A 112,203-nucleotide genomic window follows, 5' to 3' on the forward strand; every position below is an offset into this window, starting at 1 on the left:
CGGCTGTCGCTGGACGCGGGCGGGGAGGCCAAGTACGGGGAACTCCCGGTGGACGCGGTGACGGCCAGGGGCGTCCTCGGCTAGCGTGCCGGGATGATCATTGACGGGGTTGAGATGAGGGGCGTCGCGCTCGGCGACGCGGCGGGGCTGGCCGAGGCGTTCGCACGGAACCGGGCCTACATGGCGCCCTTCGAGCCGGTCCGGCCGGACGCCTTCTACACGGAGGACGGCCAGCGGGAGCGGATCGAGGGCGTGCTCGCCGAGCGGGACGCGGGGCGGATCGTCCCGTACGTGTTCGTCGAGACGGCCACGGGCGCGCCCGTCGGCGCGATCAACCTCGGCTCCATCGCGTACGGGCCGCTGTGCAGCGGCGGCGTCGGGTACTGGGTCGACCCGGCCTGGCACGGCAAGGGGCTGGCCACCGCGGCCGTGGAGGAGGTCTGCCGGGTCGCCCGCGACGAACTGGGCCTGCACCGGGTGGAGGCGGGGACCCTGGTCGACAACCTGGCCTCGCAGCGGGTGCTGGCGAAGGCGGGCTTCGAGCCGTTCGGCCTCGCGCCGCGCTACCTCCACATCGACGGCGCCTGGCGCGACCACCGCCTCTTCCAACGCCTCCTCCACGACAACCCGCCGGGTACATCCAGCCCCTCCGGCGTTTGAGGAGCGGGGTCTGGGGCGGAGCCCCAGGAAACCCGGCTCGGCCGGGCACCGGGCTCCGCCCGGACCCTCCCCCAGCTACCGCTGGGAGGTGCCCCCTGCTCAAACGCCGGCGAGGCTGGATTGCGCAGCCGGATTCCGCCAGCGAGGCTGCAATGGGCCGGCGGCAGCCGGTGGGCGCGCGGGTAGCTGACGCTCCGCGCGAGCCAGGGGCGGACCCACCGGTTCGGGGGCTTCCGCTGTGACCCGCCGGGCGGCAATCTGGTACGGCACCCCACGACGGGAGGCTGACGGCATGCGGTTCGATTCCGGGCGGGTCTGTCTGGACCTGGTGGCCACCTTCACCCCCCACGAGGGGATCCCGGACGGTGACGAGCTGCGGCTGTGGCTCGCCGGCGCCGGCCTGGTCCCCGACCGGACGCCGCTCGTCCGGGTGGGGCCCGACTGGGCCGCGGCCTTCCGGTCCCTGCGCGCCGACGTGGAAACGCTCGTACGGGCGGAGTTGCTCGGCACCGACACGGACGAGAACGCCCTCGCCCGGGTCAACGCGTTGGCCGCCGGACCACCCCCCGGCCTGTGCGCCGTACGGGACCAGGAAGGACACCTCGTACGGGAGCTGTGCGGCGGCGTGGAATGCGGTGCGCTGCTCGCGGCCGTGGCCCGGGACGCCGTCGAGCTGCTGACCGACCCCGGCGACCGGGCGCTGCTACGGGCCTGTGCGGGCGACGGCTGCCCCCGCGTCTACCTGGACACCTCCCGGGGCCACCGGCGCCGCTGGTGCTCCAGCGAGCGCTGCGGGAACCGGGAGCGCGTGGCCCGGCACCGCCGCCGGGTCCTGGCGGCCGGGGCGGGGCAAGGGTCCCGGTGAGAGGCGTACCACCCTGCGAGACCGGTTCCGGAACGGGCGTGCGGACAGGGGGCCGATTCGCGTACGGTTGACGGTCGCCCATGCACGTCAGAAGGGGGCCTTGGTGGCCGCGCAGAATGCCGCTGTCGACAGCACGGCGGATTCCGTCCGCGATCGGGAGATCGCGGTCGAGCAGACGCATCTCGACCAGGTGTACCGACGCCTTGAGGAGAAGATCCACGAGGCCGAGTTCCTCATGAACGACGCCGCCAAGCGCGGCCAGGTGGGTACGCCCGGCGCGCTCGCCGAGCGCGACGCGCAGGTCTTCCGGGCGGGTATCCACCTGAACCGGCTGAACAACGAGTTCGAGGACTTCCTCTTCGGCCGCATCGACCTGGTGCTCGGCAAGGACGGGGAGCGCGGCGCCGACGGCGCGTACACCTCCGTCGAGCCCGCCGACGACGCGATCCGCGAGGACCTCACCGCCGACATCGCCGAGACGCTGCACATCGGCCGCATCGGGGTCCTGGACTCCGACTACACGCCGCTGGTCATCGACTGGCGCGCGCCGGCGGCCGCGCCGTTCTACCGCTCCACGCCCAAGGAGCCCGGCCGGGTCGTGCGCCGCCGCGTCATCCGCTCCAAGGGCCGCAAGGTGCTCGGCGTCGAGGACGACCTGATGCGCCCCGAGGTCACCGCCTCCCTGGACGGCCGGGAGCTCCCCGCCATCGGCGACGGCGCCCTCATGGCAGCCCTCGGACGGGCGCGCACGCACTCGATGCGCGACATCGTCTCCTCCATCCAGGCCGAGCAGGACCTGGTCATCCGGGCCCCCGCCGCCTCCGTGGCCGAGGTCGCCGGCGGCCCGGGCACCGGCAAGACCGCCGTCGCCCTGCACCGCGCCGCCTACCTGCTCTACCAGGACCGGCGCCGCTACTCCGGCGGCATCCTGATCGTCTCGCCGACCCCGCTGCTCGTCGCGTACACCGAGGGCGTGCTGCCCTCGCTCGGCGAGGAGGGCCAGGTGGCCATCCGGGCGCTGGGCTCGCTCGTCGACGGCGCGGAGGCCACCACCTACGACTCCCCGGCCGTGGCCCGCATCAAGGGCTCCTCCCGGATGCTCAAGGTGCTCCGCAAGGCCGTACGCGGTGCACTGGAGCTCGGCGGCGCCCCCGACCGGCTGCGCGTGGTGGCCTTCGGTCGCCGCCAGGAGCTGGAGGCCGACGAGCTGAACCGGATCCGGCAGAACGTGCTCGGCGGCACCGCCCCGGTCAACCTGCTGCGCCCGCGCGCCCGCAAGCTGCTGCTCGACGCCCTCTACGCGAAGTCCGGCGGCGCCGGCCGGCACAGCGACCCGGAGCTGGCCGCCGAACTGCGCTCCGCCTTCGACGAGGACATCTCCACCGAGGACGCCTTCATCGGCTTCCTCAACGCCTGGTGGCCCGAGCTGACCCCGCGGGCGGTGCTCGCCGCGCTCGCCGACGAGCGCCACCTCGGCCGCTGGTCGCGCCGGGACCTCAACCCGCGCGAGACCCGCCAGCTGGCCCGCTCGCTGCGCCGGGTGGGCCCGGACGGCAAGGGCCCCCTGTCGGTGCACGACGTGGCGCTGCTGGACGAGCTCCAGCTGCTGCTGGGCGCCCCGGCGCGGCCGAAGCGCAAGCGGGAGCTGGATCCACTCGACCAGCTCAGCGGGCTGGAAGAGCTGATGCCGACCCGCGAGGAGACCCAGTGGGAGCGGGCCGAGCGGCTCGCGGCGGAGCGCACCGAGTACGCGCACGTCATCGTGGACGAGGCCCAGGACCTGACGCCGATGCAGTGGCGGATGGTGGGCCGTCGGGGCCGGCACGGCACGTGGACCGTGGTCGGCGACCCGGCGCAGTCCTCCTGGACGGACCCGGAGGAGGCCGCCGCGGCCCGCGACGAGGCCCTCGGGTCCCGCCCGCGGCGCCGGTTCACCCTGACGGTGAACTACCGCAACCCGGCCGAGGTCGCCGAGGTCGCCTCCCGGGTGCTGCGCCTGGCGATGCCCGGCATGGAGCCGCCGTCGGCGGTGCGCTCCACGGGCCTGGAGCCCCGCTTCACGGCCGCCGGGGGCGATCTGGGCACGGCGGTCCGCGAGGAGACCCGGAGGCTGCTGGAGCAGGTGGACGGCACCGTCGGCGTGGTCGTGGCCATGGACCGGCGCGCGGAGGCGGCGGGCTGGCTCGCGGACCTCGGCGGGCGGGCGGTGGCGCTGGGCAGCCTGGAGGCCAAGGGCCTGGAGTACGACGCCACGGTGGTGGTCTCCCCGGCGGAGATCGCGGACGAGTCCCCGGCGGGCCTGCGGGTGCTGTACGTGGCGCTGACGCGCGCGACGCAGCAGCTGACGGTGGTCTCGGCGGAGCGGGACAAGCCGGACGCGGACGGGGTGCCGGAGCTGCTGCTGCCGTAGGCCGGGCCGGGCCGGGCAGGGGCGGATCGGCCCGGCGGTGGCGGTCCACCGCCGGGGTCCCGGCCCGCTCAGGGCCCCGTACGGCCGGATGGTCCGCGGCCGGGAGCGTGGTGCTCGGATACGGGCGCGAGCAGGGGGATCACTTTCGGCGATCCTTTGTTAGCCTGGGTACGGCACCGACTCGATCCAAGCCCCCGGGCCCAACCTTCGTCGCTCAGAGCGACCACTTGCCGCGAGGCGAGCATGGCGGGTCGGTGTCATCAAACGTACGAATCACCAGGTCCGCGTCCCCCACCTGTGGGGGGCGCGGACCTGTTTCGTATGACCCCACCATTCCGAACCCTTCTGGTATCTCGTATGGTGGAAGAGTCTTTCCGAATTTTGTAGCTGGTTACCTTGTACTGGCTGGTAGGTGGGACGATCGGACAACAGGTCCTGCCGCACCTGCTGTGCAGCGGGGCTCTGTGTGTTACAGCGAACCAGGGACAGAAGAGGAACACGGCCATGGCAACGGCGCCCAGCGTCTCGTATTCGATGACGGTCCGGCTGGAAGTGCCCGCGAGCGGAACCGCGGTCTCCCAGCTCACCACCGCCGTGGAGTCCTCCGGCGGATCGGTCACCGGCCTCGACGTGACCGCATCCGGCCACGAGAAGCTCCGGATCGACGTCACCATCGCCGCGACCTCCACCGCGCACGCCGACGAGATCGTCGAGAAGCTGCGCGGCATCGAGGGCGTCAGCCTGGGCAAGGTCTCCGACCGCACCTTCCTGATGCACCTCGGCGGCAAGATCGAGATGGCGTCCAAGCACCCCATCCGCAACCGTGACGACCTCTCGATGATCTACACCCCGGGCGTGGCCCGCGTGTGCATGGCGATCGCCGAGAACCCCGAGGACGCGCGCCGCCTCACCATCAAGCGCAACACCGTCGCAGTCGTGACGGACGGCTCCGCCGTGCTGGGTCTCGGCAACATCGGCCCGATGGCCGCCATGCCGGTCATGGAGGGCAAGGCGGCCCTGTTCAAGCGCTTCGCCGACATCGACGCCTGGCCGATCTGCCTCGACACCCAGGACCCCGACGAGATCGTGGCCGCCGTCAAGGCCATCGCCCCGGGCTTCGCCGGCATCAACCTGGAGGACATCTCCGCGCCGCGCTGCTTCGAGATCGAGGCCCGGCTGCGCGAGGCCCTCGACATCCCCGTCTTCCACGACGACCAGCACGGCACCGCGATCGTCGTGCTCGCGGCCCTCACCAACGCACTGCGCGTAGTGGGCAAGGCAGTTGGCGACGTCAAGGTCGTCATGTCGGGCGCCGGCGCGGCCGGTACCGCCATCCTCAAGCTGCTCCTCGCGGCGGGCGTCAAGAACGCGGTGAGCGCCGACATCCACGGCGTCGTGCACGCGGACCGCCCCGACCTCGTCGACGCGGCCGCGGACTCCCCGCTGCGCTGGATCGCCGACAACACCAACCCCGAGGGCTACACGGGCACGCTGAAGGAAGCCGTGGTCGGCGCCGACGTGTTCATCGGCGTCTCGGCCCCGAACGTGCTGTCCGGCGAGGACGTCGCCGCCATGGCGGAAGGCGCGATCGTGTTCGCGCTCGCGAACCCGGACCCGGAGGTGGACCCGGCCATCGCCCGCCAGACCGCCGCCGTCGTGGCCACCGGCCGTTCCGACTTCCCGAACCAGATCAACAACGTGCTGGTCTTCCCGGGCGTCTTCCGCGGCCTGCTGGACGCTCAGTCCCGCACCGTGAACACGGAGATGATGCTGGCCGCCGCGAGCGCGCTGGCGGACGTCGTCGGCGAGGACGAGCTGAACGCGAACTACATCATCCCGTCGGTGTTCAACGACAAGGTCGCGGGTGCGGTCGCGGGCGCCGTCCGCAAGGCGGCCTCGGGGTCCTGAGCCCCGCTGTGACGGCCCTCACGGCGCTCCGTTCCCGGCGCGTCGCGAGATGCGGGCCCGACGGGCCGCCTCTAGGGTTTGCGGGGATGCCCGCGAGGTCCGCGGTCCGCGACGGCGTGTGAGCGAAGGCGTGGACGGAGCGTCACCGCGGCGTGACTGTGGCGCTTTTCGTGTGACCCCGACGGGTGCCGGATTGGCTTTCCCGCCGCTGGTGGGGGCAGGATGCGTAACCGGGCGAGAGGGTCTGACGTTCAGACCCGGGTCCGGGGACTGTCCTAGGGCCCTGGCAGCATCGGCTTCGATCTCACGCCTCTAAGGCAAGTTGAACACGGGAGTACAACATGAACCGCAGTGAGCTGGTGGCCGCTCTGTCCGAGCGCGCCGAGGTGACCCGCAAGGACGCCGACGCCGTTCTGGCCGCGCTCGCCGAGACCGTCGGCGAGATTGTCGCCAAGGGCGACGAGAAGGTCACCATCCCCGGCTTCCTGACCTTCGAGCGCACCCACCGTGCCGCTCGCACCGCGCGCAACCCGCAGACCGGCGACCCCATCCAGATCCCGGCCGGCTACAGCGTGAAGGTCTCCGCGGGCTCCAAGCTCAAGGAAGCCGCCAAGGGCAAGTAAGTCCTGCCCCGGCGCCGAAGGCCGCACAGGCCTTTGGAACGGCAGTAGTACGCAAGTACGCAGAACGACGATGGGCGGTCACCCCCGGGCGGGGTGGCCGCCCTTCGGTCTGTCCGGGGCCGGACGCGGGCCGGTGGGCCCGGACGGGCGCCGGGCCGCCCCCGGGCTGCCCGGGGGGCCTGGCAGGCCCTGTGAGGGCCCGTCAGGGGCCAGGCGGGGCCCACGTATGCCACCGGCACGTCCCACCGGGCCGCCGTGCGGCTCCGCATGCGGCTTCGCGGGTCCCGGCGGGCCTCGCGCCGAGGTCCGTGACCGGGCCTCGCCCGGGGCACGGAAAAGCCCCCCGGGCCCTGTGCGGGGCCCGGGGGGCTTTCTGCGTACGTCCGCGTACGTCTGCGTACGTCGGGGTGTTCGGGTACGGCTCAGACGAGGTCGCCGCCCGGGAGCTCGACCTTCGCGCCGAGTTCCACGAGCTTCTCCATGAAGTTCTCGTAGCCGCGGTTGATCAGGTCGATGCCGTGGACCCGCGAGGTGCCCTCGGCGGCCAGGGCCGCGATCAGGTACGAGAATCCGCCGCGCAGGTCGGGGATGACCAGGTCGGCGCCCTGCAGCTTGGTGGGGCCGGAGACGACCGCCGAGTGCAGGAAGTTGCGCTGGCCGAAGCGGCAGGCGCTGCCGCCCAGGCACTCGCGGTACAGCTGGATGTGAGCACCCATCTGGTTGAGCGCCGAGGTGAAGCCGAGCCGGGACTCGTAGACCGTCTCGTGGACGATCGACAGGCCGGAGGCCTGCGTCAGGGCCACGACGAGCGGCTGCTGCCAGTCGGTCTGGAAACCGGGGTGGACGTCCGTCTCCAGCGCGATGGCGTTGAGCGGGCCGCCCGGGTGCCAGAAGCGGATGCCGTCGTCGTCGATCTCGAACGCCCCGCCGACGCGGCGGAAGGTGTTCAGGAACGTCATCATCGAGCGCTGCTGGGCACCGCGCACGTAGATGTTGCCGCCGGTGGCGAGCGCCGCGGAAGCCCAGGAGGCGGCTTCCAGGCGGTCCGGGAGGGCCTTGTGGTTGTAGCCGCCGAGGCGGTCGACGCCCGTGATCCGGATGGTCCGGTCGGTGTCGACGGAGATGATCGCGCCCATCTTCTGCAGGACGCAGATGAGGTCCTCGATCTCCGGCTCCACCGCGGCGTTGCTGAGCTCGGTGACGCCCTCGGCCAGGACGGCCGTCAGCAGCACCTGCTCGGTCGAGCCGACCGACGGGTAGGGGAGGCGGATCTTGCAGCCGCGCAGCCGCTGCGGGGCTTCCAGGTACTGGCCGCCCTCGCGCTTCTCGATGGTCGCGCCGAACTGGCGGAGCACGTCGAAGTGGAAGTCGATCGGCCGGCCGCCGATGTCGCAGCCGCCCAGGCCCGGGATGAAGGCGTGGCCGAGCCGGTGCAGCAGCGGGCCGCAGAAGAGGATCGGGATGCGCGAGGAGCCCGCGTGGGCGTCGATGTCGGCGACGTTCGCGCTCTCGACGTGGGTGGGGTCGAGGACGAGTTCGCCCGGCTCCTCGCCGGGACGGACCGTCACCCCGTGCAGCTGGAGCAGCCCGCGGACGACGCGCACGTCACGGATGTCGGGAACGTTGCGCAGCCGGCTGGGTTCGCTGCCGAGCAGAGCGGCGACCATGGCCTTGGGCACGAGGTTCTTCGCACCACGGACACGGATCTCGCCCTCGAGCGGGGTACCGCCGTGGACAAGCAGTACATCGTCACTGATGCCGGTCATGAATCTCGCGTTCCGGAGAGGGGTGGGCAGGGGGCCAGGGAAAAGGGTAAGGGCCATCACCCCCTTGTTCGTAAGGCCGACGTGGCCGTAGGACTGTCATGAATTCGGCACAACACCCTCCGTATCCACCACATGGCGGAGTGTTGCGTTCCGCCTGCTCCGTCCGTGCGCGCTCCTCGCTGCTGCCGTGCGCCCTGAGCTGCGATCGATCCGATCTTCCCGCCCGCTCCCCGGAATCGGCCGATGTGCGGGATCATGGCGGCATGACCGAGGTGTCCTCCCTCACAGGGCGGCTGCTCGTGGCCACCCCCGCCCTCGCGGACCCGAACTTCGACCGCGCGGTCGTGCTGCTGCTCGATCACGACGAGCAGGGCTCCCTCGGCGTGGTCCTGAACAGGCCGACCCCCGTGGGCGTCGGCGACGTCCTGCTGCCCTGGGCGCCCCTGGCGGGCGACCCCGGGGTGGTCTTCCAGGGCGGGCCGGTGGCCATGGACTCGGCCCTGGGCGTGGCGGTGATCCCGGGCGAGGAGGGTCCGCTCGGCTGGCGCCGCGTGTACGGGGCGATCGGACTGGTCGACCTGGAGACGCCCCCGGAGCTGCTGGCCGCGGCCCTGGGCGGCCTGCGGATCTTCGCGGGCTACTCCGGCTGGGGCCCGGGCCAGCTGGAGGCGGAGCTCGGCGAGGGCGCCTGGTACGTGGTGGAATCGGAGCCCGGGGACGTGTCCTTCCCGGATCCGGAGCGGCTGTGGCGGGCGGTGCTGCGCCGCCAGCGCAGCGAGCTCGCGATGGTCGCCACCTATCCGGACGACCCGTCGCTGAACTGACGGGCACGGGGTTAAGTACCCTGGGTTCCATGAGCACTCTTGAGCCCGAGCGCGGGACTGGCACGGGGACCCTCGTAGAGCCGACGCCGCAGGTGTCGCACGGTGACGGCGACCACGAGCGCTTCGCCCACTACGTCCAGAAGGACAAGATCATGGCGAGCGCGCTCGACGGGACCCCCGTCGTCGCGCTCTGCGGCAAGGTCTGGGTACCGGGCCGGGACCCGAAGAAGTACCCGGTCTGCCCCATGTGCAAGGAGATCTACGAGTCCATGGGCCCCGGCGGGGACAAGGACAAGGGCGGCAAGGACAACTAGTCCTCCCTCCCGGCCCCTCTTGCGTGGGGCTTCGCGGGACTTCACGGGATGTCGCAGGACCGAGACCCCCGGTGCGCACCAGCGCGTCCGGGGGTCTTTGCCGTGTCCGCGCGGCGCGTTAGGGTCGGCGCGACGAGCGCCCTGCGGAACGAGCGTTGCGCAGGACGCAACACGCGCACGCAGTCGTGAAGGGCTGACGCATGGACCTGATCCCCGCACCCCAGGTCGTACTGCTCGACGAGGGCGGGCGCCGCTTCGCGTTCGGCTCCGAGCCGGTCCTGGACGCCGGGCCGGGTGCCGAGACGGTCGCGCGCTGGCTGCGGCGCGAACTGGGCGCGGCCACCGGCTGGGAGCTGCCCGCCGCCCGGGCCGGCGCGACCGCCGAGCTGCGGCTGCGCGTCGACCCGGACGGCGCCGCGGACCCGGGGCCGGAGGCGTACCGCATCGAGATCGGCCCGGACGGGGCGGAGCTGACGGGAGCGACGGCCGCCGGACTGTTCTGGGGCGCCCAGACGCTGCGTCAGCTGCTGGGGCCCGACGCGTACCGGAAGGCACCGTTGCCCGGCCGCACGTGGAGCCTGCCGTACGCCTCCGTCGCGGACGGCCCGCGGTTCGGCTGGCGCGGGATGATGTTGGACGTGGCCCGGCACTTCATGCCCAAGGACGGCGTGCTGCGCTACGTCGACCTGCTCGCCGCGCACAAGCTCAACGTGCTGCACCTGCACCTGACCGACGACCAGGGCTGGCGGATCGAGATCGAGCGCTACCCGCGGCTGACCGAGGTCGGCGGGTGGCGCCCGCGCAGCCGGTGGGGCCACCGGGCCTCGCCGCTGTGGAACGAGACCCCGCACGGCGGGTACTACACGCAGGACGACATCCGCGAGATCGTCGCGTACGCCGCCGAGCGGCACGTCCGGGTGGTCCCGGAGATCGACGTACCGGGGCATTCGCAGGCCGCGATCGCCGCGTACCCGGAGCTGGGCAACACCGACGTGGTCGACACCGCGGCGCTCGGGGTGTGGGACGACTGGGGGATCACCGAGAACGTGCTCGCGCCGACCGAGGCCGTGCTGCGCTTCTACGAAGGGGTCTTCGAGGAGCTGCTGGAGCTGTTCCCGGTCGAGGTCTCACCCTTCGTGCACGTGGGCGGGGACGAGTGCCCCAAGGCGCAGTGGAAGGCCTCCGCGGTCGCCCAGGAGCGGATCCGCGAGCTGGGCGTGGACGGGGAGGACGGGCTGCAGGCGTGGTTCGTCCGGCACTTCGACGGCTGGCTCGCCGCGCGCGGGCGGCGGCTGATCGGCTGGGACGAGATCCTGGAGGGCGGGCTCGCCGAGGGGGCCGCGGTGTCCTCGTGGCGCGGCTACGCGGGCGGGATCGCCGCGGCCGAGGCCGGGCACGACGTGGTCATGTGCCCCGAGCAGCAGGTGTACCTGGACCACCGGCAGGCGGGCGGTGCGGACGAGCCGGTGCCCATCGGGTACGTGCGCTCGCTGGAGGACGTGTACCGCTTCGAGCCGGTGCCGCCGAAGCTGTCGCCGGAGGCCGCCGCCCACGTGCTGGGCGCGCAGGCCAACGTCTGGACCGAGGTGATGGAGGACCAGGGCCGGGTCGACTACCAGGTGTTCCCGCGGCTGGCGGCCTTCGCCGAAGTGGTGTGGTCGCGGCAGCCGGAACCCGAGGAGCGGGACTTCGCGCGGTTCGAGGAGCGGATGGTCGCGCACTACGCGCGGTTGGCCGCGCAGGGGGTCGATTACCGGCCGCCGGGCGGCCCGTTGCCGCGGCAGCGGCGGCCCGGGGTGTTGGGGCGCCCGATCGAGGGCGCGCCCCCGAACGTGTGACAACTGGATGACGCCCGCGACCGGAACCCAAAGGGAACGGGAGCGGAACTCTGCCTCAATTTCCCCAGATACAGGGAAAATCGGGCAATCGCGGAGGAGGGCCGTCGAAGGCGGTGCGACACGGCCGTACGGCCCGTACGGGGCACCGCGCCCGGGGTCGGGCGCAGGGGGGCGGACCCTCGCGCCGGGCGGCCCGGAAGATGTGCCAGAGTTGCCACGTCCCGGCGGTGAGCACGTACCGTACGGCGGAACAGGCGTGAGCGCCGGAACCGGGACATCGGGAAGGGGCAGCTGGGTTGACCACGCACGCACCGCACGCACTGGATTCACCTCAGGGGCCGCAGGGCCCGCAGGCGGCGCAGTCCGTGACGCTGCCGGCCTCGCTCGACGAGGCCGTGGCGGCGCTCGCCGCCATGCCCGCCGCTGTGCCGGTCGCGGGCGGCACCGACCTGATGGCCGCGGTCAACGCCGGGCTGCTGCGGCCCGCCGCACTGGTGGGCCTGGGCCGGATCAACGAGATCCGCGGCTGGCAGTACCAGGACGGCCACGCGCTGCTCGGCGCGGGCCTCACGCACGCCCGGATGGGACGGCCGGATTTCGCCGCTCTGATCCCCGCGCTGGCGGCCGCGGCCCGGGCCGCCGGCCCCCCGCAGATCCGCAACGCGGGCACCCTCGGCGGCAACATCGCCACCGCGGCGCCCACGGGTGACGCGCTGCCCGTGCTGGCCGCGCTGGAGGCCGTACTCGTCATCGTCGGCCCGGGCGGGCAGCGGGAGATCCCGGTGTCGCACCTGCTGGCCGGGCGGGAGATGCTGCGGCCCGGTGAGCTGATCGGCTTCGTGCGGGTTCCGCTGCTGCACGCACCGCAGGTGTTCCTGAAGGCCACGGGCCGTACCGGTCCGGGACGTGCCGTGGCGTCCGTGGGGCTCGTCCTGGATCCCGCGCGCCGGGGCGTGCGCTGCGCCATCGGTGCGGTCGCTCCGATGCCGCTGCGGCCGCTGGAGGCCGAGCAGTGGGTGGCCTCGCTGATCGACTGGGACGGCGGGCGGACCTTGGCCCCCGAAGCGCTCGAGGCCTTCGGCGAGTACGTCGCGGCCGCGTGCGTGCCCGACCAGGGCGAGCCGGTGGCTCCCGGAGTACTGCATCTGCGGCGGACGGTGGCCGTGCTGGCACGCAGGGCCCTGGGGAGGGCGCTGACCTCATGAGCGAGAACGAGAACGAGAACGTGACCCAGGGGAACGGCACGGCGGGCTGGGGCTGGGAACCGGTCCCTCAGGGCGGCGAGTACGACTCGGACGCCACGGCCTTCGTGAAACTGCCGCAGGACATGCTGGACGCGCTCGGCACCGGGGAGCCGCTCGCGGCGCCCGGGCACGGCTACGTGCCGCCGCCGATGATCGTGCCGCTGGGCTCGGCGAGCACGGATCCGTCGGCCACGGGGACGTGGACGCTTCCGGTGCAGTGGCCGGAGGCGGGCGGCTCGGCACAGGCCGATCCGACGGGTGGCGCCGGTGCGGGCCAGGGCACGGGCTCCGGGTCCGTGGGCGGCCCGATCCCGGCGTCGATCCCGATCCCGGCGTCGGTCGCGGCGGCGTTCGCCGAGCCGGAACCGGAGCCGGAGCTGCCGGAGAGCGATCCGAGCGCGACGGCCGAGTGGCGGTTCCCGGAAGCGGCGCACGAGCCCGAGCAGGTCGGCGGTTCGGCGACCGGACAGTGGGCCGTCCCCGAATTCCCCGAGCAGTCGAACGACTACCGGTCGGGCGGGCTGGACGCCGACTGGAGCCAGGCACCGGCGACGCTGCCGGGCGGCGCCCCGGCGCCGTGGGCGTACCTGACGCAGCAGCCCGCCGGGACCCCCGACGCGGACGCCGCCGGTGCCGCTGCCGGTGTGCTGCCCGGTACGGACGAGGCCGCCGCCGCTTCGGCCGCCGCTGCCGCGACCGGGCAGGCGGCCGGGCGGCTGCTCGGCGGGCCCGGAGTGGGCGCCGCGGGCCGCGGGCCGCGCGTGCTGGGCGGGCCCGGGGTGGGAACCCCCCTGCCCGAGGGCGAGCCGGTGCACCAGGCCCCGCACGACATCGAGGCCGCGCACGGCCCGGCGGCGGAGCAGGCCGAGGGCGCCAGGGCCGCGGACCACGCGGGGCAGGGCGAGTACGACGGACAGGGCGAGTACGAGGTCCAGGGCGAGTACGCGGGGCACGCGGTCCAGGAGGAGTACGCCGGGCGGGGCGGGTACGCCGGGTACGCGGAGCAGCAGGCCGGGTACGCCGAGCCGGCCGCCGCCTCCGCCTCCGTCGCTGCCGAGCAGCGGGCGGTGGCCGACACCGGGCTGGACCTCTTCGGCGGGGTGCGCGTCCAGCCGCCGGCCGCCGAGCCCGCGCAGCCCGCCGGCACCGACGGCCACGGCTTCACGGCGTTCGGCCACGCGCCGGAGCCCGGCCCCCAGGCCGCGCACGAAGCCGCGTACGGGGCGGAGCACGAGGCGACTCACGGGGCGGAGCCGGTCGCTGCGGAGTCCGCCCCCGGGAACGGGGACCGGCCGACCGCGCAGGAGCCCCCGGCCGACCCCGCGCCGCACGCGGACACCGCCGACGGCGAGGACGCCCTCCCGACCGGGGCGGCGCCGTACGAGGACGAAGCGGACGCCGGGGCCGTCGCCCATCACGAGCACCCTTCGGCCTCCTACGTCCTGCGCGTCAACGGCGCCGACCGGCCCGTCACCGGCGCCTGGATCGGCGAGTCCCTCCTGTACGTGCTGCGCGAGCGGCTCGGCCTCGCGGGCGCCAAGGACGGCTGCTCGCAGGGCGAATGCGGCGCCTGCGCCGTGCAGGTCGACGGCCGGCTCGTCGCCTCCTGCCTGGTACCGGCCGCCACGGCCGCCGGCAGCGAGGTCCGCACCGTCGAGGGTCTCGCGACGAACGGGGAACTCTCGGACGTCCAGCAAGCGTTGTGCAGGTCGGGTGCGGTGCAGTGCGGGTTCTGCGTACCCGGCATGGCCATGACCATCCACGACCTGCTGGAAGGCAATCACGCCCCCAGCGAGCTGGAGACCCGTCAGGCCCTGTGCGGCAACCTCTGCCGCTGCTCCGGCTACGCGGGGGTCGTCGACGCCGTGCGCGAGGTAGTGGCCGAGCGCGAGGCGGCGGCCGCGGAGCCCGCGGCCCCGGGCGCAGGTGCACCGGAGCCGCGCATCCCGCACCAGGCAGCGCCCGGCGAGGGCGGCATCCACCACGGAGGCACGGCGTGAGCGGGCAGGACGCGGCGACGGCAACGACAACGGTCAACACCACGGTGACGGCCATGGCCGCCCCGGGCACCGAGGCCTCCGAACAGCAGGTCCCGCGCGGAATCGGAGCCTCCGTCCCGGCCGCGGACACCCGCGCCAAGACCGAGGGCACCTTCCCCTACGCCGCAGACCTGTGGGCCGAGGGCCTCCTGTGGGCCGCCGTGCTGCGCTCCCCGCACGCCCACGCCCGGATCCTCTCCATCGACACCACGGCCGCCGCCGAGATGCCCGGCGTCCGTGCCGTCGTCACCCACGCCGACGTGCCCGGCACCACCACGCACGGCCGTCGGATCGCCGACCGGCCGGTGTTCGCGCACGACGTCGTACGCCACCACGGCGAGCCCATCGCCGCCGTCGCAGCCGACCACCCGGACACCGCACGGCTCGCCGCCGCCGCGATCGCCGTCGAGTACGAGCTCCTCGACCCGGTCACCGACCCCGAGCAGTCCTTCGGCGCCCCCGCCCTGCACCCCGACGGCAACCTGATCCGGCACATCCCCCTCCGCTACGGCGACCCGGAGGCCACCGGCGACGTGGTCGTCGAGGGCCTGTACCGGATCGGCCGCCAGGACCCCGCCCCCATCGGCGCCGAGGCCGGACTCGCCGTGCCGCGCCCCGACGGCGGCGTGGAGCTCTACACCGCGTCCACCGACCCGCACACCGACCGCGACCTGGCCGCCGCCTGCTTCGGACTGGATCCGGACCGCGTGCGCGTGGTCGTCACCGGCGTGCCGGGCGCGACGGCCGACCGCGAGGACGCCGCCTTCCAGCTCCCGCTCGGCCTGCTCGCCCTGCGCACGGGCTGCCCGGTCAAACTGGTCGCCACCCGCGAGGAGTCCTTCCTCGGCCACACCCACCGGCACCCGACCCTGCTGCGCTACCGCCACCACGCTGACGCGGAGGGCCGCCTCGTCAAGGTCGAGGCGCAGATCCTGATGGACGGCGGCGCGTACGCCGACTCCTCCTCCGAATCCCTGGCCGCGGCGGTCGCCTTCGCCTGCGGCCCGTACGTCGTCCCGCACGCCTTCGTCGAGGGCTGGGTGGTCCGCACCAACAACCCGCCGTCGGGCCACGTCCGCGGCGAGGGCGCCATGCAGGTGTGCGCCGCGTACGAAGGCCAGATGGACAAGCTCGCGGCCGCCCTCGGCATCGACGGGGCCGAGCTGCGCATGCGCAACGTCCTGGCGACGGGGGACCTGCTCCCCACCGGCCAGACGGTGACCTGCCCGGCCCCGGTTGCGGAACTGCTGCGCGCGGTCCGCGACTTCGAACTGCCCGCCCTGCCCAAGGACGCCCCGGAGGACGAGTGGCTGCTGCCCGGCGGCCCGGAGGGCGCGGGGGAGCCGGGCGCGGTACGGCGCGGGGTCGGCTACGGCGTCGGCATGGTGCACATGCTCGGCGCGGAGGGCACGGACGAGGTCTCCACGGCCACGGTGAAGGTGGTGGGCGGCGCGGCCACGGTCATCTGCGCGGCCGTCGACACCGGTCAGGGCTTCGCCACGCTGGCCCGGCAGATCGTCCAGGAGGTCCTGGGCGTCGACGAGGTCGCCATGGCCCCGGTGGACACCGACCAGCCGCCGGCCGGCCCGGCGGCGCACGGCCGGCACACGTGGGTGTCGGGCGGCGCGGTGGAGCGGGCGGCCAAGATGGTCCGCACCCAGCTCCTGCAGCCGATGGCCCACAAGCTGGGCATGTCGACGGAGCTCCTGCAGATCCAGGACGGCCGCATCACGTCGTACGACGGCGCGTTCTCGATGTCGGTGGCGGAGGCGATGGCCGGCAAGGAACTCTGGGCGACGGCCCAGTGCCGCCCCCACCCCACGGAACCCCTCGATGCGGACGGCCAGGGCGACGCCTTCGTGGGCCTCGCCTTCTGCGCGATCCGCGCGGTGGTGGACGTGGACATCGAACTGGGCGCCGTCCGGATCGTGGAACTCGCGGTGGCCCAGGACGTGGGCCGCATCCTGAACCCCCGTCAGCTGGAGGCCCGTATCGAGGCGGGCGTCACCCAGGGCGTGGGCGCGGCCCTGACGGAGAACCTCCGCACGGTCTCCGGCCTGATCCGCCACCCGGACCTGACGGGCTACGCCCTGCCGACGGCGCTGGACGCCCCGGCGGTCCGCATCGTCAAGCTGGTCGAAGAACGCGACGTGGTCGCGCCGTTCGGCGCGAAGGCGGCGAGCGCGGTCCCCGTGGTGACGACCCCGGCGGCGGTGGCCTCGGCGGTTCGCGCGGCCACGGGCCGCCCGGTGAACCGCCTGCCGATCAGGCCGTCCGCGGCGGTCGGTACGCCCAACTCGTGACCGTGTGAGCCACATTGCACGTGCAACCCCGGACTTGGGGCTGTCCGTGCCGGTCGCTAGAGTGATCGACACAAGTGTGCATGTACGCATGGACACGGGTGCGAACGGGGACGGGGAGCGGCGGAAACGCCGCGCCCGCGGGGAGACGGGGAGGCCAACGTGGCAGAGGACATCGGGGCGAGCCAAGTAGCAACGGCCCTCACGCTGGGGATCGCGGGCCCGGTGGGCGCAATCGCGGGGGCGGCCTACGGCGCTGCCACTGCGGCGCTGCGGTTCGAGTTCGACTCGCTGAGCGAGTACAAGCGCATGGTGGACTCGCTCTTGGACGACCTCACCGGCTCCGACGCGGACCACAAGAAACTGGCGGACGACAAACTGCCGGCCAGCAAGCTCGGTAAGGGCTTCGCGGAGGTCGACGCGCTGTTCAAGTCGTACGACACGGTCGTCACGGAGCTGCAGAAGCTCTCGAAGGGGCTGGCGGAGACGATCGAGGCCCTGGGCATCGCGGTCTTGTCGGCGGGCAACAACTACGCCGGCGTGGACGAGGAGACCAAGCGGCGCATGGTGGCCATCGCCAAGCAGGCGAAGGAGGAGTACGTGCTGGAACGCGACCCGTGGCCGGAGGAACAGCGCCGCCTGAAGGAGTCCAACCAGCCGCCGGCGTCCACGACTCCGACCCCGTCGCCCAGCACGTCGGGAGGTAACTACTGATGGCAACGGATTTCGAAGGCTTCACGCATCAGCAGATGCGGGACATGAGCGCCTCGCTGGACCCGACCTCGGTCCAGACGCGGGCCGATCAGCTGAAGAAGGCCGCCGAGGACATCAAGAAGATCGGCGAGGCGCTCAAGAAGCACGTCGTGTCCGGCTGGGAAGGCGAAGGAGCCGACGCCTTCCAGGAGTGGGTGGGCCGCGCGGGCAACGCGACGCTGCGCCTGGGCGAGTACAGCGCCAAGGGCGGCGAATGGATGGGCAAGGTCGTCCAGACGATGACCGAGGCCACGAAGATGACCGCCGTCGACGCGACCGCGACCGAGAACCTCGCGGCGGCCCTCAAGTACCACAACGACCCGGACTCGGCGAAGGCCCGCTCGGAGGCCCAGGCGACGCTGGACGCGGATCACCGCGAGGCGGTGCGGCTGATGACCAACCTGGCGCAGTCGTACCAGGTGTCGTCGGACGAGATGAACAAGGCGACGATCCCGACGTTCCCGCCGCCGCCGGCGGTGCTGTTGCCGCAGAGGAACGACTTCTCAACCGACATGGCCCGGCCGGGTAGCAGCTCTGGAACGGAGAGTTACGCAGGAAGCCCCTCGCACTCATCGCCGACACACGGTGGAGCGACCGGTTCTTTGAACGAGCCGGGACGGGCTCCGGGGGCCCAGCCGCAACCGGACAACACTCTGCCGACGACGACTCCGCCCGTGCCGGTGACCCCGGACCGGGACGTGGAGGTCGACCTCGACACCGTTGGCACACTGCCTCCGAACCAGACACTTCCGCCGGTGACGACGGCACCTGGTGGCCCGCTGCCGACGGGCCCCGGCGGTACTCCCCCCGGCCCCTTCGTGCCGCCCATGGCGGTCCCGCCGATCAGTGGAGTGAAGACACCGGGCCTTCCCGGCGTCTTCGGCCCCGGCGTCCCCGCCCCGGGCACGACCGGCCCCCTCGGTAAGGTCGGTGGCATGCCACCGGGCCTGCCCCCGCGTGACCCCGGCATCATGGGCGGCCGCCAGGTGACTTCCACCGGCCCCGGCTTGGGTATCCCGCGTGGCACGGTCATCGGTGAAGGCGCCCAGGCGGGCCGCCCCATGGGCGGCGGGGCTATGGGCCACGGTGGCGGTGGTTCCCTTGGCAGCCAGGGAGGCCTCGCTGCCGGACGTCGACTGGCCTCGGAGCCGGGAGGTGTCGTGGGCGGGCGCCAGACCGGTGCGGTCGGCCGCCCGGGCGTGGGCGGTCAGACGTTCACCCAGGGCGGTTCGGGTCTCGTGCGCAATGGCGCCAGTGGCGCGGGCATGGGCTCCATGGGCCACGCGGGCGCCGGCACGCAGCAGACCCCGGGTAGGCGACGGAACGACCAGGGGGGCGAACGCCCCGACTACCTGGCTGAAGACGAAGAGACCTGGCAGGGCAGCCGTCGTGTTGTCCCGCCGGTGATCGACTGAGCAGAACGGACAATGCACGGGATGCGCATGCGCAAGGCGACCTCGGCCCTGGTGGGTCTCTTGCTGGCCGGGGTCGCCGCGACCCCGGCCCATGCGGAGACCATTCGATCGCAGCAGTGGCATCTCGACGCCATGAAGGCTGATGACATATGGAAGGTCAGCACGGGCAAGGGCGTAACCGTTGCGATCATCGACACCGGCGTGGCCAAGATTCCGGAACTGGACGGCCAGGTTCTCCCGGGAAAGAACTTCGCGACGTCGTACGGCGGTGACGAGCGTTCCGACTACGACAGCCATGGCACGACCATGGCTGCGCTGGTCGCTGGTTCGGGAAAGCATCCGAGCGGCGATGGATCGTTCGGATTGGCGCACGGCGCCAAAATCCTTCCCATTCGAGTTCCGAACGAAGAGAGCCGGAAGACCCCATCATGGGTGGCTGCCATTCGATACGCGGCAGACTCGGATGCCAAGATCATCAATATCTCTCTGGGTCTGGACGGCACACCCGAAGATGACCAAGCCCGTCGGGAAGCGGTGAAGTACGCGCTCTCCAAGGGGAAGCTGATCTTTGCCGGCGCCGGCAACGACGGTGATACGACCAATCCGGTCCTCTACCCGGCCGCAACCCCCGGAGTGGTGGGCGTTGGAGCGACGGGCGTCAACGGAGCAGCGACCAAGGAGTCGCAGCACGGTCCGCAAATTGACCTGTCGGCCCCGGGCGACGAAATGGTCACGGCCTGCGCAGGCAAGTCGGGGCTGTGCAAAACCCATGGCACCAGTGACGCCTCCGCCCTCGCCTCCGCCTCCGCCGCCCTCATCTGGTCCGCCCACCCCGACTGGACCAACAACCAGGTTCTGCGCGTCCTGCTGAACACCGCCGGCAAGCCCACCGACGGCGTCGAGCGCAACGACTACATCGGCTACGGCATCGTCCGCCCCCGCATCGCGCTGCAGACCCCCGGTGACCCCGGCCCGGCCGATGTCTACCCGCTGCCCGACCTCGCGGCGGCGGCGGACGCGGGCAAGAAGCCCTCCGCGTCCTCCGACGCCAAGGCCCCCGACGCGGCCGCGTCCAAGCCCGCGGCACAGGCCGAGGAGAAGAAGAGCGGCAGCGCGCTTCCCTGGATCGGGCTCGGTCTGGCAGCCTGCGTGCTGATCGGTGGAGCGGTGACCGTGGTCGTCGTACGACGCAACCGCTGACCCGGTCGACTCCGGCCCGCAGCAGACCGCCCCGTCAGGCCGTTGGCCTTGCGGGGCGGTGCGCAGTGCGTGGCGTGGTCGCCTACTTGATGTTCAGCGGGACCGTGTCGCCTTCGCTGACGCTGTCCACCGCGATGGTCCTGGAGAACGTTTGGGGCTGCTTGCCCGGCGCCTTACAGGTGACATCGGCCGTGAGGTTGAACGGCGAGTCCAGCGGGGCGTCGAGGCTGATGGGGCCGAACGTCGCCCTGCGGTTGACCGGGTTGTTGGTGGGACCCGACCCGTCGTCCTCATCGCTGTCCAGTGTTACCCGCGTGGGGACGGAGTTGTTGGGGGCCGGGAACGCGTTCTTACAGGTTACTTTTCCGCTGAAGTTCACCGTTCCGACGAGGGGTGCCGCTGAGGCCTGACCGGCCGTCAGGAGACCTCCGGCCAGCACGGCGGCGACGATCGGGGCCACGGCCGTGAGGGCGCGAGACCTGCCGGAGGTACGGGACATGCGGGACGTGCGCGTAAACATGGGACCACCTGCCCGTTTGGCGTACGAGTAGTTCTGTGGAGGCCGACCCTGACGCCGACACGACAGGCGTGGCATTGGATATCGCCAGGTTTCGCGGGGTCGTCCGTGAACGGGGCCGGGGTTCGGCTGCCGCGCGTTGACCAGCTGATTCGGCAGCCCCCAGCCCTTACCCACCACATTCCTACAGCGCCTCCAGGCCCGCAACCGGAACGGTTTCCCCGTACCGCGCTGCTATTCCCGGGGAATTCGGGGACCCGCTGACCTCGCGCCGTTCGTACAGGCGGGGTTGTCAGGAAAGGGCGAAGGCCGCCCAGGGGTGCGCCTGCCCCTGGACGGCCCGCCGCGAAGCCGTGACCGGATTCGAACCGGCGTAACCCGCTTTGCAGGCGAGTCCCTCAACCACTCGGGCACACGGCTGTGTGGTGGTGACGTGCATGACGCTACGGGGGCCCGCGGGGCCGGGGAAGGGATCTGCGGACCGTGCAACGCGACTGCCACGCCGCGTTCACAGTCCGGCGGACCTAGGTCTCAGGGACGAGGGCGGGATCCGTCGAATTGACAGGGGCCATCCTCATCTACGCCCCTTACTCTGGTGCGATGAGCGCCCTTGAACCCCGTGTGCCGCAGAGAACCGCACCGATCCCGCCCCCACCTCGGGGCGGGATCCTCGGGCCCGCGTACCGGGCGCTCAGCATCGGGATCATCTCCGTCGTCTTCCTCATCGCCTTCGAGGCCACCGCCGTCGGCACGGCCATGCCCGTCGCCGCCCGCGAGCTGGAAGGGATCGGGCTCTACGCCTTCGCCTTCTCCGCCTACTTCACCACCAGCCTCTTCGGCATGGTCCTGGCCGGCCAGTGGGCCGACCGGCAGGGGCCGCTGCGGCCGCTGACCGTCGGGATCGCCGCCTTCGCCTCCGGGCTCGTGATCTCCGGGACCGCCGGGGTCATGTGGGTGTTCGTGCTCGGCCGGGCCGTGCAGGGCTTCGGGGGCGGGCTGGTCATCGTCGCCCTGTACGTCGTCGTCAGCCGGGCCTACGAAGAGCGGCTGCGGCCCGCGATCATGGCCGCCTTCGCCGCGAGCTGGGTGGTCCCCTCGATCGTCGGGCCGCTGGCCTCCGGGACGGTCACCGAGCACCTCGGGTGGCGGTGGGTCTTCCTCGGGATACCGGCGCTGGTCGTGGTCCCCCTGGTGGTGGCGCTGCCCGCGATACGGCGGACCGCGTCCGGGCCCGTGGACCCCGACGCCCCGCCCGTGGCCTTCGACCGGCGGCGGATCCGGTTGGCCCTCGCCATCTCGGTGGGGGCGGGGCTGCTCCAGTACGCCGCCCAGGACCTGCGGTGGCTGTCGCTGGCGCCGGGCATCGCCGGCGCGGCCCTGCTCGTGCCCGCCGTACTGGGGCTGCTGCCGCGCGGGACCTACCGGGCGCGGCGCGGGCTGCCGTCCGTGGTGCTGCTGCGCGGGGTCGCCGCCGGGTCGTTCATCGCCGCCGAAACCTTCGTACCGCTGATGCTGGTCACCCAGCGGGGGCTGAGCCCGACGATGGCCGGGTTCTCGCTCGCGCTGGGCGGGGTGACCTGGGCGGGCGGCTCGTGGGTGCAGTCACAGGGGCGGACGGCTCCCTACCGGCAGCCGCTGATGGTGACCGGGATGGTGCTGGTGGCGCTGGCCATCGCCGCGGCGCCCGCCGTGCTGATCGAGTCCGTGCCGGTGTGGACGCTGGCGCTGGCCTGGGCGGTCGGCTGCCTCGGCATGGGCCTGGTGATCGGCTCCACGAGCGTGCTGCTGCTCCAGCTGTCGGCGCCGGAGGAAGCGGGCTCCAACTCCGCCTCGCTGCAGATTTCGGACGCGCTGGCGAACGTCGTGCTGCTGGCCGGCGGGGGCGCCGCGTTCGCCGCGCTGGGCGGTGGGGCCGTCGGTGCCTCGCACGCCCTGACGGAGGGCGCCTCGACCTCGCACCCGGCCGCGTTCGCCGCGGTGTTCCTGCCGATGGCCTGCGTGGCGCTGGTGGGGGCTTGGGTGGCGACCCGACTGGATCCCGCCAAGGTTCCCGCCAAAGTTCCCGTCGAGGTTCCCGTCGGGGAGTGACCGCCCGGGCCCGGCGGGCGCCGGGGAATCCGGGTGCGCCACGACCGGCTGCCGCACTACCGTTCCGCCCATGAACGAGCTGATCATCAGACTCTCCGACGCCGAGCGCGCGGAGTGCGCCGACCTCGCCGACGCGACGGGCCGGTCGCCCGAGGAGCTCGTGCTGGACGCCGTACGGGCACTGCTGCGGGCCGAGCGCGACCGGGTCGGGTCCGAGGCGCTGCGCCTCGCGCAGCGGCACGCGCCCCTGCTGAAGCGGCTCGGCGAATGAGCGCGCCCACGGCCCCGGTGCGCCACCTCACGCTCGCCGAGGTCCTCGACCTGGCACGGCACGCCTGCCTGGCCCAGGACCAGCCCGTCGAACTGCGCGCCCCCGGGCTCCTGCAGTCGGCGGTGCACCGGCCACGCGCCCGCATGTTCGGGACCCCCGCCTACGAGGACCCGTACGAGCAGGCCGCCGCGCTGCTCCACGGCATCGCGACCAACCACCCCCTGGTCGACGGGAACAAGCGCACCGCCTGGCTCGCCGCGGCGACCTTCCTCGCCGTGAACGGCGCCGATCCGGGCGACGTGGACCAGGAGGCCGCTTACGCGCTGGTCATCGACGTGGCCGCCGGGCACGAGAGCGACGTCGCGCGGATCGCGGCCCGGCTGCGGGCACTGCTCGCCCCGCCGATGTGACGCTCGCCGCACCCGCCGAGGTCACGGGCCTGTCCCTCCGCGAGGGGCGGGCCCGGGCCGGTAGGGTGGCCCGGTTGTCCTACGTACGACTGCCTGCCACCCGTACCAGATACGCCGAGAGCACGAACCGGAGACCGTGACTACTACCGCCTCCCACCATCTCTCACCCGCCTTCCCCGGCCGTGCCCCTTGGGGTACCGCCAACAAGCTGCGCGCCTGGCAGCAGGGGGCGCTCGACCGCTACATCCAGAACCAGCCGCGGGACTTCCTCGCGGTCGCCACGCCCGGCGCCGGCAAGACCACCTTCGCGCTCACCCTCGCCTCCTGGCTGCTGCACCACCACGTCGTCCAGCAGGTGACCGTCGTCGCGCCGACCGAGCACCTGAAGAAGCAGTGGGCGGAGGCGGCGGCCCGGATAGGCATCCGGCTCGACCCCGAGTACTCCGCCGGACCGCTCAGCAAGGACTACCACGGCGTCGCCGTCACCTATGCCGGTGTCGGCGTACGGCCGATGCTGCACCGCAACCGCTGTGAGCAGCGCAAGACCCTCGTCATCCTCGACGAGATCCACCACGCCGGTGACTCGAAGTCCTGGGGCGAGGCCTGCCTGGAGGCCTTCGACCCGGCGACCCGGCGCCTGGCCCTGACCGGAACGCCCTTCCGGTCCGACACGAACCCGATCCCCTTCGTCACGTACGAGGAGGGGAACGACGGGATCCGACGGTCCTCCGCCGACTACACCTACGGCTACGGGAACGCGCTCGGCGACGGCGTCGTCCGGCCGGTCATCTTCCTCTCCTACAGCGGCAACATGCGCTGGCGGACCAAGGCCGGCGACGAGATCGCCGCCCGGCTCGGCGAGCCGATGACCAAGGACGCCATCTCCCAGGCCTGGCGCACGGCGCTGGACCCGCGCGGCGACTGGATGCCGAACGTGCTGCGCGCCGCCGACCAGCGGCTGACGGAGGTCAGGAAGGGCATCCCGGACGCCGGCGGCCTCGTCATCGCCTCCGACCAGGACTCGGCGCGCGCCTACGCCAAGCTGCTCCGCGAGATCACCGGCAGCAAGGCGACCGTGGTGCTCTCCGACGACACGGGCGCGTCGAAGCGGATCGACGAGTTCAGTGAGGACGGCAGCCGCTGGATGGTCGCGGTCCGGATGGTGTCCGAGGGCGTCGACGTACCGCGCCTCGCGGTGGGCGTCTACGCCACCACCATCTCGACGCCGCTGTTCTTCGCGCAGGCCGTCGGCCGGTTCGTGCGTTCGCGCAGGCGCGGCGAGACCGCGTCGGTGTTCCTGCCGACCATTCCCTACCTCCTCGGCTTCGCCAACGAGATGGAGGTCGAGCGCGACCACGTCCTCGACAAGCCGAAGAAGCAGGGCGAGGAGGATCCGTACGCCGAGTCCGAGAAGGAGATGGACGAGGCGAACAAGCAGGAGGACGAGGACACCGGCGAGGACGAGCAGATGTCCTTCGAGGCGCTGGAGTCCGACGCGGTCTTCGACCGGGTCCTCTACGACGGCGCCGAATTCGGCATGCAGGCGCACCCCGGCAGCGAGGAGGAGCAGGACTACCTCGGCATCCCCGGGCTGCTGGAGCCGGACCAGGTGCAGATGCTGTTGCAGAAGCGGCAGTCGCGGCAGATCGCGCACAGCCGCCGCAAGCCGGACGCGGACGCGGACCTGCTGGAGCTGCCGGCGGACCGGCGGCCCGTGGTCTCGCACAAGGAGCTGCTGGAGCTGCGCAAGTCGCTGAACACGATGGTGGGCGCCTACGTCCACCAGAGCGGGAAGCCGCACGGGGTGATCCACACGGAGCTGCGCCGGGTGTGCGGCGGTCCGCCGAGCGCCGAGGCGACCGCGGGGCAGCTGCGCGAGCGGATCAAGAAGGTGCAGGAGTGGGCCACCCGCATGCGGTGAGCTCCTACGAAGCGGGGGACGGGGTCCGTGCGGAGGTTCGCACGGACCCCGTCCGCGCGTGGGCGCATCCCCCCCCCGGAGCCGGGTCGGAGCCGGGCCGGAGCCGAGCACAGTCGTTTGAACATGCTCGGAGCAATGGGCGGGTAAAGGCGTCCTGTGGCAATCGAGGTCACGAATTGACACCGACGCCGATCAGGAAACGGCACAAACAGGTAGCGCGCGCCCGGATTCTGGACGAGCCCTTCCGCTGAGCGGACCTGCTCGCTAATGTCCCCGCATCAAACGCACCGTGGCAGCGCCGCCGCGGGAGCGCAGCCGGTGCAATGGCCGCTACCGGCGGCCTCTCCGTGCGTCGCCGCGGGACCGGCGACGTGCCACCCCGAGAGTCACCGCCGCTCACCGAAAGAGGGAGAGGCGTCGTGACCGCGGAAACCTCCCAGACTCTCGACAGAGGGCTCAGAGTCCTCAAACTGCTCGCCGACACCGACCACGGTCTGACCGTCACCGAGCTCTCCAACCGCCTCGGTGTGAACCGCACCGTGGTCTACCGGCTCCTCGCCACCCTCGAACAGCACGCCCTGGTCCGCCGCGACCTCGGCGGCCGGGCCCGGGTCGGCCTCGGAGTGCTGCGGCTGGGCCGACAGGTCCACCCGCTCGTACGCGAGGCGGCCCTGCCCGCGCTGCGGTCCCTCGCCGAGGACATAGGTGCCACCGCGCACCTGACCCTCGTCGACGGCACCGAGGCGCTCGCCGTCGCCGTCGTGGAGCCGACCTGGACGGACTACCACGTTGCCTACCGGGCCGGCTTCCGCCACCCGCTGGACCGCGGGGCAGCCGGGCGGGCCATCCTGGCCGCCCGTCAGGGCTCCCTGATCGAGCCGGGGTACACGCTGACCCACGGAGAGCTGGAAGCGGGCGCCAGTGGCGCCGCCGCGCCGCTCGTGGGCATCACCGGGCTGGAAGGCAGCGTCGGCGTCGTCATGCTGGCGGACGCGGTGCCGGAGCGGGTCGGGCCGCGGGTGGTCGACGCGGCGCGGGAAGTGGCCGACGCCCTTCGCTAGGCCGCGGGCTCGGCGGATCCGTGCCGGGTGCGGCGCTGTGGCCGGGGGCGCTGCCCCCGGACCCCCGCGCCTCAAACGCCGGCGGGGCTGAAAGAGCGCCTCAAACGCCGGCGGGGCTGGATCGGTCGGCGGGGTGGCCCGGCAGGGCCGGTGGGGTGGACGGATAGATTGGGCGGGTGCTCTCACGCCTCACACGTCTGCCGCGTCCCGCCGCCCTGGCCGTCTGCGCCGTGCCCGTGCTCGGGCTGTTCGCCGCCGCGGCCTTCGCGCCGCTGCCCTTCGTGGTCGCCATTCCCGGGCTCACGGCCGACGTCCTCGGCTCCGACCAGGGCAAACCGGTCATCACCGTGACCGGCGCCCCGGTCCGGGACACCAAGGGCGAGCTGCGGATGACCACCATCCGGGCCACCGGTCCGTCCTCGACCATGAAGCTGCACGAGCTCATCGGCCACTGGTTCAAGACCGATCAGGCGGTCATGCCCCGGGAGGCCGTCTACTCCTCGGGCGGAAGCGACGAGGAGATCGAGAAGCACAACCTGGAGGAGATGACCAAGTCGCAGTCGGCCGCCACCGACGCGGCCCTCGGCTTCCTCCACAAGGACCCCAAGGACGTGAAGGTCGACCTCAACCTCGCCGACGTCGGCGGCCCGAGCGCCGGGCTCCTCTTCTCCCTCGGCATCGTCGACAAGCTCGACGGCGACGGCAGCGGAGGCGATCTCACCGGCGGTCGCAGCATCGCCGGTACGGGCACCATCACCGCCGACGGCACGGTCGGCGCGGTCGGCGGGGTGGCCCTGAAGACCCAGGCCGCGCGGCGCGACGGGGCGAGCGTGTTCCTCGTACCGAAGGCCGAGTGCGCGGACGCCCTGTCGGAACTCCCCGAGGGGCTGAGGTTGGTCCCCGTCACCTCGCTGACGGATGCGGTGAACTCTCTTCGCGCGCTGAACCGGGGAGAGCCGGCTCCGTCCTGCTGACCGCCGGCGCCGGGTCCAGTCCGCGCCAGGCCGGGAAGACCATCGGGGCGAGCGTCGTCAGCAGGTACGTGCCGCCGAACAGCAGCAGCGCGGTGGTGACCCCGAACCCGTCGACCAGCAGGCCGGCGGCGAGTCCGCCCAGCGGCATGGTCAACTCGCAGCCCGCCGTGGCCACGCCCGAGACGCGGCTGCGCAGCGCCTCCGGCACCTGCTCGTACATCACCGTGGTCAGGATCGGATTGAGCATGCCCGCGCCCAGGCCGGCCAGGGCCATCGTCACCGCGAGCGGCAGGGTCGTGTCGGTGAGGGCGGCCACCACGTACCGGGTCGCCCCGGAGAGCAGGAAGGCCGCCGTGAACACCGCGCGGCGCGGGAAGCGCTCGCCCCACATCCCGTAGAGCAGGGCGCCCAGCAGGGCGGAGCCTCCGAAGAGGGAGATCATCAAGCCGATCGCGGCCGGGCCGCCGAGGTCCTCCCGGCCGTGCACCGGCAGCAGGACCGAGGACCAGCCCTGGTCCAGTCCGTTGGTCATCATGACCATCACCGTGACGCCCAGCAGCAGCCGGGTACGGGTCATGAAGGCCCAGCCCTCGGCGAGTTCGGCGCGGTAGGCCGTGAAGGACACCTTCCCGGTCGTGCGCAGCGGTTCGGCGGCCGGCACCCCGCGCAGGAAGACGGCGACCAGCAGCGCCGACGCCCCGAAGGTCGCCGCGTCCAGCAGCAGGACGGTCTCGGCGCCGCACACCGCGATGAGCAGGCCGGCCACCGCGGCCCCGATCATCCGGGCGCCGCGCGAGACCGCGTCGTAGAGGCCGGCGGCCCGGGCGATGGTGGTGCCGGCGTGCTCGGCGAGATTGGGCAGCAGGACGGCGCGGGCGGTCAGGCCCGGGGTGTGCACCAGGCCGCCGACGGCCATCAGTGCGCACAGCATCCAGAACTCCAGCACGCCCGTGTGGTGCAGCAGTGGGATCGCGCCGACCGACAGGCCGCTGATCAGGTCGGAGGCGACGGAGACCCGGCGGCGGCCGATCCGGTCGATGACCGGTCCGCCGACGAGGGCGGCCACGATGACGGGCAGGGTGGCGCAGAAGGCGACGACCCCGGCCCGGCCGGCGCTGTCCGTGGTCTGGAGCACGAAGATCGGGACGCCGATGAGGGTGAGTGAACTGCCGGCTATGGAAATGGTGTTGGCGGCCAGTACGCCGACCAGGGGGCGCCGGTCCGTACGGCGCTCCGCGCGGGTCGGCTCGTCGGGATGTAAGGCGTGCACGGTGGACTCCTCGCATGGTGTGTTCGGTGGTGTGCGGCTCTGCCCTGCCCGGGCGCCCCGGCGGGGGCGGGCCCGTCCGCGCTAGGCCCTGTCGTCAAAGTCCCGTCGGGCCCGCGACGCCCGGCACCGCACCTGGCCGCGTTGTCGGGGCACCCGAGTACGTCCAGTACACGGGCGCCCCTCCGCCTTGCCATGCACGGCACCGGACGCCGCGGGCTCGGCCGACGCCACTTTGACGACAGGACCTAGTCCGACGTCCCGCGCGGGAAGGCGTGCGTGTGGAAGCGGACCGCCTTCGTCTTCTCGGAGGCCGGCAGGTCGCGATAGCTGTTGATCAGGTCGTGCATCTTGTGGATCAGCTCGTGGCTCTGCGCGGGGGTCAGGTGCAGGGTGAAGTCGCTCATGTCCGCGCCGCGCCGCCACTCCGTGGGCCAGTCGTGGGCGTTGCCGAGCCAGGTGCTCAGCTCCTGCGTGTGGATCGTCGCGATCTCGTGCAGGAAGAGGTCCGCCGCACCGCGCACGGCCGGGTCCTCGTCGAGCGTCAGCGTCTCGTCGAACGCCGTGCCGTCGTACACGGCCCGCCACCAGCGTTCGCGGCCCTTGCCGTGCTCGGGCGCGTCCTCGACGAACCCGTGGGCCGCGAGCTGGCGCAGGTGGTAGCTGGTGGCGCCGCTCGACTCCCCGAGCCGGTCCGCCAGTTGGGAGGCGGTCGCGGGGCCGTCGTGGCGCAGCGCGCCCAGCAGGCGGATGCGCAGCGGGTGGGCGAGGCCGCGCAGTGAACGGGCGTCGAGCGTGCGGACGTTGGGCTCTACGGGGCCTACGGGTTCTACCGGCTTCTCGGGCATGGCTCGACGATAGGGTTGCAAAGAATTCTGTGCAAGGGTTTCTTTGCAACCTCTTCTTTGTAACCCCTTCTTCGGATCCTCGGCCGGGGCGTCAGTCCCGGGTGTCGTCCTCCGCGGCCTGCTCCACCAGCGGGATGATCCGCAGCGGTACGGGGTTCTCCATCACGATCGCCGTCGAGGCCCGCACGATCCCCTCGAAGCCGACGACGCGGTCGATCACCCGCTGGAGGTCGGCATTGGACCGGGCCACCAGCCGGCACAGCATGTCCCCGTGCCCGGTGGTGGTGTGCAGCTCCAACACCTCCGGCACCCCGTTCAGGTGCGCCCGTACGTCGGCCCCCTGCCCCTGCTTGATCTCCAGCGTCGCGAACGCGGTCACCGGATACCCGAGGGCCGTCGGGTCGACCTGCGGGCCGAACCCGCGGATGACCCCGTTCGACTGGAGCCGGTCCAGCCGCGCCTGCACGGTCCCGCGGGCCACTTTGAGCCGCCGCGAGGCCTCCAGGACCCCGATCCGCGGCTCGCGGGCGAGCAGGACGATGAGCCGGCCGTCGAGTTCGTCGATGCCCATGGATGCCTCCGGGTGCCCACGCGTGCCCGTGGGTGGTCATAGTGCACAGATGTTTCAACCAGCGTGTGGTCATCCTGGGCAGTTTGTACAGTCAAACTGGAAACTATTGCGCAGCTTGTGGATCGGCGGGACTCTGCGCTCATGACTGAGTCCCTGGCGAACCTCGAAACCACCCCGCACACCGCGCGTGAGGCCGACCCCTTCCCCGTGAAGGGCATGGACGCGGTCGTCTTCGCCGTCGGCAACGCCAAGCAGGCCGCGCACTACTACTCGACCGCCTTCGGCATGAAGCTCGTGGCCTACTCCGGACCGGAGACCGGCTCGCGCGAGACGGCCAGCTACGTCCTGACCAACGGCTCCGCGCGCTTCGTGCTGACCTCGGTCATCAAGGCGACGACCGACCACGGCCGCTTCCTCGCCGAGCACGTCACCGAGCACGGCGACGGCGTGATCGACCTCGCCATCGAGGTCCCGGACGTCCGCGCGGCGTACGCCTACGCCGTCGAGCAGGGCGCCCGCGGGCTGGACGAGCCGTACGAGGTCAAGGACGAGAACGGCACGGTCGTGCTGGCCGCGATCGCGACCTACGGCCAGACCCGCCACACGCTGGTCGAGCGCGGCGACTACACCGGCCCGTACCTGCCGGGCTACGTGGCCGTCGACCCGATGGTCGAGCCCCCGGCCAAGCGCACCTTCCAGGCCATCGACCACTGCGTCGGCAACGTCGAGCTCGGCCGGATGAACGAGTGGGTCGCGTTCTACAACAAGGTCATGGGCTTCACGAACATGAAGGAGTTCGTGGGCGACGACATCGCGACCGAGTACTCGGCGCTGATGTCCAAGGTGGTCGCGGACGGCACCAAGAAGGTCAAGTTCCCGATCAACGAGCCGGCGATCGCGAAGAAGAAGTCGCAGATCGACGAGTACCTGGAGTTCTACAACGGCCCCGGTGTCCAGCACATCGCGCTGGCCTCGAACGACATCGTCTCCACGGTCCGCTCGATGCGCGCGGCGGGCGTCCAGTTCCTGTCCGTCCCGGACACGTACTACGACACCCTCGGCGAGTGGGTCGGCGACACCCGCGTGCCGATCGACGAGCTGCGCGAGCTGAAGATCCTGGCCGACCGCGACGAGGACGGCTACCTGCTGCAGATCTTCACCAAGCCGGTGCAGGACCGCCCGACCGTCTTCTTCGAGATCATCGAGCGGCACGGCTCGATGGGCTTCGGCAAGGGCAACTTCAAGGCCCTGTTCGAGGCGATCGAGCGCGAGCAGGACAAGCGCGGCAACCTCTAGCCTCCGGCTCGACCCGCAGCTTTCGACGCGCTGCGCGGTGCACCGCTCCGGTGCACCGCGCAGCGGGTCTGCACGACACGGCCCGAGGGGGGCCCGGCGCCGCACCCGTTCCCGGGTGCGGCGCCGTCGTGCTTTCCGGAGTCCCGCCCCGTACCGCCGTCAGCGCCCCGTCGGCTTGGGGGACGGCTTCGGGGACGGCGTCGGCGTCGGCGTCGGCTTCTCCGCCTTCGGGAGCTCCGGCTCCACCCACGGAGCGGTCGGCCGGACGTTCTCCGGACCCCCCGGCGGCGGCTGCGCGATCGACGCCAGGGCCTCTTTCGCCACCGGCGCGCGCAGCGGCGAGAAGTGCGGGTTCGTCCGCATCGCCTCCTGGAAGTGGCGGCGGGCCGCCTCCTCGTCACCGAGGCCGCGTTCGATCATCGCCCGGTGGAAGGCGAAGTCGGCGCTGCGCAGCCCCGGCTCCATGGCCTTCTTCGCGTACTCGAGCGCCGCCGCGTCCTCGCCGGCCTGGTGCAGCGCCCACCCCAGCGCGTCCGCGACCTGCACGCTCTTGTGCCGCGACCACTCCTCCGACAGGCGCCGCACCGCCGCCGTCGCATCCCCGTGGTCCGCCTCGTACAGCCCGAGGAGCACGACGTCGTCGACCCCGTTCCTGCTGTCCCGGGCCACCATCGTGGTCAGCGCCCCGTACTGGGCGCGCGCCTCCGGTCCCCGCCCCAGCGAGTCCAGCAGCTCGCCGAGCTCCCGCGCCAGCTGCGGCACCGCCGACCGGCCCAGCGCCAGCCGGTAGTCCCGTACCGCCTCGCCACCGCGCCCCAGGGCGGCCAGCGCACGGGCCCGGCCACCGAGGGCCTCCGCCTGCGCCGGATCCGTCCGCAGCGCGCCCTCGTACTGCCGCAACGCCTCGGCCGGGTCGCCCCGCTCCCACGACAGCTCCCCGAGGCGCAGCAGCGCGTACGCCTTCTCCGCCGGGGTCCTCGCCGCACCCGCCGCGTGCTCCATCGCCACCACCGCGTCCTCGCGCCAGCCGCGGTCCCGGTAGACCTGCGAGGCCCTGACGTACGCGGCCAGGCCCGGCCGCATGTCCAGCAGCAGCTCCATCGCCTTCTGCGCGGCCTTGTAGTCGCCGAGCCCGGTGTACGCGTCCACCAGCACCGGGTACGCCGTCCACCGCTTGGGCGCCTGCGCCCGTACGAGCTCACCCCACTTGCGGGCCGTCCCGAAGTCCCGCCGGGCATTGGCCAGCGCGCCCATGCCCGTCATCGCGTCGAAGTTGCCCTTCTCGGCCGGACGGCCCTCCAACGAGCGCTTCAGGGCCTTCTCCGCCTTCGGGAACCAGCCGGAATCGGCCGTCCGCCGCGCCTGTTCGAGGTACGCGGAGCCGAGCACGGCCCACGAGGCGTCATCGTCCGGATGCGCCGCGAGCCACTTCTCCCGGTCCGCCACCAGCGCCGTCAGGTCCACCGCCGACGCGGGCGCGCCCATGCCCACCGCCGACGCGGCACGCTCGCTCGGCTCCGGCGGACGGGCGTCGTCAGCGGTCCTGGCAGGCCGGATCAGCAGGGCCCCGGCGATCAGGACCACGGCGACCGCGGCCGCCACGAGCGTCTTGCGGCCGGTGAAGGTCACGGGCGGCGCCGGCGTCTGCGATTCCTCGTCGATACGGTCCATGGGGTCACTGTGCGTCAATATGAAGAGCTCGCCGAGGTGTCCGAAGGGGGGCGCGGTCGTGTTCACACCGATGGCCCCGGCTGCCACGCTGGACCCATGGATGACGATCTCTTCGCACGTCTGCGGGCCCGCCTGCTCGAAGGGCTCCCCGCCGAAGCCCTGCTCACCGATCCCCAGGTGACCACCTCCTACGCCACCGACATGGCCAGCTTCTGCGCCGCCGGCACCCCGGCCGCCGTCGTCCTGCCGCGGACCGTGGAACAGGTCCAGCACGTCCTGCGCACCGCCACGGCCCTACGGATCCCCGTGGTCCCGCAGGGCGCCCGAACGGGCCTGTCGGGCGGCGCCAACGCCTCCGACGGCTGCATCCTGCTCTCGCTCGTCAAGATGGACCGGATCCTGGAGATCAGCGCCGTCGACCGGATCGCCGTGGTCGAGCCGGGCGTGGTCAACGCCGTCCTCTCACGTGCCGTCGCCGAACGGGGCCTGTACTACCCGCCCGACCCCTCCAGCTGGGAGCAGTGCACCATCGGCGGCAACATCGGCACCGCCTCGGGCGGCCTGTGCTGCGTCAAGTACGGGGTCACCGCCGAGTACGTGCTCGGCCTCGACGTGGTCCTGGCCGACGGGCGGCTGCTGCGCACGGGCCGGCGTACCGCCAAGGGCGTGGCCGGCTACGACCTCACCCGGCTCTTCGTGGGCTCCGAAGGCAGCCTGGGCGTGGTCGTCCAGGCCGTCCTCGCCCTGCGGCCGGCGCCGCCCCGACAGCTGGCGCTCGCCGCCGAGTTCCCCTCCGTCGCGGCCGCCTGCGAGGCCGTCTGCGCCGTCATGGAGGCGGGCCTGACCCCCTCGCTGCTGGAGCTGATGGACCGCACGACCGTCCGCGCCGTCAACGCCCTCGGGAAGATGGGGCTGCCCGAGGCCACGGAGGCCCTGCTGCTGGCCGCCTTCGACACCCCGCACGCCCCCGAGGACCTCGCGGCCGTGGGAGAGCTGTGCACGGCCGCCGGGGCCACCGCCGTCGTCCCCGCCGAGGACGAGGCGGAGTCCGAATTGCTGCTCCAGGCCCGCCGGATGTCCTTCCCCGCGCTGGAGGCGCTGCGGCCGGCGACGATGATCGACGACGTGTGCGTACCGCGCTCGCGGCTCGGCGAGATGCTGGACGGTACGGCCGCCATCGCCCGCGCCCAGGACCTGCTCATCGGGGTCTGCGCGCACGCCGGGGACGGCAACACCCACCCGATCGTCTGCTTCGATCCCGCGGACGAGGACGAGACGCGGCGGGCCCGCGAGTCCTTCGGCGAGATCATGGCGCTCGGCCTCTCGCTGGGCGGGACCATCACCGGCGAACACGGGGTCGGCGTGCTGAAGAAGGAGTGGCTGGCCCAGGAACTCGGCCCCGTGGGGCTGGAGATGCAGCGGGCCGTCAAACAGGCCTTCGACCCCCTCGGGCTGCTCAACCCCGGCAAGCTCTTCTGACGCCGTCCGCCGCGTGCGGCCGGGGTGGAGGCGGGAGGGGTGGCCGGGCCCGGTGGGCGTGCGGTCGCCCGGCATCACAGGTCCCCGTCCGCCGACTCGTCCGACGGCCACGGGTCGCGCAGCCACAGGTCGTCGGCCGGGGTCGGGGCGAGCAACTCGACCAGCGCGTCGTCCAGGCCCAGTCGCTCGGTCTCGGTGCCGGGCGGAACGACGCGCAGCGTGCGCTCCAGCCAGGCCGACACGGAGCCCGCCGGGGCCTCCAGGAGGGCGTCGCCGTCGGGGGAGGTGAGCGCCATGCAGAGCACGGCCTTGTTGTCGACCTTCGTGGGCCAGATCCGGACGTCGCCGTGGCCGCAGGGGCGGAAGACCCCCTCGACGAGCAGCTCGCGGGCGAACGTCCAGTTGACGGGGGTGTTCGAGCCGGTGTGGAAGGTGATGTGGACGGCGTACGGGTCGTGCGTCAGGTAGATGAGCCGTGCCGGGACGGGGATGCTGCGCTCGGGGGACAGGACCAGCTTCAGTTCCAGCTCGCGCTCGATGACGGGGTGGTGCATGACGGCCTCACTTCGGTTCGGTGCGCGGGGCCGGACGGTGCCCCGCACCCGGAGAGAGCGGCAGTGTGCCCGGGTATGACGCGACTTCGGGCAGCGAACCGGAGATTGGCCGGTTTCGTTCGACTGACTGAAAACCGTCGTGCAGGGTGACGTTCGCTCGTTTGCTTGGATTCTCCCGTTACCGGACCTGTCGGGGGGCGGTTCTTGGCTATGGTCCTCCCTTGCACAAGCCTCAAGCCACGATCGGAGTTGGGGACATGACGGCCTCCCCTGGTGACGGCGAGCACGCGGCCCGCGAGGGCTACTACCCGGATCCGTCCATCCCGGGGTACATCCGCTACTGGAACGGAGCGGCCTGGGTTCCCGGTACGAGCCGCCCTGCCCCGCAGCCGGCACCTGTCGCGCAGGCCGCCCCCGCCGCCACGCCCGCCCCCGCCGCCACGCCCGCCGCCCCCGTCGCACCCGCCGTCCGCGGCGGGCACCCCCTGCGCGCGGACGAGACGGGACCGGTCTTCCTCGACGAGACCTCCATGACCGAGGCGCTGCCGGAGCCGGCCCCCGCCCCCGTGCACGCCCTCGCTCCCGAGCCCGTGGTGTGGCAGGCCGATCCCGTGCACCAGGCCGGCTTCGGCGGGCCCCGCGACCACCGGGTGTCGTGGGGCAGCGCGTCGGATCCGGAGCCGGCTGCGAAGTCCGTTCCACAGCCTGCTCCGCAGCCCGAACCGGAACCCGAACCGGAACCGGAACCGTCCCCGCGGTCGGCGGGCATCTCCCTGGCCCGAACGGCGCCCGCGAGACCCGCCGAGCAGGCCGCCGCGGGGATCCTGTCGGCGCGTTCCCCGGCCGCCCCCGATCCGGCTCCGGCTTTGGCCACGGCGCCGGCTCCGGAGTGGCCCGAAGCCCCGGGGGCCGGCGGAGCAGGCGGGTCCGGGCTCACCTCCTGCTGGCCCGAGGCGGTCGCCGATGCACCGGCACCCGCTCCCGCGCCCGCCCCGGCTCCCGCACCCCCTCGGCCGCGCTCCGCCACCCCTGCCGCGCCCGCCACCCCTGCCGCGCCCGCCACCCCTGCCGCGCCCGCCGCCCCGGCCGTCGACCGGCCCGAGGTGTGGGCGCCGCGCCCCGCCGGAGTGCGCCCGAAGATCACGGCGCGGCCCGAGGCGCCCGCCCCGGCGGAAGCCCAGGCGCAGGCACAGGTGCAGGTGCAGGTCCAGGTCCAACTCCAGCCGCAGCCGCAGCCGCAGAGCCGGGACCCGCACGGGCCCGAAACGGACCGCCCCGGCGGCTCCGGCTCCGGCTCCCGCCCTACGGCGGCCCGTACGCCGCGGGAGGTGTTCGAGCGGATGGCCGAGCGGGCCGTGCGCCCGGCCGGGCTGCCGCGCCGGGCCGTGGCCCGCGCGCTCGACTCCCTCGTGTACGCCGCCGTCGCGGTGGCCGTGGCCCGGCCCCTCCTCCCCGAGGCCACCGTCCACGTCGAGGCCAAGGTGAACGCCGCCCGGGCGAGCGGCCGCACCACCACCGTCTGGCTCCTCGACGGGACCATCGTCAGCCTCCTGGGCCTGGTCCTCGGCGCCGTCCTCCTCTTCGGGATCCTCTACGAGGTGCTGCCCACCGCCCGTTGGGGCCGCACCCCGGGCAAGAAGCTGCTGGGCATCCGGGTCCTGGCCACCGCCACCCTGCGCCCGCCCACCTTCGGCGCGGCCCTGCGCCGCTGGCTGGTGTACGCCGTCCTCGGCCTCCCGGGCAGCCTCTGGTGCCTCGTGGACCGCCCCCGCCGCCAGGCCTGGCACGACAAGGCGGCCAGGACGTACGTGGCCCGCTGAGCGCGCGGGGGGAGGGCGCGGGAGGGCGTCCGGGACCGGGTCGGGCGCCGCCCCTCCCCCCGAACGGACGCGGTCCCGTTGCGGGGGTGTCGGAGCCGGGTTCGACTCGGGCCATGAGTACCGACCAGCCGCCGGGCCAGCCGCCCGAGGACGACCCGTTCCTCAAGAAGCCCCAGGAACCGACGCCTCCGGCGGGCGGTTCGCCGTACGGCTCGCCGCCCCCCGGAAGCGGCGGTCCGCCGCCCCCGCCCGGAGGCCCGCCCGGAGGCCCGGGCGGCGGCGGGGGATACCCGCCCCCGCCGCCCCCGTACGGAGGTGGCGGCGGAGACCCGTACGGCGGGAGCGGCGGCTACGGCATGCCCGATCCGCTCGCCGGGATGCCCCCGCTCGCCGACTTCGGCAAGCGGCTCCTCGCGCGCATCATCGACGTCGTGATCGTCGCCATCCCGCTGGCCCTCATCCAGTGGGCGTTCGGCGCGAACCGCTACCGGTACGACACCGACCGCGGCGAGGACATCGGCGATGTCTTCAGCAAGTCCTACAGCGGCAGCGGCCTGATCATGACCCTGATCTCGATCATCGCGTACGTCGGCTACGACTGGTGGTTCACCAAGAAGAACGGCCAGACGGTCGGCAAGAAGGCGATGGGCCTGCGCGTCGCGATGCTCAATGACGGCAGCGTGCCGAACTCCAACGCCTCCCTGACGCGCGCCGCGGTGCTCTGGCTGCCGACCCTGATCTGCTGCGCCTGCCTGTGGCCCATCGCGCTCGTCGTCTCGATCCTGGTCGACAAGCCGTACAAGCAGGGCCTGCACGACAAGGTCGCCAAGACCGTGGTGGTCCAGGCCACCAGCTAGGCATGACGCATCGCGACGCGGGCGGCCGTCCCTCCGGGGGTGGCCGCCCGCGCCGCGTGGGGCGTCAACCGTCAGTGGTGTACGGGGTGTTCGGTCGTCGCCGGCCGGGGCTCGGACGCCCGGACGGCCCCTGTCGCGCCCTCCGGGGTCGCGGGGGCCCCAGCGGTCGCGGCGGACCCCGTACGGGCCGCGTGGCGGCCACGGCGCCGCGGGATGGGCACGGTGAGTGCGACGAGCAGACCCAGGGCGAGCGCGGCGGCGGAGATGACCGCGACGCCGAGCCCGGTGCTCGTCTGCGAGAGCAGCAGCATGGCGATCGTCGACACGACGACCGTGGCGGACCCGTACGCGAGCTGTGCGGCAGTCGGACGCGGCATGGCGATATCCGTCCTCGGTGAGGGGAGGGGGAGTCGGCTCAACCTGTTCGCGCGTCAAGTGACTCTATGACGGGAGATGCCCGAGTCGGACCGCCGGTAAGCGTGACCTAACACACGGTGCCGGAGCACGGGGGGCGCACGGGATCATTTTTCGGGCGACGACGGGGGGATGTAGGAGGGGAGAAAGGGGGACGGGACGGACCACTCGCAGGGGCGGGAAGGGCCCTTCGCCCCGTATGGCTGCGGAACGTCCGGATAGCGGAACTCCCTGACCGCATAGTGCAGTTGTAAGGGTCAAGTCAAGGTCTGTCTTTTCTTGCTTCCCTCCGGTCAAATGTCGTCACTTGAGACGCGCGCCGCGCGGAACCCCCCGCTCCTATGGAGAAGTTCCGACCAACGTTGCGGCCGCGGGAGGGGAACACATCAAGTGACCAGCAATTCCGCCAGACGGCGTGCGATACGCGCTGCCGCCGTCACCGTGACCATGGCCGCTTGTGCGACAAGCGCCACCTTCTTCACCGTCACCGCGGCTCAGGCCGAGGGCAAGGCTCCGGCCGCCCCGGCGGCCGACCGGCAGGACCCGACGTCGCCTTCCAAGGTCGTCGAGCACGACCTCAAGGGCCCCTTCAGCGACCAGCAGGCCAAGCAGCGCGCGGCCGCCCTGGACCAGGTCCTGACCGGCAAGAAGGGCGTCGAGCAGCGCGGCGCCTCCAAGGTCGTCAAGCTGGACGACAAGAAGTACGTCGAGCTCGGCCGCGAGAAGACCGACAAGATCTTCACGATCCTCGTCGAGTTCGGCGACCAGGTCGACAGCACCACCATGTTCGACCCGGACGGCCCGGGCCCCAAGCCCGAGGTCCCCAAGTACGGCGGTACCCCCGGTCCGCTGCACAACCAGATCGCCCAGCCGGACCGCGCCAAGGACAACAGCACGGCCTGGCGCAAGGACTTCAGCCGTCAGTACTTCCAGGACCTGTACTTCGCCACGGGTCAGGGCAAGGACTCGCTGAAGACCTACTACGAGAAGACCTCCTCGGGTCGTTACTCGGTCGAGGGCGAGGTCGCCGACTGGGTCAAGGTCCCGTACAACGAGGGCCGTTACGGCTCCAACTACTGCGGCCAGACCAACTGCTCCAACGTGTGGGACACCGTCAAGGACGGCGTCACCGCATGGTCGGAGGCCCAGAAGAAGGCCGGCAAGACCGACGCGCAGATCAAGGCGCAGCTGTCCCAGTACGACCAGTGGGACCGCTACGACTTCGACAACGACGGCAACTTCAACGAGCCCGACGGCTACATCGACCACTTCCAGATCGTCCACGCGGGCGAGGACGAGTCGGCCGGTGGCGGCGTTCAGGGCACGACCGCGCTGTGGGCGCACCGTTGGTACGCCTACGGCACCGCGGCGGGCAAGACCGGCCCGGACAACAACAAGGCCGGCGGCACCCAGATCGGCAACACCGGCATCTGGGTCGGCGACTACACGATGCAGCCCGAGAACGGCGGCCTCGGCGTCTTCGCGCACGAGTACGGTCACGACCTCGGTCTGCCGGACCTCTACGACACCACCGGTGGCGGCGACAACAGCGTCGGTTTCTGGTCCCTGATGTCGGCCGGTTCCTGGCTCGGCAAGGGCAAGGACTCCATCGGCGACACCCCGGGCGACATGACCGCCTGGGACAAGCTCCAGCTGGGCTGGCTGAACTACGACACGGCCAAGGCCGCGACGAAGTCCACCCACAAGCTGGGCGTGTCGGCGTTCAACACCAAGGACAAGCAGGCGCTGGTCGTCGAGCTGCCGAAGAAGCAGGTCAAGACCGAGGTCGTCAAGCCGGCCGAGGGCTCCACCCAGTGGTGGAGCAACATGGGTGACGACCTCAAGAACACCCTGACCCGCTCGGTCGACCTGACGGGCAAGAAGTCCGCCGCCCTGTCCCTCAAGGGCTGGTGGGACATCGAGGCCGACTACGACTACCTCTACACCGAGGTGTCCACGGACGGCGGCGCCACCTGGACCGCGCTCGCCGGCACCGCCGACGGCACGGCCCTCCCGGCCGACGCCTCCGGCAGCCCGTCGCTCACCGGCGTCTCGGGTGCCTGGAAGAACCTGAACTTCCCGCTCGACGCTTACGCGGGCAAGAAGGTCGACCTCCGCTTCCGCTACCAGACGGACGGCGGCGCGGGCGGCAAGGGCTTCACGGCCGACGCCATCTCCCTGACCGCTGACGGCTCCGCGCTGTTCACCGACGGCGCCGAGAACGGCGACAACGGCTGGACCGGCAAGGGCTTCTCGCGCATCGGCGCCGACTTCTCCAAGGAGTACGCGCAGCGCTACATCGCCGAGAACCGCCGCTACGTCTCGTACGACTCCACCCTCAAGGTGGGCCCGTACAACTTCGGCTTCGGCAACACCAAGCCGGACTGGGTCGAGCACTACCCGTACCAGGACGGTCTGCTCATCTGGCAGTGGGACACCAGCCAGAAGGACAACAACACCAGCGTCCACCCGGGCCAGGGCCTGATCCTGCCGATCGACGCCAACGCCAAGCCCATGAAGTGGGCGGACGGCACCCTGCTCCGCAACAAGATCCAGCCGTACGACGCCACCTTCAGCGCGTACTCGACGGATGCGATCACCCTGCACAAGAACGGCGAGGAGCTCTTCCTCAAGCCGAAGCCCGCGAACCTGGTCTTCGACGACCACAAGGGCAAGTACTACTACGACGAGAACCCGACCGGATCGGTGAAGGTCACTGACACCAACACCAAGATCAAGATCCTGAAGGAGACCTACGACGGTGAGGTCATGACCATCGAGGTCGGCCCCTCCTCGAAGTAACTCGGTAAAACCGCAGGTCAAAGCATGATCGGCCGTCGCCCTCTAGCGGGCGGCGGCCGATCGCGTTTAGATGCCCGGTACGAGTGTCTTATTGACGGGGGAGATGACAGCCATGCCAGGCGGAGGTTTCGTGAGATTGCCGGGCGGCAGTGTGGTGGTTGCGCTCATGCTGCCGAGGCCGTCCGGAGAAGGTGGAAATGTCCGCGTGCTGGTGCACGCCGCGAACCGGGCCCGCGCCCTGACCAGGCTGCGGAACCTCGGAATGCGGGCGGTGTACCTGCGGGGCAACGCGCACCCGCCGACCCCGGACGAGGTCACGGCCGTCCTGCACCATCCGGACGGCCTGCTGTGGCGCGGCGCCCCGGACCGGGCACAGGAGCTCTGGCACCCCATCCGGGCCCTGCTGGGCACCCAAGCCGGCTAGGAGCCGGCTAGGCCGTGCCCTGATCGGCCTGACCGCCCACCAGGGTCACACCGGCCGCACGGAGCTCGTCCAGGGCCCGTGCGGTCGTGTGCGGGGCCACGGCGGCGGTCAGGTCCAGCAGGACGCGGGCGGTGAAGCCGGCGCGGGAGGCGTCGAGGGCGGTGGCCTTCACGCAGTGGTCGGTGGCGATCCCGACCACGTCGACCTCGGTGACGTGGCGGTCCCGCAGCCACTGGCCGAGCGTCGTCCCGTTCTCGTCGGCGCCCTCGAAACCGCTGTACGCGGCCTCGTACGCGCCCTTGTCGAAGACGGCGGAGACGGCTCCCGAGGCCACGGCGGGGGCGAAGTTCGGGTGGAAGCCCACGCCCTCGGTCCCGGCGACGCAGTGGACGGGCCAGGAGGTCTCGTAGTCCGGCTCGGCCGGCGGGTGCGCGAAGTGCGACCCCGGGTCGACGTGGTGGTCGCGGGTGGCGACGACGTGCCGGTAGGCGGGCGTGGCCTGGCCGATGTACTCGGTGACGGCGGCGGCGACGTCGGCTCCGCCGGTGACCGCGAGGCTGCCGCCCTCGCAGAAGTCGTTCTGTACGTCAACGACGATCAGTGCGCGGTGCATGACGTTGTCCTTCGGCTCGATGTCTCTGTGCGGCGGCGGGGCCCTGCGGGGGCTCTTCCCCCACCCCGCCCCTTCCCGAAACTGGGGCTCCGCCCCAGACCCCCTACGGCGCTCCGGTTCGGGGGCGGAGCCCCCGCAGCGGCGCCGCAGGGGCAGGTCCCGCGCAGGGCCCGTAGAGCCGGCCCGCAGGGCTAGACGTACTCCGTCGGGATCACGGCATCGCCGCGCGAGAGCTGCGTCGCCGAGAGCGGGAGCCCCGCGCGGGCAGCGCGGTGGCGGTCCCGCGCGGCCTCCAGCGGCTCGCGGGCGACCACCTCGCCGGCCTTGACCAGCTGGGTCAGGAGCTGGTGGTCGGCCAGGGCCGCCGGCACCGGGCCCACGCCGATCACCTCCGCCTCCGCGACGCCGTCGGCGTCCCGGCGGCGGGCCGCCCACTTGCGGCCGCCGATGGAGGTCTTGCCTCCCGTGGACTTCTTGGCCACCGGGGCCAGTACCGCCTTCGGGTCCGCCGAGGTGGCCCGCGCCACCAGCTTGTAGACCATCGAGCACGTCGGGTGCCCGCTGCCGGTCACCAGCTGGGTGCCCACGCCGTACGTGTCCACGGGAGCCGCCGCCAGGGAGGCGATGGCGTACTCGTCGAGGTCCGAGGTGACCACGATCTTCGTCGAGGTCGCGCCCAGCTCGTCGAGCTGCTGCCGCACCCGGTGCGCCACCAGCAGCAGGTCTCCGGAGTCGATCCGGACCGCGCCGAGGTCGGTGCCCGCCACCTCGACGGCGGTTCGGACGGCCTCGGCCACGTCGTACGTGTCCACCAGCAGGGTGGTGCCCCGTCCCAGCGAGTCCACCTGGGCCGTGAAGGCGTCCCGCTCGCTGTCGTGGACCAGGGTGAAGGCGTGCGCGCTCGTGCCGACCGTCGGGATGCCGTACCGGAATCCGGCCGCCAGGTCCGAGGTCGAGGTGAAGCCGCCGACGTACGCGGCCCGCGACGCGGCGACGGCCGCCAGTTCGTGCGTGCGCCGGGCGCCCATCTCGATCAGCGGGCGTCCGCCCGCCGCCGAGGACATCCGGGAGGCGGCCGCGGCGATCGCCGAGTCGTGGTTCAGGATCGACAGGATCACGGTCTCCAGCAGCACGCACTCGGCGAAGCTGCCCTCCACCCGCAGGACGGGGGAACCGGGGAAGTAGACCTCCCCCTCCGGGTAGCCCCAGATGTCGCCGGAGAAGCGGTACGAGGCCAGCCAGTCCAGCGTCCGCATGTCGACGACGGCCCGCTCGCGCAGGAACTCCAGCACCGCGCCGTCGAAGCGGAAGTTCTCCACCGCGTCCAGCACCCGCCCGGTTCCGGCGACCACCCCGTAGCGGCGCCCCTCGGGCAGCCGCCGGGTGAACACCTCGAAGACCGAGCGTCGGTCGGCGGTGCCGTTGGCCAGCGCGGCCTGCAGCATCGTGAGCTCGTAATGGTCCGTGAAGAGCGCTGTCGACGGCACGTCCACCGGCAGGCCCAGGTCCGCAGGGTTCATGGCTGGGATGCTAGCGCACATTTCGTCAAAGTGACGAGATGTGGGTGGCGATTGCTCGACCGGGCCGTTCGGCCCCTGTTTGGGCGGCGGTGCGGTCGAGGTGGCAGCATGGGACGAGTGAGTGTTGCTCCTGTTGAGATCGAACGCACCGAATCCGCCGAAGAGACCTTTGCGGTCCCCGAACCCGACGTCCCCTGGGTGACCCTGGTGCACAACGACCCGGTCAACCTCATGAGCTACGTGGCGTACGTGTTCCAGGCGTACTTCGGCTACTCGAAGGACGTGGCGCACAAGCTGATGCTCGACGTCCATCACAAGGGGCGGGCGGTCGTTTCGAGCGGCACCCGCGAGGAAATGGAGCGCGACGTGCAGGCCATGCACGGCTACGGCCTGTGGGCGACCCTTTCGCAGGACCGCAACTGATGGGCGGCACCTTCGAGTCCCTGGAGGGCGGCGGCGCCGCCATCGCGCTCGACGAGATCGAAATCTCGATCCTGCGCTCGCTGGCCGTCCAGCTGCTGGAACTGATCGGCCCCGGTGCGCCGGAGCCCGCCGAGGACGCCGACCCGCTCGCCGCACTGTTCGCCGAGGGCCCCTCCGAGCCCCCGTCCGACCCGGCGCTGGCCCGGCTCTTCCCCGACGCGTACGGGGCCCCCGACGGGGCCGGCGACAAGGGCGTGGACCCCGAGGAGCTCACGGCCCGTTCCGCGGAGTTCCGCCGCTTCACCGAGAACGACCTGCGCGCCCGCAAGCGCGAGGACGCGCTGGCGGTCGTGCGCAGCCTGGACGGGCTCACCCCGGCCGGCGACGGTGCGGCGGTGTTGGAGCTGTCCGGCGAGCTGCCGCTGCGCTGGCTCGGCGCGCTCAACGACCTGCGCCTGACCATCGCGGCCCGCCTCGAGATCACCGAGGACGACGAGAGCGCGGTGCTGTTCCGGCTGCCGGACGAGGACCCGCGCAAGCCGATGGTGATGGCCTACCTCTGGCTCGGCGGCCTCCAGGAAACCTTGATCGAAACCCTGTCAACTACCCGGGATTAGCGCCCCGGGCTTGCACAACGTGGCATCACTGGCGGTGATGCCACGTTTGCGTCCAGTCGTACCCCGTGGCCGGGGTACGGCAGGGGCCGTTGACTGGGCCCCGCGTCGCCACAACTCCATGCCTCTGGCCCGGATGTTGCGGGAGCCGTTTCGGTCTGCGTGATCAACGAATCCGCAGGACCGGCATGCGAACCGTGATTGTGAGACCCGGTTCGCCTTGTTGACGTGGCCGCATTCGGCGCAGGTGCGGGAGGTGTACGCCGGATTTACGTGCACCACCGGCACCCCGACCCTGCGGGCCTTGTACGCGATGAACTCCCCGAGCTGGTGGAAACTCCAGGAGTGAAGGGTGGCCCGTTGGGGCTTGCGAAGCCGTACCCGTTCGCGGATGCCCGTGAGGTCCTCCAGGGCGATTCCGCGACCGGTGCGTTCTGCCTCGGCCACCACACTCTTCGCGATCTTGTGGTTGATGTCCTTCGCCCGCCGTGCCTCTTTGCGGCGCCGCTTCTTCAGCCGGCGTTTGGCGGAGGCGGTGTTCTTCCACCGGATCGGCGTTTGGCTCGACTTCTGGGACCTCGCAGGTGACATTGAGGAACCACATGCCGTCCCGATGGAGCAGGTCCGACTCACCTTGGCGGTACTGGGCAAGGGTCACCAACTGCTCCACCGCGCCAGTGAATGCCAGGCCCTTGACCCGCCCGGCCACCGTCCAGATCGACACCGTGCTCTGCTCGACCCGCCAGGACAGCATCCGGTCGTCATACGGCTGTCCACCCTCGCTCCGGAAGGTCAGCGGCTTCCCGGCCGCCCGCCGGTAATGCTTCGAGCCCGGCCTGCCGTACCTCCCGGCCCGCAGATTCGCCCTCAAGGTGGCGTAAGCGTCGCAGGTCTTCTTGATGACGTGCTGAGCCGCTTGCGCCCCCAGCCCCCACCGTTGCTTGACCGACTCGTAGGTGTGCCTGCGCAGGGCGAAGTTCCGGTAGGCGCCCTCTTCGAAGGCAATCCGACTCACCCAGGTGGCGGCCTCGTTGCATGCGCGCAAAGTCGCCTTGAGTGCCTCCGCCTGCATCGGCGTCGGCAACAGCTTCACCTGCACCACGAGCTTCACGGGACCGGACGCTACCGGCGGTGCAATCAGCAGGCGCTACTTCGATGGGGAACTACCCGATCCGAGGAGGGATCGAATCTATGCTCGACATTCGTACGCCACTTGCCTGCGATCGCTAACCCGGGGGCGAGCTCTCACGGCGTCGCGGCCCGCCGCCCAGGTCCTGTTTCAGTGCGCCGCTCGCTCAGCGGACGCTCAAATCCGGATAACGATCAGATCACCGCCATGCGGTGATCTGATCCATTTCCGGGGCTTTGGGGTGATTTTTTGATGCCCTCCGCCACATTTCTCCCCCTCGGGCAGCCGTAAGCACGTGATAGATCTTCACGATCGCCGACGGGACGCCACCCATGTCTCCCGGCTCGCTTGGACCGGCTGACCGCCGGCGTGCAACTCCATCCGTATCCGGGGGGATCGAGGACCCGATCCGCAGCCAACGAAGGCGCGGGTCGGCGTGGAGAAAGGCGCACCAGACATGACCTCAGTGCAGGTCGAGCAGCACGACAAGACGCCCGGCGAGGGCGGACAGGGTGAGGGCGGCGAGGGTTACCACCGCACGCTCGGCGCCCGTCAGATCCAGATGATCGCGATCGGCGGGGCCATCGGCACCGGCCTGTTCCTGGGCGCGGGCAAGGCGATCTCCAAGGCGGGCCCGAGCCTGATCCTGGCGTACGCCATCGCCGGCCTGGTCATCTTCTTCATCATGCGGGCCCTGGGCGAGCTGCTCATGTACCGGCCCGTCTCCGGTTCCTTCTCGGACTACGCCCGCGAGTTCCTGGGCCCGTTCTGGGGATACGTCACCGGCTGGACCTACTGGCTGTTCTGGGTGGTCACCGGCATCACCGAGGTCACCGCGGCCGCGCAGTACATGTCGTACTGGACCCACGACAGCTTCCCGCAGTGGGCCTACGCGCTGATCTTCACGGTCATCCTCTACGCCGCCAACCTGATCTCCGTGAAGCTCTTCGGTGAGCTGGAGTTCTGGTTCTCCATGGTCAAGGTCACCGCCATCGTCGGCATGATCCTGATCTGCGCCGGCATCCTCACCATCGGCTTCTCCGACGCGGCGGACACCGCCACCGTCTCCAACCTGTGGAACGACGGCGGCTTCTTCCCCAAGGGCATCGGCGGCACGCTGATGACCCTGCAGATCGTGATGTTCGCCTTCCTCGCGGTCGAGCTCGTCGGCGTCACCGCCGGCGAGTCCAAGGACCCCGAGAAGACCCTGCCCAAGGCCATCAACACCGTGCCGTGGCGCATCGCCGTCTTCTACGTCGGCGCGCTCATCATGATCCTGTCGGTCGTCCCGTGGACGCACTTCCAGCCGGGCGTCTCGCCCTTCGTCGCCGCCTTCGAGCGCATGGGCCTGGGCATCGGCGCCGCGATCGTCAACTTCGTCGTGCTGACCGCCGCCCTGTCCTCCTGCAACTCGGGCATGTACTCCACCGGCCGCATGCTGCGCGACCTCGCGATCAACGGCCAGGGCCCGAAGGTCTTCACCAAGCTCACCAAGAGCGGCACCCCGCTGGTGGGCACCACCTTCTCCGCCGCGCTGATGCTGGTGGGCGTCTGGATCAACTACGTCGCCCCGGGCAAGGCCTTCGACTACGTCGTCTCCTTCGCCACCATCTCCGGCATGTGGGCCTGGATCATGATCCTGGTCTGCCAGATCCGCTACCGGGCCAAGGCCGACCGCGGCGAGCTGCCGCAGTCCGCGTTCCGCGCCCCCGGCGCCCCGTACACGAGCTGGTTCGCGCTGCTCTTCATCGGCATGGTCATCGTGATGATGGGCGCCGACAAGGACTCCCGCGTGTCGCTGTACTGCGCCCCGCTGTGGGGCCTGATCCTGGGCGTCTCCTACCTGGTCTCCAAGAACCGCGGCCAGGGCGGCGACACCTCCGTGAAGGTCTCGCTGAGCGTGGACGTCTGACGCCACGGACTCCCTGTCCAGCATCCGGGCCCCCGCGTACCGCACCTCGGTACGCGGGGGCCCGTCTGCTTATCCTGTCGCTCATGCTGACCCTCACCCAGGCCCTGTACGACCAGATCGTCGAGCACGCCCGCAAGGACCACCCCGACGAGGCGTGCGGTGTCGTGGCCGGCCCGGCGGGCACCGACCGCCCCGAGCGGTTCGTCCCCATGCTCAACGCGGCCCGCTCGCCCACGTTCTACGAGTTCGACTCGAAGGACCTGCTGAAGCTCTACCGCGATCTGGACGACCGCGACGAGGAGCCGGTGATCGTCTACCACTCGCACACCGCGACCGAGGCCTACCCCTCGCGCACCGACGTCACGTACGCGAACGAGCCCGGCGCGCACTACGTGCTCGTCTCGACGGCGGACGAGGACGGCCTCGGAGAGTTCCAGTTCCGCTCGTACCGGATCGTCGACGGAGTGATCACCGAGGAAGAAGTGCAGGTCGTCGACTCCTACTGACCAGTATGCGAGCAGTTGGCGTCCACGATGCGGGATCACACTCCAAACGGGGGACCGGGAATCGTTAACATGACCGCATGGTTTCCCACGACGTGAGCATCGAGACGCCCGGCAGGCTGCTGCTCGTGGCGCGGCTGCACGTCGACCTGTGCCGCCTCGCCAGCGCCATCTGTCCTGCGCTCTGAGCACCAGAGCCCCTCCGCGCGGGGGGCCGACGAACCGCGCGCCGCACCTTCCCACGCTTCTCACGCACTCCCAGACGACTGGAGACAGCCATGGCCATCGAGGTCCGCATCCCCACCATCCTCCGCACCTACACCGAAGGCGAGAAGGCCGTCTCCGGTGAGGGCGCGACCCTCGCCGACCTCTTTGCCGACCTGGAGACCCGTCACAAGGGCATTGAGGAGCGCATCGTCGACGGCGGCCAGCTGCGCCGCTTCGTCAACGTCTACCTCAACGACGAGGACGTCCGCTTCCTCGACGGCATCTCCACCGCCCTCAAGGACGGCGACAGCGTCACCATCCTCCCGGCCGTGGCCGGCGGATCGAAGTAATGCGCTACGACTCCCCGCTGGCCGCGGTCGGCAACACGCCGCTCGTCCGGCTGCCCCGGCTGTCGCCCTCGGACGACGTCCGCATCTGGGCGAAGCTGGAGGACCGCAACCCGACCGGCTCGATCAAGGACCGCCCCGCGCTCCACATGGTCGAGCAGGCCGAGAAGGACGGCCGGCTGTACCCCGGCTGCACCATCCTGGAGCCCACCTCGGGCAACACCGGGATCTCGCTGGCGATGGCGGCCAAGCTCAAGGGCTACCGCATCGTGTGCGTCATGCCGGAGAACACCAGCCAGGAGCGGCGTGACCTGCTGGCCATGTGGGGAGCCGAGATCATCTCGTCGCCGGCCGCCGGCGGCTCGAACACCGCGGTCCGGGTGGCCAAGGAACTGGCCGCCGAGCATCCCGACTGGGTGATGCTCTACCAGTACGGCAACCCGGACAACGCCGGCGCCCACTACGCCACCACGGGCCCGGAGATCCTCACGGACCTCCCCTCCATCACCCACTTCGTGGCGGGCCTGGGCACCACCGGCACCCTCATGGGCGTCGGCCGCTACCTGCGCGAGAACGTGCCGGGCATCAAGATCGTCGCGGCCGAGCCGCGCTACGACGACCTCGTCTACGGGCTGCGCAACCTGGACGAGGGCTTCGTCCCGGAGCTCTACGACGCCTCCGTGCTCACCACCCGCTTCTCGGTGGGCTCAGCGGACGCCGTGACCCGCACCCGGGAGCTCCTCCAGCTGGAGGGGATCTTCGCCGGCGTCTCCACGGGAGCCGCCCTGCACGCGGCGATCGGCGTCGGCCGCAAGGCGGTGGCCGCGGGCGAATCGGCGGACATCGTCTTCGTCGTGGCCGACGGCGGCTGGAAGTACCTGTCGACGGGCGTCTACACGGCCGCGACCACCGAGGAAGCCATCGAGGTCCTCCAGGGCCAACTCTGGGCATAGCCCTGCGGCGCCGCTGCGGGGGCGCCGCCCCCGAATCCCCGCGCCTCAAACGCCGGCGAGGCTGAAAGTCAGCCCCGCCCGGGGGCACCTCCCAGCGGTAGCTGGGGGAGTTTGAGGCGCGGGGTCCGGGGCGGAGCCCCGTGCAGCGGCGCCGCACCGCTTACTCGGCCAGCAGTTCCGCGAGCACGGCCGCGTGGCTGGCAGACGGGTCCTTGACCGAGGTCAGCAGCGTGATCGGCCCAGCCGCCGCCAGGCCCCGCAGGCGGCCGAGCTCCGCCACCGCCCCCGGCTCCGCCAGCTCCGCCTCGTACCGCTGCCGGAACTCCTCCGCCGAACCGCCGTCGTGGAACCACTTCCGCAGCTCCGTCGACGGCGTCACCGCCTTCGGCCACTCGTCCACCCCGGCCACCGCCTTCGCCAGACCGCGCGGCCAGAGCCGGTCCACGAGGACCCGCACCCCGTCCACCGCCGGCTCCGGCGGGTCGTACACCCGCCGCAGGCGGATCACCGGTTTCCGCGTCACCGCGCGCCTCCCAGACCCTTGATCTCGTCCCACACCGCAGGGTCCAGCATCCCCATCCGGGTGCGGAACTCCCACAACGACACCTCCGCCGGCCGGTCCGCCTCCAGGAAGCTCGCCCGGCCCTGCGCCCCGACCGTCCCCGGGGGCAGCGGGATCACCCCGGCCCGCCGGTCGTCGTACTTCCCGGTGATCCACGCGACCCGCGCCCGGTGGCCCCGTACCGAACCCACCGCGAGGACCAGGCACGTACGGCCGTCCGCCAGGGACCACAGCTCACCCGCCTTCGGGTGCGGCGGCGGACCGGTCCCGTGCGCCGGCGGGGTCCGGCGCGGCAGCCCGGAGCGGCCCCCGGCGACCAGCACCAGCAGTGCTACGGCCACCACCGCGGCCACCGCGGGCCACCAGGACGTGTCCATGCTTCGACCGTAGCCGCGCGGGAACGCCCCGGCATGGCAACGCCCGTGCCCACCGTCGCTCCCCCGGGTGACAGCGCAGGTGATTCCCCCCACAACGGCCTGCCGCGGAGGAGCGACCGGACGTTTCGCGCCTTACGCTCGACGCACGCACGGCCCGCATTCCGCCCACGGACCGTCCTCGGAGGTTCACGCTCCATGAAGCTCACCGTCGTCGGCTGCTCGGGGTCGTTCCCGTCTGCGGAATCGGCCTGTTCGAGCTACCTCGTCGAGGCCGACGGCTTCCGGCTGCTCCTCGACATGGGCAACGGCGCCCTCGGCGAGCTCCAGCGACACATCGGCCTCTACGACCTCGACGCGATCTTCCTGAGCCACCTGCACGCCGACCACTGCATCGACATGTGCGCGTACTTCGTCGCCCGCTACTACCGGCACGAGGGCGGCCGCTGCGGCACCATCCCCGTCTACGGGCCCGAGGGCACCGAGCGCCGCCTGACCACCGCCTACGACGACGTCCCCGACGAGCGCTCGATGAGCGAGGTCTTCGACTTCCGCACCCTGAAGTCCGGGACCTTCGAGATCGGCCCGTTCCAGGTCCGCACCGAGCGGGTCTCCCACCCGGTCGAGGCGTACGGCATCCGCATCGAGCACGGCGGCCGCTCGCTCACGTACTCCGGGGACACCGGCACCTGCCCCGAGCTGGGCCTGCTCGCCGACAGCACCGACCTCTTCCTGTGCGAGTCCTCCTTCACGCACGGCAAGGAGGACATCCCGGGCCTCCACCTGAACGGCCGCGAGGCCGGCGAGTACGCGGCGGGCGGCAGAGTGGGCCGGCTCGTCCTCACCCACATCCCGCCGTGGACCGACCCCGACCAGAACCTCGCCGACGCCCGCGCGGTCTACGACGGCCCGGTCGACCTGGCGTACTCGGGTGCGGTCTACGAGGTCTGACGGCGCCACGACGACGAGGAGCCCCCGCCCTCCCTTCCGGGAGAGCGGGGGCTCCTTCGTCCGTACGGAACCGCTTACTTGGCCTCGGCCTTCAGCAGCTCCGCGAGCTCCTCGTCGGACTCGCGGCCCGGGGTGGGGAGGTTGAACTTGACGATCGCGAAGCGGAAGACGACGTAGTAGACCACTGCGAAGCAGAGACCGACGCCCGCCAGCATCCAGGGCTTCTCCGCGATGCCCAGGTTCAGCAGGAAGTCGACGAGGCCGGCCGAGAAGCCGAAGCCGTCGCGCATGCCCAGGGCCCAGGTCAGGGCCAGGGAGATACCGGTCAGCACCGCGTGGATCGCGTACAGCACCGGGGCGATGAACATGAAGGTGAACTCGATCGGCTCGGTCACACCGGTGACGAAGGAGGTGAGCGCGAGGGAGAGCATCATGCCGCCGACGACCTTGCGGCGCTCGGGGCGGGCGCAGTGGACGATCGCGAGGCAGGCCGCCGGGAGGGCGAACATCATGATCGGGAAGAAGCCGGTCATGAACTGTCCGGCGGTCGGGTCACCGGCGAGGAAGCGGCCGATGTCACCGTGGACGGCGCCGGTCGGGGTGTCGAAGGAGCCGGCCTGGAACCACGGGAAGGAGTTCAGCAGGTGGTGCATGCCGATCGGGATGAGCGCACGGTTGGCGACACCGAAGATGCCCGCGCCGACGGAACCGGAACCGACGAGCCACTCACCGAAGTTGTGCAGACCCGTACCGAGGACCGGCCAGATGAGACCGAAGACGATGCCGGCGAGCAGACCGGCGAGGGCGGACAGGATCGGGACGAGGCGGCGACCACCGAAGAAGCCCGCCCAGTCCGGCAGCTTGGTCCGGTAGAACTTCTGGTAGAGCAGGGCCGTGATGATGCCCATCACGACACCGCCGAGGACACCCGCGTCGACCGTGGCGTCCACCAGGGCGACCTTGTGGTCGATGACCTTCTCGACCTGCGGCAGGTTGCCGTCGGTGAAGGTGGCGAGGACCTTCTTGAAGACCAGGTAACCGGTCACGGCGGCCAGCGCGGTGGAGCCGTCCGACTTCTTGGCGAAGCCGATGGCGATGCCCACGGCGAACAGCAGCGCCATGTTCTCGAGGATGGCGCCACCACCCGCGGCCATATAGCCGGCGATCTTGGTGACGAACGTGGGGAAGACGTCGGCGTCGCCGAGCATGTCACCCGCGCCCAGGCGGAGCAGGAGCGCGCCGGCAGGCAGCACGGCAACGGGGAGCATCAGGCTCCGGCCGATGCGCTGCATGACGGCCATCACGCCAGCGCCCTTCTTCTTTTCCGCCGAGGGGGCGGTAGCCGTGGACACAACTTCCTCCAGTGGGCAAGGCGACGCCAGAGGGAAACGGGGGACGGCGACGTCTCAGATACGGGGGTACGCGGGCTCGGACAGGCCCTCGTGGTCTACACCAATTGTGGTGTAGACCAGTTGTAACACGGTGAGGGATAGATAAGGAACCTTCGATTTCCTGTGGCCTGGATCACACTCCCGGGGGTATATCGAAGGGCCCCCGGATCGTGATCCGGGGGCCCTTGACGGACCGTTCGGTAACCCTGCCGGGGCCGGTCTCAGGCCTTGGTGGTCTCCGACTCCATCGCCGCGATCTCCTCGTCCGACTCCCGGCCGGGCGTCGCGAGGTCGAACTTCGTGATCGCGAAGCGGAACACCACGTAGTAGACGAGCGCGAAGCACAGGCCGATCGGAACGATCAGCCAGGGCTTCGTCGCCAGGTTCCAGTTGATGACGTAGTCGATCAAGCCCGCCGAGAAGCTGAAGCCGTCCTTGACGCCCAACCCCCACGACACCGCCATGGACGCACCCGTCAGCACCGCGTGCACCGCGTACAGGGCGGGCGCGACGAAGAGGAAGGAGTACTCCAGCGGCTCGGTGATCCCGGTGACGAACGAGGTCAGCGCCACCGACAGCATCAGACCGCCGACCTCCTTGCGCCGCTGCGGCTTCGCGCAGTGCGTGATCGCCAGCGCCGCCGCCGGCAGCGCGAACATCATGATCGGGAAGAAGCCGGTCAGGAACAGGCCCGCCGTCGGGTCGCCGTGCAGGAACATGTTGATGTCGCCGTGGTACGTCTTCCCGTCCGGCGCCGTGTACGACCCGAACTGGAACCAGACCGGCACGTTCAGGAACTGGTGCAGACCGATCACCAGCAGCGCGCGGTTCGCGACGCCGAAGATGCCGCCGCCCCAGGCGCCGAGCCCGCGCAGCCAGTCGGAGAAGCTCTCCAGCGCGTCCCCGACCGGCGGCCAGACCCACAGGCAGAGCGCGGCGAAGGCGATCGCGACGAAGGACATGATGATCGGGACCAGCCGCCGGCCGTTGAAGAAGCCGAGCCAGTCCACCAACTTCACCCGGTGGTACCGCTGCCAGAAGTAGGCCGCCAGCAGCCCCATGATGATGCCGCCGAAGACCCCGGGATTCTGGTACGTGTACGCCACGAAGGTGTCGTTCGGCCCCAGGCAGCCGCCCCCGATGTCCTTGGTCCCCACCGGGCAGGCCTTCTGGAACGCGTGCAGCACCCCCCGGTAGACGAGGAACCCCGCCGTGGCCGCGAGGGCGGTCGAGCCGTCCGCCTTCTTCGCCATGCCGATGGCGACGCCGATGCAGAAGAGGAGCGGCAGGCCGAGGTCGGGGTCGAGCAGCGCCCCGCCCGCGCCCGCCATCACCTTGGCGACGTCCGTCCACTGCAGGCCGTCCGCGCCGAAGACGTCCGGCTGACCCAGTCGCAACAGGATGCCCGCCGCGGGCAGTACGGCGATGGGGAGCTGAAGGCTCCGCCCCATCTTCTGCAGCCCCTGGAACAGCTTGTTCCGCCAACTCGGTTGTGGCGCTGCTTTGGAGCTGCTCACGCTCATCGGCGTCCTCCCTGACCGGCCCGTTTTGGCTGCCGCAACACTTGCGGCACACTGGTGTAGACCAGTTGTGGGCAGGTTGCTGCTGATCGTCATCATTCGGCAGAGGCCGGTCATGTGCCTGCATAGATGGGCCAACCGTGCGTTACCGTGACGAAGCGGACCGTGCAGGTGGGTAGCCACGTACTGGCCGCCGAGACTCGTTCTTCGAAACACTCAGGGAGAAACACATGGCCACCAAGGCTGAGAAGATCGTCGCCGGGCTCGGCGGCATCGAGAACATCGAAGAGGTCGAGGGCTGCATCACCCGCCTGCGCACCGAGGTCATCAACCCGGACCTGGTCGACGAAGCCGCGCTCAAGGCCGCCGGCGCCCACGGCGTCGTCAAGATGGGCACCGCGATCCAGGTCGTCATCGGCACCGACGCCGACCCGATCGCCGCCGACATCGAAGACATGATGTGATCCGGACCCACTAGCCAGGTCCCAGCAGACCCCGTCCCGGAAGCCCCGGACGGGGTCTTCGCACAGCGGCACGGGCCCGGGCGGGCAGGGACTAGGCTCGGAGCCATGTCTCGCATTGACGGCCGTACGCCCGAACAGCTCCGCCCGGTCACCATCGAACGCGGATGGAGCAAGCACGCCGAGGGCTCCGTCCTCGTCTCCTTCGGAGACACCAAGGTCTTCTGCACCGCCTCCTTCACCGAAGGCGTCCCGCGCTGGCGCAAGGGCAGCGGCGAAGGCTGGGTCACCTCCGAGTACTCGATGCTGCCCCGCTCCACCAACACCCGCGGCGACCGCGAATCCGTCCGCGGCAAGATCGGCGGCCGCACCCACGAGATCTCCCGCCTGATCGGCCGCTCCCTGCGCGCCGTCATCGACTACAAGGCCCTCGGCGAGAACACCATCGTCCTGGACTGCGACGTCCTCCAGGCCGACGGCGGCACCCGCACCGCCGCCATCACCGGCGCCTACGTCGCCCTGGCCGACGCCGTCGCCTGGGGCCAGAAGAAGAAGTTCATCAAGGCCGGCCGCAAGCCGCTCACCGGCACCGTCGCCGCCGTCAGCGTCGGCATCGTCGACGGCGTCCCGCTCCTCGACCTCTGCTACGAGGAGGACGTGCGCGCCGAGACCGACATGAACGTGGTCTGCACCGGCGACGGCCGCTTCGTCGAGGTCCAGGGCACCGCCGAGGGCGAGCCCTTCGACCGCAAGGAACTGAACGCCCTCCTCGACCTCGCCGCCGGCGGCTGCGCGGACCTGGAAGCCATCCAGCGGGGCGCGCTCGAGCTGTAAGCGGCAACCGCCGGGCCCGTCCCGGCGTCCAGGAAGATACGGGCGCACGGTCTCGAAGCCGTGCGCCCGTCCTCGTAGCGTCCAAGCCCTCAGGGGGAGAACCGCATGAAGCTCCGCATAGCGGCCGTAGCCGTGGCCGCCGTACTCACCGTCCCGGCCCTGTCCGCCTGCGACGCGATCTCCACGGCGATGGACTGTGCGAACACGGCCGTGGCCATCACGGACGGCGCGAACGACCTCCAGCAAGCCGTCTCCCAGGCGGGCAACAGCCCCCAGGACGCCCAGAACGCGCTCAACCAGATCGAGTCGAACCTGAAGAAGATCGGCGACCAGACGGACAACGCCGACCTGGGCAAGGCCATCGACTCGATGAACACGGCCGTCAAGAACGTCCGCGCCTCGATCGAGAGCGGCAACACCGCCCCGGACATCAAGCCGATCGCGGACGCCGCGAGCGAGCTCTCCAAGGTCTGCACCCCCGGATAGCCCGGATAATGGGGGCATGACCTCGACGCCCAGCCGCCTCATCCTGGCCACCCGCAACGCGGGCAAAGTCTCCGAACTCCGCGCGATCCTGTCCGACGCCGGCCTGCCGCACGAGCTGGTCGGCGCGGACGCGTACCCCGAGATCCCGGACGTCAAGGAAACCGGCGTCACCTTCGCCGAGAACGCCCTCCTCAAGGCCCACGCCCTGGCCCGCGCCACCGGCCTGCCGGCGGTCGCCGACGACTCCGGCCTCTGCGTGGACGTCCTGCACGGCGCCCCCGGCATCTTCTCGGCCCGCTGGGCCGGCACCCACGGCGACGACAAGGCCAACCTGGACCTGCTGCTGGCCCAGCTCGGCGACATCGCCGACGAGAACCGCGGGGCCCACTTCGCGTGCGCGGCGGCCCTGGCCCTCCCGGACGGCACGGAACGCGTCGTCGAGGGCCGCCTCCTCGGCACCCTCCGCCACACCCCGTCCGGCACCGGCGGCTTCGGCTACGACCCGATCCTCCAGCCGCAGGGCGACACCCGCACGTGCGCGGAACTGACCCCGGCGGAGAAGAACGCCATCTCCCACCGCGGCCAGGCCTTCCGCGCCCTGGTCCCCTTCGTCCGCGCCCTCCTGGGCTGACGCAACGAGGCCTGGCTTCCCGGGACTCGGGAGGCCAGGCCTCGTTGCACTGGGTACGCCCGGTCGGATTCGAACCGACATACATGGCCACCTAAAGGCCACCGCTCAGCCGTTGGCGTACGGGCGCGCGCCAGACACACTGTACTGCGCGTCAGGCCATGTACGGGAGCGGATTCAGTGGCCGCGCACACCTCCCCGGCACCAGGTGTTGGTGATCGCGTGGCAGTTGGGGCACAGCAGGCGCAGATTCTCCTGGCGGTCGTCGCTCCAGTCGCCGTTCACGTGGTCGATCTCCAACGTCATGGATCGCCCGCCCCACTCGGGCGGCGTTCCGCACGTGTCGCAGAGCTCCGGAACCCCCACCTCGCGAAGCGCCCGCCGCAGCAGGTGTGTGCGTGTCCGCCGCTTGCCGTCATGCTTGATCAGGATGTCCGACGCGGGCTTCATCGGCACGGTCCCCGGTTTGCCACGCTGATGTGCTTGCCCGAGGAAGTGGGATGTGGATAGGCCCTCCTCGGCTATCCGCTGCTTCAACGCCTTGCGATGGGTCCCGGACCGGGCGTGGCCCAGGCGCCGGAGGACCTCCGCCAGCGAGTGCGACGCCGAGACCGCCTCACGTAGCGCCTCTCCGTCCGGCGTGTCGCGGCGCCCGTGGTACCGGCGTTCGCGCGTGCGGCGTTCTTCTCCGCTGCTCATCGGCGGCGCCCCTTCGCGCGACCGCGGTAGGTATCTGTGGTCGAGTGGCAGTTGGGGCAGAGCAGCCGCAGGTTCTCGGGCAGGTTGTTCCGCCAGTCGCCGTCCACGTGGTCCACTTCCAGCGGTAGCGGATGGCCCCGCCAGGTCGGCGGCGTGCCGCACATCCGGCACGCCTCAGGCACTCCCAGCGCGGCCAGTGCCCGTTTCAGGTGCTCGCTCTGCATGCGCCGGGCGTCCGGTCCGTGCTGCTTGACCAGAAGGCTCTCCGGGCTGCGCCGGGTCTTGGGACGTCCGGCAGGAGAGGGCAGCTGGAAATGGGAGGTGTCTATGTCGAACGCCTTGACCCTCCTGCTGATGTGCGTGTGGTGGCCACCCACGACCTCCAGGCCGAGATGCCGCAGAACCTGGCACATGTTCGTCGAGTCCGCGACCGCCGCCGCCAGGATTTCCTTCGTCCACTTGACGGCGGCCGGCCGCTCGAAGTGTGACGTGTCCACGCCCAGCTTCCGCATGCGGTCGTGCAGATAGCGCCGCGAGCCGCCCTTCGGGTCGACCCCCAGCTTCTCCAGTGCCTCGGACAGCGTGCGCGACGTGCGCGCCGCCTCCGCCAGGCGTTCCTTCGTGTACGGGCTGATCGGCATCCCGGCCCCCTCCGTTCCGGCCGCGCGTTCGTGGCCTCGTACGGATTAACGGACCGGAATGCGGGGGGTTACGTCCGATAAACGGAACGGCCCGCACCGGGTGGTGCGGGCCCGTTCGGAAGTCGGGGCGGGGGTCAGAGGCCCAGGTCTTTGATGATCTTGGCTACGTGGCCCGTGGCCTTGACGTTGTAGAAGGCGTGCTCGACCTTGCCCTCCTCGTCGACGACCACCGTGGAGCGGATGACCCCGGTGACCGTCTTGCCGTACAGCTTCTTCTCGCCGTACGCGCCGTACGCCGTCAGCGTCTCCTTCTCCGGGTCGCTGACCAGGGTGACCTTCAGGTCCTCCTTCTCGCGGAACTTCGCCAGCTTCTCCGGCTTGTCCGGGGACACGCCGATGACGTCGTAGCCGTGTCCCGTCAGGAAGGCCAGGTTGTCCGTGAAGTCGCAGGCCTGCTTCGTGCAGCCCGGGGTCAGCGCGGACGGGTAGAAGTAGACGATCACCTTGCGGCCCTTGTGGTCGGCGAGCGAGACCTCGTTGCCGTCCGCATCGGGCAGGGTGAAGGCGGGGGCGGTGTCGCCCGGCTGGAGTCGCTCGCTCATCGTGACACTCTCCTCGGGAGGGGATCGGTATGCCATGAGACTAAGCTGACAGACTGTTCATGGCGGACTACGCCCCACACGACCACGACGACGGAGGCAGCGCGGTGCCGGAAGCCAGGACCCCCGCACAGATCGAGGCGGATATCGTCCGCCGCCGTGAGCAGCTCGCCGAGACGCTCGACGAGATCGGCGTGCGCATGCACCCGAAGACGATCATCGGGGACGCGAAGGCACGGGTCGCCTCGTCCGTCGACCAGACCGCCGGGCGGGCCTTCGCCGCGGTGAACCGGCTCGTGACGGATCTGCGGGACGGTCTGCGCCACGACGACGGGGCTCCGCGCGTCGACCGGATCGTGCCCGTCGCGCTGGTCGCGGTGAGCCTGGTCGGTCTGTTCGTGGTGTCGGCGCGCCGCAAGCGCGGATGACCCTGAGCGGTACGGGACGGGCGCGGGCAGGTAGGTTCGGGGCGTGAGCGAGAACACCACCCACGACAAGCTGCCCATTCGCATGCTGCACGACCGCGTGCTCGTGAAGTCCGATCTGCCGGAGGGCGAGCGGCGCTCGGGCGGCGGCATCCTGATTCCTGCGACGGCCGCGGTGGGCAAGCGGCTGGCCTGGGCCGAGGTGGTCGCGGTCGGGCAGAACGTCCGGACGGTCGAGCCCGGTGACCGGGTGCTGTACGACCCCGAGGACCGTGCCGAGGTCGAGGTGCGCGGTGCGACGTACGTGCTGATGCGCGAGCGGGACCTGCACGCCGTGGCCGCGGAGCGGCTGGAGGGGTCGGACGACTCCACGGGGCTGTACCTCTGAGGCGCTGAACGAGGGCTGGTGGCCCAGGTCACCGGCCCTTTTCGCGGCCTTTTGCTACGGTGGGGGAGAACCCCGACGAGACGCGCCGTACCGGGTACGACAAGACGACGCACCCCGTACCGTTCGTCGTCTCGGAGGTGCCGTCATGGCATGGGTTCTGCTTCTCGTCGCCGGTCTGCTCGAAGTCGGCTGGTCGATCGGCATGAAGTTCACCGAAGGTTTCACCCGGCTGTGGCCGAGTGTGTTCACGGGTGCCGGGATCGTCGCGAGCATGGTGCTGCTGTCGTACGCCGCGAAGACCCTGCCCATCGGTACGGCGTACGGGGTGTGGGTGGGCATCGGCGCCGCCGGCGCGGCCGTGCTCGGCATGGCGGTGCTGGGTGAGCCCGTGACCGCCGCCCGGATCTTCTTCATCTGTCTGCTGCTGGTCGCCGTGGTGGGGCTGAAGGCGACCTCCGGTCACTGACCGCCCCCCCTCCGCTGGACCTCCCTCCTATTCCAGGAACGCCGACGGCGGGCGCAGGCCTTCTGCGGGGCCTCCGTCGCTGCCCTGCGCACTGCCCTGGGTGCTGCCTTGCGTGCCCTGGGTGGTGCCGCCCTGGTCGCCGCCGCCCTGGGTGGTGCCGCCGTTGTCTTGGCCGCCGTTGTCCTGGCCTCCGTTCGCCGGGCCGCCGTTGTCCTGGCCGCCCTGGTTCTGGCCCCCGTTGTTCTGGCCGCCCTGGTTGCGGCCGCCCGTCGGGTTCGACGGCGAGGGTCGGGTGGGGCGCTCGGGGGCGCTGGGCGAGGGTTCGCCGGGGGTCTCCTGCGGCGGGTTGGATTCCGGGCTGGGTGGCGGCGGGGGCGGGGCGGCGCCGGGCTGGAGTTCCAGGTCGAAGTCGACGGGGTCGGTGCCTTCCAGGGCGGTCTTGGTGTACGCGGCCCAGATCCGGGCGGGGTAGCCGCCGCCGCCGATGCGGGCCTCGCCGAGGGCGCCGTAGAGGGATTCCAGGGTTCCGGTGTCCGGGTCCTGGCCCATCATGGAGATCACGGTGACCAGGTCCGGGGTGTAGGCCGCGAACCAGGCCGAGCGGTCGAGTTCGCCGGTGCCGGTCTTGCCCGCGGCCGGGTGGCCGGCGGCGAGGGCGGCCGTGCCGGTGCCGTTGTCCACGACGCTGACCAGCATGGACGTGGTGGTGTCGGCGGCTTCGCGGCTGATGGCCTGGGTGGGGGCGCGCTGGGGGAGGCCGATGGTGGCGCCGCCTTTGGTGATCCTTTCCAGGAAGGTGTAGGGGGTGCGTCGGCCGTGGTCGGCGAGGGTGGCGTAGGCCTGGGTCATGTCCAGGACGCTGGCCTGCAGGGTGCCGAGGGCCATGGCCGGGCCGGGTACGAAGTTGGGGGTGTTCTCGGGGATCCCGAGGTCGATGGCGGTCTTCTTGACCTTGGCGGTGCCGACGTCGACCGCCATCTGTGCGTACACGGCGTTGACGGAGAGGTCGGTGGCGGTGTTGACGCTGATGTTCCCGTAGGAGACCTGGCCCTCGTTCTCGGGGGCGAAGCGGATGCGGCCGCCGACGACCGGGCGTTTGTTGTCGCCGTTGTAGATCGTGTTCGGGGTGATCCGGCGGCCGTCCTGGGTGCGGGAGTCGTTCTCGACGGCGGCGGCGAAGACGAAGGGCTTGAAGGTGGAGGCGACCTGGTAGTCGTGGCGGGTCGCGTTGTTCACGTACTGCTTGGTGTAGTCGATGCCGCCGTACATGGCGAGGACCTTGCCGGTGGCCGGGTCGATGGAGACCCCGCCGGCCCGGACCAGCCGGTCGGCCTTGCGCTTGTCGGGTTCGAGCTTGCTGACCATCTGGTCGTTGACGGCGCCGACGAGGGCGCTCTGGCGGCGTTTGTCGAGGGTGGTGGTGATGCGGTAGCCGCCTTCGGCGAGGGTCTTGTCGTCGAGGATCTCGTTGTCGACGATGTAGTCCTTGATCGCTTCGACGAGGTAGCCGCGCTGGCCGGAGAGCCCGGCGGCCGCGCGGACCTTGCCCGGTTCGGGGAACTGCGTCGCCGCGCGTTCGGCGGGGGTCAGCCATCCCTTCTTGACCATGCCGTCGAGTACGTAGTTCCAGCGGGCGAGGGCGCGGGGGCGGCTCTGGGGGTGGGAGACGACGTCGAAGGCGCTGGGGGAGTTGAGGAGGGTGGCGAGGTAGGCGCCCTCGGCGGTGGTGAGTTTGCCCACGTCCTTGCCGTAGTAGGCCTGGGCGGCGGCCTGGATGCCGTAGGCGTTGCGGCCGAAGTAGCTGGTGTTCAGGTAGCCCTCGAGGATGTAGTTCTTCGACTTCTCGCGACCGAGTTTGATCGCAATGAAGAACTCTTTGACCTTTCGTTTGATCGTCTGTTCCTGGCCCAAGTAGTAGTTCTTGACGTACTGCTGGGTGATGGTCGAACCGGACTGGGTGCCCTTGCCGGTCGCGGTGTTCCAGGCGGCGCGGAGCATCGCCTTGGGGTCGACCGCCCGTTCGGAGTAGAAGTCCCGGTCCTCGGCGGCCAGTACGGCCTCCTGCACGGTCCGGGGGATCTGCGACAGCGGCACGTTGACGCGGTTGACCTCGCCGTCGCGGGCGATCTGGGAGCCGTCGGAGTAGAGGTAGACGTTGGACTGCGCCGTGGCGGCGGCGTTGGCCGGCGGGATGTCGACCAGCAGGTAGCCGGCCACGAGGGCGCCGCCGATCAACAGGGCGATGAACAGGATGCCGCCGAGGACCATGCGCCAGGTGGGCAGGAAGCGGCGCCAGCCGGTTCTCCTGCGCCGGGCCTTCTTCCCCGGTCCGCCGCCCTGGTGCGGAGGCTGCTGTGCCTGCCGTGCCTGCTGCGCCTGCTGCGGGGTCGGCGGTTCTGCCCGCGGCTGCGGTACCTCGGGCGGGGTGTCGGGGTCACGAGGGGTCCAGCCCGGGGGTGGTGACTGGTCGCTCATCTCCAGGACTCCTCGACGCCGTTCAAAACATCCACTTCTGTACCTCATGCTGTCTACCCGATGGCCACTGATTCCGCCCCGGACGGGCATAAATCGGTCGCGTGGCTCGCCCCTCCGTACTAAGCTCGCGCGCTTTGGCCGACGTAGGAACGACGTGGGAAACGGAGGGATACGGTGCGCCGGAGAGTGCAGAACGGAGCGCTTCGGGCGGCGGGTCTCTACCCGGCGGTCGCGGCGGGCGGATTCAGGCGCTACGCCACCTACGGGACGGCGACCGCAGCCGGGGTGTTCACCAACACCGTGTTCGGGTTCATCGTCGCGTACACGTACATCGCGCTGTGGGACGAGCGGCCCGGACTCGGCGGCTACGACCAGGCGCAGGCGCTGACCTTCGTCTGGGTGAGCCAATCGCTGCTCGCCGCAGCCGCCCTGATCGGCGGCGGCTTCCAGGAGGAGCTCCAGGAGCGGATCCGGACGGGCGACGTCGCGGTCGACCTCTACCGGCCCGCCGACCTCCAGCTGTGGTGGCTCGCGGCCGATCTGGGCCGGGCGGGCTTCCAGTTGCTGGGCCGCGGGGTGCTGCCGCTGGTGGCGGGGGCGCTCGCGTTCCCGCTAGCGCTGCCCGTCGATCCGGTGCGGTGGCTGCTGTTCCTGGTGTCCGTCCTGCTGGCACTGGTGGTGAGCTTCGCGCTGCGCTACATGGTGGGTTTGGTGGCCTTCTGGCTGATGGACGGGGCGGGGATCAACGTCATGGCCACCGTCGCCTCGATCTTCTTCTCCGGGATGCTGCTGCCGCTGACCGTCTTCCCGGGAGGGTTCGGCGAGTTGGTGCGGATCCTGCCGTGGGCGGCGATGCTGCAGGTGCCGATGGACGTCCTGCTGGGCGAGCACGCGGGGGCCGGGGGCGCGGCCGCGGCGCTGGGCTTCCAGGCCGGGTGGGCGCTCGTACTGCTGGGCACGGGGCGGCTGTTGCAGTCGGCCGCGACGCGGAAGGTGGTGGTCCAGGGTGGCTGAGGCCGAGGCCGAGCTGGAGGCGGTACCGGCGCGCGCGCCCGACCGGGCACGGGCGCGGGAGCGGGAGCCGGGCCGGGAGGGGGCGCGCGATGCCGCGGCGGCCGGGACGGGGCGGCGCGGCCCGATGCTGGAGGGGCTGCGCGGCTACCGGCTGATCGTGGGCATGTGGATCCGCTCCACGATGACGTACCGGACGTCCTTCGTCCTGACGACCTTCGGGCAGGCGGCGATCACGCTCCTGGACTTCGTCGCGATCTACATCATGTTCTCCCACGTGGACGCCCTCGGCGGTTTCGTGCTGCCCGAGATCGCCCTGCTGTACGGGTCCTGCTCGGCCTCCCTGGGCCTGGCGGACCTGCTGCTGGGGAACACCGACCGGATCGGCGCCCGGATCCGAGACGGTTCGCTCGACACGATGCTGGTGCGGCCGGTCCCGGTGCTGGCGCAGGTCGCGGCGGACCGGTTCGCGCTGCGCCGGCTGGGCCGGATCGGGCAGGGCGTCGGGGTGATGGGCTGGGCGGTCTGGACCCTGGACGTGGACTGGACGGTCGGGAAGGTGCTGCTGGTGCCCGTGATGGTGCTCGCCGGGGCGGCCATCTTCGGGGCCGTGATGGTGGCCGGGGCGGCCTTCCAGTTCGTGTCCGGGGACGCGGCCGAGGTGCAGAACTCCTTCACCTACGGCGGCTGCACGATGCTGCAGTACCCGCCGACGGTCTTCGCGAAGGACCTGCTGCGCGGGGTGACCTTCATCGTCCCGCTGGCCTTCGTCAACTGGCTGCCGGCGCTGTACGTGTTGGGGCGGCCCGATCCGCTGGGCCTGCCCGGGTGGGTCGCGTACCTGAGCCCGCTGGTGGCCTTCGTGGTGTTCCTGCCCGCGTCGCTGGCGTGGCGCGCGGGAGGTCGTTCGTACCGAAGCACGGGGAGCTAGAGCTGTGGCGGATGCGCTGATCTCGCTGGACGGGGTCGAGAAGGTCTTTGACGTACGGCGCCGTGTGAGCCTGATGCGCCGGGAGAAACGCCAGGTCAGGGCGGTGGACGGGATCAGCTTCGAGGTCGCCCGGGGCGAGGTGGTCGGCTACATCGGGCCCAACGGCGCCGGGAAGTCGACCACGATCAAGATGCTGACCGGCATCCTGACCCCGAGCGGCGGCCGGCTGCGGGTCGCGGGCATCGACCCGGCGCGGGAGCGGATGCGGCTCGCGCACCGGATCGGGGTGGTGTTCGGACAGCGCACGACGCTGTGGTGGGACCTCCCGCTGAAGGACTCGTACGGGCTGATGCGGCGGCTGTACCGGGTGCCGAGGGCGCGGTTCGAGGAGAACCTGGAGCGCTGCGTGGAACGGCTCGACCTGGCCGAGCTGCTCGACGTACCGGTACGGCAGTTGTCGCTGGGGCAGCGGATGCGCGGGGACATCGCGGCGGCGCTGCTGCACGATCCGGAGGTGCTGTACCTGGACGAGCCGACGATCGGGCTCGACGTGGTGAGCAAGGCGAAGGTACGGGGCTTCCTGCGGCAGTTGAACGAGGAACTCGGTACGACCGTGCTGCTCACCACGCACGACCTCCAGGACATCGAGCAGCTGTGCGAGCGGGTGATGGTGATCGACCACGGGCGGTTGATGTACGACGGGCCGTTGGGCGGGCTGCACGCGGCGGGGGCGGCGGGTGAGAGCGAGCGCACGCTGGTGGTGGACCTGGAGCGGGAGCTCGCGCCGATCAGTGTGGCGGGGGCGCGGGTGGTGAAGGTGGAGGGGCCGCGGCAGTGGCTGGCGTTCCCGGCGGGGGCGTCGGCGGCGCCGCTGGTGGCGGCGGTGGCGGCGGACTACCCGCTGGTGGACCTGTCGGTGCGGGAGCCGGACATCGAGGACGTGATCGCGCGGATGTACGCGGGCCGCGGCTGACGTTTCCCCGAGGTCCCCGCGGCCCCCGCCCCTTCGCATCAGGGGAAAGCCGGGGAGAATCCGGGGGCGATCTCAGGGGCTCAGCCATACAACTCCCCGACAACCCTGCATAGTCTGGTCCGCATGAGTGACGAGCGGCCGGAGAAGCCGTTGCCGGAGCTGAGGGCGTCGGACGCCGACCGGGACCGGGTGGTGGAGCGTCTACGGGACGCCGTCGCCGAGGGCCGGCTCGACATGGACGAGTTCGAGGAGCGGCTCGACGCGGCGTACAAGTCGCGGACGTACGCGGAACTGGAGCCGCTGACGCGGGACCTGCCGGCGCCGGCGGGCGGGCCGCTGGGCGGGCCGGTGGCTCCGCCGACGGCGGCGGCCGAGCCCTGGACGGGCCGGATCGGCGGCGGGGGCAGCTCGGCGATGGCCGTCGCGGTCATGTCGGGCTTCCAGCGCAAGGGCCGGTGGACGGTGCCGGCGCGGTTCGACGCGGTGGCGTTCTGGGGCGGCGGGGAACTGGACCTTCGCGAGGCGGACTTCGCGCAGCGCGAGGTGGTGATCAACTGCGTCGCGATCATGGGCGGCATCGAGATCACGGTGCCGCCGGGGGTGGAAGTGGACGTCCGGGGCTTCGGCTTCATGGGCGCCTTCGACCAGCGCGACACCCCGGGCCCGTGGGAGCCGGGTGCGCCGCGGGTGGTCGTGACGGGATTCGCCTTCTGGGGCGGCGTGGAGATCAAGGTCAAGAAGCGCAAGCGTCCCTTGGGCGGCCCGTCGCTCCGCAAGGAGCTGTAGGGGTTCCGCGGTTCGGCTCCCGCCGGGGTTGCGGTTCGGCTCCGGCCGGTCGGTGGTGCCGGGGCTCTGCCCCGGACCCCGCGCCTCAAGCGCCGGCGGGGCTGGGTGGTGTGGGGCGGTGCCCCGCCGGAATGTCTCCTCGGCTCGCGCGGTGCGGCACGTCGCGGTGGTGCTCGGTGGTGCGCGCTCGTCCTGCGGGGACACTCCACCGTGTCCCCACCCCACGGCAAGGCTCCGACAGTGGCCCCGAAGCCGCCCCGACGCGTGGGGAGCGGGGACGGTGAGGGGTGTCCCCGCAGGACGAGCGCGCGACCGCTGGGTACTGCCGAGACATACCCGCACGCGCCGAGCCGAGGAGATACCCCTGTCCGGCCCCGCGCACCGGCCCGCACCACGCCCGGATCCCGGCCCACAGCACGACCCGGACCCGCCCGGGCGCGTACCCCGGGCTATCACTGACCACCCGCGGGAGCGGACCGGCCCGTAGGGCAGGGGTACCCGGGGCCGCGCCCCGGGTTGTCATCGTCGCCCCCGCGGGAGCGGACTGGCGTGGCGGGAACTCCTCGTCCCGCCCAGGAGTCGGATGCTATGCAGACAAAACCGGCGCCCCCGGGGGAAGGCAGGAGCACGTGGAGAACCGCAGCACCACCGGAGGTACCGCACCACCGCCACCCACCCGCGGCGCGTTCGTGTTCAGCGCCGCCGACGAGGAGCGCCGCCGCGGGGTCCGCCGGATGAAGGCCACCGCGACCGGGCTGCTGATCCTGGTCGCGCTGGTCTACGTACTGGCCAAGTACGCCCAGCACGCCTGGGGCGCGGGCGGCTGGGCCGCGTACGTCGCCGCCGCGGCCGAGGCCGGCATGGTCGGCGCGCTCGCGGACTGGTTCGCCGTGACCGCCCTCTTCCGGCGCCCGCTCGGCCTGCCCATCCCGCACACCGCGATCATCCCGACCAAGAAGGACCAGCTCGGCGTCACCCTGGGCGAGTTCGTCGGGGAGAACTTCCTCTCCGCCGACGTGGTCCGGGCCCGGCTCCACGCCCTCGGCATCGGCGGCCGGCTCGGTTCCTGGCTCGCCGAGCCCGAGCACGCCGACCGGGTCACGGCCGAGCTTGCGGCCGCCCTGCGCGGCGCGCTCACCGTGCTGCGCGACTCCGACGTGCAGGCCGTCGTGGGCGAGGCCATCACCCGGCGCGCCGAGACCGCCGAGATCGCGCCGGGCATCGGCAAGACCCTGGGGCGGGTGGTCGAGGACGGCGGCCACCGCCGCGCCGTCGACCTCATCTGCGCCAAGGCCCACGACTGGCTCGTCACGCACGGGGCCTCGATCACGGACGCGGTCCAGGGCGGCGCTCCGGGCTGGACCCCGCGGTTCGTGGACCGCAAGGTGGGCGAGCGCGTCTACAAGGAGCTGCTGCGCTTCGTCACGGAGATGCGGGACATGCCCGAGCATCCGGCGCGCGGGGCGGTGGACCGCTTCCTGACGGACTTCGCGGCCGATCTCCAGTCGGACACGGAGACCCGCGCGAAGGTGGAGCGGCTCAAGTCCGAGATCCTGGCGCGCGACGAGGTCCAGGACGTCATCGCCTCCGCCTGGTCGGCGATCCGGTCGATGATCATCTCGGCGGCGGAGGACGAGCAGAGCGAGCTGCGCCTGCGGGTCCGCGCCTCGCTGATCTCCTTCGGTGCGCGGCTGGCCACCGACGGCCGCCTGCAGGCGAAGGTCGAGGGATGGATCGAGGGCGCGGTCGTCTACGTCGTCACCACCTACCGGACCGAGATCACCTCGCTGATCACGGACACGGTGGCGGGCTGGGACGCCGAGCACACCTCCCGCAAGATCGAGGCCCACATCGGCCGTGACCTGCAGTTCATCCGAATCAACGGCACGGTGGTCGGCGCCCTGGCGGGCCTGCTGATCTATACGGTGTCCCGTGCCTTCGGGGCGTAGGGCGGCGGGAGCGGCAGTTCCAGCTGGGCGTGTCCGCGGGTGGTGACCTGCGGGGGCGCGGGGCGGGCGGCGCCCAGTACCAGGAGGGCGCGCAGGGCGGCGATCACGTCCGCCGGTCTGTCGCGCAGGATCCCGGGGGTCGTGCTGGCCACCAGGACGCCCCGGGACTCCAGGCGCAGCCGCCGGTGCAGGGTGGCCTGCCAGGCGTCGCGCGTGTAGTGGTACTCCGCGGAGTCGATCTCCAGGGCCACGCCCTCCTCGGGCCAGTACGCGTCCGGGCTGGCGAGGAAGGCCCCGTCCGGGTCGTGGAGGCGGGCGTTCCAGAGCGGGGCCGGGAGGTCGGTCGCCGCCAGGGCGTCGCGTGCGCGGCCCTCGGCGATCGAGCGGACGCCGGCGACCAGCTCCGCGGCCGCGGCCCGTACGGCGGGGCGGCCGCGGACGCGGGCCGCGCGCAGTTCGGCGTGCAGGTCGCGCGGGTGGCACCAGCCGCCCTGGACGACGTTGGCCAGTACGGAGCGCACCAGGTCGGCGTCGGCATCGTCCGTGCGGGCCGCGAAGTCGGCGGCGGCCCGGATCGGGCGGGCGCTGGGGACGCCGCGGACGTGGAGGGTGGCGGGCCAGCGCGAGGTGGAGCAGGGCCGGACCCGGCCGGTGGCGGCCGGCGAGCGCGGGGCGCGGACGAGGACGTCCAGCGGTTCGGGCGGGGCGTCGCGGATGCCCAGGAGGGCGAGCGCGGCGCCGCCGGTGAGTGCGGCGGTGGACCCGGAGAGCGGATCGGCCGCGGGGTGGGCGGCGTACAGGACGGCGGAGAGCGCCTGCTGTTTGGCGTCGGGCGGGCCGGTCTGTAGGAGGTACACCCGTGGCAGGAGCCGCTGCCAGGGGCCTCCGCTACGGCTGCGGCCGCTGATGGTGGCGGCCGGGATCCCGGCCTGCGTGAGCTGGTGGTAGGTGGCCATGTTGAGCTGCCGCTGGGCCAGGCGGGCGAGGGAAGTGCCGTGAGTGATCATGCCCCGGGTATGCCCGGTGGGGCGTGCCCGATGCTCAGGCCGAGGGGTGGTTCGGGGCGAGGAAGACGACGACGCCGTTCTGCGTGCCGGGCAGGGGGGTGACCTCGTGCCAGCCGAGGCGCCGGTAGGTGGCGACGGTGTCGGTGGCCATCCGGGCGGTCAGCAGCCAGGCGCGCTCGTCGGGGGCGTCGGCGGTGATCTCGGCGAGGAGGGCGCGTCCGGTGCCGGTCCCACGGGCGTGCGGGCGTACGGCGAGCTCGTCGATCTCCAGGGCGCCGATGAGGAGTTCCCGGACGCGCTGCCGGCCGAGCTGCGCGGAGACCTGCCCGTAGCCGCGGTCGCGGGGGAAGGTCTTGGGGGTCAGCCAGCCGGTGGCGAAGCCGTCGATGCCCGCGGGTGACTGCGCGAACGCGGTACGGAAACCGGCGCGGCGGCTGTCGGCCTGGAGCCGTAGGGAGAACTGGCGAATGGTTTCTTCGTCCTCGTTCCAAGGGGGCGCGGAGAACACTTCGCTGTAGGCGTCGGCCAGTTCGTCCGAGAGGTCCAGCACGGCCGGTCCGTAACAGATCACGTTTGCAGCTCCTTGGGCCGGCTTGGGCGGGTTGGGTCGTATCGCCCGTGTAGGAGAGTGAATCTACGCCGGGGAGGTTCCACGGAGGGCGCCTGCGCGGATCCGGAGGGTGTGCGACAAATCCGACTTCCGTACGGTGGCCCGGCCCGCCCGTATCGCCGCCCCCGGGCCCGGCGTTGAACCCGTGTGTCCAGCTCTCTCCTGCGCAAAGCCCTGGTCGGCCTCGCCGCGTGCGCCGTGGCGTTCTTCATCACCCTGGGCGTCATCGCCGTCCTGCCCCGCGCCGTCCAGGACACCGTCCCGCCCGGCGTCCTCGGTGGAGCCGTCGTGGTCCTGGGCGTGACGACCGCGCGCCGCTTCGTGCGGCGCGCGCGTTAGCCTCGTCCGGAGACGTTCGAACGGCTGGAGGACTCCACGATGGCGCAGATTCCCACCTCGGCACTAGCGGCGGCCGGCCTGGTCGGCGGCTACGCCACGGCCCGCTGGACCGGCGTACGCCCGCTCGGCGGCGTGGTCCTCGCGGCCGCCGGCACCGTCGCGGTCCGCGAATGGCACCGCCGCACGACCCCGACGACGACGGCCCTCCTCGGCGCGGCCTACGTCGCCGCGTTCGCGGGATCGCACCCCTTGGCGAAGAAGATCGGCGCCTGGCCGGCGGTCTTCACGGCCGCCGCCGCGGTGGCCACGGCCTCCTACGCGGCGGCGGACCGCTGAGGAGCACTGCGTTCTCAGCCCCCGTGGCACTCCGAGTACGGCTTGCCCGACGCGCACCAGCAGGAGGCCGTGGGGGTCGGGGGCCACGGGGTGGCCTTGCCGCGGGCCGCCAGGGTCGTGGCGTATTCGGCCAGGAGGGACGGGGAGGCCGGGGAGGTCTTCTCCGATGCGGCGAAGGCCTCGTAGGAGGGGACGCTCGCCGTGACGATGCCCAGGTTCGTGGTGCCCGAGGCGGCCAGGGCGCGCAGGGAGGTTTCGATCTCCCGCAGGTGGGCCTCGTGCGAAGGGTATTCGGAGGCGAGGGTCGGGTAGCTGGTCAGCAGCTCTGACAGTTCGCGCTGCGGCCAGTGCAGGATCGCCACCGGGAAGGGGCGGGAGAGGGCCGCGCGGCGGTCGCCCAGTTCGGCGCGCAGGCGGGCGATCTCGGCGCGCAGTTCGGCGGGGTCGTCGGAGCCCAGGGCCCAGATGCGTTTCGGGTCGTGGAGCTCGTCGAGGGGGATCGGGCCGATGTGGCGGGTGTCCGCGACCATGTCCCAGTCGTCGTGCGGGAGCCCGAGGAGGCGGCGTACGCGGTGGCGGCCCGTGAGGAGGGCGGTGGTGGCCGGGGTCAGCGGATCGTCCTCCGCGATGAGGAGGGTGGCCGCCTCGGTGAAGCAGTCGTGCGAGGCCTCCAACTCGTCGTGGGCCTCCAGGGCTTCTGCGATGACCTCCCACGGCGCCGGGTCCTTGGGCGAGGCGGCGCGGATGCCCGTGATGAGGGCGCGCGCCTCCGCCTCGTGGCCGTACTCCCAGAGGTTCGCCGCCTGGAGGGCCTTGATCAGGTGGGGGTCGGCGGGCGAGGAGGAGAGGAGTTGGTCGTACAGGGCACTCGCCCGGTCGCGTGCGTCGGCCAGTTCGAGGTGGGCCGCGGCCTGGAGGAGCAAGGGCTCCTGGTCCTCGGGGTAGCGGGTCGCCGTGCGGATGAGGCGCTCGGCTTCGGCGATGTGCTCGGCAGGCGTGTCGGGGCGCATGGTTCACACCGTACTGCTGCTGGTCAGTTGGCGGGGGAGGACTTAGGGTGCCGCCCGTGCGAGATCGCGTACCCGTGGTGGTGCAGGGGAGCGGCCGGCGGGGGCGCCGGGCCGGTCTCGCGGGGGTGTTGTGGGCGGGCGCCGAGCTGATCGTCACCGTGGGGGTGGTGGTCCTGTTGCTGGTGGTGCATCAGGTGTGGTGGACCAATCGGCAGGCCGCGGCCGGTGCGCAGGAGCAGGTCCGGGCGCTGGAGCGGTCCTGGGGTGATGGTCCCGACCGTGGTTCCGGGGCGGGGGCCGGTGGCGGGGCCGGGGCGGGGGTCGGTGGCGTTGGCGTTCCGGCGGCGGGGTCGGAGCCGAGCGGGCCGGCGGATTCCGGGGCGGCGGATTCCGGGGCGGCGCCCGCGGCGACCCGGGCCGCCCGGCCCGCCGCCGGGGCCGGCGGGCCCGGCGGGCCTTCCGAGCGGGACCGGGCGTACGCCGTGCTGCGCATCCCGCGCCTCGGGCTCGTCGTGCCCGTCGCGCAGGGCGTGGACAAGCGGGCCGTCCTGGACAAGGGCTACGCCGGGCAGTACCCGGGGACCGCCGGGCCGGGGGCGCAGGGGAACTTCGCGCTGGCCGGGCACCGGAACACGCACGGCGAGCCGTTCCGGTACGTGAACCGGCTGCGGGCGGGCGACGAGCTGATCGTCGACGTGCGCGGGCGCCGGTTCACGTACGTGGTCGGGAAGGTCCTGGGCGAGACCACCGAGCGGGACACCGGGGTGATCGCGCCCGTGCCGCGCAGCGTGGTGAAACCGGACCAGGGGTACAGCGAGCCCGGGGCGTACATCACGCTCACCACCTGCACGCCCGAGTACAGCTCGAAGTACCGGCTGGTGGTCTGGGGGACCCTACTCAAGTCTTCCTGACCTCGATACTTCCGGCCGATGGATCTGCCGGTGGGCGCGGTTACCATCGATGTCGTACGAGAGTTCGTGCGCGGGAGTGGAGAGGGGGAGGTCCGTATGGCTCGGCAACGACACGACGACGGCCGCCTGCTGTCCTACGCCCTGTTCGCGCGGACCTCGCGGGCCCTCGCCCTGCTGCTCCCGCTCGTGCTGCTCGGGGGACTCCTCGGGCTGTTCGCCGGGGAGGGCGGGCTGGGCGCCGTGGTGGTCGCCCTCGCGGCCACCGTCGCCGTGGGCACCGCGGCCCTCGCCGCTGCCGCGCGGCTCGTGCGGCCCGTGCCGCCGCACCGAATACGCACCGCGATCCGTGATCGCGAGCAGCGCACGGCCTTCCTGCCGCAGCGCGATCCCGATGCCTCGGGCCGGTCGAGGCCCAGGGCGCCCGGCCGTCTCGTCCCGACGGCCGCGTAGGGGCGCGCAGTACTTCTCGCCTTCTGCTGACTGATCACTGTTGTCGCCCCTCGCGGGTCGTCACGCCGAAATGCATCTCTTTCGACGTTCGACGAGACCCTCCGGAGGGCCCGCGTGTCCGTTTTCACCCACCTTGTTGCTGAGCTGGGCCGGCTTTTGGAGCCGGTGCTGGCGCAGTCCGCGACCGCTGCCGCGATCGTGCTGTTCACCGTGCTCGTACGGCTCGCGCTGCACCCGCTGAGTCGGGCCGCCTTCCGGGGAGCGACTCCTGCGGCGGGGTGCCTGCCGATCCTGCTGCAGTTGCCGGTGTTCTTCGTGATGTACCAGGCGTTCTCCTCCGCCGAGGTGGGCGGGAAGGCGAACGAGCTGCTCGGGCACCGGCTCTTCGCCGCGCCGCTGGGGGCCCGGTGGACAGAGGCGCTGGGCGAGGGCGGCCCGTTCGGGGCGCAGGGGCTGGTGTTCCTCGGGCTGTTCGGGGCGATCGCAGTGGTGGCCGCCTGGAGTGCGGTGCGGGGGCGCCGGACGGCTGCCTCGGTCGCGGCTGCCGCTGCCGCTGACCCGAAGAAGCCGGCCGGTCGGGTCGCCCCCAAGGGCGGGGCGAAGGCCGGGGCGAAGGTTGGAACGAAGGCCGGAACGAAGGCGGGGGCCACGGCGGGGGCCGGGGTCGGGGTCATGGCCGAGGTGAGCGCCGAGCAGCAGGAGGTCATGCGCAAGCTGGGCGGCGTACTGCCCCTGCTGTCCTTCGGGACGCTGATCACGGCCGCCGTGGTGCCACTGGCCGCGGGGCTGTACCTGCTGACCACCACCGCGTGGTCGGTGGCGGAGCGGGCCTGGCTCCAGTACCGCAAGGAGCGGGCGGAGCGGCTGACGGATGGAGGCGAGCGTTCCAGTCTGTGAACAGGGTCTTGCGGATTGGGTGGTCATCTTGGAGGATCGACCAAATCCTCCGATGGCCGCAACCCATCGGCCGGCCCTGGGCACGCCCCAGGGTCGACCACCCACGACCACGGGAGAATGCCCATGAAGCTGCTGCGTGTCGGACCCGTAGGGTCGGAGCGCCCCGCGCTGCTCGACCGGGACGGGACCCTGCGTGACCTGTCCGGCCTGATCACGGATGTGGACGGCGGTCTGCTCGCCGACGACTCGGTCCTGACCCGGGTACGGGACGCGGCCGAGTCCGGTGAGCTTCCGGTCCTGAGCGGCGAAGGCCTGCGCATCGGTGCCCCGGTCGGCCGCATCGGCAAGGTCGTGGGCATCGGCCTGAACTACTTCGGGCACGCCGCCGAGATCGGCGCGGAGCCGCCGGCCGAGCCGATCCTGTTCCTGAAGGCCCCGGACACCGTGGTCGGCCCCGACGACACCGTGCTGATCCCGCGCGGCAGCGTGAAGACCGACTGGGAGGCCGAGCTCGGCGTCGTCATCGGCAGCACCGCCCGCTACCTGGACTCCGCCGTGCAGGGGCTCGCGCACGTCGGCGGGTACGTGCTGGTCAACGACGTTTCGGAGCGCGAGTTCCAGATCGAGCGCGGCGGCACCTGGGACAAGGGCAAGAACTGCGAGACCTTCACCCCGCTCGGCCCCTGGCTGCTCACCGCCGACGAGGTTCCGAACCCGCAGGTCCTGGACGTGAAGCTGTGGGTCAACGGCGAGCTCAAGCAGGACGGCAACACCTCGGACCAGATCTTCCCGGTCGGCGAGGTCGTCCGGTACCTGAGCCACTTCATGACCCTGTACCCGGGCGACGTCATCGTCACCGGTACGCCGGGCGGCGTGGCCATGGGCCAGCCGGAGCCGAAGCCCTACCTGCGGGCCGGTGACGTGGTGGAGGTGGAGATCACGGGTCTCGGCCGTCAGCGCCAGGAGTTCAAGGGCGCGTAGTCGGGCACGGGCGAGGGGCGGGGCTGCCATCGGCGGCCCCGCCCCTTCCGCGTGCCGTCACCTGCTCCTCGTCTCCGGGGCTTCGGCCTTCAGGCGGAATCGGACGCCGCGGCGGGAAGCTCCACGGTCACGCCCTCCTCGGACGACCGGCGGGCCGCCTCCAGCACGTCGAGGCAGTGGGCGGCCTCGATCGCCGTCACGGGCGCGGGCCCGCCCGTGCGCAGCGCGGCCGCGACCGCCGCGTAGTACGCCGGGTAGTCGCCCTGCTCGGTCGGGACCGGGATCCCGCCGCCGGTCAGCGGGGACTCGCCGGAACCGAGGAGCCCCCACAGGTGCGGGGGCTCCTCGCCCCAGGGCAGGTCCCCGTCCGGCCGCAACCCCTCGCGCAGGGCGCCCTCCTGCGGGTCGAGGCCGTACTTCACGTAGCCGGCCCGCGAACCCAGGACGCGGAACCGCGGTCCGAGCTGGGCGGTGGTCGCGCTGACGTAGAGGTGGGAGCGGACCCCGTTCGCGTGCGTGACCGCGATGAAGGTGTCGTCGTCGGTCTCGGCGCCCGGGCGGCGCAGGTCGGCCTCCGCGTAGACCCGTACGGCCGGGCCGAACAGCACCAGCGCCTGGTCCACGACGTGACTGCCGAGGTCGTACAGCAGGCCGCCGATCTCCTCGGGGGCGCCCGACTCGCGCCAGCCGCCCTTCAGCTGCGGGCGCCAGCGCTCGAAGCGGGATTCGAAGCGCTGCACCTCGCCGAGCTCGCCGCCGTCGATGAGGCTGCGCACGGTGAGGAAGTCGTTGTCCCAGCGGCGGTTCTGGAAGACGGAGAGGAAGGTTCCGTTGCGGTCCGCGAGGGCGGCGAGCGCGCGGGCCTCGGCGGCGGTTGCGGCGAGCGGCTTGTCCACGACCACGGGGATGCCGGCTTCGAGGGCGGTGGTGGCGAGCGGGACGTGCGTCCGGTTGGGGGAGGCGATCACGACCAGGTCGAGGTCCCGGTCCCACAACTCGGCGGTGGTCGCGGCGATGCGCACGTCGGGGAACTCCGCGCGGGCCTGGGCCTGTCGGGCCGGGTCGGAGGTGACGACGGTGTCGAGGGCGAGCCCGTCCGTGGCGGCCACGAGGGGGGCGTGGAAGACGGAGCCGGCGAGTCCGTAGCCGATGAGGCCGACGCGGAGGGGGGTGGTGGGGGCGGAGGTGCTCATGGGGACCACTTTGGCGACAGTGTTGTCAAAGTGCAAGGAGGGTGGACAATGGGCGGGTGAACAGGGGTAGCGGGGAGAGCCGTGGCGGGGTGAACCTGCCTGCGCTGCGCGGGTACAACGAGGCGCTGCTGCTGGATCTGCTGCGCGGCGCCGGCCCGGCGGGCCTGGGGCGCGCCGAACTCGCGGCCCGTACGGGGCTCACCCCGCAGGCCGTCAGCAAGATCACGGCCCGGCTCTGGGCGGACGGGTTGATCGCGGAGGCCGGGCGCGCCGCGTCCACCGGCGGCAAGCCGCGCACCCTGCTCCGGCTGGTGCCGGACGCACGCCACGCCGTGGGCGTGCACCTGGACCGCGACGAGCTCCGGGCGGTCCGGGTGGACCTGGCGGGCCGCGTCGTCGCCGAGAGCAGTGGCCCGCTGGACTTCGGGGCCGGCCCGGAGGCGGCGGTGGAGGCGGTCGTACGGGCGGTCAGGAGGGTCTCGGACCCGGCCGGGCTTCCGCTCGTGGGCGTCGGGGTGGCCGCACCGGGGCCGCTCGACCACCGGGCCGGGGCGATGGGGCGGGTGACGGGGTTCCCGAGCTGGAAGGGCTTCCCGCTGCGGGGGGTGCTGGAGGGGCTGCTGGGCCTGCCGGTGCTGCTGGACAAGGACACGAACGCCGGTGCGGCCGCGGCCGCCGGGGCGTGGCTCCGGGCCGCCTGGCCGGACGCGGACGCGGCCCCGGGCGCGAACGTAGGAGTGGGCGCGAACATGGGTGTGGGCGTGGGTGCGCATGCGGGCGTCGGGCGCGGGGCGGGCGTCGGGCCGGATGCGGAGGCGGATGCGCATGCCGGCGGCGGATCCCCCACCTGTGTATACGTGCACGTCGGGACCGGGATCGGCGCGGGTCTGTGGCTGGGTGGCGGGGTCTACCGGGGTGCCCGCTCAGCGGCGGGGGAGTTCGGCCACCAGGTGCTCCTGCTGGACGGCCCGCCGTGCCGGTGCGGGGCGCGGGGCTGCATGGAGGTGCTGTGCCTGGAGGCAGTGGCCCGGGGCGATCTCTCCGAGGCGGCACGGATCCTGGGCGAGGGTGCCGCCAATCTGGTCGCGCTGCTGGACGTGGACCGGGTGCTGCTCGGCGGGCGGGTGGTGGCTGCGGCGCCGGAGGTCTTCGTGGCCGGGGTCGGGGCCGTGCTCGCGGCCCGCGCGCTGGATCCGGCCCGGCCGGTGGTCGCCCTGGCGGGAGCCGGTGTGGCGGAGGGCGCGGCGGAGCTGGCACTGGCGCCGTTGTTCGGGCGCGCGGGCTGACACGGCGGGGCTCCGCCCCGACCCCGTACCTCGAAGGGCGGTGGGGCACTTGACCTCGTCCGCCATACGGGCGTAAACCGGAACAACCCAGGCGCGGCTCCCGATGAGGGATCGCGCGGGAGTGGCAGGGTGCGGGCAGGGTCGGGGTGATTGTCACCTCGTCCGATCATCGTCCCGTCAGGCGAGCAGCGAAGGTCTTCCATGCGACTGCGCAAAGCCCTTGCCCTCACCGCCGCCCTCTCCGCCGCCCTGGTCGCCACCACCGCGCCCGTCGCCGGAGCCGACATCGGTGCGGGCGGCGGCCGCCCCGCACCCGCACTGCCCTCGCGCACGCAGGCCACCTGCGGCGACGGGAAGAGCAGCGCCTTCCCCATCGGGGCGCGGATCCGCGGCGGTCCGGCCGTGTACCGCACCGGTGCCGGACCGCAGACCTGGTACCTGGACCTGACCAACACCACCAACTCCGAGTGCACGGCCATCCACCCGATCGTCGTCTTCACGGACAAGGCCCGCACCCTGCGTCCCGCGCACCTGCGCATGGAGTTCGACGCGCCGGGCGGCACCTTCCCCGTCAGTCTCGAGAGCAGCGACCGCGACGAGATCATCGCCGTTTTCGACGGCGGCGACGCCTTCCCCGGCTACACCGTGGGCCCCGGCGGATCCCTCACCGTCAAGGTGGGCCTCTCCTTCGCCCCCGACGCGCCCGTCGGCGAGGTCGTCGCCGACGCCGCCCTCGTCCAGCGCAAGGGCGACGACGGCGACTGGATCGGCGAGGCGGGCGGCTACCGGTTCTCGGTCGAGGGGCCCGAGGATCCCGTCGAGGCGGGCTCCCTCGCCCACACCGGCCCGCGCGAGTGGGCGTACGGCACGGGCGCCGTGGCCGCGCTCGCCACCGGTGGCGGCCTCCTGCTGGGGGCCCGCCGACTGCGCCGTTCCGCACGCTGAACCTCCGCCGGCCGTCCGTCGAGCGCCCGTGAAGCCGTCCGCGCATCGCCCGTGCCCCCGTCGCCCCGCGGCGGCGACCGCCCCGCATAGAGTCCCATCGTGGAAGAACAGACCCAGCGGCACCGCCCCGGCTCACCCGTGCGTTCCGGCATTCCCGAGCACGGCCGCATCCCCAAGTACTACGCCGTCAAGGCCCGGATCGCCGAGCTCCTCGACGAGCTCGGCGAGGGCGGCACGCTGCCCACCGAGCGCGATCTCGCCGAGCGGTACGAGGTGTCCCGCGAGACCGTCCGCCAGGCCCTGCGCGAGCTGCTGCTGGAGGGCCGGCTGCGCCGTTCCGGCCGCGGGACCGTCGTCGCCGGCCCCAAGTTGGAGCAGCCGCTCGCCCTCGCCAGCTACACCGAGGGCGTGCGCCGCCAGGGCCGCCGCCCGGGCCGTCACCTCATCGGCCTGGAGCAGTTCCCCTGCCCGCCCGACCTCGCGCCCGGCATCGGGGCCGAGCCCGGCGAGCCCGTCTGGCACCTGGAGCGGGTCCTGCTCGCCGACGACGAGCGCGTCGGCCTGGAGAGCACGTACATCCGGGTGGCCCGGGCCCCTCGCCTGGACCGCGACTTCCCGCCGGACTCCTCCTTCTACGGGTACCTCCGCGACAGCCTCGGCATCTCCTTCGGCGAGGCCGACGAGAAGCTCGAGACGGTCCTGGCGACCCCGCGCGAAGCCCTGCTGATCGGCACCCCGCCCGCTCTCCCCATGCTGCTCATCCACCGCTTCTCGCGGGACCAGGACGGCCGGCCGCTGGAACGGGTGCGTTCGCTCTACCGTGGGGACCGGTTCAGCTTCACGACCCGACTGCGCGCCGAATAGTCGAGGACCTATCGTTCCGTACCAGACAGAAAGGGACGCATTAATGTCACAGGAAGATAACGGGTCTAGTCCAAACGTCGAGGGCTGTTCACCGGGCCGTCGCCGGACGGATCCTCCCGGGTCACGGCCCCGACCCACCGTTGGCGGCGTGAGAGTCATAGTCGTCGGAGGCGGCGTGGTCGGCACCATGCACGCCTGGCAAGCAGTCGAACGCGGCCACGAGGTCGTCCAGATCGAGCGGGAAGCGGAGGCCCGAGGCGCGTCCCTGCGCAATTTCGGCCAGATCTGGGTCAGCGGACGGGCCGGGGGAGAGGAGCTGGACACCGCCCTGCGGGCCCGCGAGCTCTGGGAGCGCATCGGCGCGCAGGTGCCCGGACTGGGATTCCGTGCCAACGGCTCCCTCACCCCCGTCCGCACCCCCCGCGAACTCGCCGTCGCCGAGGCGGCCCTGGCCCGCCCGGACGCCGCCGCCCGCGGCTACGAGCTGCTCACCGCGGCCGAGGCGCGGAAGATCAACCCGGCCCTGCGCGGCGCGTTCGAGGCGGCCCTGTGGTGCGGGCGGGACGCGGCCGTCGAGCCGCGCACCGCGCAGCTCCACCTCCGGGAGGCCCTGCGCACCCGCGCCGCCGGCCGCTACACCTTCCTCGCCGGTCGCGAGGTCCGCGACGTGGTCGGCCCCGCAGCCGTCCGCGACGACCACGGCGACGTCCACCGCGCCGACGCGGTGGTCCTGGCCACCGGTGCCTGGCTGTCCGGCCTGGTCCGCGAACTGGTCCCCGACCTGCCCGTGCGCCGCGTCCGCCTCCAGATGATGCAGACCGACCCGCTCGGCGAGCCGCTGACCACCTCGGTCGCGGACGCCGACAGCTTCCGCTACTACCCCGCCTACGAGTCCCCCGCCCTCGACGCCCTCAACGCCGGGCAGGAGCAGGCGCCGATCGCCGCCGAGCACAAGATGCAGCTGCTGATGGTCCAGCGCCGGGACGGCGGACTGACCATCGGCGACACCCACGAGTACGAGCACCCCTTCGCCTTCGACACCCTCGAAGACCCCTACGAGCACGTCGCCGCCGTGGCCGGATCCTTCCTCGGCCGCCCGCTCCCGAGGATCCGCCACCGCTGGGCGGGCGTGTACGCGCAGTGCACGGACACCACCCGCGTCGTCCACCGCCAGCAGGTGGCCGACGGCGTCTGGCTGGTGACCGGACCCGGCGGGCGCGGCATGACCTGCTCGCCCGCCCTAGCCGAGACCACCGCGAACGAACTGGGCTGGTAAGTCAGATGAGCGACAGCGACAACGACAGCTACACCACGCACGGAACCGACCCCACCCGCCGCAAGCTGGTCGTCCTCGACATGGCCGGCACCACCGTCGCCGACGGCGGCCTCGTCGAGCGCGCCTTCGAGCAGGCCGCCGAGCGGCTCGGCGTCCGGCCGGGGACCCCCGACCACGCCGAGAAGCTCCAGTACGTCCTCGACACCATGGGCGAGTCCAAGATCTCGGTCTTCCGCCACCTCTTCGGTACGGAGGAGCTCGCCCACCGCGCCAACTCCGCCTTCGAGGAGGCATACGGCGCCCTCGTCGACGGCGGTCTCGTCACCCCGCTCCCCGGCGCCCGCGCCGCGATCGAGCAGCTCCGCGCCGACGGCCGCACCGTCGTCCTGACCACCGGCTTCGCCCGGGTCACCCAGGACGCCATCCTCGACGCCCTCGGCTGGCAGGACCTCGCCGACCTCACCCTCTGCCCCGCCGACGCGGGCGGCCGCGGCCGCCCGTACCCGGACATGGTGCTGACCGCGTTCCTGCGCACCGGGGCAGTGGCCGACGTGCGCGACGTCGTGGTCGCGGGCGACACCGCCTACGACATGCTCAGCGGCCGCCGCGCCGGAGCCGGGACGGTGGCGGGCGTCCTCACGGGCGCCCACGACCGCGCGGCGCTGACGGAACACGGCGCGACCCACGTCCTGGCCTCCGTCGCCGAACTCCCCGCACTGCTGCGGGAGTCGCCGTGAGCGGGATCCGTTTCGACGGGGTCAGCGTCGCCTACGGCGGCAACACCGTCCTGGACTCCCTCGACCTGACCGTCGAGCCGGGCGAGGTGATGGCCCTGCTCGGCCCCTCCGGCTCCGGCAAGACCACGGCCCTGCGCGCCGTCGCCGGCTTCGTACGACCCGTCGCGGGGCGGGTGCTGATCGGCGGCCGGGACGTCACCGCGCTCCCGCCCCACCAGCGCGGCATCGGCATGGTCGTCCAGCAGTACGCGCTCTTCCCGCACATGCGGGTCGAGGCCAACGTCGCCTTCGGCCTCAGGGCCCAGAAGGCCCCCAGGGCCGAGATCCCCGGCCGGGTCGCCGAGGCCCTCGAACTCACCGGCATGGCCGCCTACGCGCGGCGCTACCCGCGCGAGCTCTCCGGCGGCCAGCAGCAGCGCGTGGCCATCGCCCGCGCCCTCGCCATCCGCCCCGGGGTGCTCCTGCTCGACGAGCCGCTGTCCGCCCTCGACGCGCAGCTGCGCTCCGGGATGCTCACCGAGTTGGCCCGGTTGCACCGCGAACTGCCCGACGTATCGATTCTGTACGTCACCCACGACCAGGTGGAGGCGCTCACCCTGGCCGACCGGATCGCCGTCATGGACAAGGCCCGGCTGCAGGACTGCGGGACCCCCCAGGAGCTGTACCGGGCCCCGCGCACCGAGTTCACCGCCTCGTTCGTCGGCAACGCGAACCTGCTGCCGGTCACCGTGGCCGAGGGGGGCGCGTTGTTCGCCGGGCACCTGCTGGAGCTGGACCGCGGGCGCGCGGCACCGGGATCGACGGCCACCCTGTGCGTACGGCCGCACCTGCTCGGCCTCGGCACCGGCACCAACGCGCTGAGCGGGACGATCATCGAGGTGCAGTGGCGCGGTTCGACGCACCGGCTGTACGTGGACGTCGGCGGGCACCGCGTGAAGGCGGACCTCCCGGAGCTGCGGGTGACGCCCGCGCTGGGGGACCGGGTCACGCTGCACTTCGAGCCGCGGGACGCGGTGCTGTTGGCAGCGGGCGCGGGCGCGGGGGTGTCGGATGGCTGAGGCCACGCGGCGCGCGGTGCCCGTCCCGGCCGAGAACCGGGGCTCCGCCCCGGACCCCGCGCCTCGAACGCCGGCGGGGCTGGATGGTGCGCTGGCGGGGCTGGATGGTGCGCCGGCGGGGGTGGATGGCGCGGGGGTGAGGGTGCCGCGTGGCGTGTGGGTCCTGCCGCCCGTGGTCGTGCTCGCGCTGGTGTTCCTGTACCCGCTCGCGCTGGTCGTCCAGCAGTCCTTCAGCCCCGAGAACGGCGGCGGCGCCTTCGACGCGTACGCCTCCGTCTTCGCCTCGCAGGGCTTCCGCGAGGCCCTCGGGACCACCGTCTGGCTGGCCGTCGGCGCGACCGCCGGCTGCCTCGTACTCGGCTTCGTGCTCGCGCTGATCATCGCCTTCGTGCCCTTCCCCGGGGCCCGCGCCGTCGCCAAGTTCATCGATGTCTTCCTCTCCTTCCCCTCCTTCCTCATCACCCTCGCCCTCCTCTTCGTCTACGGCACGGTCGGCATGGCCAACGGCCTCGTCACCGATCTCACCGGCGTCGCCGAGGGGCCCTTCCACTTCCTCACCACCCCCTGGGGCGTCCTGCTCGCGGAGATCACGTACTTCACGCCCTTCGTGATGCGCCCGCTGCTCGCCGCCTTCTCCCAGCTGGACACCGCCCAGCTGGAGGTCGCCGCCGGCCTCGGCGCCCGGCCCGCCCGGATCGTCCGGCAGGTGATCCTGCCCGAGGCCCTCCCGGCCCTCGCCGCGGGCGGCAGCCTCGTCCTGGTCATGTGCCTGAACGAGTTCGGGATCGTCCTGTTCACCGGCGCCAAGGACGTCACGACCCTCCCGATGCTCATCTACGGCAAGGCCATCCTCGAATCCGACTACGCGGCCGCCTGCGTGGTCGCCGTCGTCAACATCGCTATATCCGTCGGCCTGTTCGGCCTCTACCGGGTGGTGGGCAAGCGTGCTGGTGCATAGCAAGAGCGGCCGCTGGGCCGCCTGGGGCCTCTTCGGCCTGCTCTTCCTGCCGCTGTTCGCCCTGCCCCTGCTCGTCGTGGTCGCGGCCTCCTTCGCCACCCACTGGTCCGGGGCCTTCCCCTCCGGGCCGACCACCGAGAACTACGCGGCCGCCGTGCGCGGCGAATCCCTCCGGGCCCTGACCACCAGCCTGGTCACCGCCCTCGCCGCCAGCCTCCTCGCGCTCACCGTCGGCACCTGGGCCGCGCTCGCCGCGGCCACGCTGAACAAGCGCGGGAAGCGGTTCCTGGACGCGCTGTTCATGCTGCCCGTCGCCGTGCCGTCCGTGGTCGTGGGCCTCGCCGTGCTCGTCGCCTTCAGCCGACCCCCGGTCCTGCTCAACGGCACCAGCACGATCGTCGTCCTGGCGCACACGATCCTCGTCACGGCGTTCGCCCACCAGTCGGTTTCGGCGGCGATCGTACGGCTCGACCCCGCGTACGAGCAGGCTGCCGCCTCCCTGGGCGCCCGGCCCGCGTACGTCCTGTGGCGGGTCAAACTCCCCCTCCTGCTGCCGTCCCTCACCGCAGCGGCCGGCCTCTGCTTCGCCCTGTCCATGGGCGAGCTGAGCGCCACGATGATGCTCTACCCGCCGGACTGGATGCCCCTCCCGGTCCGCATCTTCACCGCCACCGACCGCGGTTCGCTCTACGGCGGCTCCGCCGTCGCCGTGGTCCTGATGGCCACCACCCTGCTGGTCCTCCTGGCCGTCTCCCGCGTCCGCACCAGGGCCTCCTACCGCTGAACTGGCGCCGAACCGGCCCTGAACCAGCGCTGAACCGTCCTCCACTTCCGACTCCCTTTCCCCGTAAGGAAGTTCCATGACCGGCAAGAGACTCCTGCGCATCGCCACCGTCGTCACGGGCGGTCTCGCCCTCGCCTCCTCCCTCACCGCCTGCGGCGGCGGCTCCTCGGCCGCCGACTCCGACGGCGGCGAGAAGGTCGTCACCGTCTACAGCGCCGACGGCCTCAAGAGCGAGAAGGGCGACGGCTGGTACGACAAGGTCTTCGCCGACTTCACCAAGAAGACCGGCATAGAGGTCAAGTACGTCGAGGGCGGCTCCGGCGAGATGGTGCAGCGCGCCGTCCGCGAGAAGACCAACACCCAGGCCGACGTACTGATCACCCTGCCGCCCTTCATCCAGCAGGCCGACGGCAAGGGCCTGCTCCAGTCCTACAAGCCGCAGGGTTCCGAGAAGGTCAACGGCGCGGACAAGGCTGCCGACGGCAAGTGGACCTCGGTCGTCAACAACTACTTCGGCTTCGTCTACAACAAGAAGGAGCTCGCCGAGGCCCCCAAGACCTGGGAGGAGCTGCTGGACGCCCGGTACAAGGGCAAGCTGCAGTACTCCACCCCGGGCGTCGCGGGCGACGGCACCGCCGTGCTCATCAAGTCGATGCACGACTTCGGCGGCAAGGAGCCGGCGATGGAGTACCTGAAGAAGCTCCAGGCCAACAACGTCGGCCCGTCCTCCTCCACCAGCAAGCTGGCGCCCAAGACCGACAAGGGCGAGCTGCTCGTGGCCAACGGCGACGTCCAGATGAACTTCGCGCAGTCCAAGTCCATGCCGAACCTGGGCATCTGGTTCCCGGCGAAGGAGGGCGGCAAGCCCACCAGCTTCGCCCTGCCGTACGCGGCCGGCCTCGTGGACAAGGCCCCGCACACCGAGAACGGCAAGAAGCTCCTCGACTTCATGCTCAGCGAGGAGGCCCAGAAGCTGGTCAGCGGGGTCGGCGGCGGCTTCCCGGCGCGCACCGACGTCAAGCCGACCGACGCCAACGCCATCGAACTCACCAAGCTCATGACGGGCGTGGAGATCTTCGAGCCGAACTGGGCCGACATCGACAAGAACCTCACCGGCTACGTCGACGCGTGGAAGTCGGCAACCGGAAGCTGACCGGTTACTTCCTGGCCAACCCTGCCCGGCAGAGTGACCTTTGCCTGGGGGTCCCCCCGGACGAAGTCTGGGGGATGGGTCTGGACCGAAGACCGCACCTTCGGTCCGGACCCGGCGCACACCGGAACACCCGCCGGAACGCCGCAACGCCGCATCACCGGAACACCTGAACGTCGAAACTCCCCCGCTCCTTTCGCCGCTCACCTGCTCCCAGGAGGAGTACGTGTCCCCTGCCCTGCCCGGACGTCGTGCCGTCGCCGCGACCGCCGTCACCTCCGCCCTGATCGCCGCCGCCGCCCTGGCCACCCCCGCCGGCGCCGCCGCGCCGGCCAACACCGACAAGGTGCTCGTCATCGGCATCGACGGCGCGGTCCTGGACCGCGTCAAGGTCGCCAACGCACCCCACCTGAACGGCCTGATGGCCCAGGGGCTGACCGCCCGCAGCACCCTCTACGCGAGCCCGATGGCCGCCACGTCCTCCGGCCCCGGCTGGTCCACCATCGCCACCGGGGTCTGGCCCGACAAGCACGGCGTGAAGGACAACTCCTTCACCGGCAAGAACTACGCCGCCCACCCGGACTTCCTGACCCGCATCGAAAACGCCAAGCCGGCGCTCAACACGTACGCGGCGGCCGACTGGGAGCCCGTCACCTCCACCGACCAGAACGGGCCGATCTTCTCCGCGAAGGTCGACAAGCGCCTTTCCCTCAAGGGCGACCGCGACGGCTACCGCACCGAGGACCCGAAGATCGCCGCGGCCGCAGCCGCCGAACTGCGCGACCAGAACCCGGACGCCGCCTTCGTCTACCTCGGCGAGATCGACGCGGCCGGCCACTCCTACGGCGCGGCCAGCCAGCAGTACCTCGACACCGTCGCCCGCGTCGACACCCTGGTCGGCCAGCTCCTCACCGCCGTCAAGAACCGCCCGACCTACGCCCAGGAGAACTGGAAGATCCTGGTCACCACCGACCACGGCCACACCGACTCCGGCGGGCACGGCGGCTCGACCGTCCAGGAGCGCGGCACCTTCGTCATCGCCAAGGGCGCCGGCATCCCGGCCGGCTCCGTACGCGCCGACGTGCGGTTGGCCGACGTCGCCGCCACCGCGCTCGCCCAGGTCGGCGTCAGCGGCTCCGGCCTCGACGGCGTCCCGCTGAACGCCCCGGACGACGACCCCTTCGACACCCTGCGCCCGAACCTCCAGGCCCGGGTGGACGAGACGGGCATCCCGGCCGGCGTGAAGGGCTTCACGCACACCCCGTCCGCCGGCTGGTCCGTCGACAACACCAAGATGGGTACGGGCGGCGTCGCCGAGTGGGCCGGCTGGGCCTTCGCGACCGACGAGTTCTGGAGCCAGTCGCAGCGCGACCAGTGGCGCGAGCTGAACGTCCGCTCCCGTGACGTCTTCGCCGTCGCCGACTCCGACGAGTGGGACGACAAGAGCCACACCGGCACCTTCGACTCCACCCTCGTCACCCCCAAGTGGGCGGTCAGCGGCGGCAGCACGCGGAATCTGACCTTCCAGACGCACTACCGCCACGAGGCCGGCCAGACCGCCCAGGTCCTGGTCTCTTACAACGGCGGTGCCCCGACCGTGGTGAAGACATACACCGCCGACGCCGTCGCCAAGTCCGAGTCCCTCGCCCTCCAGGTCCCGGCCGGCGCCACCGACGTGCAGGTCCGCTTCCGCTACAGCGGCACCAACAACTGGTTCTGGACCGTCGACAACGTCCGCCTGGGCTGATCGCTCCCCGGTTCCGGTTCCGGGCCGTGGACGGCACGGACGTCCGCGGCCCGGCCCGGATAGGGTGGTGGAGACCAGAGGTAGCAGGTCACCGAGAGCGGAGAACAGTCCAGTGGCAGAGCGCAAGCCGATCGAATCCTGGCTCACCGACATGGACGGGGTCCTCATCCACGAGGGCACCCCGATCCCCGGCGCCGATGCCTTCATCAAGCGGCTGCGCGAGTCCGGCAAGCCCTTCCTGGTGCTGACCAACAACTCGATCTACACCCCGCGCGACCTCCAGGCCCGGCTGAGCCGCATGGGGCTGCAGGTCCCCGTCGAGAACATCTGGACCTCGGCGCTGGCCACCGCGAAGTTCCTCGACGACCAGCGTCCGGGCGGTACGGCGTACGTCATCGGCGAGGCCGGCCTGACCACCGCCCTCCACGACATCGGCTACATCCTGACCGACCACGAGCCCGACTACGTGGTCCTCGGCGAGACCCGGACGTACAGCTTCGAGGCGATGACGAAGGCGGTCCGCCTGATCAACGCGGGCGCGCGCTTCATCTGCACCAACCCCGACGAGACCGGCCCCTCCACCGAGGGCCCGCTCCCGGCCACCGGCGCCGTCGCCGCGCTGATCACCAAGGCGACGGGCAAGAAGCCGTACTTCGCCGGCAAGCCGAACCCGCTGATGATGCGCACCGGCCTGAACGCCATCGGCGCGCACTCGGAGACCAGCGCGATGATCGGCGACCGGATGGACACCGACGTGCTGGCCGGCCTGGAGGCGGGCATGCAGACCTTCCTCGTCCTCACCGGCCTGACGACCGAGCAGGACACCGAGAAGTTCCCGTTCCGCCCGACCAAGACGGTCGCCTCGATCGCGGACCTGGTCGACCTGGTCTGACGCGCACCACGCGCCGCGGGCACCCGCACACCGCGGTACCCGCGTACGGCGCACGGCCGAACGGGTGTGCCGCGTTTGGGGCGTACGGCCGACACGTACGGCGCCGCTCCGGATGCGCGGCGGCGCGCCGCGCGTGAATCTCCTTGTCGAGGAGGTTCACCATGCGCAGTGTTCCGATCGCTGTCCGCGCCACCGCGATGGCCGTCGCCCTGGCGGCATTCTCGGCGGTGACCGCGCCGATCGCCCTCGCGGGCGAGGAGGACCGCGGTGACCGCGGCGACCGCGGCAGCGTCACGGTCGACCCGAATCCGGCTCACCCCGGAGCGCAGGTCAAGCTGCGCGTCCAGGGCTGTGACGGTACCCGCGGAGCGGCCAAGTCCGCCGCCTTCGTATCGGACGTCGACCTCTACGGCCGCGACGGCGGCCGCAGCCCGCTCTACGGCGACGCGATGATCCGCTCGCACGTCTCGCCCGGCTGGCACTCCGTCCGGGTGACGTGCGACGGCCACGACAAGGTCAGCGGCTCCGTCCAGATCTCCGAGTACCGCCCGTCCCACCACGCCTCGCCCGTCTGGCCGGTGCACGCGGGCGGCGGCGGCATGTCCGCCGAGCTCGCGGCGGAGTCGTCCAAGAAGGCCCACGGCGCCGACGGACCGGGGCTGCCGCACACGGTGATCGGCGCGGTCCTCGCCGCGGTCGCCACCCTGGCCGTCGCGGGCCGGGCGCTGGCCCTGCGCCGCCGCCGCAGCGGCGAGTGAGGCCGGTGTCGGTGGGTCCGGGTGAGTACCGGTGAACGAGTACGACGGGCGCAACGAGGACAAGGCCTCCGCCGGCGGCCGGCTGCTGACCTTCGCCGCCTGGGCGGTACTGGTGCTCGGCCTGTGGCTGTGGGGCCGCCAGCTCACCGTCGCGCCGGCCCCGCCCGCCGGTCAGGCCGGCGGGACGGTCGGTCCGGGGCTGCCGGCCGCGCACGCCCCGCTCGCCGCGGCCCCGCCCCAGCGCGTCGACGTGCCCTCCATAGGCATCCAGGCCCCGGTGATCAGCCGGGACCTGGACAAGGACGGGGCGATCGAGCCGCCCCCGTACGACCAGCCCGGCACGGTGGGCTGGTGGGGCCGGGGCACCCAGCCGGGGACGGCCGGGACGGCGCTGATGGTGGGGCACGTGGACACCCGGTCCAAGCCGGCGGTGTTCTACGGCCTGAGCACCGCGCAGCCGGGCGACAAGGTGCGCGTGGTGCGGACGGACGGTTCGGTCGCCGAGTTCACGATCGAGGACGTACGGGTCTACGAGCGCGCGGCCTTCGACGCGCACAAGGCCTACGGCCAGCGGGTCCGGGGCCGTGCGGAGCTGAGGCTGGTGACCTGCGGGGGCTCGTACGACAAGGTGGCCAAGGAGTACACGGCGAACGTGGTGGTCTCCGCCTATCTGACGGGCGTGGGAGCCCGCCCGGGCGCACCGGGAACCGCGGCCTGAGCCGGCCGCGCCGCCGACGGGAAACGAAGAAACCCCCGCAGCTTTCGCTGCGGGGGTTTCTTCCGTCTGTGCGCCGCCAGGGACTCGAACCCCGGACCCGCTGATTAAGAGTCAGCTGCTCTAACCAACTGAGCTAGCGGCGCTTGCTGACAGGGAAAACTCTACCCCACCTCCAGGGGTGCCCGTGACCAGCCACGCCCGCCTTGTCCGATTAACCCATGTTTGAGGGGTTTATCGTGCACCATATGTCTGCGCGTGCCGCACCTGATGCCACATCAGGTGCGGCTCCGGCCGACCGGTGACGAGTGGACGAGCAGGGGAGTGGACGGAACCGCATGACGATGCAGCCTCCGACGCATGTGCAGATGCCTATGCCCGGTTTCGAGGAGTACGAGCCCGCGGGCGACTGCGCGTGCCGGGGCTGCGCGCAGCGCCGCCGCGCCCTCGTCCGCGCGCGGGCCATACCGCTCCGGGACGGGGGGCACCCGGCCGCACGCGGCGCCCGCCGGGCGCTGGTGCTGGCCACCGCCGCGGGAGTGGTCCTGAGCGGCGGCAGTACGGCCGCGGTGGCCTTGACCACCCCGCCCCCGACCCCTACCCCGACCCCGGGGCCGGCGGCCCTGGACGACCCGGGTTCCCCGCAGGGCGCCCGGACCCCGCTGCACGGCCCCAAGGGCGGGCCGGTGGGCAAGCCCGGCGCCCCGGCCAGGCCCGGCGCGGTGCGGCGGATCGACCGGGCGACGATCATCAACCGGGCGAAGCTGTGGCTGGACGCGGAGGTCCCGTACAGCATGTCCGAGTACTGGACGGACGGGTACCGGCAGGACTGCTCGGGCTACGTCTCCATGGTCTGGAACCTCGGGTCGAACGAGTGGACCGGCAGTCTCGACAAGTTCGCCACCAAGATCGAAAAGGATGAGCTGCTGCCGGGGGACATGCTCCTCTTCCACAACCCGGCGGACCCCAACAACGGCTCGCACGTGGTCATTTTCGGCGGCTGGGTCGACTCGACGCGCACGCACTACGTCGCCTACGAGCAGACGCGCCCCAACACGCGGAAGCTGGCCACGCCCTACGGGTACTGGAGCAACGCGACGAAGTACGTCCCGTACCGCTTCAACGGGGTGCCGGCCGGGATCCCGCCGGAGGTCCCGGGCGTCCCGGAGGCACCGGGCGCACCGGGTGTCCAGCCGCCGCCGGCGGGCTCCAAGCCGGGGGACGCGACGGTCTTCCCGGGTGCGGACAAGTTCGGCCCCGGGAGCACGAACGACTACGTCGCCCAGCTCGGCCGGATGCTGATCGAGCGCGGCGCGTACCGCTTCTACCCCAAGGGGGTGGCCGACCGGACGTGGAGCGACCACGACAAGCTCGCCACCGCCGCCTTCCAGCGCGCACAGGGGTGGACGGGTGCGGACGCCGACGGCATTCCGGGCACGCACACCTGGAAGCTGCTGGTCGACAAGCAGGGCAAGAACATCCCGCCGACGGTGGGGGCCGCGCCGGGGCCGGGCGGCGTACGGGCCTATCCGGGCGCCTTGGTGTTCCGCCCTGGCCAGTCGAACGAGGCCATCAGGGCGCTCGGTCGCCAGCTGGTGAAGAAGGGCTTCGGCAAGTACTACACATCCGGTCCGGACCTGCGCTGGAGCGAGGCCGACCGCCGCAACGTCGAGGCCTTCCAGCGTGCGCAGGGCTGGACCGGCGCATCGGCCAACGGCTACCCGGGCCCGGAAACCTGGCGCCGGCTGTTCGCATGACGGAGGTAACGATGTTCCCCACGCGCACCACTTCGACGACGGGCACCTTCCGAGTGCCGCCGCTGGGCGCCCCGGTAGCGGTCCGTGCGGCGGATCCCGCCCCCGTGCCCGAGCCCCTGCCCGCCCCCGTTCCCGCCCTCGCCTCCGTGCCCGAGCCCGCAGTCCCGGCGGCAGCTCACCCGGTGTGGGCCGCGGAGCCGACGACGCCCGTGCCTGAACCGGTGCCCGCCCTGGTGGGCAGCCCCGCCCCGCCGGAGCACGCCGTCGCCGCCGAGACCTCGTTCGGCTGGGCCGCGGCGCGGGCCGCCCGCCCGGCGCCCGAGCTGCCGCACGGGTGGGAGGTGCCGGCGGCCCGGACCCACCCGTACGAGGAGGGGGACCAGGGCGTCGGGGCCCCGGCGGCCACGGCGGGCCTGGACATCCCGCACCCGCAGGACGCGGAGGCCCCCGCCGGGCCGGCCACCCTGCGCCTGCGGACGGCCGAGGCCGAACCCGAGGCCCGCCCCGAAGCCGTGCCCGAACCGGTAGCCGAGCCCGAGGCCGAGCCCGAGGCCACGCTCGAAGCCGTGCCCGAACCGCTAGCCGAGTTCGCGCCAGCGCCCGAGCCAGCGCCCGAGCCCGAGCCCGACTTCGAGTTCGACTTCTATTTCGGGGCCGAGCCCAAGGCCGAGCCCAAGGCCGAGCCCAAGGCCGAGCCCAAGGCCGAGCCCAAGGCCGAGCCCAAGGCCGAGCCCAAGGCCGAGCCCAAGCCCGAGCCGGAGCCCGGGCCGGAGACCGCCGCTGCTCCCGGACCCGTGGACGCGGCGCCACCGCCGCACTCCGGCATCCCCGGACCCGGACCGGTCGAGATCGTCGCCCAGGCGGTGGCCCGCGGCCTGGACGAGGCCGGTGCCGCGCCGGGCCTCCCGGGCCCCGGAGCCCGCCGGGGCACCTCGGTCACCGAGGTGCCGGTGCACCTCCCGTTCCGCGACACGCAGCAGCTCCCAGCAGTACACGTACCCGCACCCGCACCCGCACCCGCTCCCACGCCCGCCACCCGCGCCCCGCGCCCCGCCCCCGGCCGCCGGGTCCCGCGTGGTGACGACCGGCTCCGGGAGCACCGCGGCCCGGTGCTGCCCGGCTGGGTCGGCGTGGTCGTCGGCGGGACGGCCCTCGCCGGTTGCGCGGCCGTGCTCTGGCGGGCCGGGGTCGTCCCCGCCGCCCTCGTGGCCGCCTTCGGCGCGGCCCCCCGCGCCTACCACGGCCTGCGCGCCACCCACTGGCCGCCGCTCGCCTTCCTCGGGATCGTCGCCCTCGTGTCGCTCGGCGGACTCGGTCGGGCCCGGGCCGGCCACGCCTGGGTGCTCACCCTCTTCGGCCGCTACCGCGGCACGGTCCGGCGTACCGGTCTGACCTGGGTGAGCCCCCTGCTCCTGCGCCGCCGGGTCGACGTACGCCTGCGCCACTGGCGCAGCGACCCGATGCCCGCCGTGGACGCGGGCGGCCTCGCCCTCCAGGTCGTCGTCCAGGTCGTCTGGCAGGTCAAGGACACCGCCCGCGCCACGCTCGCCGTCGAGGACCACACGGAGTACCTCGCCGAGCAGGTCGAATCGGCGATGGCGCGCGTGCTGTCGCAGCTGCCCGCCGACGCCTTCCACGAGGACGCCCCGACCCTGCGCGACGCCGAGGCCGTCGGTGACGCGCTGACCCGGATGCTCGCGGCCGAGACCGAGGCCGTCGGGATCGAGGTGTTTTCGGCCCAGCCGACCCGGATCGAGTACGCGGCCGAGGTGGCCGAGGCCATGCGTCGCCGCCGGGTCGCGGCGATCGACGCCAAGCACCGGGACACGGTGCTGAGCTCGGTCGTGGACGCCGTCGACGACACCGTCCACCGGCTGACCTCGCGTGGGTTGGTCGAGCTCGACGACTACGAGCGCAAGGCGCTGGTGAAGGACCTCACGGTCGCCTTCTACACGGGCCGCTCCGAGTAGGGGGCGGACGTCCAGCGGTACGGGAACGGGTGGCCGGAAGGTAACGGACCACCCGTTTTCCCATTGGTCTGGACATGGCCAACTCTCGTCAATAATCTGGGACTTGGTCTAGACCTAATCCCCACGTGCGCGCGCTCTCACCGAACTCCCCCCACGTTCAAGGAGCATCATGCGTCCCATCCGCATGCCCAAACGGGCCGGCGTCGCCGCGCTCGGCCTCGGCCTCGTCGCCGGAATCACCCTCGTCAGCGCCCCCGCCGCCAGCAGTCACGGCTACACCGACACCCCGATCAGCCGCCAGAAGCTCTGCGCCAACCGCACCGTCTCCAACTGCGGTGCGATCCAGTGGGAGCCGCAGAGCGTCGAGGGCTTCAAGGGGTTCCCGGCCGCCGGTCCCGCCGACGGCAAGATATGTTCCGGCGGACTCTCCCAGTTCTCCGAGCTCGACGACCCGCGCGGCGGCGCCTGGCCCACCACCAAGGTGACCAGCGGGCAGAGCTACGCCTTCCGGTGGCAGTTCACCGCCAACCACTCCACCACCGACTTCAAGTACTACGTCACCAAGAACGGCTGGACCGGCACCAAGGCCCTCACCCGCGCCGACCTCGAACCCCAGCCCTTCCTCACGGTCGCCTACAACGGCGCCCGCCCGGCCATGACCACCGTCCACCAGGGCGCCATGCCGAGCGGCAAGACGGGCCGGCACCTGATCCTGGCCGTCTGGACCGTCAACGACACCCCGATGGCCTTCTACGCCTGCTCCGACGTTCAGTTCTGACGTAACGTCAGCTACCCTCCGGCGGCATGCGGACGACGACTGCACCCGAAACCGTCGCGGAGCTCATAGCGCGCCAATGGGGCGACCACCGGCCCGGGCTGAAGCACGAGGACGGTGTCCTCACCCACCACCGGACCGCCCAGGAGGCCGCCGCGCGCGCCGCGCTCCTCGTCGACCTCATGCCTCCGGGGGCCGAGCCGCACCTCGGGGTCCTGCTCGACAACACCCCCGAGTTCCCGTTCTGGCTCGGCGCGGCGGCCCTCGCCGGGGCCGCCGTCGCCGGGATCAACCCCACCCGGCGCGGCCCCGAGCTGGCCCGCGACATCCTGCACACCGACTGCCGGATCCTGATCACCGAGCGCGCCCACCTGCCGCTGCTGCGCGGCCTCGACCTGCCGGGCGTGCGCGTCCTGGTCACCGGCACCGAAGAGTACGAGGCCCTCCTCGCCCCCTACGCCGCCGCCAAGCCCGGCGAAGCCGCGCTGCGGCCCCCCGGCCCCGATTCCCGCCTCCTCCTCTACTTCACCTCCGGCTCCACCGGCGCCCCCAAGGCCGCCATCTGCAGCCAGGGTCGGCTCGCGGCCGCCGGAGCCGCGCTGGCCCGCCAGTTCACCGTCACCCCGGACGACGTCCACTACGTCTGCATGCCGCTCTTCCACGGCAACGCCGTCATCGCCGACTGGCTGCCGGCGCTCGTCGGCGGGGCCCCGGTGGCGCTGCGCCGCCGCTTCTCGGCCTCCGCGTTCCTGGACGACGTACGGGTTTACGGGGCCACGTACTTCACCTACGTCGGGAGGGCGATCCAGTACCTCCTGGCCACCGAACCCCGCCCCGACGACCGTGCCCACGCCCTGCGCCTCGGCTTCGGCACCGAGGCCGGGGCGGTGGACGCGGCCCGCTTCGCCGAACGGTTCGGGGTCCGCCTGGTGGAGGGCTACGGAGCCACCGAGGGCGGCGCCTCCGTCCGCGGACCCCGGACACCCCGCCGGGCGCCCTGGGACGGGCGGGCGCGGGCGACGACCTGGCGGTGATCGACCCGGAGACGGGCGCCGAATGCCCGCCCGCGGTCCTCGACGCGGACGGCCGCCTGCTGAACGGCTCGGCGGCGATCGGCGAACTGGTCAACCGCGGCCGCAGCCTCTTCGAGGGCTACTGGCGCAACCCGGACGCGGAGGCCGACCGCACCCGCGACGGCTGGTACTGGACGGGCGACCTCTTCTTCCGCGACGGAGCGGGCTTCCTCTACTTCGCGGGCCGCACCGACGACCGGCTCCGCGTCGACAGCGAGAACCTCGCCGCGGCGGTGATCGAGAACATCCTGGCCCGCTGGACGGACGCGGCGGCGGTCGCCGTCTACGCCGTCCCCGACGAGGTGGCGGGGGACCAGGTCATGGCGGCCCTCGCCCTCCGGGAGGGCGCGGCCTTCGACCCGTCCGCCTTCGAGACCTTCCTCTCCGGCCAGCCGGACCTGGGCACGAAGATGGCCCCGCGCTACGTCCGCACCGTCGCGACCATGCCGACCACGGCGACGAACAAGATCCACCGCGTCTCCCTCCGCCACGAGGGCTTCCGCTGCGAAGACCCCGTCTGGCACCGATCCCCGGCCGGGGGCTACCGCCGCCTGGACGCGGCCGCCCTGACCGCGCTTGTGGCGGAGTACGAGTCGCACGGCCGGTCCGACCTGCTGGCCCACTGACGCCGGCCCGCCCTTGTCGGGGTTCCGGCACCGTCCACGGGAGCCGCCTGGCGGTGCACACGTACGACGCCCAGATCACCGAAGGTGACCCGCAGCCGCTGCCGGACGAGGTGGCGCTCGACGGCGACCGACGTCTCTTCGAGCAGCTCAGCGCCCGGGACCCGAACGAGTGGGACGTGACGATGCGCCACCTCGTACGCCCCGGGGCACGCCTCCCGCCAACGGCTGCGACCGCCAGGGGTTGAGTACGCCGGTCAGGCCAGTGCGGTCACGTGGTCAGGGTGGTGGGTGGCGACGTCGTGGGCGGCTTGGACGAAGGCGGCGACGGCTGCGGATCGCGAGCTCTCCGGCCAGGCGACCATGACCGCGCTGGGGCTGAGGCCGGTGACCGGCCGGTACGCGATGTCCGGGCGCTGGTGCCGCTCGGTGGTGGAACGTGACAGGAACGCCACCGCCTGCCCCAGCGCGACCACCTCCAGGAGTTGCTCGACGCTGGCCACGAGCGGCCCCTCAGGAGTGTCAGCCGGCGCCGAGCCCGTGTGGCCCTCGCCCGCTTCTGCGCCGTCGTACCCGTTGTAGTAGGCGGTGTTGGAGGGGGCTGCCCCCTTCCAGCGCGGGATCGGTTCGCCCTTGAGGTCGGTCAGCCGCAGTCGCCGGCGTTCGGCCAGGCGGTGCGCGGCGGGGAGGACGGCCAGTCGCGGCTCGACCACGAGCGTCTGGGAATCCAGCCCTTGACCGTCGAACGGGCTGCGCAGCAGCGCTACGTCGGCGCGGCCGTCCCGCAGCATGGCGATCGGCTCTCCGCTGCCGCCGACGACGACTTCAGGCGGCGGCAGATGCGAACCCGTTCCCCGGTAGGCGGCGAGGATCTCCCCCAGCAGCCCGGCATCGCCTCCCGGTTTGACCGCCACGACGAGCTGGGGTGTCGGCTGACCGGCCCGGCGTGCTCGCCGGGCCGCCGCGTGCACCGCGTCGACCGCGATCCGGGCCTGGTCGAGCAGCACCTGACCGGCGTTGGTCAGCCTCACCTGCCGGGTGGTGCGCTCCAGCAGGCGTACCCCGAGCCGGGACTCCATCTGAGCGATCGTCTTCGACAGCGGGGGCTGCGCCATCCCCAGGCGTTGCGCGGCCCGGCTGAAGTTCAGTTCCTCGGCGACCGCGATGAAGTACCTCAGCTCCCGCACCTCTAGCTCACTCATATCTGTGGACTATAGATCGAGAGCCTTCTGGTCTTTCCCTACCGCCCGTGGGTGAGGGGAGGCTGGGTGCCATGACGACTTCGCAGAAGACTGCTCTGATCACCGGCGCGAACAAGGGCATCGGCAAGGAAACGGCGCGCAGGCTCGCAGCCCTCGGCATCACCGTGCTGATCGGCGCCCGCAACGCCGGGCGTGGCGAGGCGGCGGCCGAGGAGCTTCGCGCGGGCGGCGCCGACGTACGGTTCGTTCCGCTGGACGTCACCGACGAGGACTCGGTCCAGGCCGCCGCCAAGCACATCGACGCCACGTTCGGCCGCCTCGACATCCTCGTCAACAACGCCGCGATCGCCGCTGCACCGCAAAAGCCGAGTGAAGCCTCAGCCGCTACCTTCCGGCAGGTCTACGAGACCAACGTGTTCGGCGTCATCGCGGTGACCCACGCCATGCTTCCCCTGCTCCGCCGCTCCGCCGCCGCACGCATCGTCAACATGTCCAGCGAACTCGGCTCCCTGACCCACCTGGCCGACGCGGGCAGCCCGTGGTCCGCCTACTACTCGATCCTCCTCCCTTACTGCACCTCGAAGAGCGCGCTGAACGCGATCACCGTGCTCTACGCCAATGAACTGCGCGCCGAGGGGATCCTGGTCAACGCGGTGAGCCCCGGCTACTGCGCGACCGACCTCAACCGCCACACCGGGATGCGCACGGTGGAGGAGGGCGCGGCCGTGGCGGTTGACCTGGCGACCGTGGGCGAGGACGGCCCGACGGGCGCCTTTCTGGCCGAGGACGGGCCGATTCCCTGGTGAGACCATGCCGCGCCGCGAAGTCCAGCCCCGCCGGCGTTTGAGGCGCGGGGCCGGGCGGGGCCCGGGGGTGGGGCTGGGCATACCCGGCGGACGCCCACTGGGTCCATGGTCCGGGCGGGCGGTACGCGGCTAGCGTGCCCGCATGGACGATCACCCCCGCACCCCCTGGCAGGCCCTGGCCCGCGGCCGGTACCTGCGTTCCGCCTGGCCCTGGCGGGCCGCCGGGTACCTCGGCGGGAGCGTCCTCACCGGGATCCCCGTGCTCCTCGTCCTCGTGCTCCTCGCCGGGGTCGGCGCCACGCTCAGCCTCGTCCTCGTCGGCCTGCCGCTGCTCGCCCTGCTCGGGCTCGTCGGCGTACCGGCCGGCGCCGTCGAGCGCCGCCGGCTGCGCCTCGTCGACCGCGGCCCCGCCGGCACCCCCCACCGCACACCGGCCGAACCCGGCCTCCTGGCCTGGGCCCGGCTGCGCTACCGCGAGCAGGCCACCTGGCGCGAGCTCGCCTACGCCGTCCTGCACGGCCTCCTGCTCTGGTGGGTCGACCTCGCCGTCGTCGCGGCCCTGCTCGGTCTGCCGCTGCTCCTGCTCACCACCCCGCTCCAGCTCGTCCTCGCCGCCGACGGCGAGGTCAAGGTGGTCAAGCTCTGGCTGGTCACCTCCTACCCGCCCGCCTTCGCGGTCGCCGCCGCCGGGGCCGTGCTGCTCCCCGCCCTCCTCTATCCGCTCGGTGCCCTCGCCGGGGCCCGCGCCGCCCTCACCCGCGCCCTGCTCGCTCCCCGCGGGCGCGAGCTCCAGGGCCTGCTCGCCGAGGTCACCCGCTCCCGGGCCCGGCTCGTCGACGCCTTCGAGGCCGAGCGCCGCCGGATCGAGCGCGACCTCCACGACGGCGCCCAGCAGCGGCTCGTCGCCCTCACCATGACCCTCGGCCTCGCCCGCCTCGACGCACCCCCGGGCCCGCTCGCCGACCGGCTCGCGACGGCCCACGACGAGGCCGGCAAGGTCCTCGCGGAACTGCGCGAGCTGATCCACGGCATCCACCCGCAGGTGCTCACCGACTACGGCCTCACCGGCGCCCTCGCCGACGTCGCCGAGCGGTCCGCCGTCCCCGTGGACGCCGATCTGAGCACCGGCCTGCCGCGCCTGCCGGAGTCCGTCGAGGCCGCCGCCTACTTCGGGGTCTGCGAGGCCCTCGCCAACATCGGCAAGCACAGCGGCGCCGCCCGCGCCGCCGTCACCGCCCGGCACACCGGTGCCGCGCTGCTCATAGACGTCACCGACGACGGCCGCGGCGGCGCGGACCCGGCCGCCGGGTCCGGGCTGACCGGACTGGCCGACCGGATCGCGGTCCTCGATGGGACACTGACGATCACCAGCCCGCCCGGCGGCCCGACCGTTCTGAGCCTGGAGATCCCTTGTCCGGTGAGTCCTTGAAGATCGTCCTCGCCGAGGACGGGGTCCTGCTGCGCGAAGGGCTCGTCGGCCTGCTGACGCGTTTCGGACACCGGGTGGTGGCCGCCGTCGGGGACGCGGACGAGCTCCGTCGCGCCGTGGCCGTCCACGACCCGGACATCGTCGTGACCGACGTACGGATGCCCCCGGGCCTGGCCGACGACGGACTGCGCGCCGCCGTGGAGCTCCGGGCCGCGCGCCCGGACCTGCCGGTGCTGGTGCTCAGCCAGTACGTGCAGCGCTCGTACGCCGCCGACCTGCTGGATTCCGGGGACGGCGGCGGCGTCGGCTACCTGCTGAAGGACCGGGTCGGGCAGGTGGAGCAGTTCCTCGACGCGGTGGTCACGGTGGCCGCCGGCGGCACGGTGGTGGACCCGGAGGTCGTACGCCAGCTCCTGCGCCGGCGGCGCGACCCGCTGGCGGCGCTGACCCCGCGGGAACGGGAGGTACTGGGCCTGGTGGCGGAGGGGAAGTCGAACGGGGCCGTGGCCCGGGAGCTGGTGGTGTCCGAGGCGGCCGTCGGCAAGCACATCGGGAACATCCTGGGAAAGCTCGACCTGCCGCCCGCCGAGGACACCCACCGCCGTGTCCTGGCGGTCCTCGCCTACCTCCGCGGCTAATGGTTTTGAGCACCCCTGAGGACCAGGTAGTATTTTCTCTGTCAGCAGGCGCCGCTAGCTCAGTTGGTTAGAGCAGCTGACTCTTAATCAGCGGGTCCGGGGTTCGAGTCCCTGGCGGCGCACCTGTCCTTCGGGCGGTTTCCGGTCTCACCGGGAACCGCCCGAAGTGTTTTCCGAGCCCGTCGGGCCTAGTGCCGCCCCGCCGTCGTCCCGGTTGCCGGCGCTAGAGCGTGAGCGACAGCAGCAACGGTGCGGCCTTCCGGTTCAAGGTGTCCGCCGCGGCCCGCAGCCGGTGCGCGTGCTCGACCGGCATCGACAGGGCCAGGCAGCCCACCGAGGCCCCGGCCGTGATCGGGACCGCCGCGCAGACCGTGCCCACGGCGTATTCCTGCAGGTCCAGCATGGGCACGGTGGCGGGCTGGGCATCCAGCTTGGAGAACAGGATCCGCTCGTTCACGATCGTCTTCGACGTGAGCCGCGCGATCTTGTGCCGGGACAGGTGGTCGCGCCGCCCGTTCAGGTCGAGCTGCGTCAGCAGACACTTGCCGACCGCGCTGGCGTGCGCGGCGGAGCGGAAGTCGACCCACTCGTGCACCTTCGGGGTGCGGGGACTGTCCGCGAACTGCGTGATCCTGACCTCGCCGTCCACGTACCGGCTGATGTAGACGGCGGCGCCGACCGAGTCGCGCAGCCGGTCCAGGGTCTCCTGGAGCTTGTCGGTGAGCGCCTGCTGCCGGTCGATGCCGGAGCCGAGCAGGACGAGGGAATCCCCTATGGCGTAAGCACCGTCGGACACCTGCAGGACGTATCCCTCCCGGCGCAGCATGAGCAGCATCGGAGCGAGATGGGCTGCGGGCAGGCCGGTCTCACGCGCGATCTGCACGTCCGTCACACCGCCGGTGTGACGTGCGATCGTTTCGAGTACGCGTAGTGCGTACTGCACCGAGTGGAACGGCGCGGTCGGCTCGGGCTTCAGCGCCACGGTTTCCCCCTAGCAGGTTGTTACCGCTTGCCCTACCACGATAGCCATCAAGAGGCCCATGTGGAGCGCCGGTTGGGGAGATTGCTGGCTCAATTATGTCTGTCTGCCTGGACCTACTCCACTGGCATATGCCAGCGGCATGATCATCCCTCGCTCCCTCCGGGAATGCCCGGCGACCGCCCACGGTTCGAGTTCTTCGTACGGTGTCGCACTGATGCCGCACGTACGGTAGAGCGAAACGGGAGCGACCATGAGTGACGCAGGGGACGACGCACGGGCCCACGTGAGGACGGGTGCGGCGGAGAACCGGAACGCGAGCGGGATCCGCGGCACCGCCCACGGCCGGGCGACCGTACCGCTCTCCGTCCTGGACCTCGTCACCGTCGGCGCCGGCAGCACCGCCCACGCCTCCCTCCGCACGAGCGTCGAGATCGCCCGCCTCGCCGAATCCCGCGGCTACCACCGCCACTGGGTCGCCGAGCACCACTCCATGCCCGGCGTCGCCAGCTCCTCGCCCGCCGTGATCCTGGCCCACCTCGCCGCGCACACCTCCCGCATCCGGCTCGGTTCCGGCGGGGTCATGCTGCCCAACCACGCCCCGCTCGCCGTCGCCGAGCAGTTCGGCACCCTGGAGGCGCTCGCCCCGGGCCGGATCGACCTCGGGCTCGGCCGCGCCCCGGGCACCGACGGCCGCACCGCCCTCGCGCTGCGCGGACCGGGTCGCCTCGACGAGGCCGCCGACGAGTTCCCCCGGCAGCTCGCGGAGCTCACCCGCTTCCTCGACGACGACTTCCCCGACGGGCACCCGTACGCCCGCGTGCACGCCGTACCGGGCCCGGTCCAGGGCCCCGCCGGCCGGCCGTCGCTGTGGCTGCTCGGCTCCTCCGGCTTCAGTGCCCGCCTCGCCGGCGAGCTCGGCCTGCCCTTCGCCTACGCCCACCACTTCTCGGCGGCCGGCACCCTGCCCGCGCTCGACCTCTACCGCCAGAGCTTCCGCCCCTCGGCCGTCCTCGACGCCCCCTACTCCGTCATCGGCGTCTCCGCGCTCGCCGCCGACACCGACGGGGCGGCCCGCGCCCAGGTGCTCACGGGCGCGCTGTCGATGCTGCGCCTGCGCACCGGACGGCCCGGCCTGATCCCGACGCCCGAAGAGGCGGCGGCGTACGCGTTCTCCCCGCTGGAGCGGGAGTTCGTCGACAGCTGGCTCGCGAACGTCGTTCACGGCACCCCCGACGAGGTCCGCACCGGCCTCGACGACCTGGCGAAGCGCACGGGCGCGGACGAGCTGATGCTGACCTCCAACGCCCACAGCGGGGCGGCCCGGTTGCGCTCGTACGAGCTCATCGCAGATGCGTACGGCTTGCCGGTGGAGGCGCCCGCCGCCGATTGACGCCGTGCGAACGGCGTTTGGCTGGTTTGTTGCCGAAACCTTGCGCAGAGCTACCTGAAGGCAGCCTTAAACCGCTCGTCACCCGGGGTGGCGGGCGGTTCCTGATGTGCGCTCAGGTCTCTGACTTGGGGAAATAGCGCGTGAGTGGTCTAGTCCTTCTTTGGTCCGAACCATTGACGTGGGGGTGGAGTGATCGCTATCACTTCTCTCACCCGAACCGCTTGAACTCCCCTCCCACCCCCACGGAGACAGCTCATGCACATCCGTAAACCACTCATCGCTGCCGCCGCCACGGCCGCGTTGGCCGCCGGAGCGCTGGCCTCCTTCGCGGGACTCGGCACCGCCCAGGCCGCCGGCGCCCCGGCCGGCGCCGCGGCGGCGGCGGGAGGCGTCCGCATCGCCTACTACGACCAGTGGAGCGTGTACGGCAACGCCTTCTACCCCAAGCACCTCGACACCCGCGGCATAGCGGGCAAGTTGGACGTCATCAACTACTCGTTCGGCAACATCCACCCCACCAACCTCACCTGTTTCGAGGCGAACAAGGCGGCGGGCGACGACAACAACCCCAACGCCGGTGACGGCGCGGGCGACTCGTACGCCGACTACCAGAAGTCCTTCAGTGCCGCGGACAGCGTCAGCGGGGTCGCCGACAAGTGGGACCAGCCGATCGTCGGCGTCTTCAACCAGTTCAAGCAGCTGAAGGCCAAATACCCCCACCTGAAGATCAACATCTCGCTGGGCGGCTGGACCTACTCCAAGTACTTCAGCGACGCGGCCAAGACCGACGCCTCCCGCAAGAAGCTGGTCTCCTCCTGCATCGACCAGTACATCAAGGGCAACCTCCCGGTCGAGGGCGGCTACGGCGGTCAGGGCGTCGCGGCCGGCATCTTCGACGGCATCGACATCGACTGGGAGTACCCGGGCTCGTCCGGCGGCCACCTCGGCAACCACTACGCCCCCGAGGACAAGCAGAACTTCACGCTCCTGCTCAAGGAGTTCCGCGAGCAGCTCGACGCCTACGGCCAGGCCAACGGCGGCAAGAAGTACCTGCTGACCTCGGCCCTCCCGGCCGGCCAGGACAAGATCAAGTACATCGAGACCGACAAGATCGGCGCGTACCTCGACTACGCGAACATCATGACGTACGACATGCACGGCGCCTGGGACGGCGACGGCCCCACGTACCACCAGTCCCCGCTCTACTCCGGGGCGGGCGACCCGACCGACCCGATCGCGCCGGGCACCCAGAAGTACAGCATCGACAACGCGATCGACTCCTGGATCGACGGCAACCCGGCCTACGGCATCACCGGCGGCTTCCCCGCCAACAAGCTGACGCTGGGCTACGAGTTCTACTACCGCGGCTGGAAGGGCGTCCCCGCCGGGGCGAACAACGGCCTCGCCCAGTCCGCGACCGGCGCCTCGGGCGCCCGCCCCACCAGCCAGCAGGCCGGCATCGCCAACTACAAGGAGCTCGGCGGCCTCGTCGACAACCCGGCGACCACCTTCTGGGACGACCAGGCCAAGGCCTCGTACTTCTACAAGGACGGCGAGTTCTTCACCGGCCTCAACCAGAAGTCCATCCAGGCCCGGGTCGACTACGGCAAGCAGCGCGGCCTGGCCGGCGCGATGATGTACTCCCTGCTCGGCCTGGACAACAACACCACCCTGCTCAACCAGATCTCGGACGCCCTCGGCGGCACCACGGTCCCGCCGACCACCCCGCCGACGACGCCTCCGACCACTCCGCCCACGACCCCGCCGACCACGCCCCCGACCACCCCGCCGACGGGCTGCGGCTCGACCCCGGCGTACGTCGCGGGCACGGTCTACACGGCCGGCAACGAGGTCGCGCACAACGGCCGCAAGTACAAGGCCCAGTGGTGGACGCAGAACGAGACCCCGGGCACCACGGGTGAGTGGGGCGTCTGGAAGGACCTCGGCGCCTGCTGATCTCCCCCCACCCCGCGCCGAGCGACGCCTCCGCCCCGTCCTCACTCTCCCGTGGGCGGGGCGGAGGTGTGTCACATGGTTGCGGGATTCCGGACATCGCTCCGTGTCGGTATCGCTACGCTCGGCCACAAGCCCGTTCTCCGCTTGGGGGTGCCGTCCCATGGCCGTCGTCCGTGACATCGATCCCAGTGCCTCACCGCTGGACTACTACAGCTACGAGCTGCGCAGGCTGAGAGAAGAGGCGGGCCTGAAGCAGGCCCAGCTGGGCGCGATCATCTTCTGCACCGGGTCGCTGATCGGCATGATCGAGAACGGCAAGCGGGTCCCGACCCGCGACTTCTCGGAACGGGTGGACGCGGCGCTGGGCACGGGTGGTGTGTTCTCCCGCCTGGTGGGGCTGGTCCTGCGGAGCGTGCTGCCGACGTGGTTCCAGCCATACGCCGAAATGGAGGCTCGGGCGACGTACATCTCCACGTATCAGGCGCAGCTGGTGTACGGGCTGTTGCAGACGCCTGACTATGCGCGCGCTGTGCTGGCTAGCGGGCTGCCAGATGAGTTGGACGACATGCTGGCCGCGCGACTGGAACGCCAGCGAATCTTGAACCGGGAGCACCCGCCCATGGTGTGGGTGGTGCTCGACGAGGCCGCGTTGTACCGACCGATCGGTGGCCTGGAGGTCATGCGGGACCAGCTGGCCCACCTACTGAGCTTTCGCGAGAAGCGCTGGGTGCGGATCCAGGTGCTGCCCTTTGCAGCTGGTGAACACGCCAGCCTCATTGGCTCGTTCACCGCCATGAGGTTCGAAGATGACCCGGACATGGTCTATTCGGAGGACCTCATCTCCGGACACATGACGGCCAACCCTGACACGGTCAAGGAAGCCGCGCTTCGTTACGCTCACGTGCAGGCCGCTGCTCTCTCCGTTGAGGCTTCGGCGGCATTGATTGTCCGCGTAATGGAGGAACGTTATGGGCATCAACCAGAACCTGACCAACGCGCGGTGGCGTAAGTCGAGTTATAGCGGGAACACCGGCGGCGAATGTGTCGAGTGTGCCCCCCTCGGCCCTACGGCCTGGCGCAAGGCCTCGTACAGCGGCACCAACGGCGGCGAATGCGTCGAGGTGGCCGCACAGCCCTGCGCGGTCGCCGTCCGCGACTCCAAGAACCCCGGCGGGCCGGTCTTCACGGTCACGGCAGCCGCGTTCACCGCGTTCGTCCGGAGCCTCTGACCGTACGCCGGAGCGGCAGCCCCCTCGGCGGGGGCTGCCGTGGGCGGTCCGCCGCCGGCCGGGCAGTGGCCGGGGGCGGACCGCGGTCTCAGGGGTCAGACCTGGAACTGGCCGACCGTGATGAAGTAGCGGAGCTCCTCCGGGGTGCCGTCCACGACCTTCTGGGCCGCCGCGTACAGGGCTTCGCTGATGCCCGGGCGGGCCAGGATCACGCCCACGGCGACGCGGTCGTCTTCGGCCTGGGCCAGACGCAGGCCGGTCTTCAGGAACGCGGTCCGGTCGGCCGGGGTGCCGTCCATGGCCTTGCTGGCCTCGCGCTTGACGGCCTTGCCGGTGGCCGGGTTGGCGAACACGATCCTGCCGATGGCGACCCGGTTGTCCTCGTCCTGGGCGATCGCCAGACCGGTCTTCAGGAACGCGGCGCGGTCTGCGGCGGTGCCGTTGAAGGCCTTGATGGCTTCGCGCTTGACGCCCTTGCCCGAGGCCGGGTCGCCGTAGATCTTGGCGATGGCGACGCGGTTGTCCTCGTCCTGGGCGATCGCCAGGCCCGTCTTCAGGAAGGTGCGTACGTCCTCGATGGTCCCGTCGAGGGCCTTGTTGGCCTCCCGGATGACGGCCTTGCCCGGCTTGGCGGCCAGGATCCGGCCGACGGCGACGCGCAGGTCGTGGTCCGACATGGTGTCGTACGGCGACTCCCCGGCGGTGACCGCGGCGACCTTGGCAGGGGCGGCGGCGGCCGAGCCGGCGGCCAGGGCCGGCGTGGCGAGGAGCAGGGCCGGGGCCAGGGCGCCGACGGTCAGGGCGAGTGCGGTACGGGTGAGTTTCATGGTGCTTTCCCCCACGGATCAAGGAACTTGGTCAAGAACCTTTGGCCCGAAGATCGTCACAAGGGGGATATGGCTTGTCCAACGCTGATAGGGCCCCTAGACGGCCCGAAAGCGGCGAAGTGGAACGGCTAGCGGGGGTGTTCCGCGCCCGGTCTGGTGCCGATCATCTCGGCGATCCGCTCCGGGGCCACGGCCCGCGAGTAGAGCCAGCCCTGGCCGGTGTCGCAGCCGACGCGCCGCAGCCGTGCCGCCTGTCCGGCGGTCTCCACGCATTCCGCGGTGACGGTCAGGCCGAGCCGGTGGGCGAGCTGGACCAGGGCTTCGACGATGGTCTCGTCGGCCGGGTTCGGGTGCGCGCCCTCCTCGTAGCGGAATCCGCGCACGAACGAACCGTCCAGTTTCAGAACTGATACAGGAAGTCTGCTGAGGTAGGCGAGGTTCGAGTAGCCGGTGCCGAAATCGTCGATCGCGATCCGCACGCCCATGTCGCTGAGCGCCTGGAGGGCCTGGAGGGGGCGCCCGGCCGAGCCCATCACCGCGGACTCGGTCAGCTCCAGTTGCAGCAGCTGCGGGGCGAGGCCCGTCTCGGCCAGGATCTCCGCGACGTCGCCCACGAGGTCCGAGTCCCAGACCTGCCGGACGGCGACGTTGACGGACACGAAGACCGGGGAGTCGCTGGGCTGTTCGATCTGCCAGCGGCGGGCCTGCCGGCAGGCGGTCCGCAGGACCCACTGTCCCAACTGGACGATGGACCCGTCCTCTTCGGCGATCCCGATGAACCGATTCGGCGTGAGCGTGCCGAATTGCGGGTGGTTCCAGCGCACCAGGGCCTCGACCCCGCGGACCGCGCCGCTCTCCAGGTCCACCAGCGGCTGGTACTCCAGCTCGAATTCCTCTCGTTCCACGGCCGGTCGGAGCGTGGAGGAGAGCGCCTGGCGGGTCATGCGGTGCGCGTTGCGCTCCGGGTCGAACAGCGTCCAGCGGGCCTTGCCGTCCGCCTTGGCCCAGTACAGGGTCGTGTCGGCGGCCTGCATCAGGCCGGTCGCCGAGGTGCCGGTCGCCGCGCGCTCCACGACCCCGATCGAGGCGGAGACGGACAGCCGCTGCCCGGCCAGGTCGAAGGGTTCCTGTACGGCGGCCAGCACGCTCCGCGCCAGGTCCGCGAGCTGTTCGGTGCCGGTGGAGTCCTCGACCAGCAGGGCGAACTCGTCGCCGCCGAGGCGTGCGACCAGGTGCCCGCCGGTGCGCCCGTAGCCCGACTGGTCGGCGCACTGGGTGAGCCGGGCGGCGACGGCGGTGAGCAGCCGGTCGCCGACCCGGTGGCCGAGGGTGTCGTTGACGGCCTTGAACCCGTCGAGGTCCAGGTAGCACAGCCCGATCCGGCCGGTGCCGCCGCCGTGTTCGTACGAGGCGGCCTCCAGCGCGGCGGAGAGCCGCTCGAAGAACAGGGCGCGGTTCGGCAGGCGGGTGACCGGGTCGTGCATCTGGAGGTGGCGCAGGCGGGCCTGGAGGTCGCGGCGGTCGCTGATGTCGGCCACCGACAGCAGGACGTCCCCGGTGTCGGGGACGGGTCCGAGGGTGACTTCGGTCCAGAGCGAGTGCCCGTCGGGGTGTTTGAGGCGGCGGGTGCAGCGCAGTCGGGCCTGCCGGCCGCGGAGCACCTCCTGGTACGCGGCCCAGGTGCGGGCCTCCGCGGCCAGGTCGACCAGGTCGGCGGCGGACCGGTGGACGAGCGCGTGCGGTTCGCTGCCGAGCAGCCCGGCGAAGGCCTGGTTGGCGGCGACCACGTAGCCCTCGCGGTCGACGACGGCCATGGCGAGGTGGGCCGCGTTGAAGGCGGCCCGGTAGTCGCGCAGGTCCGAGTCGACGGCGCGGTACGGCGGGGCCGGCGCCGCCTGGGCGGCCTGAGTGGCCGATACCGATGGCACTGCCGGCACTGCCGGGTGACGCTCCGTAATGGCCGATCGGATGCTGTCGGCCGCCGAACCGGTTCCTTCTGAGGTTCCGCTCACCGTTGGCTCCCGCAGTGTTCGTGAGTGTCCGCGCAGGAAAGTGTGCCGATCATAGAGGCTGCGGGGAGGCCCTATCCAGCGGCGCCACGGGTTGAGACGGTTCGGTTCGGTGTGATGACGGATCGACGACGGAAGACCGGGCGATCGTTTCTGCGCGGCTCTGAGCATGCCGAGGCCCCTGCTGATCTCAGGTGATCGGTCGTGACTGTCTGTAGGTAGTGGCGTGAAGTTCGAGGGTCACCGACTTGCCGTACTACTCACTCGTGTGGGGCAGCGGAACAGGGCATTAGTAAGACAATCGCCTCAAGGTGGATGAACAGGTACGAATCCACCACCGGAGGTCGATGTGGCGCGACAGCAGACACCCGGGGGAGTGGAACGCTCCCGCATCCGAAGTACCGCCGCGGCGCTCACCTCCCTGACGGCGCTCGCCGCCATGTCGCTCGTCGCCGGTCCCGCAGTGGCCGACTCGGGAGCCGGACCCTGCGCGCTGACCCGCACCTCGGCGCACCACTCCCTCGGCCTGGACACCTGGAACGGCGCCTACCCCAAGCCCGTGCGCACGCTCAACGCCGTCATGGTCTTCCTCTCCTTCCCCGACCACCGCAGCGCCCTGACCACCGACCAGATCGTCGGCGACTACTTCCCCGCCACCAGCGACTTCTTCCAGCAGGCCTCGTACGGGCGGTTCCGGCTGGTCCCGCACCCGCAGAAGCAGTGGATCCAGATGCCCAAGCCGTCCACCGCGTACGGGATAAAGCGGGACTGGGCTCCCGGGGACCGGGCCTCCTACCTGCGGGACGCGGTCGCCACCGCCGACGCCCAGGTGGACTTCCGCAAGTACGACGTCGTCTACTTCGTCGCCGACCCGGACGCGCCCGGCGTGGACTCCGACGCCACGAAGGTCGTCAACTTCGAGCACCCGATCGTCGCGGACGGCACGGAACTGCGGCGGATCGTCACCGTCTTCGAGCGCCACCCGCCGGACCGGAACGTGCTGGCCCACGAGACCGGGCACGTCTTCGACCTGCCCGACCTCTACCACCGGCCCACGGACGGCAAGGGCGACTGGGACACCTACGTCGGGGACTGGGACGTCATGGGCAGCCAGTTCGGCATGGCCCCCGACCTCTTCGCCTGGCACAAGTGGAAGCTGGGCTGGCTGGACGCCTCCCAGGTGGACTGCGTGCAAACGGGCTCCTCGCTGCACACCCTGCAGCCCCTGGCCCAGGCCCCGCTGAGCGGCGGAACGGGCGGCACCCGGCTCGCGGTGATCCGTACGGGCCCCGGCAGCGCGATCGCCGTCGAGGCGCGGGGCTCCGCCGGCAACGACGGGGACACGTGCACGGAGGGCGTCCTCGTCTACCGGGTGCGCAACGAGGCGTCGTCGGGCGGCGGCCCGATCGAGGTGCTGGACGCGCACCCGTCGACGGAGGCGTGCTGGGACCGCTCGGTGTACCCGCCGCTGGCGGACGCGCCGCTGGAGGTGGGCGAGACCTACACCGTGCCGGGGGAGCGGATCACCATCGAGGTCGCGGACCGCACCCGGTCCGGCGCGTACACGGTGAAGATCACGACCTGACCGCCGGGCGTGCCGCGGGGCGGACCGCGGCGCGCCCCGCCGGACAACGAAGAAGGCCCCCACTCGCGTGGGGGCCTTCTTCCGTCTGTGCGCCGCCAGGGACTCGAACCCCGGACCCGCTGATTAAGAGTCAGCTGCTCTAACCAACTGAGCTAGCGGCGCTTGCTGACGAGGAAGACATTAGCAGGAGGATCGGCGGAACGAAAAATCGATATCCCCAGGTCCGGTCGGTGCGGGGGTGCGGGCCGCCCGTACGAAGGCCCAGAGCAGGGCCTCGGGCCCGGGAAGCCAGGGCTCGCGCGCATCGGGGGCCACGAGCCACCGGGACTGCCCGGGCGTGGCGGCCAGCGGCGGCACGGTGACGGCGTCGCCCCGGCCGTGACACAGCGGCGCCGGTGCGGTGCGGGAGCCTCCCCACTCCTCCCACGCCAGGAGGGCCGGCAGCCGGTGCGCGGTGCCGGGGGCGGCGAAGAGCAGCATCCGGCCGCGGTGCACGGCGACCGGCCCGGAGCCGGGGCCCTCGGCCCAGAGCAGGTCGAGGATGCGGCGCCCGAGGACGAGCGGGACGTTGACGACGTCGAAGGGGTCGCCGCAGGGCAGCGTGGCGGGCAGTCCGGGCCGGGCCTCCCACACCGCGAGGGTGCGCCGGGGGTGGGCGGCTCCTGAGGTGAGCCAGGCGGCGCCCTGGTGGGTGACGTGGGTGGCGGGCGCGGTGCGGGTGCGCTCGTCGTGCGCATGGAGGGCGGTGCAGCCGGGAGCCGTCGTCAGCGTCGTCATATGCCATTGTCTACCCGCCGTAGCGGACCAGTATCCGCGAGTTACGAAAAACCGGGACGGCGGGGCGGCCATCGGAGTATGGTGCGCCCCTCGAACCGCCGGAGGAGCCGGGCGTCCGGCTCCTCCGACGGTCGATCGAGGCGTTACGGCGTGCCCGTGCCGCGCTGGAGGGTCTCGCCGAATTCGATCATCTTGCGGGCGTAGTCCTCGGTCCACTCGGCCTGTTCGGCGATCAGCGCCGGTGAGAGCCGGTCGAACCGGCGGGGATCCGCCAGCTGGGCCGCCGCCAGGGCCTGGAACTCCACCGCCCGCTCCTGCGCGGCCCGGAAGGCCAGCGTCAGCTCGGTCGCACGGACCAGCAGCTCCCGAGGGTCCTCGATCGACTCCAGGTCGAAGAAGTGCTCAGGGTCCGCCACGGCCTCCGAGGGCTCGAAGAGCAGAGGCGCCGGCCGCAGCCGCCGCTCGGTCCGCTCGTGCTCTGCCATGCGTGTCCTCCTGCTGCGCGTGCGACGTGATTCCGGGCCACCGTCCATTGTCCAACGCCGCGCAAGACCCCTGCGCGACGGGCTAGAACACCCGTATGGCCGGTGAGGCGCACGAGCAGGTCGACGGGCCCAGTGGCGAGGGAGTCGCACAGGCGATCGGGGCGCGTCCTGCTTCGTCGTGCCCCGTCCCGCCCCGCCCGCATCGCGCTGACCGGCCGTCAGTCGCTCGCGCCTCCTTGCCCTGGCGGCCGGTGGGCGGCGCCCTCGGCTACGGCGTACGGGTGCGCGCGCACGCCGCGTACGAGCACCCGGTGGGGACCCGGCTCACACCGTGACGGCCTCGGCGGCGCGCCCGGCCGCCAGTTCGGCCACGTCGTCCAGGACCCCGGCGAGCTCGCCGGCGAGCGCCTCCGGGGCCTGGAAGCCCTCGGGGCCGAGCAGCTTGGGGATGCCCGGGATCGCGACGGAGCGCTCGGCGGGCAGCATGCCGAGACGGGTGAGGATCGGCAGCAGCATCTCGGCGGCCGGGGCGCCGCCGGTGGGGCCGGCGCTGTAGCTGACGATGCCGACCGGCTTGCCCTTCCACTCGTTGTAGAGGAAGTCGATGGCGTTCTTGAAGGGGGCGGTGAAGCCGCCGTTGTACATCGGCAGGACGAAGAGGAAGGCGTCGGCCGAGTCGACCAGGGCGCTCCAGTCGCGGGTGTGCTGGTGCGCGTAGTTGCCGGTGGAGGCGTACTCGGGCTCGTCGAGGAAGGGCAGGGCGATCTCGGCGAGGTCGACGGAGGTGACGTCGAAGCCGCCGCGCTCGCGGGCCTGCTCGGTGACCCAGCGGGCGAGGGGGCGGCCCGCGGAGGTGGGGCGGGTGGCGGCGGAGATGACGTGCAGGCGGGTCATGGTGAGGACTCCCGGTCGGGGTGATCATTGACGTGTCACCTGATCAAACCCAGGATCTGAATGACATGTCAACTAGATAGGTGATGTGTCACCGACCTGGCTAGAGTGGCGGACATGACCCCCGCACCGGAGCCCGGGCCCCGCTGGCTCACTGAGTCCGAACAGGACGCCTGGTATGCGTGGCGGCGGATGTTCCCGCTGGTCAATGCGGAGATCGCGCGCGACCTCACCCAGGACAGCGGACTCTCCGAGGCCGACTACGACGTCCTGTCGGTACTCGGCTCCACGGACGGCCACCGGATGCGCATCAGCGCGCTGGCCGAGCTGATGCGCTGGTCCCGCAGCAGGCTGTCCCACCAGCTCACCCGCATGGAGCAGCGCGGCGCCGTCCGCCGCGAGGAGGTGGCCACCGACGGCCGGGGTGCGGAGGTGGTCCTCACCGACGTCGGCGTCACCATGATCACGGACGCCGCTCCGCTCCACGTGGAGTCCGTACGCCGCCACCTGATCGACGTCCTGACCCCGGAACAGCTGCGCACGCTGGCCGAGGTCGGCGAGGTGCTCCGCGAACGGCTCGGCGCCCGGCGCAAGCCCTGACCCGGCGGCCGTGAGCCGGTGGCCTCAGCCGGTCCAGCCGGAGATCCGTACGTGTGTGACGCCCCCGTCCTCGTCGTCGAGCTCGACGCGGACCGCGTCCGCGAGCCGGTGGCCGTCCTT

Annotated in this window: 108 protein-coding genes, 5 tRNA genes, 3 pseudogenes and 1 riboswitch (2 of these 117 only partly in view); of the genes and pseudogenes, 81 read left to right on the forward strand and 35 right to left on the reverse strand. The window is 71.9% G+C overall.

What is annotated here, in order from left to right; genetic code table 11:
• The 6 genes from OG386_RS26855 to OG386_RS26880 all read left to right on the forward strand — a co-directional run.
• Positions 1-84 carry the final stretch of a uroporphyrinogen-III synthase gene (locus tag OG386_RS26855; protein ID WP_328790246.1) on the forward strand. 1,092 nt of this gene lie to the left of the window's left edge, so 84 of the gene's 1,176 nt are visible here — the last part of the coding sequence; its start codon lies off the left edge, out of view; its stop codon occupies positions 82-84.
• Between the two features lie 9 nt (positions 85-93).
• The gene (locus tag OG386_RS26860; protein ID WP_328790247.1) at positions 94-660 is read left to right on the forward strand and encodes a GNAT family N-acetyltransferase; all 567 of its coding nucleotides are present in this window, start codon (positions 94-96) and stop codon (positions 658-660) included.
• A 292-nt stretch (positions 661-952) separates the two neighbouring features.
• The gene (locus tag OG386_RS26865) at positions 953-1,525 is read left to right on the forward strand and encodes a CGNR zinc finger domain-containing protein (RefSeq protein ID WP_328790248.1); all 573 of its coding nucleotides are present in this window, start codon (positions 953-955) and stop codon (positions 1,523-1,525) included.
• Between the two features lie 103 nt (positions 1,526-1,628).
• Positions 1,629-3,935 (forward strand): HelD family protein, encoded by a 2,307-nt coding sequence (locus OG386_RS26870; protein ID WP_328790249.1) that lies wholly within the window; start codon positions 1,629-1,631, stop codon positions 3,933-3,935.
• Between the two features lie 504 nt (positions 3,936-4,439).
• Positions 4,440-5,843, forward strand: coding sequence for an NAD-dependent malic enzyme (locus OG386_RS26875; RefSeq protein ID WP_328790250.1), 1,404 nt, complete (start codon positions 4,440-4,442; stop codon positions 5,841-5,843).
• A 341-nt stretch (positions 5,844-6,184) separates the two neighbouring features.
• A complete protein-coding gene (locus OG386_RS26880) occupies positions 6,185-6,466 on the forward strand; it encodes an HU family DNA-binding protein (protein ID WP_007264399.1) in 282 nt (93 codons plus the stop codon).
• 422 nt (positions 6,467-6,888) lie between these two features.
• On the opposite strand, the gene murA is transcribed toward OG386_RS26880, so the two are convergent.
• Positions 6,889-8,232, reverse strand: a complete 1,344-nt coding sequence (murA, locus tag OG386_RS26885; RefSeq protein WP_053172528.1) for a UDP-N-acetylglucosamine 1-carboxyvinyltransferase — start codon at positions 8,230-8,232, stop codon at positions 6,889-6,891.
• A gap of 263 nt (positions 8,233-8,495) precedes the next feature.
• Between murA and OG386_RS26890 the strand changes: the two genes are divergently transcribed.
• The 9 genes from OG386_RS26890 to mycP all read left to right on the forward strand — a co-directional run bounded on the left by OG386_RS26890 (position 8,496) and on the right by mycP (position 20,159).
• Entirely contained in the window at positions 8,496-9,056 is a 561-nt protein-coding gene (locus OG386_RS26890) for a YqgE/AlgH family protein (protein ID WP_030010730.1), read from the forward strand.
• 29 nt (positions 9,057-9,085) lie between these two features.
• Positions 9,086-9,370, forward strand: a complete 285-nt coding sequence (locus OG386_RS26895; RefSeq protein WP_215018346.1) for a DUF3039 domain-containing protein — start codon at positions 9,086-9,088, stop codon at positions 9,368-9,370.
• A 200-nt stretch (positions 9,371-9,570) separates the two neighbouring features.
• Complete coding sequence (locus OG386_RS26900; RefSeq protein ID WP_328790251.1) at positions 9,571-11,208, forward strand: beta-N-acetylhexosaminidase; 1,638 nt, start codon at positions 9,571-9,573, stop codon at positions 11,206-11,208.
• A gap of 320 nt (positions 11,209-11,528) precedes the next feature.
• Entirely contained in the window at positions 11,529-12,413 is an 885-nt protein-coding gene (locus OG386_RS26905; RefSeq protein ID WP_328793370.1) for an FAD binding domain-containing protein, read from the forward strand.
• Entirely contained in the window at positions 12,410-14,452 is a 2,043-nt protein-coding gene (locus tag OG386_RS26910) for a (2Fe-2S)-binding protein (protein WP_328790252.1), read from the forward strand. Before OG386_RS26905 ends, OG386_RS26910 begins: the two co-directional genes overlap by 4 nt.
• Positions 14,453-14,505: 53 nt before the next feature.
• Positions 14,506-16,794, forward strand: a complete 2,289-nt coding sequence (locus OG386_RS26915; protein WP_328793371.1) for a xanthine dehydrogenase family protein molybdopterin-binding subunit — start codon at positions 14,506-14,508, stop codon at positions 16,792-16,794.
• A gap of 159 nt (positions 16,795-16,953) precedes the next feature.
• Positions 16,954-17,505: a hypothetical protein gene (locus OG386_RS26920; RefSeq protein ID WP_328790253.1), complete on the forward strand. Its 552-nt coding sequence runs from the start codon at positions 16,954-16,956 to the stop codon at positions 17,503-17,505.
• Positions 17,505-18,959: a WXG100 family type VII secretion target gene (locus tag OG386_RS26925; protein ID WP_328790254.1), complete on the forward strand. Its 1,455-nt coding sequence runs from the start codon at positions 17,505-17,507 to the stop codon at positions 18,957-18,959. The genes OG386_RS26920 and OG386_RS26925 overlap by 1 nt, the downstream gene beginning before the upstream one ends.
• 21 nt (positions 18,960-18,980) lie before the next feature.
• The gene (gene mycP / locus OG386_RS26930) at positions 18,981-20,159 is read left to right on the forward strand and encodes a type VII secretion-associated serine protease mycosin (RefSeq protein ID WP_328790255.1); all 1,179 of its coding nucleotides are present in this window, start codon (positions 18,981-18,983) and stop codon (positions 20,157-20,159) included.
• Positions 20,160-20,241: 82 nt separating this feature from the next.
• Here the strand turns inward: mycP and OG386_RS26935 are convergent, their stop codons facing one another.
• Together OG386_RS26935 and OG386_RS26940 are read right to left on the reverse strand one after the other, a co-directional pair.
• Positions 20,242-20,679, reverse strand: coding sequence for a hypothetical protein (locus tag OG386_RS26935; RefSeq protein ID WP_328790256.1), 438 nt, complete (start codon positions 20,677-20,679; stop codon positions 20,242-20,244).
• Between the two features lie 345 nt (positions 20,680-21,024).
• Positions 21,025-21,096: transfer RNA gene (locus OG386_RS26940), tRNA-Cys, on the reverse strand.
• A gap of 180 nt (positions 21,097-21,276) precedes the next feature.
• On the opposite strand from OG386_RS26940, the gene OG386_RS26945 reads away from it, so the two are divergent.
• The 6 genes from OG386_RS26945 (at position 21,277) to OG386_RS26970 (ending at position 27,401) form a co-directional block, all read left to right on the forward strand.
• Complete coding sequence (locus OG386_RS26945) at positions 21,277-22,764, forward strand: MFS transporter (protein ID WP_328790257.1); 1,488 nt, start codon at positions 21,277-21,279, stop codon at positions 22,762-22,764.
• Between the two features lie 70 nt (positions 22,765-22,834).
• Positions 22,835-23,035: a hypothetical protein gene (locus tag OG386_RS26950; protein WP_328790258.1), complete on the forward strand. Its 201-nt coding sequence runs from the start codon at positions 22,835-22,837 to the stop codon at positions 23,033-23,035.
• Positions 23,032-23,445 (forward strand): type II toxin-antitoxin system death-on-curing family toxin, encoded by a 414-nt coding sequence (locus OG386_RS26955; RefSeq protein ID WP_328790259.1) that lies wholly within the window; start codon positions 23,032-23,034, stop codon positions 23,443-23,445. The genes OG386_RS26950 and OG386_RS26955 overlap by 4 nt, the downstream gene beginning before the upstream one ends.
• 136 nt (positions 23,446-23,581) lie before the next feature.
• Positions 23,582-25,366, forward strand: coding sequence for a DEAD/DEAH box helicase (locus tag OG386_RS26960; protein ID WP_266595976.1), 1,785 nt, complete (start codon positions 23,582-23,584; stop codon positions 25,364-25,366).
• 419 nt (positions 25,367-25,785) lie between these two features.
• Positions 25,786-26,427 (forward strand): IclR family transcriptional regulator, encoded by a 642-nt coding sequence (locus OG386_RS26965; protein ID WP_007264382.1) that lies wholly within the window; start codon positions 25,786-25,788, stop codon positions 26,425-26,427.
• Between the two features lie 176 nt (positions 26,428-26,603).
• Positions 26,604-27,401 carry a S16 family serine protease gene (locus tag OG386_RS26970; protein WP_328790260.1) on the forward strand — a complete coding sequence of 266 codons (798 nt, stop codon included), beginning with the start codon at positions 26,604-26,606 and terminating at the stop codon, positions 27,399-27,401.
• On the opposite strand, the gene OG386_RS26975 is transcribed toward OG386_RS26970, so the two are convergent.
• The 3 genes from OG386_RS26975 to OG386_RS26985 all read right to left on the reverse strand — a co-directional run bounded on the left by OG386_RS26975 (position 27,331) and on the right by OG386_RS26985 (position 30,087).
• Positions 27,331-28,671 carry an MFS transporter gene (locus OG386_RS26975; protein ID WP_405787377.1) on the reverse strand — a complete coding sequence of 447 codons (1,341 nt, stop codon included), beginning with the start codon at positions 28,669-28,671 and terminating at the stop codon, positions 27,331-27,333. The genes OG386_RS26970 and OG386_RS26975 overlap by 71 nt on opposite strands.
• 245 nt (positions 28,672-28,916) lie before the next feature.
• Positions 28,917-29,516, reverse strand: a complete 600-nt coding sequence (locus tag OG386_RS26980; RefSeq protein WP_328790261.1) for an ArsR/SmtB family transcription factor — start codon at positions 29,514-29,516, stop codon at positions 28,917-28,919.
• A gap of 91 nt (positions 29,517-29,607) precedes the next feature.
• Positions 29,608-30,087 (reverse strand): Lrp/AsnC family transcriptional regulator, encoded by a 480-nt coding sequence (locus tag OG386_RS26985; protein ID WP_328790262.1) that lies wholly within the window; start codon positions 30,085-30,087, stop codon positions 29,608-29,610.
• A 141-nt stretch (positions 30,088-30,228) separates the two neighbouring features.
• Between OG386_RS26985 and hppD the strand changes: the two genes are divergently transcribed.
• On the forward strand, positions 30,229-31,383 hold the full coding sequence (hppD, locus tag OG386_RS26990) for a 4-hydroxyphenylpyruvate dioxygenase (protein WP_189737413.1): 1,155 nt from the start codon (positions 30,229-30,231) through the stop codon (positions 31,381-31,383).
• 159 nt (positions 31,384-31,542) lie between these two features.
• Here the strand turns inward: hppD and OG386_RS26995 are convergent, their stop codons facing one another.
• Complete coding sequence (locus OG386_RS26995; RefSeq protein WP_328790263.1) at positions 31,543-33,054, reverse strand: tetratricopeptide repeat protein; 1,512 nt, start codon at positions 33,052-33,054, stop codon at positions 31,543-31,545.
• Positions 33,055-33,150: 96 nt separating this feature from the next.
• Between OG386_RS26995 and OG386_RS27000 the strand changes: the two genes are divergently transcribed.
• A complete protein-coding gene (locus OG386_RS27000; RefSeq protein ID WP_328790264.1) occupies positions 33,151-34,533 on the forward strand; it encodes an FAD-binding oxidoreductase in 1,383 nt (460 codons plus the stop codon).
• A gap of 74 nt (positions 34,534-34,607) precedes the next feature.
• Here OG386_RS27000 and OG386_RS27005 read toward each other — a convergent pair whose 3' ends face one another.
• A complete protein-coding gene (locus OG386_RS27005) occupies positions 34,608-35,087 on the reverse strand; it encodes an SsgA family sporulation/cell division regulator (protein WP_328790265.1) in 480 nt (159 codons plus the stop codon).
• Between the two features lie 257 nt (positions 35,088-35,344).
• On the opposite strand from OG386_RS27005, the gene OG386_RS27010 reads away from it, so the two are divergent.
• Positions 35,345-36,907 carry an RDD family protein gene (locus OG386_RS27010; RefSeq protein WP_328790266.1) on the forward strand — a complete coding sequence of 521 codons (1,563 nt, stop codon included), beginning with the start codon at positions 35,345-35,347 and terminating at the stop codon, positions 36,905-36,907.
• Between the two features lie 113 nt (positions 36,908-37,020).
• A complete protein-coding gene (locus OG386_RS27015; protein ID WP_328790267.1) occupies positions 37,021-37,764 on the forward strand; it encodes an RDD family protein in 744 nt (247 codons plus the stop codon).
• Between the two features lie 71 nt (positions 37,765-37,835).
• Here OG386_RS27015 and OG386_RS27020 read toward each other — a convergent pair whose 3' ends face one another.
• Entirely contained in the window at positions 37,836-38,141 is a 306-nt protein-coding gene (locus OG386_RS27020) for a hypothetical protein (protein WP_328790268.1), read from the reverse strand.
• Positions 38,142-38,625: 484 nt separating this feature from the next.
• Between OG386_RS27020 and OG386_RS27025 the strand changes: the two genes are divergently transcribed.
• On the forward strand, positions 38,626-40,980 hold the full coding sequence (locus tag OG386_RS27025; protein WP_328793373.1) for an immune inhibitor A domain-containing protein: 2,355 nt from the start codon (positions 38,626-38,628) through the stop codon (positions 40,978-40,980).
• Positions 40,981-41,092: 112 nt separating this feature from the next.
• Entirely contained in the window at positions 41,093-41,404 is a 312-nt protein-coding gene (locus OG386_RS27030) for a hypothetical protein (protein WP_328790269.1), read from the forward strand.
• A gap of 7 nt (positions 41,405-41,411) precedes the next feature.
• Here OG386_RS27030 and OG386_RS27035 read toward each other — a convergent pair whose 3' ends face one another.
• The gene (locus OG386_RS27035) at positions 41,412-42,017 is read right to left on the reverse strand and encodes an isochorismatase family protein (protein ID WP_328790270.1); all 606 of its coding nucleotides are present in this window, start codon (positions 42,015-42,017) and stop codon (positions 41,412-41,414) included.
• 191 nt (positions 42,018-42,208) lie between these two features.
• Positions 42,209-43,537, reverse strand: a complete 1,329-nt coding sequence (locus OG386_RS27040; RefSeq protein WP_328790271.1) for a nicotinate phosphoribosyltransferase — start codon at positions 43,535-43,537, stop codon at positions 42,209-42,211.
• A gap of 108 nt (positions 43,538-43,645) precedes the next feature.
• Between OG386_RS27040 and clpS the strand changes: the two genes are divergently transcribed.
• Complete coding sequence (gene clpS, locus OG386_RS27045) at positions 43,646-43,960, forward strand: ATP-dependent Clp protease adapter ClpS (RefSeq protein ID WP_030010601.1); 315 nt, start codon at positions 43,646-43,648, stop codon at positions 43,958-43,960.
• On the forward strand, positions 43,960-44,577 hold the full coding sequence (locus OG386_RS27050; protein WP_328790272.1) for a DUF2017 domain-containing protein: 618 nt from the start codon (positions 43,960-43,962) through the stop codon (positions 44,575-44,577). Before clpS ends, OG386_RS27050 begins: the two co-directional genes overlap by 1 nt.
• On the opposite strand, the gene OG386_RS27055 is transcribed toward OG386_RS27050, so the two are convergent.
• The gene (locus OG386_RS27055; protein ID WP_328793374.1) at positions 44,560-45,165 is read right to left on the reverse strand and encodes an RNA-guided endonuclease InsQ/TnpB family protein; all 606 of its coding nucleotides are present in this window, start codon (positions 45,163-45,165) and stop codon (positions 44,560-44,562) included. The two genes, OG386_RS27050 and OG386_RS27055, sit on opposite strands and share 18 nt — an antisense overlap.
• A gap of 995 nt (positions 45,166-46,160) precedes the next feature.
• On the opposite strand from OG386_RS27055, the gene OG386_RS27060 reads away from it, so the two are divergent.
• The 5 genes from OG386_RS27060 to OG386_RS27080 all read left to right on the forward strand — a co-directional run bounded on the left by OG386_RS27060 (position 46,161) and on the right by OG386_RS27080 (position 49,625).
• On the forward strand, positions 46,161-47,615 hold the full coding sequence (locus OG386_RS27060; protein WP_328790273.1) for an amino acid permease: 1,455 nt from the start codon (positions 46,161-46,163) through the stop codon (positions 47,613-47,615).
• Between the two features lie 83 nt (positions 47,616-47,698).
• On the forward strand, positions 47,699-48,121 hold the full coding sequence (locus OG386_RS27065; protein WP_327385209.1) for a M67 family metallopeptidase: 423 nt from the start codon (positions 47,699-47,701) through the stop codon (positions 48,119-48,121).
• A 77-nt stretch (positions 48,122-48,198) separates the two neighbouring features.
• The gene (locus tag OG386_RS27070) at positions 48,199-48,306 is read left to right on the forward strand and encodes a putative leader peptide (protein WP_314252769.1); all 108 of its coding nucleotides are present in this window, start codon (positions 48,199-48,201) and stop codon (positions 48,304-48,306) included.
• A gap of 90 nt (positions 48,307-48,396) precedes the next feature.
• Positions 48,397-48,675 carry a MoaD/ThiS family protein gene (locus OG386_RS27075; protein ID WP_030010597.1) on the forward strand — a complete coding sequence of 93 codons (279 nt, stop codon included), beginning with the start codon at positions 48,397-48,399 and terminating at the stop codon, positions 48,673-48,675.
• Positions 48,675-49,625, forward strand: coding sequence for a PLP-dependent cysteine synthase family protein (locus tag OG386_RS27080; RefSeq protein WP_327385210.1), 951 nt, complete (start codon positions 48,675-48,677; stop codon positions 49,623-49,625). Before OG386_RS27075 ends, OG386_RS27080 begins: the two co-directional genes overlap by 1 nt.
• Positions 49,626-49,785: 160 nt before the next feature.
• On the opposite strand, the gene OG386_RS27085 is transcribed toward OG386_RS27080, so the two are convergent.
• Both OG386_RS27085 and OG386_RS27090 read right to left on the reverse strand, forming a co-directional pair.
• The gene (locus OG386_RS27085) at positions 49,786-50,148 is read right to left on the reverse strand and encodes a DUF488 domain-containing protein (protein WP_328790274.1); all 363 of its coding nucleotides are present in this window, start codon (positions 50,146-50,148) and stop codon (positions 49,786-49,788) included.
• A complete protein-coding gene (locus tag OG386_RS27090) occupies positions 50,145-50,564 on the reverse strand; it encodes a hypothetical protein (protein ID WP_328790275.1) in 420 nt (139 codons plus the stop codon). Before OG386_RS27090 ends, OG386_RS27085 begins: the two co-directional genes overlap by 4 nt.
• Positions 50,565-50,759: 195 nt before the next feature.
• Between OG386_RS27090 and OG386_RS27095 the strand changes: the two genes are divergently transcribed.
• Positions 50,760-51,512, forward strand: a complete 753-nt coding sequence (locus tag OG386_RS27095; protein WP_328790276.1) for an MBL fold metallo-hydrolase — start codon at positions 50,760-50,762, stop codon at positions 51,510-51,512.
• 74 nt (positions 51,513-51,586) lie between these two features.
• On the opposite strand, the gene OG386_RS27100 is transcribed toward OG386_RS27095, so the two are convergent.
• A complete protein-coding gene (locus OG386_RS27100; RefSeq protein WP_384839542.1) occupies positions 51,587-52,864 on the reverse strand; it encodes a PTS transporter subunit EIIC in 1,278 nt (425 codons plus the stop codon).
• A gap of 260 nt (positions 52,865-53,124) precedes the next feature.
• On the reverse strand, positions 53,125-54,426 hold the full coding sequence (locus tag OG386_RS27105) for a PTS transporter subunit EIIC (RefSeq protein WP_328790277.1): 1,302 nt from the start codon (positions 54,424-54,426) through the stop codon (positions 53,125-53,127).
• Between the two features lie 218 nt (positions 54,427-54,644).
• Here OG386_RS27105 and OG386_RS27110 point away from each other — a divergent pair.
• From OG386_RS27110 to rdgB, 4 genes and pseudogenes are all read left to right on the forward strand, one after another.
• A pseudogene (locus OG386_RS27110) lies at positions 54,645-54,887 on the forward strand (glucose PTS transporter subunit EIIB); the annotation flags it as partial.
• Positions 54,888-54,992: 105 nt separating this feature from the next.
• The gene (gene rph / locus OG386_RS27115; protein ID WP_030009028.1) at positions 54,993-55,718 is read left to right on the forward strand and encodes a ribonuclease PH; all 726 of its coding nucleotides are present in this window, start codon (positions 54,993-54,995) and stop codon (positions 55,716-55,718) included.
• A gap of 105 nt (positions 55,719-55,823) precedes the next feature.
• Entirely contained in the window at positions 55,824-56,204 is a 381-nt protein-coding gene (locus OG386_RS27120; protein ID WP_030009029.1) for a hypothetical protein, read from the forward strand.
• Between the two features lie 16 nt (positions 56,205-56,220).
• Positions 56,221-56,835 carry an RdgB/HAM1 family non-canonical purine NTP pyrophosphatase gene (rdgB, locus tag OG386_RS27125; RefSeq protein ID WP_030009030.1) on the forward strand — a complete coding sequence of 205 codons (615 nt, stop codon included), beginning with the start codon at positions 56,221-56,223 and terminating at the stop codon, positions 56,833-56,835.
• A 54-nt stretch (positions 56,836-56,889) separates the two neighbouring features.
• On the opposite strand, the gene OG386_RS27130 is transcribed toward rdgB, so the two are convergent.
• From OG386_RS27130 to bcp, 4 genes are all read right to left on the reverse strand, one after another.
• Positions 56,890-56,962: transfer RNA gene (locus OG386_RS27130), tRNA-Leu, on the reverse strand.
• A 47-nt stretch (positions 56,963-57,009) separates the two neighbouring features.
• Positions 57,010-57,531 (reverse strand): HNH endonuclease, encoded by a 522-nt coding sequence (locus OG386_RS27135; protein ID WP_328790278.1) that lies wholly within the window; start codon positions 57,529-57,531, stop codon positions 57,010-57,012.
• Positions 57,528-58,172 carry an HNH endonuclease signature motif containing protein gene (locus OG386_RS27140; RefSeq protein WP_328790279.1) on the reverse strand — a complete coding sequence of 215 codons (645 nt, stop codon included), beginning with the start codon at positions 58,170-58,172 and terminating at the stop codon, positions 57,528-57,530. Before OG386_RS27140 ends, OG386_RS27135 begins: the two co-directional genes overlap by 4 nt.
• 134 nt (positions 58,173-58,306) lie before the next feature.
• Positions 58,307-58,774, reverse strand: a complete 468-nt coding sequence (gene bcp, locus OG386_RS27145) for a thioredoxin-dependent thiol peroxidase (protein WP_328790280.1) — start codon at positions 58,772-58,774, stop codon at positions 58,307-58,309.
• A 104-nt stretch (positions 58,775-58,878) separates the two neighbouring features.
• On the opposite strand from bcp, the gene OG386_RS27150 reads away from it, so the two are divergent.
• From OG386_RS27150 to OG386_RS27160, 3 genes are all read left to right on the forward strand, one after another.
• The gene (locus OG386_RS27150; RefSeq protein ID WP_327388609.1) at positions 58,879-59,199 is read left to right on the forward strand and encodes a DUF3618 domain-containing protein; all 321 of its coding nucleotides are present in this window, start codon (positions 58,879-58,881) and stop codon (positions 59,197-59,199) included.
• Positions 59,200-59,242: 43 nt separating this feature from the next.
• On the forward strand, positions 59,243-59,584 hold the full coding sequence (locus OG386_RS27155; protein ID WP_030852162.1) for a GroES family chaperonin: 342 nt from the start codon (positions 59,243-59,245) through the stop codon (positions 59,582-59,584).
• A gap of 43 nt (positions 59,585-59,627) precedes the next feature.
• Positions 59,628-59,698, forward strand: a riboswitch (guanidine-III (ykkC-III) riboswitch).
• A gap of 31 nt (positions 59,699-59,729) precedes the next feature.
• Complete coding sequence (locus tag OG386_RS27160) at positions 59,730-60,050, forward strand: DMT family transporter (RefSeq protein WP_030158619.1); 321 nt, start codon at positions 59,730-59,732, stop codon at positions 60,048-60,050.
• Between the two features lie 27 nt (positions 60,051-60,077).
• On the opposite strand, the gene OG386_RS27165 is transcribed toward OG386_RS27160, so the two are convergent.
• Positions 60,078-62,525 (reverse strand): transglycosylase domain-containing protein, encoded by a 2,448-nt coding sequence (locus OG386_RS27165; protein WP_328790281.1) that lies wholly within the window; start codon positions 62,523-62,525, stop codon positions 60,078-60,080.
• Between the two features lie 186 nt (positions 62,526-62,711).
• Here OG386_RS27165 and OG386_RS27170 point away from each other — a divergent pair, with 186 nt between their 5' ends.
• From OG386_RS27170 to OG386_RS27190, 5 genes are all read left to right on the forward strand, one after another.
• Positions 62,712-63,539, forward strand: a complete 828-nt coding sequence (locus OG386_RS27170; protein ID WP_328790282.1) for an ABC transporter permease — start codon at positions 62,712-62,714, stop codon at positions 63,537-63,539.
• Positions 63,540-63,663: 124 nt separating this feature from the next.
• Positions 63,664-64,467, forward strand: a complete 804-nt coding sequence (locus OG386_RS27175; RefSeq protein WP_328793375.1) for an ABC transporter permease — start codon at positions 63,664-63,666, stop codon at positions 64,465-64,467.
• A gap of 4 nt (positions 64,468-64,471) precedes the next feature.
• Positions 64,472-65,440 carry an ABC transporter ATP-binding protein gene (locus OG386_RS27180; protein ID WP_327385221.1) on the forward strand — a complete coding sequence of 323 codons (969 nt, stop codon included), beginning with the start codon at positions 64,472-64,474 and terminating at the stop codon, positions 65,438-65,440.
• A gap of 123 nt (positions 65,441-65,563) precedes the next feature.
• Complete coding sequence (locus tag OG386_RS27185) at positions 65,564-66,226, forward strand: DUF1707 SHOCT-like domain-containing protein (protein ID WP_328790283.1); 663 nt, start codon at positions 65,564-65,566, stop codon at positions 66,224-66,226.
• Positions 66,227-66,855: 629 nt separating this feature from the next.
• A complete protein-coding gene (locus OG386_RS27190; RefSeq protein WP_443053203.1) occupies positions 66,856-68,175 on the forward strand; it encodes a DUF445 domain-containing protein in 1,320 nt (439 codons plus the stop codon).
• On the opposite strand, the gene OG386_RS27195 is transcribed toward OG386_RS27190, so the two are convergent.
• Positions 68,145-69,182, reverse strand: a complete 1,038-nt coding sequence (locus tag OG386_RS27195) for a hypothetical protein (RefSeq protein WP_328790284.1) — start codon at positions 69,180-69,182, stop codon at positions 68,145-68,147. The genes OG386_RS27190 and OG386_RS27195 overlap by 31 nt on opposite strands.
• A 34-nt stretch (positions 69,183-69,216) precedes the next feature.
• Entirely contained in the window at positions 69,217-69,753 is a 537-nt protein-coding gene (locus tag OG386_RS27200) for a GNAT family N-acetyltransferase (RefSeq protein ID WP_266596036.1), read from the reverse strand.
• A gap of 186 nt (positions 69,754-69,939) precedes the next feature.
• Here OG386_RS27200 and OG386_RS27205 point away from each other — a divergent pair, with 186 nt between their 5' ends.
• Both OG386_RS27205 and OG386_RS27210 read left to right on the forward strand, forming a co-directional pair.
• The gene (locus OG386_RS27205; protein WP_327385227.1) at positions 69,940-70,131 is read left to right on the forward strand and encodes a hypothetical protein; all 192 of its coding nucleotides are present in this window, start codon (positions 69,940-69,942) and stop codon (positions 70,129-70,131) included.
• Between the two features lie 39 nt (positions 70,132-70,170).
• A complete protein-coding gene (locus OG386_RS27210; protein WP_327385228.1) occupies positions 70,171-70,467 on the forward strand; it encodes a hypothetical protein in 297 nt (98 codons plus the stop codon).
• A 14-nt stretch (positions 70,468-70,481) separates the two neighbouring features.
• On the opposite strand, the gene OG386_RS27215 is transcribed toward OG386_RS27210, so the two are convergent.
• Positions 70,482-71,477 (reverse strand): SEC-C metal-binding domain-containing protein, encoded by a 996-nt coding sequence (locus tag OG386_RS27215; RefSeq protein ID WP_327385229.1) that lies wholly within the window; start codon positions 71,475-71,477, stop codon positions 70,482-70,484.
• Between the two features lie 56 nt (positions 71,478-71,533).
• Here OG386_RS27215 and OG386_RS27220 point away from each other — a divergent pair, with 56 nt between their 5' ends.
• From OG386_RS27220 to OG386_RS27235, 4 genes are all read left to right on the forward strand, one after another.
• Entirely contained in the window at positions 71,534-72,388 is an 855-nt protein-coding gene (locus tag OG386_RS27220; RefSeq protein WP_328790285.1) for a class E sortase, read from the forward strand.
• Between the two features lie 96 nt (positions 72,389-72,484).
• On the forward strand, positions 72,485-72,838 hold the full coding sequence (locus OG386_RS27225; protein WP_328790286.1) for a DUF6412 domain-containing protein: 354 nt from the start codon (positions 72,485-72,487) through the stop codon (positions 72,836-72,838).
• Between the two features lie 114 nt (positions 72,839-72,952).
• Entirely contained in the window at positions 72,953-73,735 is a 783-nt protein-coding gene (locus tag OG386_RS27230) for a YidC/Oxa1 family membrane protein insertase (protein ID WP_328790287.1), read from the forward strand.
• Positions 73,736-73,858: 123 nt separating this feature from the next.
• Positions 73,859-74,716 carry a fumarylacetoacetate hydrolase family protein gene (locus OG386_RS27235; protein WP_030011505.1) on the forward strand — a complete coding sequence of 286 codons (858 nt, stop codon included), beginning with the start codon at positions 73,859-73,861 and terminating at the stop codon, positions 74,714-74,716.
• Between the two features lie 89 nt (positions 74,717-74,805).
• On the opposite strand, the gene OG386_RS27240 is transcribed toward OG386_RS27235, so the two are convergent.
• Positions 74,806-75,909 carry a Gfo/Idh/MocA family oxidoreductase gene (locus tag OG386_RS27240; RefSeq protein WP_328790288.1) on the reverse strand — a complete coding sequence of 368 codons (1,104 nt, stop codon included), beginning with the start codon at positions 75,907-75,909 and terminating at the stop codon, positions 74,806-74,808.
• A gap of 56 nt (positions 75,910-75,965) precedes the next feature.
• On the opposite strand from OG386_RS27240, the gene OG386_RS27245 reads away from it, so the two are divergent.
• The 13 genes from OG386_RS27245 to OG386_RS27305 all read left to right on the forward strand — a co-directional run bounded on the left by OG386_RS27245 (position 75,966) and on the right by OG386_RS27305 (position 89,082).
• Positions 75,966-77,195: an ROK family transcriptional regulator gene (locus OG386_RS27245; RefSeq protein ID WP_328790289.1), complete on the forward strand. Its 1,230-nt coding sequence runs from the start codon at positions 75,966-75,968 to the stop codon at positions 77,193-77,195.
• Positions 77,196-77,396: 201 nt separating this feature from the next.
• Positions 77,397-78,140 carry a hypothetical protein gene (locus tag OG386_RS27250; protein ID WP_328790290.1) on the forward strand — a complete coding sequence of 248 codons (744 nt, stop codon included), beginning with the start codon at positions 77,397-77,399 and terminating at the stop codon, positions 78,138-78,140.
• A gap of 99 nt (positions 78,141-78,239) precedes the next feature.
• Positions 78,240-79,004 (forward strand): GntR family transcriptional regulator, encoded by a 765-nt coding sequence (locus OG386_RS27255; RefSeq protein ID WP_328790291.1) that lies wholly within the window; start codon positions 78,240-78,242, stop codon positions 79,002-79,004.
• 148 nt (positions 79,005-79,152) lie between these two features.
• Complete coding sequence (locus OG386_RS27260; RefSeq protein WP_328790292.1) at positions 79,153-80,280, forward strand: TIGR03364 family FAD-dependent oxidoreductase; 1,128 nt, start codon at positions 79,153-79,155, stop codon at positions 80,278-80,280.
• 5 nt (positions 80,281-80,285) lie between these two features.
• Complete coding sequence (locus tag OG386_RS27265) at positions 80,286-81,017, forward strand: phosphonatase-like hydrolase (RefSeq protein WP_328790293.1); 732 nt, start codon at positions 80,286-80,288, stop codon at positions 81,015-81,017.
• A complete protein-coding gene (locus tag OG386_RS27270) occupies positions 81,014-82,075 on the forward strand; it encodes an ABC transporter ATP-binding protein (RefSeq protein ID WP_328790294.1) in 1,062 nt (353 codons plus the stop codon). The genes OG386_RS27265 and OG386_RS27270 overlap by 4 nt, the downstream gene beginning before the upstream one ends.
• Entirely contained in the window at positions 82,068-83,033 is a 966-nt protein-coding gene (locus OG386_RS27275) for a 2-aminoethylphosphonate ABC transporter permease subunit (RefSeq protein ID WP_405787339.1), read from the forward strand. Before OG386_RS27270 ends, OG386_RS27275 begins: the two co-directional genes overlap by 8 nt.
• Positions 83,020-83,817, forward strand: coding sequence for an ABC transporter permease (locus OG386_RS27280; RefSeq protein ID WP_328790296.1), 798 nt, complete (start codon positions 83,020-83,022; stop codon positions 83,815-83,817). Before OG386_RS27275 ends, OG386_RS27280 begins: the two co-directional genes overlap by 14 nt.
• 76 nt (positions 83,818-83,893) lie before the next feature.
• Positions 83,894-84,970 carry a 2-aminoethylphosphonate ABC transporter substrate-binding protein gene (locus OG386_RS27285; RefSeq protein ID WP_328790297.1) on the forward strand — a complete coding sequence of 359 codons (1,077 nt, stop codon included), beginning with the start codon at positions 83,894-83,896 and terminating at the stop codon, positions 84,968-84,970.
• Positions 84,971-85,193: 223 nt separating this feature from the next.
• Positions 85,194-86,714 (forward strand): alkaline phosphatase family protein, encoded by a 1,521-nt coding sequence (locus tag OG386_RS27290; protein ID WP_328790298.1) that lies wholly within the window; start codon positions 85,194-85,196, stop codon positions 86,712-86,714.
• Between the two features lie 112 nt (positions 86,715-86,826).
• Entirely contained in the window at positions 86,827-87,606 is a 780-nt protein-coding gene (locus OG386_RS27295) for an HAD-IIA family hydrolase (RefSeq protein WP_030016791.1), read from the forward strand.
• Positions 87,607-87,767: 161 nt separating this feature from the next.
• A complete protein-coding gene (locus OG386_RS27300) occupies positions 87,768-88,364 on the forward strand; it encodes a hypothetical protein (protein WP_328790299.1) in 597 nt (198 codons plus the stop codon).
• Between the two features lie 31 nt (positions 88,365-88,395).
• Positions 88,396-89,082, forward strand: coding sequence for a class F sortase (locus OG386_RS27305; protein WP_328790300.1), 687 nt, complete (start codon positions 88,396-88,398; stop codon positions 89,080-89,082).
• Between the two features lie 69 nt (positions 89,083-89,151).
• Here the strand turns inward: OG386_RS27305 and OG386_RS27310 are convergent.
• A tRNA-Lys gene (locus OG386_RS27310) sits at positions 89,152-89,225 on the reverse strand.
• Between the two features lie 222 nt (positions 89,226-89,447).
• On the opposite strand from OG386_RS27310, the gene OG386_RS27315 reads away from it, so the two are divergent.
• The 5 genes and pseudogenes from OG386_RS27315 to OG386_RS27335 all read left to right on the forward strand — a co-directional run bounded on the left by OG386_RS27315 (position 89,448) and on the right by OG386_RS27335 (position 95,525).
• Positions 89,448-90,836 (forward strand): peptidoglycan-binding protein, encoded by a 1,389-nt coding sequence (locus tag OG386_RS27315; protein ID WP_328790301.1) that lies wholly within the window; start codon positions 89,448-89,450, stop codon positions 90,834-90,836.
• Positions 90,833-92,806, forward strand: a complete 1,974-nt coding sequence (locus OG386_RS27320; RefSeq protein WP_328790302.1) for an SPFH domain-containing protein — start codon at positions 90,833-90,835, stop codon at positions 92,804-92,806. Before OG386_RS27315 ends, OG386_RS27320 begins: the two co-directional genes overlap by 4 nt.
• 184 nt (positions 92,807-92,990) lie before the next feature.
• Complete coding sequence (locus OG386_RS27325; RefSeq protein WP_328793377.1) at positions 92,991-93,584, forward strand: lytic polysaccharide monooxygenase auxiliary activity family 9 protein; 594 nt, start codon at positions 92,991-92,993, stop codon at positions 93,582-93,584.
• A 26-nt stretch (positions 93,585-93,610) separates the two neighbouring features.
• Positions 93,611-95,280 (forward strand): annotated as a pseudogene (locus tag OG386_RS27330) (AMP-binding protein).
• 53 nt (positions 95,281-95,333) lie between these two features.
• Positions 95,334-95,525, forward strand: a complete 192-nt coding sequence (locus OG386_RS27335) for a hypothetical protein (protein ID WP_328790303.1) — start codon at positions 95,334-95,336, stop codon at positions 95,523-95,525.
• 9 nt (positions 95,526-95,534) lie between these two features.
• Here the strand turns inward: OG386_RS27335 and OG386_RS27340 are convergent, their stop codons facing one another.
• Positions 95,535-96,479, reverse strand: a complete 945-nt coding sequence (locus OG386_RS27340) for a LysR family transcriptional regulator (RefSeq protein ID WP_328790304.1) — start codon at positions 96,477-96,479, stop codon at positions 95,535-95,537.
• Between the two features lie 71 nt (positions 96,480-96,550).
• Between OG386_RS27340 and OG386_RS27345 the strand changes: the two genes are divergently transcribed.
• From OG386_RS27345 to OG386_RS27360, 4 genes are all read left to right on the forward strand, one after another.
• Positions 96,551-97,285 (forward strand): SDR family oxidoreductase, encoded by a 735-nt coding sequence (locus OG386_RS27345; RefSeq protein ID WP_328790305.1) that lies wholly within the window; start codon positions 96,551-96,553, stop codon positions 97,283-97,285.
• A gap of 142 nt (positions 97,286-97,427) precedes the next feature.
• Positions 97,428-98,714 carry a sensor histidine kinase gene (locus OG386_RS27350; RefSeq protein WP_328790306.1) on the forward strand — a complete coding sequence of 429 codons (1,287 nt, stop codon included), beginning with the start codon at positions 97,428-97,430 and terminating at the stop codon, positions 98,712-98,714.
• Positions 98,696-99,352 carry a response regulator transcription factor gene (locus OG386_RS27355; RefSeq protein ID WP_328790307.1) on the forward strand — a complete coding sequence of 219 codons (657 nt, stop codon included), beginning with the start codon at positions 98,696-98,698 and terminating at the stop codon, positions 99,350-99,352. The genes OG386_RS27350 and OG386_RS27355 overlap by 19 nt, the downstream gene beginning before the upstream one ends.
• Positions 99,353-99,400: 48 nt before the next feature.
• A tRNA-Lys gene (locus OG386_RS27360) sits at positions 99,401-99,474 on the forward strand.
• Between the two features lie 101 nt (positions 99,475-99,575).
• Here OG386_RS27360 and OG386_RS27365 read toward each other — a convergent pair.
• Complete coding sequence (locus tag OG386_RS27365; RefSeq protein WP_030012142.1) at positions 99,576-100,334, reverse strand: IclR family transcriptional regulator; 759 nt, start codon at positions 100,332-100,334, stop codon at positions 99,576-99,578.
• Positions 100,335-100,584: 250 nt separating this feature from the next.
• On the opposite strand from OG386_RS27365, the gene OG386_RS27370 reads away from it, so the two are divergent.
• From OG386_RS27370 to OG386_RS27385, 4 genes are all read left to right on the forward strand, one after another.
• On the forward strand, positions 100,585-101,724 hold the full coding sequence (locus tag OG386_RS27370; RefSeq protein WP_328790308.1) for an LLM class flavin-dependent oxidoreductase: 1,140 nt from the start codon (positions 100,585-100,587) through the stop codon (positions 101,722-101,724).
• Positions 101,725-101,979: 255 nt separating this feature from the next.
• Positions 101,980-103,680, forward strand: coding sequence for a glycosyl hydrolase family 18 protein (locus tag OG386_RS27375; RefSeq protein WP_328790309.1), 1,701 nt, complete (start codon positions 101,980-101,982; stop codon positions 103,678-103,680).
• Positions 103,681-103,840: 160 nt separating this feature from the next.
• The gene (locus OG386_RS27380) at positions 103,841-104,689 is read left to right on the forward strand and encodes a helix-turn-helix domain-containing protein (protein ID WP_328790310.1); all 849 of its coding nucleotides are present in this window, start codon (positions 103,841-103,843) and stop codon (positions 104,687-104,689) included.
• Positions 104,649-104,909 (forward strand): DUF397 domain-containing protein, encoded by a 261-nt coding sequence (locus tag OG386_RS27385; RefSeq protein WP_328790311.1) that lies wholly within the window; start codon positions 104,649-104,651, stop codon positions 104,907-104,909. The genes OG386_RS27380 and OG386_RS27385 overlap by 41 nt, the downstream gene beginning before the upstream one ends.
• A 95-nt stretch (positions 104,910-105,004) precedes the next feature.
• On the opposite strand, the gene OG386_RS27390 is transcribed toward OG386_RS27385, so the two are convergent.
• Together OG386_RS27390 and OG386_RS27395 are read right to left on the reverse strand one after the other, a co-directional pair.
• Entirely contained in the window at positions 105,005-105,736 is a 732-nt protein-coding gene (locus OG386_RS27390; protein WP_328790312.1) for an ALF repeat-containing protein, read from the reverse strand.
• Between the two features lie 128 nt (positions 105,737-105,864).
• Positions 105,865-107,748 carry a putative bifunctional diguanylate cyclase/phosphodiesterase gene (locus OG386_RS27395; protein ID WP_405787331.1) on the reverse strand — a complete coding sequence of 628 codons (1,884 nt, stop codon included), beginning with the start codon at positions 107,746-107,748 and terminating at the stop codon, positions 105,865-105,867.
• 346 nt (positions 107,749-108,094) lie between these two features.
• On the opposite strand from OG386_RS27395, the gene OG386_RS27400 reads away from it, so the two are divergent.
• A complete protein-coding gene (locus OG386_RS27400; protein ID WP_328790313.1) occupies positions 108,095-109,330 on the forward strand; it encodes a M6 family metalloprotease domain-containing protein in 1,236 nt (411 codons plus the stop codon).
• 88 nt (positions 109,331-109,418) lie between these two features.
• On the opposite strand, the gene OG386_RS27405 is transcribed toward OG386_RS27400, so the two are convergent.
• From OG386_RS27405 to OG386_RS27420, 4 genes and pseudogenes are all read right to left on the reverse strand, one after another.
• Positions 109,419-109,492, reverse strand: a tRNA-Lys gene (locus tag OG386_RS27405).
• Positions 109,483-110,107: pseudogene (locus OG386_RS27410) on the reverse strand (bifunctional DNA primase/polymerase). The gene OG386_RS27405 and the pseudogene OG386_RS27410 overlap by 10 nt, the downstream one beginning before the upstream one ends.
• A gap of 143 nt (positions 110,108-110,250) precedes the next feature.
• The gene (locus OG386_RS27415; RefSeq protein ID WP_328790314.1) at positions 110,251-110,592 is read right to left on the reverse strand and encodes a hypothetical protein; all 342 of its coding nucleotides are present in this window, start codon (positions 110,590-110,592) and stop codon (positions 110,251-110,253) included.
• Positions 110,593-110,916: 324 nt separating this feature from the next.
• Positions 110,917-111,486, reverse strand: coding sequence for an NADPH-dependent FMN reductase (locus tag OG386_RS27420; protein ID WP_327385264.1), 570 nt, complete (start codon positions 111,484-111,486; stop codon positions 110,917-110,919).
• Positions 111,487-111,600: 114 nt separating this feature from the next.
• Between OG386_RS27420 and OG386_RS27425 the strand changes: the two genes are divergently transcribed.
• Complete coding sequence (locus tag OG386_RS27425; protein WP_328790315.1) at positions 111,601-112,083, forward strand: MarR family winged helix-turn-helix transcriptional regulator; 483 nt, start codon at positions 111,601-111,603, stop codon at positions 112,081-112,083.
• A gap of 24 nt (positions 112,084-112,107) precedes the next feature.
• Here OG386_RS27425 and OG386_RS27430 read toward each other — a convergent pair whose 3' ends face one another.
• On the reverse strand, positions 112,108-112,203 hold the end of the coding sequence (locus tag OG386_RS27430) for a hypothetical protein (RefSeq protein WP_328790316.1). The gene runs 366 nt beyond the window's last position; 96 of the gene's 462 nt are visible here — the last part of the coding sequence; the start codon falls outside the window, past its right edge — the gene reads right to left on this strand; it ends in the stop codon at positions 112,108-112,110.

This window comes from Streptomyces sp. NBC_00273, from assembly GCF_036178145.1.
GTDB lineage: Bacteria > Actinomycetota > Actinomycetes > Streptomycetales > Streptomycetaceae > Streptomyces.

What these genes read in the sequence shown, in the direction of transcription:
- OG386_RS26860 (WP_328790247.1), top strand. Translation starts at nt 94, where the DNA reads ATGATCATTGACGGGGTTGAGATGAGGGGCGTCGCGCTCGGCGACGCG.
- OG386_RS26865 (WP_328790248.1), top strand. Translation starts at nt 953, where the DNA reads ATGCGGTTCGATTCCGGGCGGGTCTGTCTGGACCTGGTGGCCACCTTC.
- OG386_RS26875 (WP_328790250.1), top strand. Translation starts at nt 4,440, where the DNA reads ATGGCAACGGCGCCCAGCGTCTCGTATTCGATGACGGTCCGGCTGGAA.
- OG386_RS26880 (WP_007264399.1), top strand. Translation starts at nt 6,185, where the DNA reads ATGAACCGCAGTGAGCTGGTGGCCGCTCTGTCCGAGCGCGCCGAGGTG.
- murA (WP_053172528.1), bottom strand. Translation starts at nt 8,232, where the DNA reads ATGACCGGCATCAGTGACGATGTACTGCTTGTCCACGGCGGTACCCCG.
- OG386_RS26890 (WP_030010730.1), top strand. Translation starts at nt 8,496, where the DNA reads ATGACCGAGGTGTCCTCCCTCACAGGGCGGCTGCTCGTGGCCACCCCC.
- OG386_RS26895 (WP_215018346.1), top strand. Translation starts at nt 9,086, where the DNA reads ATGAGCACTCTTGAGCCCGAGCGCGGGACTGGCACGGGGACCCTCGTA.
- OG386_RS26900 (WP_328790251.1), top strand. Translation starts at nt 9,571, where the DNA reads ATGGACCTGATCCCCGCACCCCAGGTCGTACTGCTCGACGAGGGCGGG.
- OG386_RS26910 (WP_328790252.1), top strand. Translation starts at nt 12,410, where the DNA reads ATGAGCGAGAACGAGAACGAGAACGTGACCCAGGGGAACGGCACGGCG.
- OG386_RS26915 (WP_328793371.1), top strand. Translation starts at nt 14,506, where the DNA reads ATGGCCGCCCCGGGCACCGAGGCCTCCGAACAGCAGGTCCCGCGCGGA.
- OG386_RS26925 (WP_328790254.1), top strand. Translation starts at nt 17,505, where the DNA reads ATGGCAACGGATTTCGAAGGCTTCACGCATCAGCAGATGCGGGACATG.
- mycP (WP_328790255.1), top strand. Translation starts at nt 18,981, where the DNA reads ATGCGCATGCGCAAGGCGACCTCGGCCCTGGTGGGTCTCTTGCTGGCC.
- OG386_RS26935 (WP_328790256.1), bottom strand. Translation starts at nt 20,679, where the DNA reads ATGTTTACGCGCACGTCCCGCATGTCCCGTACCTCCGGCAGGTCTCGC.
- OG386_RS26945 (WP_328790257.1), top strand. Translation starts at nt 21,277, where the DNA reads ATGAGCGCCCTTGAACCCCGTGTGCCGCAGAGAACCGCACCGATCCCG.
- OG386_RS26950 (WP_328790258.1), top strand. Translation starts at nt 22,835, where the DNA reads ATGAACGAGCTGATCATCAGACTCTCCGACGCCGAGCGCGCGGAGTGC.
- OG386_RS26955 (WP_328790259.1), top strand. Translation starts at nt 23,032, where the DNA reads ATGAGCGCGCCCACGGCCCCGGTGCGCCACCTCACGCTCGCCGAGGTC.
- OG386_RS26980 (WP_328790261.1), bottom strand. Translation starts at nt 29,516, where the DNA reads ATGCCCGAGAAGCCGGTAGAACCCGTAGGCCCCGTAGAGCCCAACGTC.
- OG386_RS26985 (WP_328790262.1), bottom strand. Translation starts at nt 30,087, where the DNA reads ATGGGCATCGACGAACTCGACGGCCGGCTCATCGTCCTGCTCGCCCGC.
- hppD (WP_189737413.1), top strand. Translation starts at nt 30,229, where the DNA reads ATGACTGAGTCCCTGGCGAACCTCGAAACCACCCCGCACACCGCGCGT.
- OG386_RS26995 (WP_328790263.1), bottom strand. Translation starts at nt 33,054, where the DNA reads ATGGACCGTATCGACGAGGAATCGCAGACGCCGGCGCCGCCCGTGACC.
- OG386_RS27000 (WP_328790264.1), top strand. Translation starts at nt 33,151, where the DNA reads ATGGATGACGATCTCTTCGCACGTCTGCGGGCCCGCCTGCTCGAAGGG.
- OG386_RS27005 (WP_328790265.1), bottom strand. Translation starts at nt 35,087, where the DNA reads ATGCACCACCCCGTCATCGAGCGCGAGCTGGAACTGAAGCTGGTCCTG.
- OG386_RS27010 (WP_328790266.1), top strand. Translation starts at nt 35,345, where the DNA reads ATGACGGCCTCCCCTGGTGACGGCGAGCACGCGGCCCGCGAGGGCTAC.
- OG386_RS27015 (WP_328790267.1), top strand. Translation starts at nt 37,021, where the DNA reads ATGAGTACCGACCAGCCGCCGGGCCAGCCGCCCGAGGACGACCCGTTC.
- OG386_RS27020 (WP_328790268.1), bottom strand. Translation starts at nt 38,141, where the DNA reads ATGCCGCGTCCGACTGCCGCACAGCTCGCGTACGGGTCCGCCACGGTC.
- OG386_RS27025 (WP_328793373.1), top strand. Translation starts at nt 38,626, where the DNA reads ATGGCCGCTTGTGCGACAAGCGCCACCTTCTTCACCGTCACCGCGGCT.
- OG386_RS27030 (WP_328790269.1), top strand. Translation starts at nt 41,093, where the DNA reads ATGCCAGGCGGAGGTTTCGTGAGATTGCCGGGCGGCAGTGTGGTGGTT.
- OG386_RS27035 (WP_328790270.1), bottom strand. Translation starts at nt 42,017, where the DNA reads ATGCACCGCGCACTGATCGTCGTTGACGTACAGAACGACTTCTGCGAG.
- OG386_RS27040 (WP_328790271.1), bottom strand. Translation starts at nt 43,537, where the DNA reads ATGAACCCTGCGGACCTGGGCCTGCCGGTGGACGTGCCGTCGACAGCG.
- clpS (WP_030010601.1), top strand. Translation starts at nt 43,646, where the DNA reads ATGGGACGAGTGAGTGTTGCTCCTGTTGAGATCGAACGCACCGAATCC.
- OG386_RS27050 (WP_328790272.1), top strand. Translation starts at nt 43,960, where the DNA reads ATGGGCGGCACCTTCGAGTCCCTGGAGGGCGGCGGCGCCGCCATCGCG.
- OG386_RS27055 (WP_328793374.1), bottom strand. Translation starts at nt 45,165, where the DNA reads ATGTCACCTGCGAGGTCCCAGAAGTCGAGCCAAACGCCGATCCGGTGG.
- OG386_RS27060 (WP_328790273.1), top strand. Translation starts at nt 46,161, where the DNA reads ATGACCTCAGTGCAGGTCGAGCAGCACGACAAGACGCCCGGCGAGGGC.
- OG386_RS27065 (WP_327385209.1), top strand. Translation starts at nt 47,699, where the DNA reads ATGCTGACCCTCACCCAGGCCCTGTACGACCAGATCGTCGAGCACGCC.
- OG386_RS27070 (WP_314252769.1), top strand. Translation starts at nt 48,199, where the DNA reads ATGGTTTCCCACGACGTGAGCATCGAGACGCCCGGCAGGCTGCTGCTC.
- OG386_RS27075 (WP_030010597.1), top strand. Translation starts at nt 48,397, where the DNA reads ATGGCCATCGAGGTCCGCATCCCCACCATCCTCCGCACCTACACCGAA.
- OG386_RS27080 (WP_327385210.1), top strand. Translation starts at nt 48,675, where the DNA reads ATGCGCTACGACTCCCCGCTGGCCGCGGTCGGCAACACGCCGCTCGTC.
- OG386_RS27090 (WP_328790275.1), bottom strand. Translation starts at nt 50,564, where the DNA reads ATGGACACGTCCTGGTGGCCCGCGGTGGCCGCGGTGGTGGCCGTAGCA.
- OG386_RS27095 (WP_328790276.1), top strand. Translation starts at nt 50,760, where the DNA reads ATGAAGCTCACCGTCGTCGGCTGCTCGGGGTCGTTCCCGTCTGCGGAA.
- OG386_RS27105 (WP_328790277.1), bottom strand. Translation starts at nt 54,426, where the DNA reads ATGAGCGTGAGCAGCTCCAAAGCAGCGCCACAACCGAGTTGGCGGAAC.
- rph (WP_030009028.1), top strand. Translation starts at nt 54,993, where the DNA reads ATGTCTCGCATTGACGGCCGTACGCCCGAACAGCTCCGCCCGGTCACC.
- OG386_RS27120 (WP_030009029.1), top strand. Translation starts at nt 55,824, where the DNA reads ATGAAGCTCCGCATAGCGGCCGTAGCCGTGGCCGCCGTACTCACCGTC.
- rdgB (WP_030009030.1), top strand. Translation starts at nt 56,221, where the DNA reads ATGACCTCGACGCCCAGCCGCCTCATCCTGGCCACCCGCAACGCGGGC.
- OG386_RS27135 (WP_328790278.1), bottom strand. Translation starts at nt 57,531, where the DNA reads ATGAGCAGCGGAGAAGAACGCCGCACGCGCGAACGCCGGTACCACGGG.
- OG386_RS27140 (WP_328790279.1), bottom strand. Translation starts at nt 58,172, where the DNA reads ATGCCGATCAGCCCGTACACGAAGGAACGCCTGGCGGAGGCGGCGCGC.
- bcp (WP_328790280.1), bottom strand. Translation starts at nt 58,774, where the DNA reads ATGAGCGAGCGACTCCAGCCGGGCGACACCGCCCCCGCCTTCACCCTG.
- OG386_RS27160 (WP_030158619.1), top strand. Translation starts at nt 59,730, where the DNA reads ATGGCATGGGTTCTGCTTCTCGTCGCCGGTCTGCTCGAAGTCGGCTGG.
- OG386_RS27165 (WP_328790281.1), bottom strand. Translation starts at nt 62,525, where the DNA reads ATGAGCGACCAGTCACCACCCCCGGGCTGGACCCCTCGTGACCCCGAC.
- OG386_RS27175 (WP_328793375.1), top strand. Translation starts at nt 63,664, where the DNA reads ATGCTGGAGGGGCTGCGCGGCTACCGGCTGATCGTGGGCATGTGGATC.
- OG386_RS27185 (WP_328790283.1), top strand. Translation starts at nt 65,564, where the DNA reads ATGAGTGACGAGCGGCCGGAGAAGCCGTTGCCGGAGCTGAGGGCGTCG.
- OG386_RS27195 (WP_328790284.1), bottom strand. Translation starts at nt 69,182, where the DNA reads ATGATCACTCACGGCACTTCCCTCGCCCGCCTGGCCCAGCGGCAGCTC.
- OG386_RS27210 (WP_327385228.1), top strand. Translation starts at nt 70,171, where the DNA reads ATGGCGCAGATTCCCACCTCGGCACTAGCGGCGGCCGGCCTGGTCGGC.
- OG386_RS27215 (WP_327385229.1), bottom strand. Translation starts at nt 71,477, where the DNA reads ATGCGCCCCGACACGCCTGCCGAGCACATCGCCGAAGCCGAGCGCCTC.
- OG386_RS27225 (WP_328790286.1), top strand. Translation starts at nt 72,485, where the DNA reads ATGGCTCGGCAACGACACGACGACGGCCGCCTGCTGTCCTACGCCCTG.
- OG386_RS27235 (WP_030011505.1), top strand. Translation starts at nt 73,859, where the DNA reads ATGAAGCTGCTGCGTGTCGGACCCGTAGGGTCGGAGCGCCCCGCGCTG.
- OG386_RS27240 (WP_328790288.1), bottom strand. Translation starts at nt 75,909, where the DNA reads ATGAGCACCTCCGCCCCCACCACCCCCCTCCGCGTCGGCCTCATCGGC.
- OG386_RS27250 (WP_328790290.1), top strand. Translation starts at nt 77,397, where the DNA reads ATGCGACTGCGCAAAGCCCTTGCCCTCACCGCCGCCCTCTCCGCCGCC.
- OG386_RS27265 (WP_328790293.1), top strand. Translation starts at nt 80,286, where the DNA reads ATGAGCGACAGCGACAACGACAGCTACACCACGCACGGAACCGACCCC.
- OG386_RS27275 (WP_405787339.1), top strand. Translation starts at nt 82,068, where the DNA reads ATGGCTGAGGCCACGCGGCGCGCGGTGCCCGTCCCGGCCGAGAACCGG.
- OG386_RS27285 (WP_328790297.1), top strand. Translation starts at nt 83,894, where the DNA reads ATGACCGGCAAGAGACTCCTGCGCATCGCCACCGTCGTCACGGGCGGT.
- OG386_RS27300 (WP_328790299.1), top strand. Translation starts at nt 87,768, where the DNA reads ATGCGCAGTGTTCCGATCGCTGTCCGCGCCACCGCGATGGCCGTCGCC.
- OG386_RS27315 (WP_328790301.1), top strand. Translation starts at nt 89,448, where the DNA reads ATGCCTATGCCCGGTTTCGAGGAGTACGAGCCCGCGGGCGACTGCGCG.
- OG386_RS27320 (WP_328790302.1), top strand. Translation starts at nt 90,833, where the DNA reads ATGACGGAGGTAACGATGTTCCCCACGCGCACCACTTCGACGACGGGC.
- OG386_RS27325 (WP_328793377.1), top strand. Translation starts at nt 92,991, where the DNA reads ATGCCCAAACGGGCCGGCGTCGCCGCGCTCGGCCTCGGCCTCGTCGCC.
- OG386_RS27340 (WP_328790304.1), bottom strand. Translation starts at nt 96,479, where the DNA reads ATGAGTGAGCTAGAGGTGCGGGAGCTGAGGTACTTCATCGCGGTCGCC.
- OG386_RS27345 (WP_328790305.1), top strand. Translation starts at nt 96,551, where the DNA reads ATGACGACTTCGCAGAAGACTGCTCTGATCACCGGCGCGAACAAGGGC.
- OG386_RS27350 (WP_328790306.1), top strand. Translation starts at nt 97,428, where the DNA reads ATGGACGATCACCCCCGCACCCCCTGGCAGGCCCTGGCCCGCGGCCGG.
- OG386_RS27370 (WP_328790308.1), top strand. Translation starts at nt 100,585, where the DNA reads ATGAGTGACGCAGGGGACGACGCACGGGCCCACGTGAGGACGGGTGCG.
- OG386_RS27375 (WP_328790309.1), top strand. Translation starts at nt 101,980, where the DNA reads ATGCACATCCGTAAACCACTCATCGCTGCCGCCGCCACGGCCGCGTTG.
- OG386_RS27380 (WP_328790310.1), top strand. Translation starts at nt 103,841, where the DNA reads ATGGCCGTCGTCCGTGACATCGATCCCAGTGCCTCACCGCTGGACTAC.
- OG386_RS27385 (WP_328790311.1), top strand. Translation starts at nt 104,649, where the DNA reads ATGGGCATCAACCAGAACCTGACCAACGCGCGGTGGCGTAAGTCGAGT.
- OG386_RS27390 (WP_328790312.1), bottom strand. Translation starts at nt 105,736, where the DNA reads ATGAAACTCACCCGTACCGCACTCGCCCTGACCGTCGGCGCCCTGGCC.
- OG386_RS27415 (WP_328790314.1), bottom strand. Translation starts at nt 110,592, where the DNA reads ATGGCAGAGCACGAGCGGACCGAGCGGCGGCTGCGGCCGGCGCCTCTG.
- OG386_RS27420 (WP_327385264.1), bottom strand. Translation starts at nt 111,486, where the DNA reads ATGACCCGCCTGCACGTCATCTCCGCCGCCACCCGCCCCACCTCCGCG.
- OG386_RS27425 (WP_328790315.1), top strand. Translation starts at nt 111,601, where the DNA reads ATGACCCCCGCACCGGAGCCCGGGCCCCGCTGGCTCACTGAGTCCGAA.